Consider the following 104,064-nt stretch of genomic DNA (forward strand, 5'->3'; position numbering starts at 1 on the left):
GCTCTCGCGCTCGCCGCGGCGCAGCACGGCCCGGATGCGGGCGTCGAGCACCCGCGGCTGCACCGGTTTGACGACGTAGTCGTCGGCGCCGGACTCCAGGCCGACCACCACGTCGATGTCGTCGCTGCGGGCGGTCAGCAGGATGATCGGCAACTGGTCGGAGCGGCGGATGCGCCGGCAGACCTCGAAGCCGTCGATCCCGGGCAGCATCACGTCCAGGACGATCAGGTCCGGACGCTGCTCCTTGAACAGCTTCAGGCCGTCCTCGCCCGAGGCGGCGGCCATCACACGGTGGCCCTGGCGGGTCAGGGCGAGTTCGAGGCCGGTGCGGATCGCGTCGTCGTCCTCGATGAGCAGTAGGAACGGCACGGGCACATTCTGACCCACTCCGGCCCGCCGGTTCACCCGCCCCGCCCGGTTCCGTCCGCGACGCGCGCACCGTGCCCCGGTTTGCGGCGTTCGCCCCCGCCGTCCGACGGGGGGCCGCCCTGCGGAACCGCGGGGGCCCGTGCGTGCGTGGAAGGTGCCGGAGGGCGCGGCCGCAGCAGCCGCCGTGCCGGGCGCCCGCCTGCCCGGCGACCGGCCCTCCGCCCCTGTGACAGCCCTGTGACAGTCGGCGGACAGCGCCATGACGCGCCGCGGGCAAGCTTTTCGTTGTCACGGAGAAGGGGCCCGCAAGGACCTCCGGCCGCACCCGAGGGGAGACGGGGGCCGGATCGGACCCGGGGCACCGGAACCATCCGCTCGTACCGACACGGGGGCGCACGATGAACGCAACGCTTCAGACCAGGACCGCTTCGCCTGTCCGGTCCGTGCGCCCCTCGTCCGGCCGCCGGCCCGTCCGGGCCGACGAGGCCGCCGGTGCGGTGGGCGTGCGGGGGTGCGTCCACCAGGCCGGGGGGGACCGGCTGTTCGGGACCGGACGGCGGCAGCCCGCCGCCGACGGGACCGGCGGCGGTACGGGCGCCGTGGCGCTGCGGGGGGTCCTCCCCGCGGCGGCCGACCTCCCGGGGGGTGCCGGCGGCCAGGTCCAGTACCTGGACCGGGCCGGGCGCGGCGCACGGGGAGGCGCACAGGGGGCGTTCGCGCCCGCGGCGGAGCCCGAGGTGGACCACACCGAGGACTTCACCGCGTACGTCCGCGAGCGGCGCGCCTCCCTGTACGCCACGGCCTACCACCTCACCGGCGACCGCCACGAGGCCGAGGACCTGCTGCAGACCGCGCTCTTCAGCACCTACCGGGCCTGGGGCCGGATCTCCGACAAGGCGGCCGTCGGCGGCTACCTGCGCCGCACCATGACCAACCTGCACATCTCCGCCTGGCGCCGCCGGAAGGTCAACGAGTACCCGACCGAGGAGATGCCCGAGGCGGCCGGCGACACCGACGCCATGGGCGGGACCGAGCTGCGGGCCGTGCTGTGGCAGGCGCTCGCCAAGCTGCCCGAGCAGCAGCGCACCATGCTGGTGCTGCGCTACTACGAGGGCCGGACCGACCCGGAGATCGCCGACGTGCTCGGCATCAGCGTCGGCACCGTCAAGAGCAGCATCTGGCGCGCCCTGCGCCGGCTGCGCGAGGACGACACCCTCAACCGGGGCGGCGACCTCGCCCGGGCCTTCGGCGAGCTGGTCGCCTGAGGCAGGGTGCGCGGTGCCCGCGAGGGCGCCCGCGAGGACTTCCGTCGGGTGGGACGGGAGGGGCCCGGACGGTCCGGGGGGACCGGCCGGGACGGAGGGGGAACCGGGGGAACGGGAGGGGGACAGCGGGACTCCGGTGCCGGCTCGGGGGAGCCGTCGCCGACGGGGGAGGACCGCAGGAGGGGCCCGGCGCCGGGGGGAGAGGCGCCGGGCCCCTTCCCGTGCCCCGGGCCGCCGGCCGCGGCCGTCCCCGCCCTGCCCGCGCACCGCCGCCACGGCCCCGGGTGCGGGTGCGGGCGGGGATGCGCGGGCGGGGCCGCGGGGCCCCGGCGGGTCAGACCGCCGCCGGCTCCCGGACCTCGGCCACCGCCTGCACCCGGCGCAGCGCCTCCGCCCCCGCGCACGCGTACGCGCCCAGCGCCTCCTGCCGGGCCACGATCCCGCGCTCGGCCCGCATCAGCCGCCAGCCGCGCCGGAGCAGGAACGGCACCGACTTGCGGCCCTCCCGCACGTCGCGGCGGAAGCGGCGCCAGGCGGTGGTCAGCGGCCGGTTCCGCAGGCAGATCGCGTCGCCGAGCAGGCCCTCGGCCGCGCACCGCGCCGCGATCTCCGCGGCGAAGATCCCCTCCGCCACGAACGCGGCGGCGCCGGCCAGCTCCAGCACGCGGGTGCCGGTCCGGCCGTTGTCGGGGATGGAGTACACCGGCACCTCGGCCCGCCCGGTCTCCGCGAGGAGCCGGATCGCGGCCATCGCGTCCTCGGCGTGCCAGGAGAGCGGGGAGTCCCAGTCCACCGCGCCGCTGCCGTCCGGCAGCAGCGGCAGCGTGGGGTCGTCCCCGTCCTTGTAGAAGTCGTCGAGCTGGAGGACCGGCAGTCCGATCCGCTCGGCCAGCGACGACTTCCCCGATCCGGAGGGCCCGGACAGCAGCACGACGCGGGCAGGGAGGATCGGCACGGGGTTCACGGGGGAGTCGCTCACGGGACACCAGTCTGACGCATGAGGGTGCGCCCCTCACACCCCCCTGACCGTGACGCCGCTCTCAAGTCCCTTGAAGCCGTCCGCGGTGCGGGTGGACGGCTGCGCTCCTCGGGCGGGGCGGCAGCCGCGGCCACGGGGTCCGTCCTGCGCGGCCGCGGGTCGCGCCCGGCGGCGCAGCCCGGCGTGCCGCACCCGTGCTCCGGGCCGGGGCGCCCCGGTCGCGGGGACGCCGACGGGCGCGCACCGGCGGAGGGCCGGGGCGCGCCCGTCGGGCGGCGGGGGAGGGGTCAGATCCCCATGGGGTGCCAGACCGTCTTGGTCTCCAGGAAGGCCAGCAGGCGGCCGGTGCCGGGGTCGGCGGTCCAGTCCTCGGCGGCCGGCTCGGGCGCCGGGCGCAGCACCCGCTTGAGGGTGTCCGCGGCGGCGGCCTCCAGGGCGGCGGCCGAGCCGGGGCCCCCGGCGTCCGCGCCCGCCAGGTCCAGGCCGTTGACGTCCTGGTGGGAGGCGAGCGTCGGGGCGGTGTCCCGCACCCGGCCGGAGACGATGTTGACGACGCCGCCGGGCAGGTCGGAGGTGGCCAGCACCTCGCCCAGGGAGAGGGCGGGGAGCGGCGCGGCCTCCGGGGCGACCACCACGACGGTGTTGCCCGCCGCGACCGCCGGGGCGACCACGGAGACCAGGCCGAGCAGCGAGTGGCCGGTCCCGGCCTGCGGGGCGACGACGCCGACCACGCCGGACGGCTCGGGCGTGGACAGGTTGAAGTACGGCCCGGCCACCGGGTTGGCGGCGCCCGCGACCTGGGCGACCTTGTCGGTCCAGCCCGCGTACCAGACCAGGCGGTCGACGGCGGCGTCCACCAGGGCGGCGGCCCGCTCGGCGCCGGTGCCCTCGCCCGCCGCCACCTCGGCGGCGAACTGCTCGCGGCGGCCCTGCAGCATCTCGGCGGCCCGGTACAGGATCTGGCCGCGGTTGTAGGCGGTGGCGCCCGACCAGCCGGGGAAGGCCTTGCGGGCGGCGGCCACCGCGTCGCGGACGTCCTTGCGGGTGCCGAGCGGCGCGTTGGCGAGCCACCCGCCCTTGCTGTCGGTCACCTCGTACACCCGTCCGCTCTCGGAGCGGGGGAACTTCCCGCCCACGAAGAGCTTGTAGGTCTTGAAGACGTCGAGCCGCGCCGCAGCGCCGGACATCACGGGGTCAGACATCGAGGTACGCCTCCAGGCCGTGGCGGCCGCCCTCGCGGCCGTAGCCCGACTCCTTGTAGCCGCCGAAGGGCGAGGTCGGGTCGAACTTGTTGAAGGTGTTGGACCACACCACGCCCGCACGCAGGCGGCTCGCCATCCACAGGATGCGGGAGCCCTTCTCCGTCCAGACGCCGGCGGAGAGGCCGTAGGGGGTGTTGTTGGCCTTCTCCACGGCCTCGGCCGGGGTGCGGAAGGTCAGCACCGACAGCACCGGGCCGAAGACCTCCTCGCGGGCGATCCGGTGGGCCTGGCCCACGCCGGTGAAGACGGTCGGGGCGAACCAGAAGCCGCTCGAGGGCAGCTCGCACGCCGGGGACCAGCGCTCGGCGCCCTCGGCCTCGCCGGCCGCCGACAGCTCGCGGATGCGGGCCAGCTGGGCGGCGGAGTTGATCGCGCCGATGTCGGTGTTCTTGTCCAGCGGGTCGCCGACGCGCAGCGTCGACATGCGCCGCTTGAGCGCGTCCAGCACCTCGTCGTGGACCGACTCCTGCACCAGCAGGCGGGAGCCCGCGCAGCAGACGTGGCCCTGGTTGAAGAAGATGCCGTCGACGATGCCCTCGACGGCCTGGTCGACCGGGGCGTCGTCGAAGACGATGTTGGCGGCCTTGCCGCCCAGCTCCAGCGACAGCTTCTTCCGGGTGCCCGCGAGGCCCCGGGCGATGGAGCGGCCGACCTCGGTGGAGCCGGTGAAGGCGACCTTGGCGACGTCCGGGTGGGCGGTCAGGGCGGCGCCGGTGCGGCCGTCGCCGGTGACGATGTTGACGACGCCCGCCGGCAGCCCGGCCTGGCGGACGATCTCCGCGAACCGCAGCGCGGTCAGCGGGGTGGTCTCGGCGGGCTTGAGGACGACGGTGTTGCCGGTGGCCAGCGCCGGGGCGATCTTCCACGCCAGCATCAGCAGCGGGAAGTTCCACGGGATGACCTGCGCGGCGACGCCCAGCGGCCTGGGGGCCGGCCCGAAGCCGGCGTGCTCCAGCTTGTCGGCCCAGCCGGCGTAGTAGAAGAAGTGCGCGGCGACCAGCGGCAGGTCCACGTCGCGGGTCTCGCGGATGGGCTTGCCGTTGTCGATCGACTCCAGCACGGCCAGCTCGCGGCTGCGCTCCTGGACGATCCGGGCGATCCGGAAGAGGTACTTGGCCCGTTCGGTGCCGGGCAGCGCGGACCAGGCGGGGAAGGCGTCGCGGGCGGCCCGCACCGCGCGGTCGACGTCCTCCTCGGTGCCCTGCGCGAACTCGGCGAGCACCTCCTCGGTCGCCGGGTTCACCGTCTTCAGCGCCTCGCGGCCCGCGCTCTCGGTGAACTCGCCGCCGATGAAGTGCCCGTAGGAGGAGGCGATCTCCCCCGCGGCGGCGGGGGACTCGGGGGCGGGGGCGTAGGAGAAGAGCTTCCCGGGGAAGCCGCCGTCCGCCGCCGGAGCGGCCGGGGCGGCCGGGGCGGCAGGGGTGGCCGGAGCCGCCGGGGCCGCCGGGGCCGCCGGGGCCTCGGCCGGGGCGGTCTTCTTGTTCTTCTGGTCGCTGTTCTTCTGGGGGTTGGCCATCGGGCTCAGTCCACCGTCACGTAGTCGGGACCGGAGTACCGGCCGGTGGTCAGCTTCTGACGCTGCATCAGCAGGTCGTTGAGGAGGCTGGAGGCGCCGAAGCGGAACCAGTCCGGGGAGAGCCAGTCGTCGCCGAGCGTCTCGTTCACCATGACCAGGTACTTCATGGCGTCCTTGGTGGTGCGGATGCCGCCGGCCGGCTTCACACCGACCTGCGTGCCGGTGGCGGCGCGGAAGTCGCGGACCGCCTCCAGCATCAGCAGCGTCACCGGCGGGGTGGCGTTGACGGCCACCTTGCCGGTCGAGGTCTTGATGAAGTCGGCGCCGGCCAGCATCGCCAGCCAGGAGGCGCGGCGGACGTTGTCGTAGGTCTGCAGCTCGCCGGTCTCGAAGATCACCTTGAGGTGGGCGTCGGGGCCGTCCGTGCGGCGGCAGGCCTCCTTCACGGCGGCGATCTCCTCGAGGACCCGCAGGTACCGGCCGGAGAGGAAGGCGCCCCGGTCGATCACCATGTCGATCTCGTCGGCGCCGGCGGCGACCGCCTCGGCGGTGTCGGCCAGCTTCACCGGCAGGCCGGCCCGGCCCGAGGGGAAGGCGGTGGCGACGGAGGCGACGTTGATCCCGGTGCCCTCGACCGCGGCCCGCGCCGTGGCGACCATGTCGGGGTAGACGCAGACCGCGGCGACCCGCGGGCAGGAGGGGTCCCCCGGGTCGGGGCTCTTCGCCTTGGTGCAGAGCGAGCGGACCTTGCCCGCGGTGTCCGCACCCTCCAGCGTGGTCAGGTCGATCATCGAGATCGCGAGGTCGATGGCCTGGGCCTTGGCCGTCGTCTTGATCGAGCGGGTGCCCAGGGACGCGGCGCGGGCCTCCAGGCCCACGGCGTCGACGCCGGGCAGGCCGTGCAGGAAGCGGCGCAGGGAGGCCTCGGACGCGGCGACGTCGGCGAGGCCGCCGCCCACGGCACCGGGGGCGTTGGCTGCAGCAGTGGACATAGTCACCACACCAGCATATCTACACGCGTAGCATCCCGGTGGGGTGCGGTGCAACCGATGCCGTACCGCAACACACCCGCACGTCGTCCCCACGATCCCTGAGGCAGAATCCCTACTCATGACCGACCCCGCAGGCAAGGCCGCCCCCTCGGGCGGGCCCGAGTACGCCGACCGTGTCTTCCGCTCCGTCCCCGGCGCCGTCTCCGGCGTGCTGCTGCTGGCCATCTCGGCATGGCTGATCACCGACGCCGTCGTGTACGGCACCGGGCGCACCCCGTGGACCGCCCTGGCCGTCGCGTTCGTCCTCGCCCCCCTGGTGACCGCCTACACCCTGCGCCCGGTGGTCCGCGCGAACGAGGAGCGCCTGCTGGTCCGCAACCCGCTGCGCACGGTCCGGGCGCCCTGGGCCGCCGTCGAGGGCCTCCGGTCGGGCTACTCCGTCGAACTGCTCGCCGGCGGCCGCACGTACCAGGTCTGGGCGGTCCCCGTCTCCCTGCGCCAGCGCAAGCGCGCCGCCCGGACCGCGGCCCGCGCCGCCGCCGAGGACCCGTACGCGGGCCGCGTCGGCCGCGCCCCGGGCCGCCCCGGCGGCCGCGCCGTCCTCCCCGGCGCGCCCGACCCCGCCCGCGCCTGGTCCGAGCAGGTCGTCGACATCCTCCGGGAGACCGCCGAGCGCAACCGCACCCGCCCCGAGGCCGCCGGCGAGGTGGCCGTGGCCTGGTGCTGGTGGGTCATCGCCCCCGCAGCCGCCGGCCTGGTCGCCCTCGCCGTCCTGCTCGCCACCGGCTGACCGGCCACGGGCCGACCGGCCGCCCGCGGCCCTGCCGCGGGCGGACCGGCCCTCCGCGGGGCCCCGCGCCCCCGGGGGCACCCCGGCCCCGCGTCCGGACCGGGTCCCGGAGCCCCCGGGCGGGGCTCCGGGACCCGGGCCCCTACGCGTCGATGCCCGCCGCCGCGGCGACGTCCTTCCTCAGCGCGGTGAGCACCTCGGCCGCCGCGGCGCGGGCGGCCGGCAGGCCGGCGGCGGAGCCGACCGGCACCACGGCCTCCAGGTAGCACTTGAGCTTCGGCTCGGTCCCGGAGGGCCGCACCACGACCCGGGCCGAGCGGACCGCCGACCCGACGGTGGCGCCGGAGAGGCGGTAGCGCAGGCCGTCCGTGGGCGGCAGGTCCGCGGACCCCTCCTCCAGGTCGTCGGCGGACTCCACGACCAGGCCCGCCAGCGACGCCGGCGGGTGCGCGCGCAGCCGCCGCATGGCGTCGGCGATCAGCGACAGGTCGGCCACCCGCACCGAGAGCTGGTCGGTGGCGTGCAGGCCGTACTCCAGGGCCAGGTCGTCCAGCAGGTCCGCCACGGTGCGGCCGGAGGCCTTGAGGGTGGCGGCCAGCTCGGCGACCAGCAGGGCGGCGGTGATCCCGTCCTTGTCGCGGACGCCCTCGGGGTCGACGCAGTAGCCCAGCGCCTCCTCGTAGCCGTAGCGCAGGCCCGGGGCCCGGGAGATCCACTTGAAGCCGGTCAGGGTCTCGGCGTACGCGAGGTCCGAGGCGGCGGCGATCCGGGAGAGCAGCGAGGAGGAGACGACGGTGGTGGCGAAGGTGCCCTCGACGTGCTTGGCCACCAGGTGGGCGGCGAGCAGCGCGCCCACCTCGTCGCCGCGCAGCATCCGCCAGCCCTTCGGGCTGCCGGGGTCGGGCACCGCGACGGCGCAGCGGTCGGCGTCCGGGTCGTTGGCGATGACGAGGTCGGGGCGGACGTCGGCGGCCGTGCGGAAGGCCAGGTCCATCGCGCCCGGCTCCTCCGGGTTGGGGAAGGCGACGGTGGGGAAGTCCGGGTCCGGCTCGGCCTGCTCGGCGACCACGGTCGGCGCGGCGAAGCCCGCGCGGGCGAAGGCGGCGAGCAGGACGTCGCGGCCGACGCCGTGCAGCGGCGTGTAGACCACCGACAGGTCGCGCGGGGTGTGCGGGTCGGTGACGGCGGCGGCGCGGTCCAGGTAGGCGTCGACGATGCCGCCCTCGCCGTGGGCGGGCAGCACCTCCCAGCCGTCGGCGGCGAGCTCGACCTGGTGCAGGGAGGCGACGGCGTCGATCCCGGCGGCGATCGCGGCGTCGGCGGGGGGCACGATCTGCGAACCGTCCCCCAGGTAGACCTTGTAGCCGTTGTCGCGCGGCGGGTTGTGGCTGGCGGTGACGGTGACGCCCGCGACCGCGCCCAGGTGCCGGACCGCGAAGGCCAGCACGGGGGTGGGCAGCGGGTGCGGCAGCAGGGCGGCGCGCAGCCCGGCGCCGACCATGACGGCGGCGGTGTCGCGGGCGAAGTCGTACGACTTGTGGCGGGCGTCGTAGCCGACGACGACCAGGCCGCCGCCGTGGCCCTCGTGCCGCAGGTACGCCGCGAGGCCGGCGGCGGCGCGGATCACCACGGCGCGGTTCATCCGCATCGGCCCGGCGCCCAGTTCGCCCCGCAGGCCCGCGGTGCCGAACTGCAGGGTGCCGGAGAAGCGGGACGCCAGTTCGGACCAGGCGTGGCACTCGCGCTCGGAGGGCTCGCCGCCCTCGGCGGCGGCCAGCAGGGCGCGCAGCTCCTCGCGGGTCTCCTCGTCGGGGTCCTCGGCGAGCCAGGTGCGGGCCCGCTTGAGCAGGTCGTTCTCGGGTGCGAGCGCCATTGCTTCGACTCCTGTGGTGTGGGCCGGTGGGAACGGGGAGCAGGGAGGGGACGGGGGCGGCAGCCGGAAGGGGGCCCGGGGGACACCTTCCCCGCGGGCCCCCTCCGGGCACCAGGTCGCACCGATCGGCGGTGCGGGCGTCAGATCCGCTCGAGGACCTTGGCCAGCAGCGCACCCATCCGGGAGGCGGACGAGCGGCCGGCCTCCAGGACCTCCTCGTGGTTGAGGGGCTCGCCGGTCATGCCGGCGGCGAGGTTGGTGACCAGGGAGATGCCGAGCACCTCGGCGCCGGCCTCGCGGGCGGCGATGGCCTCCAGGGTGGTGGACATGCCCACCAGGTCGCCGCCGATGGCCCGGACCATGCCGATCTCGGCCGGGGTCTCGTAGTGCGGGCCGGGGAACTGGACGTAGACGCCCTCCTCCAGGGAGGGGTCCACCTCCTTGCACAGGGCCCGCAGCCGCGGCGAGTAGAGGTCGGTGAGGTCGACGAAGTTGGCGCCGAGGATGGGGGAGGTCGCCGTGAGGTTGATGTGGTCGCTGATCAGCACCGGCTGGCCGGGGCTGAAGGTCGGCCGCAGGCCGCCGCAGCCGTTGGTGAGCACGACGGTGGAGCAGCCGGCCGCGACCGCGGTGCGCACGCCGTGGGCGACGGCGGCGACGCCGTGGCCCTCGTAGTAGTGCGTGCGGCCCAGGAAGACCAGGGCGCGCTTCTCGCCGATCCGCAGCGAGCGGACGGTGCCCGCGTGGCCCGCGACGGCCGGTGCGGGGAAGCCGGGCAGCTCGGTGACCGGGAACTCGTGCTCGGGTGCGCCGAGCGCGTCGGCGGCGGGCACCCAGCCGGAGCCCATGACCAGCGCGACGTCGTGGCGCTCCGCCCCGGTGAGCTCGCGGAGGCGGGCGGCGGCGGTGCGGGCGGCGGCGTGGGGGTCGGCGGGGGCCACCGACTGCGGGGAAGCGTTCACGCACGTGAGGGTAGCCCGAAAACCCCCTACGCGCGTAGACCGATCGGGTGACGCATACCGGATTGTTACCGCTCGGGGGTTTTGCCGCCGCAGGGGCCCCGGCCGCGTCGGCGGCAGCGGCGGACGGGTGCCGCCGGAGGCCCTCAGCAGGGGCGCTTGCGCAGGTCCATCACGTAGTCGTACGGCGCCCCGGCGGACTCCGCGGCGTCCGCGATCAGCCCCAGGTACCGGGCCGAGGGCAGGCCGCCCTCGTAGTCGTCCAGGACGTACGTCCACACCGGCACGTCGCCGTCGAGGGTGTGCGCCCGCAGCCGGACCTTCCGGTACAGGCCCAGCTGGACCCCCTCCCAGCGGTCCAGCCCCTCCTCGTCCATCGGCGCCACGTCGTACAGCGCGACGAAGACCTGCTCCTTGCCGTCCTCCACGACGGTCGCCAGCGACCCCTCCCAGCCCAGCTGCTCCCCGCCGAAGGTCAGGCGCCAGCCGTCGAGCCAGCCGGTGCCGCGGAGCGGCGAGTGGGGGGCGCGGCGGCTCATCTGCCGCGCATCGAGGTTGGTGGCGTACGCGGCGTAGAGCGACATGCCGACCAGGGTACGTGAGCGGCCCCCCGCGCGCGCAGGACGCCCGCGGGACCCGCGCCCGCGCGGGGCGGGCCGCGGCCGGGGCGGCGGACCCGGACCGCTAAGGGCGCCCCGCGGGCGCAGGCCGCACCCGGCGTCGCGCACGGCGCGCCGTGCGGGACAATGGGGGCGTGACTCGGATCGTGATCATCGGTGGCGGACCCGGCGGATACGAAGCGGCCCTGGTGGCCGCGCAGCTCGGCGCGGAGGTGACCGTCGTCGACCGCGACGGGCTCGGCGGATCGGCGGTGCTGACGGACTGCGTCCCGTCCAAGACGCTGATCGCCACCGCCGAGGTGATGACCACGTTCGACTCCTCCTACGAGGAGCTCGGCATCATCGTCGCCGACGACACCCCGCCGCTGGAGCGGGCGGCCCGGGTGGTCGGCGTCGACCTGGGCAAGGTCAACCGCCGCGTCAAGCGGCTCGCCGTCGCCCAGTCGCACGACATCACCCGCTCCGTCACCCGTGCGGGCGTCACCGTGCTGCGCGGCAAGGGCCGCCTGGAGGGCCGCCAGGACCACGACGGCTCGCGCGCCGTCGTCGTCGAGACCGCCGACGGCGAGACCCGCACCCTGCGCGCCGACGCCGTCCTCATCGCCACCGGCGCCCACCCGCGCGAGCTGCCCGACGCCCAGCCCGACGGCGAGCGCATCCTCACCTGGACCCAGGTCTACGACCTGGAGGAGCTGCCGGGCGAGCTGATCGTGGTCGGCTCCGGCGTCACCGGCGCCGAGTTCGCCGGCGCGTACCAGGCCCTCGGCTCGAAGGTCACCCTGGTCTCCAGCCGCGACCGGGTGCTGCCGGGCGAGGACCCGGACGCCGCCACCGTGCTGGAGGAGGTCTTCCGCCGCCGCGGCATGAACGTGATGTCCCGCTCCCGCGCCGAGTCCGCCAAGCGGGTGGGGGACACCGTCGAGGTGACCCTCTCCGACGGCCGGGTCATCACCGGCACCCACTGCCTGATGGCGGTCGGCTCCATCCCCAACACGGCCGCCATGGGCCTGGAGGAGGCGGGCGTGAAGCTCACCGAGTCCGGCCACGTCAAGGTCGACCGGGTCTCCCGCACCTCCGCCCCCGGCGTCTACGCGGCCGGCGACTGCACGGGCGTGCTCATGCTGGCCTCGGTCGCCGCCATGCAGGGCCGCATAGCGATGTACCACGCGCTCGGCGACGCGGTGCAGCCGCTGGACCTGAAGACCGTCTCCTCCAACGTCTTCACCGACCCCGAGATCGCCACCGTCGGCTACACGGCCGCCGACGTCGACTGCGGGACCATGGACGCGGTCTGCGTGAAGCTGCCGCTGCGCGGCAACCCCCGCGCCAAGATGCAGGGCATCCGCGACGGCTTCGTGAAGCTCTTCTGCCGCCCCGGCACCGGCATCGTGGTCGGCGGCGTGGTCGTCGCCCCGCGCGCCAGCGAGCTGATCCACCCCATCTCGCTCGCGGTCGACAACAACCTCACCGTCGAGCAGGTGTCCGGCGCCTTCACGGTCTACCCGTCGCTCTCCGGCTCCACCGCCGAGGCCGCCCGCCGCCTGCACCGCAGGCGCGACGGGGGCGAGAGCGGGTCCTGACCCCTCCCCCGTCCCGCGCCCCCGTCCCGCGCCCCCGCCGGGCGCGGGGGCGCACGCCGAGGGGGCGGGCGCGGCATATGACGGCGCGCATTGTAGAGGTGCGCGCCGTCCGCCTGCGAGCAACTTCGGCTACCAGGTGCAAACGCCTGAAAGCAGACGGTCACGCGGGTTACGGTCTGTTCCGTGTTCGCAGCAGAACGTCGCCAGTTGATTCTCGAAATGGTGCGCGCCAACGGGGCAGTGTCGCTCCGGGAGCTCGCACGTGTCGTCCAGACCTCCGAAGTGACCGTGCGCCGGGACGTACGGGCCCTGGAGGCCGAAGGGCTGCTCGACCGCCGCCACGGCGGCGCGGTGCTGCCCGGCGGCTTCAGCCGGGAGCCCGGGTACCCGCAGAAGACCCACCTCGCCGCGGCCGAGAAGAGCGCGATCGCCGATCTCGCCGCCGGCCTCGTCGAGGAGGGCGACGCGGTCGTCGTGGGCGCGGGCACCACCACGCAGGAGCTGGCCCGCAGGCTGGCCCGGGTCCCCGGGCTGACCGTGGTCACCAACTCCCTGCTGGTCGCCCAGGCCCTGGCGCACGCCAACCGCGTCGAGGTCGTGATGACCGGCGGCACGCTCCGGGGCTCCAACTACGCCCTGGTGGGCAGCGGCGCCGAGCAGTCCCTCCAGGGGCTGCGGGTGGCGCGGGCCTTCGTCTCCGGCAGCGGGCTCACCGCCGAGCGCGGCCTGTCCACCACCAACATGCTCTCCGCCAGCGTGGACCGGGCCCTGGTGCAGGCCGCCGCCGAGGTCGTCGTCCTCGCGGACCACACCAAGCTCGGCACGGACACCATGTTCCAGACGGTGCCCACCGACGCGGTCACCCACCTCGTCACCGACGAGCAGGCCACCGCCGACGACCGCACCGCCCGGGAGCTGGACGCGCTGGCCGACCGGGGGGTGCAGGTGACCGTCGCGCCGCTCGGCCTCACGGGCGACCAGCCGCAGTCCTACGGCCACGGCCCGGCGGCGCACCCCGGGGCTGCCGCGCCGGCCGATCCCCGGCGCGCCCCCCAGGGAGCCCCGCTGCCCGGCCAGCGACGTCCGGGCGCCCACGGCGGGCCGCCGCACGCCGCCCCGGGCGCCGCGTCCGGCGCGGGTCTGGCGGGGCCGGGCCAGGCGGCCCGGCTCGCGGAGCTGGGCAGCCGCCGCAAGCACTGAGGAGCGGGCGGGGGAGAGCGCCGGGCGGACCCGGCGGACCACGGCGGGCGGGACGGTGCGCGGGCGGCAGGGTGCACGGGCGGCACGCAGCAGGAGCGGGACGGCCCGCGGACGGCGGGCGCAGGCGGCGCGGAGCGGATGCGCGGGACGGCGCACAGGTGGGTGAGGCCCCCGGCGGGAGCTGCCGGGGGCCTCACTCTGCCGGCGCCGTTCGCGGTGCCGCGGCCCCCGGGTGGAGGAGTCGGGGTGCGCGGTCCGGCGGCGCCCCGCGGACACCGGGGCGGAGGGGTCCGGTGTCCGCGGTACCGGAGGAGCGGATGCCCGGGGCGGCAGGGAGGGGCCGGGCCGGTCCGGCCCCCTCCCCGCCGCCGCCGCGCTCTCTCCGGCGTCGAGGACCACGCTAGACCGGCCGCGCACGGGAGCCGGGGGTCTGCCGGAGGGCTTAGGGCGTGCTTAAGCGGCGGTTGACCGGCCGATCGGGTTGGCCGCCCGGACCGGCGGTCCGGCAGGCCGGTCCGGTGGGCCCGGGCGCCCGGAGGCGGGAGCCCGGAGGCGGGCGGAACGGGCGGGGCCCGCGGAGCGTGCTCCGCGGGGCCCCGCCCGGCTGCCGGGTCCGGCCGGAGCCGGCACCCGGGGTGCTGCAGCGGACGTCAGTCCTTGATCTCGCAGAGCACGGCGCCGCTGGTCACGCTCGCGCCGACCTCGGCGGACAGCGCGGTGACGGTGCCGGACTTGTGCGCGTTGAGGGGCTGCTCCATCTTCATGGCCTCCAGGACGACGACCAGGTCGCCCTCCTGGACCTCCTGGCCGTCCTCGACGGCGACCTTCACGATGGTGCCCTGCATCGGCGAGGCGAGCGCGTCGCCGGAGACCGCCGAGCCGGCCTTCCGGGCGCCGCTGCGGCGCTTGGCCTTGGCGGTGCCCGCGCCCGCGGCCGCCGGTGCGGCGGAGGCGCCCAGCGACGAGGGCAGCGAGACCTCGATGCGCTTGCCGCCGACCTCGACCACCACGGTCTCGCGGCCCTCGGGCTCCTCGCCCTCGGCGCCGCCGCCCGCGAAGGGGGCGATGGTGTTGTCGAACTCGGTCTCGATCCACCGGGTGTGGATGGTGAACGGCTCCGCGTCGCCGTGCACCTCGGGGGCGAACGCGGGGTCGGCGACCACCGCGCGGTGGAACGGGAGGGCGGTGGCCATGCCCTCGACCTGGAACTCCGCCAGCGCCCGGCGGGCCCGCTCCAGCGCCTGCCTCCGGGTCGCGCCGGTGACGACCAGCTTCGCCAGCAGCGAGTCCCACGCCGGGCCGATCACCGATCCGGCCTCCACGCCGGAGTCCAGCCGCACGCCGGGGCCGGTCGGCGCGGCGAACGCGGTGACGGTGCCGGGCGCCGGCAGGAAGCCGCGGCCCGGGTCCTCGCCGTTGATGCGGAACTCGAAGGAGTGGCCGCGCAGCTCCGGGTCGGTGTAGCCGAGCTTCTCGCCGTCGGCGATGCGGAACTGCTCGCGCACCAGGTCGATGCCGGAGACCTCCTCGGTCACCGGGTGCTCGACCTGCAGGCGGGTGTTGACCTCCAGGAAGGAGATGGTGCCGTCCGCGGCGACCAGGAACTCGCAGGTGCCCGCGCCCTCGTAGCCGGCCTCCCTGAGGATGGCCTTGGAGGCGCGGTACAGCTCCGCGTTCTGCTCGGGGGAGAGGAACGGCGCCGGGGCCTCCTCGACCAGCTTCTGGTGGCGGCGCTGCAGCGAGCAGTCGCGGGTGGAGACGACGACCACGTTGCCGTACCGGTCGGCCAGGCACTGGGTCTCGACGTGGCGGGGCCGGTCCAGGTACCGCTCGACGAAGCACTCGCCGCGGCCGAAGGCGGCGACCGCCTCGCGCACTGCGGAGTCGTACAGCTCCGGGACCTCCTCCAGCGTGCGGGCGACCTTCAGGCCGCGGCCGCCGCCGCCGAACGCCGCCTTGATGGCGATCGGCAGGCCGTGCTCGCGGGCGAAGGCGACGACCTCGTCGGCGCCGGAGACCGGGTCGGGGGTGCCGGCCACCAGCGGGGCGCCGGCGCGCTGCGCGATGTGGCGGGCGGCCACCTTGTCGCCCAGGTCGCGGATGGCCTGCGGCGGCGGGCCGATCCAGGTCAGCCCGGCGTCGATGACGGCCTGGGCGAACTCGGCGTTCTCGGAGAGGAAGCCGTAGCCCGGGTGGACGGCGTCCGCGCCGGAGTCGGCCGCCGCCTTCAGCACCTTGGCGATGTCGAGGTAGCTGGTGGCGGGCGTGTCGCCTCCCAGCGCATAGGCCTCGTCGGCCGCGCGGACGTGCAGCGCGTCCCGGTCCGGGTCGGCGTAGACGGCGACGCTGGCGATTCCGGCGTCAGAGCAGGCCCGGGCGACGCGGACTGCGATCTCTCCGCGGTTGGCGATGAGCACCTTGCGCACGATGGCTCCCTTCTTGAACCTAGGCGAGTGTAGGGAGCAGTGTTCCCTACTATCGAGTCACCCCCCGTGGTGACCTTGCCCACACGGAGAGTCATCCCGGGCCGTCACCGGCTGTGCCGCCTCCGTGACGACGCCCTGGTCACCACGGTACGCCGCGTCCCCGGACACCGCCGGAACCTCGCTGGAGCGGCGCAGTGGCCTTCACCACCCCGCCCGCGGATCCCGGGCCGTCCGCCCCCTTGAGCAGTGAGACGGACAGTCAGTAACGTTCCCCCGCCGGAGGGAAGAGGCGTCGGGGAGAGGGGGCGGGCCATGCGGAGAGCCGTACTCGTCGCGGCGGCGGTGCTGCTGCTGGCGGAGGCGCTGGTGTTCGCGGTGCTCGGCCTGGTCATGGGCCTGGCCGTGCGGAAGCAGTCGATGTCGATCGGCGGCCTGTCCACCGACGCCATGGCGGTCGGGGCCTGGGTCGGGCAGGGGCTGCTCGCGGCGTTCCTGCTGGTCTGCGCGGTGGTCGCGGCGCGGGCCGGACTGTCCGGTGCGGGCCGCCGCCACGGTGGGGCCCCGCGCGGCGCGGGCCGGCTCGCCCGGGGGCTGCTGGTCGGGTGCGCGGTGCTGCACGGCCTGCTGGCGGCCGTGCTGCTGGGGCTCGCCGGGTGGGCGGTCTTCATCGGGCTGACGCTGGTGCTGGCCGTCGTGGTGCTGGCGGTGCTGGTGCTGCGCGAGCCCCCGGCGGGGGCGGCCGGCGCCGACGCGCCGCCCGCCGACGTGCCGCCGGTGCCGCCCGTGCCGCCGGTCGCCGGCGGTCCGCAGCCGGCCTGAGGCGGCCCGGAGCGGGCCGGGGCGGCGCACCCGCCCCGGCCCCGCACCCGGCCCGACCCGGCCCCGGGCTCAGGACGACGCGGCGCCCGCGGTGCCGGCCGCGGGCTCGCCGGTCGGCGCGGGCGGGGGCGGCGGGGTGACCGCCTCGCGGGTGACGTCGGCCGCCAGCTCCACCACGTCCGGCCCGTAGGCCGGCGTGTTCACGGCCCTGACGACCAGGCAGAACGGTTTCCCCGCGCCGTACGCGCGCATCAGCCGCCGCCGGTGGGCCATCAGGTAGCGCACCGCCGCCTGGTTGGAGACCGAGGTCTGCCCGCAGACCAGGAAGACCGGGCGGCGGCTGTCCGAACCGGGGATGCGGGCCAGCACCGCGTACTCGGCCTGGTCCGGCACGCGGGAGAAGGAGTGCTCCCCCGCGGTGATCGGCATCGGGCTGCCGGGGCCGGTCCACTCGCCGACCCGCAGGCCGGGGAAGCGCCAGGCGAGGTGGGCGGCGGTCCGGCTGTTGACGGACGGGCCGCCGAGGCAGACCTCGGCCTTGGCGCCGACGCCCTGCTGCACCCGGTCGTGCGAGGCGATGTGGGCGTGGGCCCCGCACTCCCGGATCAGCGCCGCCAGCTCCATCAGCGCGTACGCGTCCGGCAGCGCCACGGCCGCGCCGTCCGGCAGCTTGGCGTGCCGGGGCACCACCAGCAGGCACTCGGTGCCCTCGGCCATGCCGAGGAACTCCCGGACGCGCGCCAGCCGCCGCCTGCGCCGCAGCGTCTGCGCCAGCCAGCCGAGTCCGGCGCTGACGAGGCTCGCCACCACGCCGAGCACCACGTTCAGCACTCCGTCGCCCATCCCCGGCCCCTTCCTGCCGCCTGCCGCGTCCCCGCGGCGCCCCTGCCCCGTCCGCGGGCGGCCAGGCTACCGGGATGACGCGATCATGCCCACAGGTCGGTGATCCGCACGCCCACCTCGGCCAGCAGGCGGCGCAGGAGGGGGAGGGAGAGGCCGATGACGTTCCCGTGGTCGCCCTCGATGCCCTCCAGGAACGGCGCGGACCGCCCGTCGAGGGTGAACGCCCCCGCGACGTGCAGCGGCTCGCCGGAGGCGATGTACGCCTCCACCTCCTCGTCGTCCGGGGTGCCGAAGCGGACCGTGGTGGAGGCGGTCGCGGCGGCGCGGGCGCCGGTGGCGACGTCGATCACGCAGTGGCCGGTGCGCAGCACGCCCTCCCGGCCGCGCATCGCCTGCCAGCGGGCGGTGGCGTCGGCGGCGTCGGCGGGCTTGCCGAGCGCCTCGCCGTCCAGGTCCAGCACCGAGTCGCAGCCGACGACCAGCGGGTTCTCCAGCCCCTCGGGGTCGACCGCCAGGCGCCCCGCCACCGCGGCGGCCTTGGCCTCGGCCAGCAGCAGCGCCAGTTCGCCGGGGGTGGAGGCGGTCAGGGCGGACTCGTCCACCCCGCTCACGATCACGTGCGGGTCGAGGCCGGCCTGCCGGAGCAGTCCCAGGCGGGCGGGGGAGGCGGAGGCGAGGACGAGGGTGCGGTGGTCGCTCATGCCGACCAGGGTAGAGCGCCGCGCCGGGCGCCCGGGGCCCGGTCAGCGCACCAGCAGGGCGAGGACCAGGACGGCGAAGACGGCGATGACGGCACCCGCGCGGCGCATCATCCCGAGCGCGCGCCGGCCTTCGGGTGACGGCTCGTCACGTGGATCCGACCAGAGCACACCACCGATGGTGCGCCCGCCGCGGGCCCCGCGCCTGAGTACGCGTACTCAGATCGGGGGCCGTGCGGTGCCGACGTGCGGTGCCGACGGCCGGCCGGGGAGGCCGTGTGTCAGCGGGCCCAGCCCGAGGTGCGCCAGGCGTGGGGGCCGGGGGCGGGCATGCGGCGCATGGCGGCGGCGCGGTCGGCCCAGGCGGAGGCCGGGCCGCCGGCGGTGCGCTGCGCGGCCGCGGCCGCCGCGGCCGCCGCGGCCCGGGCCGAGACCACCGCCATGACGGCGGCCAGCTCCTCGGGGGTGGGCTGCCCGTGCAGCACCTTGACGGGGGTCATGGGGCACTCCTGGTCGTCGGGCACCCCGGGGCGCGGGGGCACTCCTGGACGGATGGGCCCGCCGCCCGCCGGCGAGGGGCCGGCGGGCGGCGGGACGGGGGCGGCGGGACGACGGGCCGCCGGGGCCCGGCCCCGGCGGCGGGGCGGCTCAGAGCGGGATGTTGCCGTGCTTCTTCGGCGGCAGCGTCTCGCGCTTCTTCCGCAGCGCCCGCAGCCCCTTCACGACGTGCTGCCGCGTCTCCGACGGCAGGATCACCGCGTCGACGTAGCCGCGCTCGGCGGCGACGTACGGGTTGAGGAGCGTGTCCTCGTAGTCCGCCATGAGCTCGGCCCGCCTCGCGTCCTGGTCCTCGGCCTCGGCGATCTCCCGGCGGTGCAGGATGTTGACCGCGCCCTGCGCGCCCATCACCGCGATCTGCGCGGTCGGCCACGCCAGGTTGAGGTCGGCGCCCAGGTGCTTGGAGCCCATGACGTCGTACGCACCGCCGAACGCCTTGCGGGTGATGACCGTGATCAGCGGCACGGTCGCCTCGGCGTAGGCGTAGATCAGCTTGGCGCCGCGGCGGATGATGCCGTCCCACTCCTGGCCGGTGCCGGGGAGGAAGCCGGGCACGTCCACGAAGGTCAGCACCGGGATGTTGAAGGCGTCGCAGGTGCGCACGAAGCGCGCGGCCTTCTCGCTGGCGTCGATGTCGAGGCAGCCGGCGAACTGCATCGGCTGGTTGGCGACGACGCCCACCGCGTGGCCCTCGACCCGGCCGAAGCCGGTGACGATGTTGGGGGCGAAGAGCGACTGGGTCTCCAGGAACTCGCCGTCGTCCAGCACGTGCTCGATGACCCGGTGCATGTCGTACGGCTGGTTGGCGGAGTCCGGGACGATCGCGTCCAGCTCCAGGTCCTCCTCGGAGACGGCCAGGTCGGCCTCCTCCGCGTAGACCGGGGGCTCCTCCAGGTTGTTGGACGGCAGGTAGGACAGGAGCGCCTTGACGTACTCCACGGCCTCCTTCTCGTCCGACGCCATGTGGTGCGCCACGCCCGACTTGGTGCTGTGGGCGCGCGCGCCGCCCAGCTCCTCGAAGCCGACGTCCTCGCCGGTGACGGTCTTGATGACGTCCGGACCGGTGATGAACATGTGCGAGGTCCGGTCCGCCATCACCACGAAGTCGGTGATCGCGGGGGAGTACACCGCGCCGCCCGCGCACGGGCCCATGATCAGCGAGATCTGCGGCACCACGCCCGAGGCGTGCACGTTGCGGCGGAAGATCTCGCCGTACAGGCCGAGCGAGGCCACGCCCTCCTGGATGCGGGCGCCCCCGGAGTCGTTGATGCCGACGACCGGGCAGCCGGTCTTCAGCGCGAAGTCCATGACCTTGACGATCTTCTCGCCGAAGACCTCGCCCAGCGAACCGCCGAAGACGGTGAAGTCCTGCGCGAAGACCGCCACCGGGCGGCCGTCGACGGTGCCGTAGCCGGTCACCACGCCGTCGCCGTACGGGCGGTTGTGCTGCTGGCCGAAGTTGGTCGAGCGGTGGCGCGCGAACTCGTCGAACTCCACGAAGGAGCCCTCGTCCAGCAGCTGCTCCACCCGCTCGCGGGCGGTCATCTTGCCCTTGGCGTGCTGCTTCTCCACGGCGCGCTCCGAACCGGAGTGCACCGCCTCGTCGATCCGCCGCCGCAGGTCGGCGATCTTCCCCGCGGTGGTGTGGATGTCGGTCTCCGCTTCGGCCATCCCGCGCTTCTCCCTAGGTAGTCGCCGTGAGCTGGTGAGGGTGGGTGCTCAGAGGTCGGCCCTGGCCGCTGCCGTACCGCCGGGAAGGGGGGACGGGGCGGAGGATTACCACTGCGTAGCGTAGCGATCACGGGGACGTTGTCAGTATGGCGAGCACCACAGGCGCCCCAGGGTTTCCGCCGCCGCGGGTCCGCCGCGGGTCCGCGGCGCGGTGGTTGCCCGCATAGACATCTCAGGGGATCAACAAGTCAAGTCGTCTGCCTGATCCAGGGGATGGAAGCGGGGCGCGCCTCATCGGTCGGCGTGCGTCAACATGGTCTGCCGGGCGGAAATGTGGCGGCCGGGTGGGGGCGATCGATCGGTGAGGGTGGGGTCCGTGGATCAGAGCGAAGACCAGATCTTGGCTGATGAGCTTGCTGCTCTTGGCGCGGTGGGCGGGGGCAGTGGTCGCTTGGTCCGGGTGGTGGCCAAGCTGATGAGAAAAGACGTCCATGAGATCGATCTGCTCGTTCCCTTGCCGTTCGACGATGCGGTGGAGCGCGTCTCCGATGTGCTCGGGAGGGCTGGCCGCGCAGTCGAGACCGCGCCAATTGGCTCTGGCGAGGACGAGACGATCCGCGTTGTCGCCAGCGGCGGTGCCGGCGGTCTGAATCCCGTAGTGGTGACCGCGCGAGTGCTCAAGGTCGATGAGGACAGCTCGGAGATCTGGCTTCGTGCAGCTGCCAAAGAGGGGCTGATCAGGCAGCGAGCTGGAGAGAAGACCGCCGTCCGTCTTGCCGCCCAGCTGAGCAAGGCAACCGGAGCGGACAGGGCAGGCGGGTGAGCTGCGGGTCGAGAGCAGCCCGGACTATGTCTGAGCGTCTGATGCTTCCGGGGACAGAGCCAGCGGTGTGAAGGCGCGCTGCTCGTCGAACGGCTGCCGGGTCTTCATGCAGTGATGGAGCTGGCCGAGGAAGCGGTTGAGCAGGTGACGCTGGGCGGCGTTGTGCCAGTCGCCGTGCTCGCGTCGGCGCCGGTAGTGGGAGTTCGCCCCCGGGGATGCCTGGAGGGCTGAGAATGCCCAGAGGAAGCCAGCGTGCATGAGCCGATTGTTCTTGACGAAGCGGCGGCCGACGAAGCGTTTCTTGCCGGATGCGCGGGTGATGGGGGCGGATCCGGCGTAGGACTTGAGCGCTCTGGCGTCGGCGAAGCGGGTCCGGTCGTCTCCGATCTCGGCGAGAACGCGGGCTCCGAGCTGGGGGCCCAGGCCGGGGAAGCTGAGCAGGATCTCGCTGTCGGCGTGCTGATGGAAGGCGGCTTCGGTGGCCGTGGCGAGGTCGTCCGCGGCATGGCAGAGGGCATCCAACTGCTTGAGCAGGGCCAGCAGTTGCTGGCCGAAGGCGTCCTCGACGGCCGGGAGGTGGTGGGCGTACTCGGCGCGGAAGACGCTCCGCAGGCGCTCGGCCTCGGTGTCGAAGGCCCGGGTGCGCCCACTGCGTTTGAGGGCGGCCCGGATCTGGGCGAGGGTGAGCCGGGCAGCCTTCGCCGGGGTCGGGGCCAGGGTGAGGATCACCCTGGCGTCTGCCCTGGTCAGGCCGCCTTCCTTGCCCTGGAAGGCGTGGAGGGCGGCGGGGTAGTACTCGCGTAGCAGCGAGCGGACCTGGTTGGCGACCTGCTGGCGGCTCCAGACGGCATCCTGCTGGGCGCGGGACAGCACCGCGATGGCCTGGGCGAGCTCGCTGTCGACGGGCAGCGGCCGGTGGGCGTGCATGTCGGTGCGCAGGATGTTCGCCAGGACCAGGGCGTCGCCGGGGTCGGACTTCTTGCGGCTGACGCCGTGCCGGTCGCGGTAGCGGGAGGCGGCCAGCGGATTGATCGCGAAGACCTTGCGGCTGCCGGCGCGAAGGGCGGCCACGAGCAGGCCGCGGCTGGTCTCGATGGCCACGGGTATCGGGTTCTCTCGGCTGTCGCCGTGTTCGGCTAAGAGGTCCAGGAGCTTGTTGTAGCCAGCCACGTCGTCGCTGATACGAGCCTTGGCGAGCAGGGTGCCGGTGTCGTCGACGACGGCGACGTCGTGGTGGCGCTCCGCCCAGTCGATGCCGCAGAACACGGTCAAGATGCCCTCCTCAGATCCGTTCATTTGTGCAGGTCACGAGCACATGCGGGTCGCGCGGCGCCCTAATCCCAGGACTCGCAGGTCCGCCATCTCAGTAGCCGTTCGCGACACCAGCGCACCCCAGGGGCTCGGTCTTTCTGCAGAGCTCGCGGGCTCGCGGAGTGGAACGAGAGGTCGGCCCTGGGGCGGGCTCGCGCCGTGACGGACAACGTCCGGCCGGCCGCCGCGAGTTTCGCAGTAGTCACGGAGACACCGGGCTGCGCCGCTCTTGACAGAGGCCTCGAAGGGCCCGGGGAAACGGAGGCATCAGCCCGGTGCCCGCGTCATCACTGCGAAGCACGGACGGTGGTGGGTTCCGTGGCGATGGCGAAGGCGCCGGGTCTCGCCGCTCTATGCGAAGGCCTCTGGGCCAGGCTGGCTACAGGCGTTGCCCGACGCCCACGTCACCACGGAACCACTGGTGGACAGCGGCGCCAGTCTCAGAGCGGGTCTCCCGGACCAAGAGGGCCGAAGGCGTTCCGCCGTCCGTCGAAAGCCGCCCGTCGGCCCCTTGTGGGGACCAGACCGAACCGCCTACACCCTGGATTAGGCTGGCGCCGTGAGCGACGAGACGGGCGGCAGCCGCCGCCGCACCAGCGGACTCAGGGGCTTCACCGGCGAGGGGCCCTCCCCCTGGACCGACCTGGACCGGCCGCCGCTGGACGCCGCCCGGCTGCGCCGCGCCCTGGTCGCCCCCGGCGGCCTGTGGACCTCCCTGGAGGTGGTCGCCGAGACCGGCTCCACCAACAGCGACCTGGCCGAGCGCGCCCGCGGCGGCGCGCAGGAGGGCGCGGTGCTGGTGGCCGAGCGGCAGACCGCGGGCCGCGGCCGCCTCGACCGCCGCTGGACCGCCCCCGCCCGCTCCGGCCTCTTCCTCTCCCTGCTGCTGCGCCCCGGCCCCGGCGTGCCGCCGCACCGGTACGGCTGGATGCCGCTGCTGGCGGGCGTCGCGGCCGCCTCCGCCCTCTCCCGGATCGCCGAGGTCGAGGTCGGCCTGAAGTGGCCCAACGACCTGCTGGTCACGGTGGACGGCGAGGAGCGCAAGCTCGGCGGCGTCCTCACCGAGCTGGCCGACGGCGCCGTCGTCCCCGGCATCGGCGTCAACGTGTCGCTGCGTGCCGCCGAACTGCCGGTGCCCGGCGCCGGCTCCCTCGCCCTCGCGGGCGCGGCCGTCACCGACCGCGACACCCTGCTGCGGGCGCTGCTGCGCTCCTTCGCCGAGCTGTACGAGGAGTGGCGGCGGGCCGGCGGCGACCCCGAGGCCAGCGGCCTGCTCCCCGCCTACACCGCCCGCTGCACCACCGTCGGCCGCCGGGTCCGGGTGCTGCTGCCCGGCGACCGGGCCCTGGAGGGCCGCGCGGTCGCGGTCGACGGCGACGGGCGGCTGGTGGTGCGGACCGGCGACGGCGCCGAGCACGCGGTGAGCGCCGGGGACGTCGTGCACGTCCGCCCGCAGCCGGAGGAGCCGGGCCCGCCGCCCGGCCCCGGCGAGCGGCCGGGGCCGGGGGACGCCCGGCGGCCGGAGGGGCCCGTGCGGCCCGCGGGCCCGGAGGGGCCGGAACCGGATGAGCGGTGACCGGCGTCCGAAGCACGGAAGCGCGGGTCCGCATCGCGGCCGGATACCCCGGTCCCGGTGATTCCGTGCGAACATTCCTCAGGACGGCGGTGTGAGGCAGGCCACTGCGGCAGCCCGCGGCCCGAGGCCCGGCTCGACGGCGGAGAAGTGCGGCGACCGCACGGGGATGGAACGGTGACAGACGACGACGGCACGACGCGGGAGCGGCTGCCCGGACCCGACCCGGACCCGGCGGGCCGCCCCCGCCCGGCGGACCACCCCGACCCCGCCGGCCCGCCCGACGCGCAGGACGACGAGAGCACCGTCGCGCTCAGGCTGGAGCAGCTGATCCTCGACGCGCCGCGCCGGTACACCCCGTACCAGGCGGCGCGCTCCGCGGACGTCCCCATGGAGCTGGCCAGCCGCTTCTGGCGGGCGATGGGCTTCCCCGACATCGGCCAGTCCCGCGCCCTCACCGACGCCGACGTCATCGCGCTGCGCCGCCTCGCGGGCCTCGTCGAGGCGGGGCTGATCAGCGAGCCCATGGCGATCCAGGTGGCGCGCTCCACCGGCCAGACCACGGCCCGGCTCGCCGAGTGGCAGATGGACACCTTCCTGGAGAGCCTCACCCAGTCGCTGGAGCCCGGCCTCTCCCGGGCCGACGTCGCCTACCCGCTGGTGCAGCTGCTCCTGCCGGAGCTGGAGGAGTTCCTGGTGTACGTGTGGCGGCGCCAGCTGGCCGCCGTCACCGGCCGCGTCGTCCAGGCCGCCGAGGACGACGAGGTGACCAGCGGACGCCTCGCCGTCGGCTTCGCCGACCTGGTGGGCTTCACCCGGCTGTCCCGGCGGCTGGAGGAGGAGGAGCTCGGCGAGCTGGTCGAGACCTTCGAGTCCACCTGCGCCGACCTGGTCGCCGGCCACGGCGGGCGGCTCATCAAGACCCTGGGCGACGAGATCCTCTACGTCTCCGACGACCCCGCCGTGGCCGCGGAGATCGCCCTCGCCCTGGTGGAGACCCTGACCAAGGACGACACGATGCCCGCGCTGCGGGTCGGCATGGCCTTCGGCACGGTCACCTCCCGGATGGGCGACGTCTTCGGCACGACCGTCAACCTGGCCAGCCGGCTCACCTCGATCGCGCCGAAGGACGCCGTGCTGATCGACGGGGAGTTCGCCGCCGCCCTGGAGCGGGAGGGCGCGGTGCCGCCGTCCGCCGGGGCCGCCCCGGGGACCCCGGCGGAGGGCCTCGCCGAGGCCCTCTCCACGGTCGCCGCCGTCGGGGTCGCCGCCGGCGGACCCGTCCACACCGTGGACCGGAAGGCCCCGGAGCACCGCTTCCACCTGCAGCCCATGTGGCGCCGGCCGGTGCGCGGGCTCGGCCTGGTCGAGCCCTGGCTGCTCACCCGCCGCCCCGAGCGCGGCTGACCCACGCCGCGCCCGCGCCCGCCCCCGGGCGCCCGCCCCCGTGCCGCGGCCGGGTGTCCTCCGTCCCGTCGAACGCACTCCCACCGGTCGGGCATATCGTGGCAAAGCCGCCGTAATCTTGATCCCATCGATGGCAGAGAGGGAGACCGTGGGCGGCGAGGCGCAGCGGGCGGAGGACGCCCCGGCGGTGGTGGACCCGGACGCGCGGCTGCGCGCCGTCGTCGAGATCGCCCAGGCGATGGCCGCCGCCCAGTCCCCCCTGGAGGCGGTGCGGGCCGCCGCGGGCCGGGCCCGCGGGGCGCTGGGCGCGGCGATGTCCGCCGTCTCGGTGTGGGACCGCGAGTCGGGGCGGCTGCGGGTGCTGGTCAACCACGGCGACCTGGCGCCGGGCGAGGAGCCGCTGCCCGAGGACGAGTCCTACCCCGTGGCCGACTTCCCCGAGATCGTCAGCTTCCTCGACGCCCAGCGCCGGCTGCCCCGCGCCTGGGTGCAGACCGCGGACGACGGCGAGGCCGGGCCGCCCGCCGGGGTGCCCCCGCGCGGCGCCGCCTTCAGCCGCCAGCGGGCCGCCACGCTGCGCCGCCGGGGCCGGTCGTCCTGCCTGGTCGCGCCGATCGTGCTGCACGGCCGCGCCTGGGGGGAGCTGTACCTGGCCCGGGGCCTGGGCAGCCCGGTCTTCACCGCCGGGGACACGGACTTCGCCACCCTGGTCGCGGCGCAGATCTCGGCGGGGCTGGCCCAGACCGAGCGGCTGGAGGACCTGCGGCGTCTGGCCTTCACCGACCCGCTGACCGGCCTGGCCAACCGGCGCGCCGTGGACGGCCGGCTGGACGCGGCCCTGGAGGCGCACCGCCGCGAGGGCATGGTGGTCTCCCTGGTGGTCTGCGACGTCAACGGGCTCAAGCGGATCAACGACGTGCACGGCCACGAGGTCGGCGACCGCCTGCTGGAACGTTTCGCCAGCCTGCTCTCCCTGTGCGGCGCCCGCCTGCCCGGCAGCATCGCCGCCCGGCTCGGCGGCGACGAGTTCTGCCTGCTGGCCGAGGGCCAGAGCGCCGACGAGGTGGTCCGCGTCGCCGAGGAGCTGTGCACCCGGGCGCTGGAGCTCGGCGAGGGCGAGGGCGTCGCCTGCGGCGTCGCCTCCACCGGCGACCCCATCGGCCCGGTCACCACCGCCGACCGCCTCTTCCGGCTGGCGGACGCCGCCCAGTACCGGGCCAAGGCCGCCCGCGCCGCCGAGCCCGTGGTCGCCGGGCGGGGGCGGTCGCCCGACGCGGTGGTGCAGCTCGCCGACTCCGCCGAGCGGTCCGGCCGCGGCGGCCGCGGCCGGCGGCCCGACCGCCGGCGCTTCCGGGGCGCCCTGCACAGCGCCGACCCGGCCCAGCTGATCCCGGCCGTCCTCGCCGTCCTGGACGCGGGCCACACCGTCGACGGGCAGCCCGTCCGCGTCGCCCACCCGGCCGACACCGCCGGCCGCCTCGCCGCCGTCGCCGAGACCGCCGCACGGATGCTGGACGCCGTCGCGTGGTGGACCTCCTACGTGCCGCCGGGCTCCCGGCGGATGCGCACCGTGCGGTACTCGGTGCACCGGATGACCCGGGGGCCCGCCGGCGCCGGGGCGCAGGCGCAGCGCGCCCTCAACGAGGCCCCCGACGCCGTCTTCGACCTGCGCTCCTACCCGCTGACGGAGCGGGCCGTCCGCGGCGACGCCTTCGCCCTGCGCACCGGCAGCCCGGGCAACGACCCCGCGGAGGAGGCCGTGCTCGTGGTCGGCGGCTACCGCGGGATGGTCGCGGCGGGCGGCAGCAACGCCGCCGGGGGCTGGCTGGTCGAGCTGTTCGCGGACGAGGCGACGCTGCCGCTGGCGGGGGTCGCCCCGGTGCTGCGGGCGCTGGTGGCCGTGGCGCTGTCGGGCCCGGCCTCGCCGCCGGACTGAGCGGGCGGGCGCGCGGCGCCGGACCGCGCGTGCGGCCCCGCCGCCGTGCGGCCGTGCGACCCCGCCGCCGTGCCGAGGGGCCGTGGGGCGGGGCGGGCCCGTCCGGCCCTGGTCCACGGCGGCCGGGCGGCGGGCGCGGCGCGGGCCACGCCCGCACGCGCCCCGCGGGTCAGCCCGCCGGCGCGCCCGTGACGCGCTCCGCCCCCGCGTACAGGTTGGCGGACCGGCCGCGCAGGAAGCCGACCAGGGTCAGGCCCAGCTCCGCGGCGAGGTCGACGGCGAGGCCGGAGGGCGCGGAGACGGCCGCCAGCACGGGGATCCCGGCCATGGCCGCCTTCTGGGTGAGCTCGAAGGAGGCCCGCCCGCTGACCATCAGCACGTGCCCGGACAGCGGCAGCAGCCCCTCCCGCAGGGCCCACCCCACCACCTTGTCGACGGCGTTGTGCCGCCCCACGTCCTCCCGCACGCAGCGCAGCTCCCCGTCGGCGGTGAAGAGCCCGGCGGCGTGCAGGCCGCCGGTGGTGTCGAAGACCTTCTGGGCGGCGCGCAGCCGGTCGGGCAGGGCGTACAGCACCTCGGGGTCCAGCCGCACCGGGTCGGCGGCGACGTCCCAGTGCGAACGGGTGCGCACCGCGTCCACGGTGTCGCGGCCGCAGATGCCGCAGGCGCTGGAGGTGAGGAGGTTGCGGTGCAGGGAGACGGGGATCTCCGCGGCGCCGCGCACGGCGGCGTCCACCACGTTGTACGTGTTGGCGCCGTCCGCGTCCGTCCCGGCGCAGTACCGGAGCGCGGCCAGGCGGTCCGCGGAGTGCAGCAGCCCCTCGGAGACCAGGAAGCCCGCCACCAGGTCGAAGTCGTGCCCGGGGGTGCGCATGGTCACCGTGAGCGGCTGGCCGCCGATCCGGATCTCCAGCGGCTCCTCGGCCGCCAGGGAGTCCGGGCGCACACTGCTCGCCCCGTCCCGCAGCCGGACCACCCTGCGGCGCTCCGTCACCCGTCCCATGCCGTCACCCGTCCGTCCCGCGCCGTCGCCCGTCCCGTGCCGCTGCCCGTGCCGCCGTCCGCCGCCTGCGCGGCCCATCCTCCCCCGGTCCGGCACCCTTCCCCGATCCGGGCCCCTTACCCGGTCCGGGCGGCCCCACCGGGTTGTCATACTGCCATTCACCTGATGAGAATGTGCATATGGATATGCATGCCGTGGAGGGCGAGAGCACCGTGGTGACGGTCGGCAAGGATTCTGTCAGCGCGCACGACGTGCTCGCCGTGGCCCGCGGCGGCGCCCGGGTCGAGCTCTCCGCCGCGGCCCTGGACGGGATGGCCGCCTCCCGCGCCCGCATCGACGCCCTGGCCGCCGAGCCCCGCCCCGTCTACGGCGTCTCCACCGGCTTCGGCGCCCTCGCCGTCCGCCACATCAGCCCCGAGCTCCGCGCCCAGCTGCAGCGCTCCCTCGTCCGCTCGCACGCCGCCGGCATGGGCCCGGCCGTCGAGCCCGAGGTCGTCCGCGCCCTGATGTTCCTGCGGCTCAAGACCCTCGCCTCCGGCCGCACCGGCGTCCGCCCCCTGGTCGCCCGGACCATGGCCGCCGTCCTCAACGCGGGCATCACCCCCGTCGTCCGCGAGTACGGCTCGCTCGGCTGCTCCGGCGACCTCGCGCCGCTCTCCCACTGCGCCCTGGTCCTCATGGGCGAGGGCGAGGCGTACGGGCCCGACGGCACCGTCCGCCCCGCCGGCGAGCTGCTCGCCGAGGCCGGCATCACCCCCGTCGAGCTGCACGAGAAGGAGGGCCTGGCCCTCATCAACGGCACCGACGGCATGCTCGGCATGCTCGTGATGGCCTGCGCCGACCTGGCCCGCCTCTTCACCACCGCCGACATCACCGCCGCGATGTCCCTGGAGGCGCTGCTCGGCACCGAGCGGGTCCTCGCCCCCGAGCTGCACGCGATCCGCCCGCACCCCGGCCAGGCCGCCTCCGCCGCCAACATGCTCAAGGTGCTCGCCGGGTCCGGCCTCACCGGCCACCACCAGGACGACGCGCCCCGCGTCCAGGACGCCTACTCCGTGCGCTGCGCCCCGCAGGTCGCCGGCGCCGGCCGCGACACCCTCGACCACGCCCGCCTGGTCGCCGACCGCGAGCTGGCCTCCGCCGTCGACAACCCCGTGGTGCTGCCCGACGGCCGCGTGGAGTCCAACGGCAACTTCCACGGCGCGCCCGTCGCCTACGTCCTGGACTTCCTGGCCGTCGCCGCCGCCGACCTCGGCTCGATCGCCGAGCGCCGCACCGACCGGCTGCTGGACCGCAACCGCTCGCACGGCCTGCCGCCGTTCCTCGCCGACGACCCGGGCGTCGACTCCGGCCTGATGATCGCCCAGTACACGCAGGCCGCCCTGGTCAGCGAGAACAAGCGCCTCGCGGTGCCCGCCTCGGTCGACTCCATCCCCTCGTCGGCGATGCAGGAGGACCACGTCTCCATGGGCTGGTCCGCCGCCCGCAAGCTGCGCACCGCCGTGGACAACCTCGGCCGCGTCCTCGCCGTGGAGCTCACCGCCGCCGCCCGGGCGCTGGAGATCCGCCGCAGCGCCTACACCTCGCGCGACACCGACCCGCTGGCCCCCGCGACCGCCGCCGCGCTGGCCGCCGTCCGCGCGGCCGGGGTCGGCGGCGTCGGACCGGACCGCTTCCTCGCCCCCGACCTGGACGCCGCGGCCGCCCTCGTGGCGGGCGGCGGACTGGTCGGGGCCGTCGAGGCCGTCACCGGGCCGCTGGCCTGATGCGGGGGACGGCGGCCGGTGCCGGGCGCGGCCGGGGTCACTCCCAGCCGTCCCGGCGCCGCCGCCGCTCCTCCCGCTCCTCCCGGCGCTCGCCCAGGGCGGCCGCCGCGTTGACCCCCACGATCCCGGCCCACACCACCACCAGCCCGGTCAGCCCGCCGGTGCCGCCGCCGACGCCGGAGAGCGGGATGCCCAGGGCCAGCGAGATCACGGCCAGCCGGCTCCCGGCCCGGCCCCGCGGCGGCCCGTACGCCCCGCGCCGCGCCGGTCCGTACGCGTCCAGCCGCTCGGCGACCCGCTGCTCCACCCGGGCGTCGAGCCGGGCGTCGACCCGGGCCAGGAACGCGTCGACGACCTCCTCCTCGTACTCCGGCCCCAGCTCCTTGCGGGTCTGGACGGCGGCGTCGAGGTCCTTGTGCAGCTCGGTGCGCGGCGGCTTCTCCATGCGGTCCAGCGTGGTCCCCGCCGCCCCGGCCGTCCAGGGTTCTCGGGGGCGAACGGGGGGTCTCTCAGGGGCGGTTCAGGGTCGTCCCCGCCGCCCCGGCCCCGGCCCGCCCCCGCCCCGCCCCCAGGCCGCCGCCGGCAGCCCGCCCCGCGGACCGCCGCGCCCGGCATCCGGAAAGCCCTTGCCCCGTTGAATGGCCTCATGCACAGTCGGCAGTGCCTGAAGCAGTGCCTGAAGCAGCGGCCGAAGCAGTGGCTGGACCAGAGCCCGCACCGAGGAGACCCATGACCACCGCCGACGAGGCGCTCGGCCCCTCCGCCCGCCTGCTGCGCCTCTTCGAGGGCAGCCGGCTCACCCCCACCCAGCGCCGCATCGCCCACGCCCTGGTGCAGCACGCGGCCGACGCGCCCTTCCTCTCCAGCGTCGAGGTCGCCGAGCTCGCCGGGGTCAGCCAGCCCTCCGTCACCCGCTTCGCCGTCGCCCTCGGCTACGACGGCTACCCCGGCCTGCGCAGGCGGCTGCGGGACCTCGGCCCCGCCGAGGCCGCCGCCGGAGCCGCCCCCGCCGAGTCGCCCCGCGACGCCGTCCGCAACGAGCAGCAGCGCGCCGTCCTCGCCGAGATCGACAACCTCAACCGGCTCGCCGAGCTCCTCGCCGACCCCGAGCCGGTCGCGCGCGCCGCCCGGATCCTCGCCGCCTCCCGCCCGCTGCCGGTCCTCGGCCTGCGCGCCGCCTCCGCCCAGGCCCGCGGCTTCGCCTACTTCGCGGCCAAGGTCCACCCCGACGTGCGGCTCCTCGACGAGGGCGGCTCCATGCTCACCGACCGTGTCGAGCAGGCCGCGGCGGCGGGCGCCTCGGCGCTGATGTGCTTCGCCCTGCCCCGCTACCCCCGCGAGCTCACCGACGCCCTCACCGCCGCCCGCGACTGCGGGCTCACCGTGGTCACCGTCGCCGACAGCGCCTTCGCCCCCGTCGCCCGGATGTCCGACCTGCTGCTGCCCGCCGCCGTCGGCAGCAGCCTGGTCTTCGACACCGCCTGCGCGCCGATGGTGCTCGGCCGGGTCCTGCTCCAGGCCATGTGCGACGAGCTGCCCGGCGCGGAGGCCCGGCTGGAGGCCTTCGAGCACACCGCCGCCGCCCGGGGCCTCTTCCTCGACTGAGTGCCCCCGGCAGGGCTCCCCGGCGGCGTCCCCCGGCCGGAGCCCGCGTCCGGGCCCCGGCCGGGAGCGGTCAGCGGGTGGTGCGCCAGACCACGTCGATCCCGCACTCGCCCGGCGCCTGCGGCGCGTCCGGCGCGGCGGGGCGCCGCTCGGCCTCGGTGAGGCCCGCCCGGCGGGCGACGGCGCCGCTGGCGTGGTTGGCCGCGTCGTGGTGGATCTCCACCCGCTCGGTGCCGGGCAGCGCGAAGGCCGCCTCCACCAGCGCCCGCGCGGCGGCCGTGGCCAGGCCCCGGCCCGTCCAGGCCGGGTGCAGCCAGTAGCCGATCTCCAGCCCGCCCGGCCCGATCCGGCGCATCAGCGAGCCGTTCCCGACGTCCTGCCCGTCGCAGGTGATCGCGTAGTCGTACGCCTCGCCTGACTCCCAGTGGCGCTCGCAGTCCGCGGTGTAGGCGGTGGCGGCCGCCGCGTCGTGGTGCGCGGCCCACGGCATCCAGGGCAGCAGGTGGTCGAGCGACTCGGTGACGAGCCGGTCCACGGCGGCGGCGTCGGCCGCCCGGCGACGGCGCAGGACGACGGGGCCGGAGGCGATGGTCTCGGGAGGGTGTTCCATGCCTGCCGATCCTGCCCCGGCGCCGAGCCGCCCGGCAACGGGTTATCGCAGGTCGCGGCCTCCGCCCGGGGGGACCGGATGGGCCGATCGGCCCACGCCGGGGTGCGGAACCGGCGGACTTCGGGCAGGGGGCGGTGCGCCTGCGCCGTCCCGGCCCGGCCGCGCCGTACAACCGACGCCGTGGACGTGGCGGCGGCGGAAGGCGGGCGGGCATGAGAGGCATCACGCGGGCGGGGGCCGCGGCGGCGGGGGCACTGTGCCTGCTGGCGGCGGCGCAGACGCAGGCCCAGGCGGCGGCGAGGGGGGTCGCGGCCCGGCCGGCGCCGGAGCGGTCGCTGCTCTCCGCGGTGGCCGGGGCCGACCTGGGGTCGCTGGCCCAGGTGACGTCCGGGGTGCTCTGCGGGCCCCTGGTCGGGGTGACCTACAAGGCGCCCGTCGAGTGCGTGAACGGCGCGATCCACAGCGGCAACAGCGTGAACAGCGGGAACTTCGTCAACCACGGCAACCCCAACAACAGTGGCAACCTGTCCAGCGTCAACGGCTCCTCCAACGCGGCGAACTCCACCGCGGGCGACAGCGTGGACAGCGGCAACACCGTCCAGGCCGTGGGCGGGCGGGGCGGGCGGCGCTGACCCGGTCGGGGCCCGCCGCCGTCCGGGTGAAGAGGCGGCCCCGCACGTTCGGGCCGCGGCCGCCGAGGTAGCCATCCCGGGGCGGCCGCGTCCCGCTCCGGGGCGCGCCGGGAGCGGAGGTGCGCGGTGCGTGGAGTGACGAGGTGCCTGGCGGTGGGGGCGGGAGCCGCCGGCCTGCTGCTGCCCGGGGCGGCGTCCGCGTCGGCGGCGTCCTGGGACGGCCCGCCCGGCCTGCTGTGGGACTTCCCCGACGGCAACCGGACGGACATCGACGCGGACGTCCGCTGCGCCGAGGGCACCCGGATCTGCGCCAACGGCCCCGTGCACAGCGGCAACCTCAGCAACAGCCAGAACGTGCGGCTCGACGGCAGCGCGAACGACTCCGGCAGCCCCACGAACATCGTGGGCTCACCCAACAGCAACAACACGACCGAGGGCGGCGGCGACAACAGCCGCAACAACGAGCAGTACCTCGGCACCGGGCGCCGCCGCTGAGCCCCGCCCGCCGCTGGGCCCCGCCGCGGCTGCGGGCGTCCGCCGCGGCGGTCCGGGGAGCCGGCCCCGGAGCCGGCCCCGGCCTCTGGTCGGCCGTCCGATGATTGGATACATTCATACAAGCACTGAGTGAATGGCTCCATCCACCCCGCCCGGACGGCGGACCAGGGAGGTCGAGGCGCATGACGCAGCAGCAGAGCGGCCCGCGCAAGGTCAGGGCGCCCCGCGGCACCGCGCTCGGCACGCAGGGCTGGCAGCAGGAGGCCGCCCTGCGGATGCTCATGAACAACCTCGACCCCGAGGTCGCCGAGCACCCGGACAAGCTCGTCGTCTACGGCGGCACCGGCAAGGCCGCCCGCGACTGGCGCTCGTACGACGCCATGGTCCGCACCCTGCGCACCCTCAGGCAGGACGAGACCATGCTCGTGCAGTCCGGCCGCCCGGTCGGCGTCATGCAGACCCACGAGTGGGCGCCGCGCGTCCTCATCGCCAACTCCAACCTGGTGGGCGACTGGGCGAACTGGGAGGAGTTCCGGCGTCTGGAGCAGCTCGGCCTCACCATGTACGGGCAGATGACCGCCGGGTCGTGGATCTACATCGGCACCCAGGGCATCCTCCAGGGCACCTACGAGACCTTCGCCGCCGTCGCCGCCAAGCGCTTCGGCGGCACCCTCGGCGGGACGGTCACCCTCACCGCCGGCCTCGGCGGCATGGGCGGCGCCCAGCCCCTCGCCGTCACCATGAACGGCGGCGTCGCGCTCTGCATCGACTGCGACCCCAGCCGCATCGCCCGCCGGATCGAGCACCGCTACCTCGACGTGCGGGCCGACTCCGTCGAGCACGCGCTCCGGCTCGCCGTCGAGGCCCGCGACCGGCGGGAGCCGCTCGGCATCGGCCTGCTCGGCAACGCCGCCGACCTCGTCCCGCAGCTCCTCGCGATGGACGCGCCGATCGACATCGTCACCGACCAGACCAGCGCCCACGACCCGCTCGCCTACCTGCCGACCGGCGTCGACTTCGCCGACATGGCCGAGTACGCCCGCACCAAGCCCGCCGAGTTCACCGAGCGGGCCCGGGAGTCGATGGCCCGGCACGTGGAGGCGATGGTGGGCTTCCTCGACAGGGGCGCCGAGGTCTTCGACTACGGCAACTCCATCCGCGGCGAGGCGCAGCTCGCCGGGTACGGGCGCGCCTTCGCCTTCCCCGGCTTCGTCCCCGCCTACATCCGGCCGCTGTTCTGCGAGGGCAAGGGCCCGTTCCGCTGGGCCGCGCTCTCCGGCGACCCGGCCGACATCGCGAGGACCGACCGGGCCGTCCTCGACCTCTTCCCCGAGAACGAGTCCCTCGCCCGCTGGATCCGCATGGCCCAGGAGAAGGTCCACTTCCAGGGCCTGCCCGCCCGCATCTGCTGGCTGGGCTACGGCGAGCGCGACCGGGCGGGCGAGCGGTTCAACGCCATGGTGGCGAGCGGCGAGCTGTCCGCGCCGGTCGTCATCGGCCGCGACCACCTCGACTGCGGCTCCGTCGCCTCCCCCTACCGGGAGACCGAGGCCATGCTCGACGGCTCCGACGCCATCGCCGACTGGCCGCTGCTCAACGCCATGGTCAACGTCGCCTCCGGCGCCTCCTGGGTCTCGATCCACCACGGCGGCGGCGTCGGCATCGGCCGCTCGATCCACGCCGGGCAGGTCACCGTCGCCGACGGCACCGCCCTCGCGGGGGAGAAGATCCGCCGCGTCCTCACCAACGACCCGGGCATGGGCGTCATCCGCCACGTCGACGCCGGCTACGACCGCGCCGCCGAGGTCGCCGACGAGCGCGGGGTCCGCGTCCCCATGCGCGAGGGCGGGGAGGGCTGAGTGGCCCCCGCACAGGAGGCCCGGGCCGCCGGGGAGCGTCCCGGCGGCGCGGGGCGGCCCGGCGCCGAGGAGCGGCTGGGCGCCGCCGGTGACGCGTACCGGCGCATGTGGCGGGAACTGCTGCCCGTCGGCCGGTACGGCGCCACCGGCGGCTACCGCCGCCACGCCTGGAACGGCGCCGACGCCGAGTGCCGGGCCTGGTTCGAGGAGCAGGCCCGCTCCCGCGGCCTGGCGTACGAGGTGGACCGCAACGGCAACCAGTGGGCCTGGTGGGGCGACCCCGGGGCCGGGGACGCCGTCGTCACCGGCTCCCACCTGGACTCCGTGCCCGACGGGGGCGCCTACGACGGCCCGCTCGGCGTGGTCTCCTCCTTCGCCGCCGTCGACGCCCTGCGCGGGCGCGGCGCCCGGCCCGTCCGGCCGCTCGCCGTCGTCAACTTCGGCGACGAGGAGGGCGCCCGCTTCGGCGTCGCCTGCACCGGCTCCCGTCTCACCACGGGCGTCCTGGCGCCGGAGCGGGCCCGCGCGCTGACCGACGCGGACGGGGTCCGCCTCGCCGACGCCATGGAGCGCGCCGGCCACGACCCCGCCGCCCTCGGGCGCGACGGCGACCGGCTCGCCCGTATCGGCGCCTTCGTCGAGCTCCACGTCGAGCAGGGCCGGGCCCTGGGCGACCACCCCGTCGGCGTCGCCTCCGCGATCTGGCCGCACGGCCGCTGGCGGTTCGACTTCCACGGTGAGGCCAACCACGCGGGCACCACCCGCCCGGAGGACCGCCGCGACCCCATGGCCGCCTACGCCGGCGCCGTGCTCGCCGCCCGCGAGCACACCCGCGGCGGCGGCGCCCTCGCCACCTTCGGCCGGGTCGCCGTGGAGCCCAACGGCACCAACGCCATCGCCTCCCTGGTGCGCGGCTGGCTGGACTCCCGCGCCGCCGACGAGCCCGCCCTGGAGGACGCCGTGGCGGCGGTCCGCCGCGCCGCCGAGGAGCACGCCGCCCGCGAGGGGGTGCGCGTGGAGGTGGCCCGCGAGTCGTACACGCCCGTCGTCTCCTTCGACGTCCCGCTGCGCGACCGCCTCGCCGCCGCCGTGCGGGCCGCGACCGGCCGCGAGGTGCCGGTGCTGCCCACCGGCGCCGGGCACGACGCGGGCATCCTCTCCGCCGCCGTGCCCACCGCGATGCTCTTCGTCCGCAACCCCACCGGCGTCTCCCACTCGCCCGCGGAGTCCGCCGAGGAGTCCGACTGCCTCGCCGGGGCCGCCGCCCTGGCCGACGTCCTGGAGGAGCTGGCGTGCCGGTGACGACCGCCTACTGGGCCGAGCACGCCTGGCTGCGGCGGCCGGGAGCGCCCGCCCCCGCCGTCGAGCAGCAGGTGCTGGTGGAGGTCGGGGGCGACGGCCGCATCACCGCCGTCACCCCCGGCTCCGGCCCCTGCCCGCCCCGTGCGGTCCGCCTCGGCGGCCTGCTGCTGCCCGGCATGGCCAACGCCCACTCGCACGCCTTCCACCGGGCGCTGCGCGCCACCGTCCAGGTCGGCTCCGGCACCTTCTGGACGTGGCGCGACCAGATGTACCGCTTCGCCGCCGCCCTCGACCCGGACACCTACCTGGCCCTCGCCACCGCCGTCTACGCCGAGATGGCGCTCGCGGGCACCACCTGCGTCGGCGAGTTCCACTACGTCCACCACACCCCCGGCGGCGCCCCCTACGCCGACCCCAACGCGATGGGCGAGGCGCTGGTGGAGGCCGCCGCCCGGGCCGGGATCCGCATCACCCTGCTCGACACCTGCTACCTCTCCTCCGGCTTCGGCGCCGCCCCCGAGCCCCACCAGCGGCGCTTCAGCGACGGCGACGCCGACGCCTGGGCCGCCCGCGCCGCCGCGTTCGCCGACGCCCACCGCGGCACGCCCCACGCCCGGGTCGGGGCCGCCGTCCACTCGGTGCGGGCCGTGCCCGCCGGCCAGCTCGCCACCGTCGCCCGCTGGGCGGAGGAGCGCGGCGCCCCGCTGCACGTCCACCTCTCCGAGCAGACCGCCGAGAACGACGCCTGCCTCGACGCGCACGGCGCCACCCCCACCCGGCTCCTCGCCGACCACGGCGTCCTCGGCCCGCGCACCAGCGCCGTCCACGCCACCCACCTCACCGGTGAGGACGTCCGGCTCCTCGGCGGCTCCGCGGCCTCCGTCTGCATGTGCCCCACCACCGAGCGCGACCTCGCCGACGGCATCGGGCCGGCCCGCGACCTCGCCGACGCCGGCTGCCGCATCACCCTCGGCAGCGACAGCCACGCGGTCGTCGACCCCTTCGAGGAGGCCCGCGCCCTGGAGCTGGACGAGCGGCTGCGCACCCGCCGCCGCGGCCACTGGACCGCCGCCGCCCTGCTGCGCGCCGCCGGCGAGGACGGCCACGCCTCCCTGGGCTGGGAGGAGGCCGGCCGGATCGAGCCGGGCGCCCTCGCCGACCTCACCGCCGTCGCCCTGGACTCCGTGCGCACCGCCGGCGCCGTCCCCCGGCTCGGCGCCGAGACCGCGGTGTTCGCGGCGTCCGCCGCCGACGTCCGCCACGTCGTGGTGGGCGGCCGCCACGTCGTCCGCGACGGCGTCCACCAGCTGGTCCCCGACGTGCCCGCCGCCCTGCGGGACTCGATCGCCGCCCTGCGCGGCCGGTAGCGCCGCCCCACGCGGCAGGAAGCGACCCATGACCGCCACCCTGATCACCGGCATCGGCAGCCTCGTCACCAACGACGAGGCGCACGGCACCGGCCCCCTCGGCCTGCTCGCCGACGCCGCCGTCGTCCTGGAGGACGGCCGCGTCGCCTGGACCGGACCGGCCGCGGCCGCCCCCGCCGCCGACACCGTGCACGACGCGGGCGGCCGCGCCGCGCTGCCCGGCTTCGTCGACTCCCACGCCCACCTGGTCTTCGCCGGGGACCGCACCGCCGAGTTCGCCGCCCGTATGTCCGGGCGGCCCTACACGGCGGGCGGCATCCGCACCACCGTCGCCGCCACCCGCGCCGCGACCGACGCCGAGCTGGACGCGGGCGTCGCCCGCCTGGTCCGGGAGGCGCTGCGGCAGGGCACCACCACCGTGGAGTGCAAGTCCGGCTACGGCCTCACCGTGGAGGACGAGGCCCGCGCCCTGCGGATCGCCGCCCGGCACACCGCCGAGACGACCTACCTGGGCGCCCACGTCGTCGCCCCCGAGTACGCGGACGACCCGGCGGGCTACGTCGACCTCGTCACCGGGCCCATGCTCGACGCCTGCGCCCCGCACGCCCGCTGGGTGGACGTCTTCTGCGAGCGCGGCGCCTTCGACGGGGACCAGGCCCGCGCCGTCCTGACCGCCGGGGCGGCCCGCGGGCTCGTCCCCCGCGTCCACGCCAACCAGCTCGGCCCCGGCCCCGGCGTGCAGCTCGCCGTGGAGCTGGGCGCCGCCTCCGCCGACCACTGCACCCACCTGGACGACGCCGACGTGGCCGCCCTGGCCTCCTCGGACACCGTCGCCACCCTGCTGCCCGGCGCCGAGTTCTCCACCCGCGCCCCCTACCCGGACGCGCGCCGCCTGCTGGACGCGGGCGCCGCCGTGGCCCTCTCCACGGACTGCAACCCCGGCTCCAGCTTCACCACCTCGATGCCGTTCTGCGTCGCGGTCGCCGTCCGGGAGATGGGCATGACCCCGGACGAGGCCGTGCACGCCGCCACCGCGGGCGGCGCCCGCGCCCTGCGCCGCACCGACGTCGGCCGGATCGCCCCCGGCGCCCGCGCCGACCTGGTGCTGCTGGACGCGCCCTCCCACGTCCACCTCGCCTACCGGCCCGGGGTGCCCCTGGTCTCCGCCGTCTGGCGCGGCGGCGTGCGGGAGCTCTGACCCGGGTCCGCCCGCCGGCCTCCGGCCCCCCGCGCGCCGGAACGCGCCGCCGCCCCGGGACGGCGGGCGTTCCGGGGCGGCGGGGGGTGCGTGCGGGGGGCCGGCGAGGCCGTGCGGCGGGTGGTCACTCCTCCACGAGGAGCCCGGCCCGCAGCCGGGTCAGCGTCCGGGTGAGCAGCCGCGAGACGTGCATCTGGGAGATGCCCAGCTCGGCACCGATCTCCGACTGCGTCATGTTGCCGACGAAGCGCAGCGAGAGGATCCGGCGGTCGCGCTCGGGCAGCCCGGCGATCAGGGGCTTGAGGGACTCGCGGTACTCGATGCCCTCCATGCCGTGGTCCTCGTAGCCGATGCGGTCGGCGAGCGCGCCCTCGGTCTCGTCCTCCTCGGGCTGCGCGTCCAGCGAGCTGGCGGTGTAGGCGTTGCTCACGGCCATGCCCTCGACGACCTCGTCCTCGGGGATGTCCAGCTTGCGGGCGAGCTCGGCGACGGTGGGGGCGCGGTCCAGCTGCTGCGCCAGCTCGTCGGTGGCCTTGGCCAGGTCGAGCCGCAGCTCCTGCAGGCGGCGCGGTACCCGGACGGCCCAGCTGGTGTCGCGGAAGAACCGCTTGATCTCACCGATGATCGTGGGCATGGCGAAGGTGGGGAACTCCACCCCGCGGTCCATCTCGAACCGGTCGATCGCCTTGATCAGGCCGATCGTGCCGACCTGGACGATGTCCTCCATCGGCTCGCTGCGGGAGCGGAACCGGGAGGCGGCGAACTTCACCAGGGCGAGGTTGAGCTCGATGAGGGTGTTGCGCACGTAGGCGTGCTCGTGCGTGCCCTCCTCCAGCGTCTCCATCCGGCGGAAGAGCACCTTGGAGAGCGCCCTGGCGTCCAGGGGGCCGACCGTGTCCGCGGGCGGGATCTCCGGCAGGTCCCCCAGCGAGGCGGGCCGGCGGACCGGCGCTCCCGTGACCTGCGCGGCCGCCTCCGGCCGCTCCGCTGCCGCGGTGCGCGCCGTCTCCGACGACGCGTCGTCGTGCCGCGTGGCGTCGAGCTGGGCTGCCATGGGTGATGCTCCTCCCTCGGGTGGGATGCGCATGGTTGGCTGCCATGCCACCTCCGTGTACGGACACCTCTTGTTCCTGCCTACCCCGACCGTCTGCAAGGATGCAAGCCGAGTTCATCGCCCGGGATGGGGGATGATGGCGCCGGGAGGTCATAGATGGACCGTGGATCAGCCGGTACGCCCGGCTCGGACAGCGCGGGCGGCGACGCCGTGGGGCTGACGCCGGGGGAGGCCGCAGGCGCCGACCGGCTCGCCGTCGCGGTGCGCAGCGTCGCCGGGAGCGTGGTGGTCGCCCCCTCGGGGGAGCTGGACCACGACACCGCCGACCTGCTGCGGGGACCGCTGGAGCGGGCCCTCGACGAGGGCGAGGACCGCATCGTCGTCGACTGCTCGGACCTGCTCTTCTGCGACTCCACCGGCCTCAACGTGCTCCTCGCGGCCCGGCTGCGGGCCCAGGAGGCGGGCGGCGCCGTCCACCTCGCTGCCATGCGGCCCGCAGTGGCCCGCGTGTTCGAGATCACCGGGGCGGAGACCGTCTTCCGGGTGCACGGCTCCCTCGACGAGGCGCTGGCGGACCGGTAGATGTGCATCCACCGGCGAAGTGCGGGCAGGAGAGCCGGCAGGATCCGGCCGGGGCGGGCCGGGTCGGTGTGCGCGGCGGCGCCCGCGGTCGACACCGCGGCCGGGACGGCGCGCAGTGGACCGCAGCGAAACGGAGGGGCGGCATGAGCACCATCCGGCCTCGGGTGCCGGAGGACCCCCACACCTCCGGTGGCCGCAGGAGGCCTTCCTCCCTGCCACCGGGCGGCCAGGTGCGCCGTCTGGCGCTGGCCGGGACCAAGGGTGTGGTGGCTCGCAGCCGCGACTTCACCCGGGGGGCCCTGGAGGACTGGGAGTGGCTGCCGGGGGAGGACGAGGAGGCGCTGGCGGTCGCGGAGGACGTGCTGCTGGTGGTCTCGGAGCTCGTCACCAACGCCTGCCTGCACGCGGGCGGCCCCCAGGAGCTGCTGCTGCACTGCACGGACGACGCGCTGCGGATCGAGGTGGCCGACGCGAACCCGTCCCACCCCGAGCCGCGCCGGCCCCACGAGCGGGGCAAGCCGGGCGGCCACGGCCTGCACATCGTGGGCCGGCTCAGCCGCCGCTGGGGCGTGGTCGGCCACCCCGCCCCGGCCGCGGACGGCGTCTCCGCCGACGGGACCGCCGGGCCCGGGAAGACGGTCTGGGTGGAGCTGGACGCCCCCTGGGCGCGCTCCTGAGGGCCGTCCCGGGGCGCAGCGGCCCCGGCCGGCCGGCCCGCGGGACGGCGGAACGGTGAGGGGCCCGGGGCCGGTACGGATCTCCGTACCGGCCCCGGGCCCCTCCGCTGTGCCGTGCGTCAGTGCACGTCGCCCATGAGGGAGACCACCTTGCGGCGGTACATCACCACGGCGACGCCGGCCAGCACCGCCAGGACGCCCTGGAAGGCGAAGTACCCCTGGCTGTCGATGTTGGCGCCCGCCAGCTGCACCAGCGAGGTGACGCAGTCGCCCGCGGTCACGGCGAGGAACCACACGCCCATCATCTGGCTGGCGTACTTCTGCGGCGCCAGCTTGGTGGTCACCGACAGGCCCACCGGCGACAGGCACAGCTCGCCGACGGTCTGGATCAGGTAGACCACGGCCAGCCACAGCGGGCTCACCTTGGTGCCGTCGGAGGCGGCGGCCTGGGCCAGCATCATGACCAGGAAGGACGCGCCGATCAGCAGCAGGCCGTAGGCGAACTTGACCGTGGTGCTCGGCTCCTTGGCGCGCCGGGCGAGGGCGACCCACAGCCAGGCGAAGAGCGGCGCCAGCGCCATGATCATCAGCGGGTTCAGGGACTGGAACCAGCTGGCGGGGAAGTCGAAGCCGAGGAGCGTGGAGGAGGTGTCGTTCTCCGCGAAGAGGTTCAGCGTCGAACCGGACTGGTCGTAGATCATCCAGAAGATGGCGGCGGCCACGAAGAACCAGACGTACCCGGTCATCTTCGACTGCTCGTCCCGGCTCAGGTCGCGGTCGCGCTTGATCCGGATCAGGTAGAAGGCGGGGATCGCCAGGCCGGCCACGGTCAGCGGCCATGTCACCCAGTCGACGGTGAAGTGGCCGGACAGCGCCACGACGCCGTAGAAGACGACTGCGAGCAGGGTCCAGAAGCCGGCCTTGCGCAGCAGCGCGCCGCGCTCGTCGGCGGTCAGCGGGGTCGGGACGACGTCGCTGCGCTTGCTCAGGTGGCGGCTGCCCAGCAGGTACTGGAGCAGGCCCAGCGCCATGCCGGCGCCCGCCATGGCGAAGCCCAGGTGCCAGTTGACCTTCTCGCCGACGGTGCCGATGGTCAGCGGCGCGACGAAGGCGCCGAGGTTGATCCCCATGTAGAAGATCGTGAAGCCGCCGTCGCGACGCGGGTCGTCCGGTCCCTCGTAGAGGTGACCCACCATGGTGGAGATGTTGGACTTCAGCAGTCCGGAGCCCGCCGCGATGAGGACCAGGCCGACGAAGAACGAGGCGGTCGCCGGCACGGCCAGCAGGAAGTGGCCCGTCATGATGACGAAGCCCGCGATGGCCACGGTGCGCCGCGCGCCCCACAGCCGGTCGGCCGCCCAGCCGCCCGGGAGGGCGAGCAGGTAGACCATGGCGTTGTACACGCTGTAGATCGAGAGGGCGGTGGCCGGGTCGAAGCCCAGCCCGCCCTTGCCGGCGGGTGCCGCCAGGTAGAGCACCAGCAGGGCGCGCATGCCGTAGAAGCTGAACCGCTCCCACATCTCGGTCATGAACAGGGTGGCCAGGCCGCGCGGCTGACCGAAGAAGGTCTTGCCTGTGCTGCGGTCCGCGGTGGGCGGAGTGACCGTCTGCGTCGGGGTGGACGCCATGTGAGCCGTTCCTTGTCTGACTGCGCGGACCGCGCGGGGGTGGCCGTGCGGATCCTGCACCGGGCACGGAGGTGCCGCGGTACGTGACATGGGGACGCCACCACTGTACGGGCACCATTGCCGCCATAACCGATCAAGAGCACCCATTGAACGCGAACAGCTATTAAGTGTGCATATCGCGCATCTGACGCCGAAACGCAGGCGTTTGCGTAAATCTTCCTTCAAACACAAGGTGTTCTTCGGGAGTCTTCCTGTCTTTCGCCTCGACGTCAGTGGTGCACGTCACGTCCGCCCGGCGTTCCCCGCCCCGGGCGGTGTGCTTCACTTCACAGCCCCGCCGCCCCGCCCGTCCCGCACGACGCGCCCGATCGGCGGCGGGGACGCGGACTACGATCGCCCCATGACCCGAGTTCTGCTCGCCGAGGACGACATCGCCATCTCGGAGCCGCTCGCGCGGGCGCTCCGCCGCGAGGGCTACGAGGTGCTGGTGCGCGAGGACGGCCCGGCCGCACTGGAGACCGGGCTCGAGGAGGACGTCGACCTCCTCGTGCTCGACCTCGGCCTGCCCGAGATGGACGGCCTGGAGGTCTGCCGCAGGCTCCGCGCCGACGGCAAGGGCTTCCCCGTCCTCGTGCTCACCGCCCGCGCCGACGAGGTCGACACCGTCGTCGGACTCGACGCCGGCGCCGACGACTACGTCACCAAGCCCTTCCGCCTCGCCGAACTGCTCGCCCGGGTGCGGGCCCTGCTGCGCCGCGGCACCGTCGACCTCACCACCGGGGCCCACGGCGTCAAGATCGACGTCGAGTCCCACCGCGCCTGGCTCGGCGAGGACGAGCTCCAGCTCTCCGCCAAGGAGTTCGAGCTGCTGCGCGTCCTCGTCCGGGACGCCGGCCGGGTCGTCACCCGCGAGCAGATCATGCGGCAGGTCTGGGACACCACCTGGTGGACCTCCACCAAGACCCTCGACATGCACATCTCCTGGCTGCGGAAGAAGCTCGGCGACGACGCCGGCAACCCCCGCTACATCACCACCGTCCGCGGCGTGGGCTTCCGCTTCGAGAAGGGCTGACCGGCAGCGTGAAGCGCCGGATGATCAACTCCCTGCTGGGCGTCGTCCTCGTGATGGTCGTCGTCTTCTGCGTGCCGCTGGCGCTCTTCGAGAAGAGGACCATCGAGAGCGCCGCCCAGGACAGGGCCGGCGCGGAGGCGGTGCGGGTCCTCGGCATGGTCGAGAACCGCATCGCCGCGGGGGAGCCCGTCCGCACCGACGACCTCAGGGGGCAGATCACCGACGGCTCGTACGCCGAGGTCCGCCTCCCGGGCCGCGCGCCCATCGTCATCGGCAGCCCGCCCTCCGGCGGCAGACCCGTCCGGGCCGTCCAGGGCGGCGGCCGGGGCGAGCAGGTGGTCGTCGAGCACTCCCGCAGCGACGTCGAGCACGAGATCGGCACCATGCTGCTCACGCTCGGCGTCGTCGCCCTGCTCGCCGTCCAGGCCGCCGTCGCCCTCGCCGTCTGGCAGGCCAAGCGCCTCACCCGGCCCCTCAACGACCTCGCCGAGACCGCCGAGCGCCTCGGTTCGGGCGACCCCCGCCCCCGCCACCGCCGGTACGGCGCACCCGAGCTCGACCGCGTCGCCGAGGTCCTCGACGCCAGCGCCGAGCGCATCGCCCGCATGCTCACCGCCGAGCGCCGCCTCGCGGCCGACGCCTCCCACCAGCTGCGGACCCCGCTCACCGCGCTCTCCATGCGGCTGGAGGAGATCATCGCCACCGAGGACCCGGCGACGGTCAAGGAGGAGGCCGCCATCGCCCTGGGCCAGGTCGAGCGGCTCACCGACGTGGTGCAGCGCCTGCTCACCAACCAGCGCGACCCCCGCAGCACCTCCGCCGTCTCCTTCGACCTCGACGAGGTCGTCAAGCAGCAGGCGGAGGAGTGGCGGCAGGCCCTGCGCGGCGCCGGCCGGCGCCTGGAGGTCGAGGGCCTGCACGGACTGGAGGCGGTCGGCACCCCCGGCGCCGTCGCCCAGGTCCTGGCCACCCTGATCGAGAACTCGCTCATGCACGGCGGCGGGACCGTGGTGGTCTCCACCCGCGTCACCGGGACCTCCGTCGTCGTCGAGGTCCGGGACGAGGGGCCCGGTGTGCCGCCCGAGCTGGGCGCCCGGGTCTTCGAGCGCACGGTCAGCGGCCGCAACTCCACCGGCATCGGTCTCGCCGTGGCCCGCGACCTCGCCGAGGCCGACGGCGGGCGGCTGGAGCTGCTCTCGCTGCGGCCGCCGGTGTTCGCCCTCTTCCTGGGGCGGCAGCTCGAGGACTGACGCACCGGCGGCCGGCCGGCCCGCGGACCGGCCGGCGCCTCTCGGGCTGCGGGCCGGGAGCGGCGGGACGGGCCGGACGGGACGGGCCGGGCGGGGCGCGGCCGATGGTGGGGGTGCCGGGCGCGGGAACAGGAACGCCCCGGGCGGGAGGCCCGGGGCGCGGCGGTGGTCCGTACGGGGCGCGGGGCGGCGGTCAGCCCTCGCGGACGGCGGCGGGCCGGCCGGCCATGGCCGGCTCGTGCGCGCCTATGGCCCCCGGCGCCTGCTCGCCCTCCAGCTCCGGCAGCGCCCGGAAGACCCAGGTGCGGTAGGAGACGAAGCGGAACAGGGTGCCCAGGCCGAGGCCGACCACGTTCTTGGCGATGTTGTCGGCCAGCCCCGAGTGGAAGCCCAGGCTGTAGTGCGAGATCCACAGGGTGCCGTTCTCGATCACCATGCCGATGCCGCTGAAGACCAGGAAGAGCGTGATCTCCCGGGAGCGGGCGTCCGCGTCGCGGTCCCGGTAGACCCAGTAGCGGTAGCCCACGTAGTTGGTGGCGATGGCCACCAGGGTCGCGAGGACGCCCGACCGCACGGGCGCCCAGTGGAGCCCGTGGATGCACAGGTTGAACACGACGAGGTTCACGACGACGCCCAGCAGGCCCACCGTGCCGAACTTCATCACCTCGTGCACGAGGCCGCGCAGCCGTCCGCGCAGGCCGTGCGGCGCGCGAGTGTCAGTCGTCATACCGGGACCGTCTCCAGACATCGGGATTCCTGCCATGGTATCCGCGTGCCCGCCCGGCACACGGCGCACCCCGGACGGCCGGACCCGCCTCGCCCCCCGGACGCATCCGGGCCCCGGGGAGCCCCGGCGCACCGGACGGACCGTGCGGGGCCGGACGTGCCGCGGGCGCCGGACGGACGGGTGCGTGGGCGCGCGGGCGCGCGGGCGGTGCGGCCCCGCTGCGACGTCCGGAGGGGGCCGTCCGGTTCCCGCCCCTCCCCGCCCTGCGGTCCGCCCCGCCGTCCGTCCGCCCGCCACCCGTCCGGCGGCCCCGCGTCCCGACCCCCCGCCCCGGCGCCGGGTGCCCGGCGGCGGCGCGGATATCCTTGCGGTGTGACTTTCCCGGTAGTCGGCATGATCGGTGGCGGCCAGCTCGCCCGTATGGCACACCAGGCGGGCATCCCGCTCGGTGTCAGGTTCAGGCTCCTCGCGGACACCCCGCAGGACTCCGCCTCGCAGGTGGTCGGCGACGTCGTGGTCGGCGACCACCGCGACCTGGACGTCCTGCGGGCCTTCGCCGAGGGCTGCGACGTGGTCACCTTCGACCACGAGCACGTCCCCACCGAGCACCTGCACGCCCTCCAGGCCGCCGGCGTCGCCGTCCGGCCCGGGCCCGAGGCGCTGGTCAACGCCCAGGACAAGGGCGTCATGCGGGCGAGGCTCGACTCCATCGGCGTGCCCTGCCCCCGCCACCGCATCGTCGCCGACCCGGCCGACGTCGCCGCGTTCGCCGCCGAGGGCTCCGGATTCCCCGTGGTCCTGAAGACCGTGCGCGGCGGCTACGACGGCAAGGGCGTGTGGGTGGTCTCCTCCGAGGAGGAGGCCGCGGAGCCCTTCCGGGCCGGCGTGGCGGTGCTGGCCGAGGAGAAGGTCGACTTCGTCCGCGAGCTCGCCGCGAACGTGGTCCGCTCGCCCAGCGGCCAGGCCGTCGCCTACCCCGTCGTGGAGAGCGTCCAGGAGAACGGCGTCTGCGCCGAGGTGACCGCCCCCGCCCCGGACCTGTCCGACGCGCTCGCCGCCGAGGCCCAGGCCCTCGCCCTGCGCATCGCGGGCGAGCTGGACATCACCGGCCACCTCGCGGTGGAGCTCTTCCAGACCCGTGACGGCCGCGTCCTCGTCAACGAGCTGGCCATGCGCCCCCACAACTCCGGCCACTGGTCGATCGACGGCGCCGTCACCTCGCAGTTCGAGAACCACCTGCGGGCCGTCCTCGACCTGCCGCTCGGCGACCCCCGCCCCCGCGCCCGGTGGACCGTCATGGTCAACGTCCTCGGCGGCGACTACCCCGACATGTACGGCGCGTTCCTGCACTGCATGGCTCGCGACCCCGGCCTGCGCATCCACATGTACGGCAAGGACGTGAAGCCCGGCCGTAAGGTGGGCCACGTCACCGTCTTCGGGGACGACCTGGAGGACGTGCGCGAGCGCGCCCGCCACGCCGCCGCCTACCTGCGCGGCACCGTCACCGAGTGAGCCCCGCGGGCCCGCGGCCGCCGCGGGTCCGCGCCCGGCGGGCACCACGCCCGGCGGGCACCACGCCCGGCGGGCACCACGCCCGCCGGGCACCGCGAACCGAACAGAGCGCACGAACCGAACAGAGCGAGAGGCCACCGAGTGAGCACCGACCAGCCCGTCGTCGGCATCGTCATGGGATCGGACTCCGACTGGCCGGTGATGGAGGCCGCCGCCAAGGCCCTCGACGAGTTCGAGGTCCCCTACGAGGTCGACGTCGTCTCCGCGCACCGCATGCCGCGCGAGATGGTCGCCTACGGCGAGAACGCCCACCGCCGCGGCCTGAAGGCGATCATCGCCGGCGCCGGCGGCGCCGCCCACCTGCCGGGCATGCTCGCCTCCGTCACCCCGCTGCCGGTCATCGGCGTCCCCGTGCCGCTGAAGTACCTCGACGGCATGGACAGCCTGCTCTCCATCGTCCAGATGCCGGCCGGTGTGCCCGTGGCCACCGTCTCCGTCGCGGGCGCCCGCAACGCCGGCCTGCTCGCCGTCCGGATGCTCGCCGCCTTCGACGCCGACCTCGCCGAGCGGATGACCGACTTCCAGGCCGAGCTCAACAACCAGGCCACCGAGAAGGGCAAGAAGCTGCGCGCCAAGGTCGCCGGCTCCCACTCCTTCGGCTTCGGCGGCTGACCGCGGTGGCGTACCGGGCCCCCTCTCCCGAGCTGCTCGCCCGGGCGCGGGCCGTCCTGGCCGAGGCGCCCGTCGTCGACGGCCACAACGACCTGCCGTGGGCGCTGCGCGAGCAGGTCCGCTACGACCTGGACGCCTGCGACATCGCCGCCGACCAGAGCCACCGGCTCCACACCGACCTGCCCCGGCTGCGGGCCGGCGGCGTCGGCGCCCAGTTCTGGTCGGTGTACGTCCGCACCGACCTCGCGGGCGACCACGCCGTCAGCGCCACCCTGGAGCAGATCGACGTGGTGCGCCGCCTCGTCGACCGCCACCCCGGCGACCTGCGGCTCGCCCTCACCGCCGACGACATGGAGGCGGCCCGCGCCGAGGGCCGCATCGCCTCCCTCATGGGCGCCGAGGGCGGCCACAGCATCGACTGCTCGCTGGCCACCCTGCGCGCCCTGTACGCGCTCGGCGTGCGGTACATGACGCTCACCCACAACGACAACGTGCCGTGGGCCGACTCCGCGACCGACACCCCCGAGGCCGACGGTCTCACCGCCTTCGGCGAGGAGGTCGTGCGGGAGATGAACCGGCTCGGCATGCTCGTCGACCTCTCCCACGTCTCGCCCGACACCATGCGCGACGCCCTGCGGGTCAGCGAGGCGCCCGTGGTCTTCTCCCACTCCTCGTCGCGCGGCGTCTGCGACCACCCCCGCAACATCCCCGACGACGTCCTGGAGCGGCTGCCCGCCAACGGCGGCGTCGCCATGGCCACCTTCGTGCCGAAGTTCGTCCTGCCCGAGGCCATCGCCTGGACGAGGCGCGCCGACGCCAACATGGCCGACCACGGCTTCCACCCCCTGGACACCACCCCCGCCGCCATGGCCTGCCAGCGGGCCTTCGAGGAGGCCGACCCGCGCCCGGTGGCCACCGTCGCCACCGTCGCCGACCACCTCGACCGGATGCGGGAGATCGCGGGCGTCGACCACGTCGGCATCGGCGGCGACTACGACGGCACCGCCTTCACCCCGGCCGGCCTGGAGGACGTCTCCGGCTATCCCAACCTCCTCGCCGAGCTGCTGGGGCGCGGCTGGTCCGAGGCCGACCTGGCCAAACTGACCTGGCACAACGCGGTGCGGGTGCTGCGCGACGCCGAGGGCGCGGCGCGGGCGGCGCAGGCCGTGCGCGGCCCGTCCACGGCCACCATCGACCGCCTCGACGGCTGAGGGCCCCCCGGGGACGCCGGAGGGCCGGGACCGCGCCGTGCGGCCCCGGCCCCCTGCCGCCCCGTCAGTCCCGGCCCAGCCACAGGTCGGGGCCGAACACCTCGTAGTGCACGTCGGCGGCCGGCACGCCCCGCCGCAGCAGTCCGCCGCGCACCGCCCGCAGGAACGGCAGCGGCCCGCACAGGTACGCCGTCACGCCCTCGGGCAGCTCCAGCGCGTCCACGTCCACCAGGCCCGCGCGGACGTCCGGCCCCGCCTCGTCGCCCGGCTCCTCGTACCAGCGCAGCAGGGCCGCCCCCGGAAGCCCCGCCACCCGCTCGCGCAGCTCCGCCAGGTGGGCGTGGGCGGCGGGGGAGCGGTCGGCGTGCACCACGGTGACCGGCCGGGCGGAGCCGGTCGCGGCCAGGTGGTCCAGCATCGACAGCATCGGGGTGCAGCCGATGCCCGCCGACACCAGGAGCAGCGGACCGTCGCCGTCGGGCAGCACCAGGTCGCCGAAGGCCGCCGAGACCCTCAGCACGTCGCCGGTCCGCACGTGCCCGTGCAGCCAGGACGACACCTCGCCCTCGGGCGCGTCCCCGCCCCGGACCCGCTTCACCGTGATCCGCCAGTCGGCGCGGCCCGGCGCCGCGGAGAGGCTGTACTGGCGGATCTGGTGCGCGCCGTCCGGCAGCTCCACCTGCACCGAGACGTACTGGCCGGGGCGGAAGCCCCCGGCGGCCGAGCCGTCCTCGGGCCGCAGCACGAAGGAGGCGGTGTCGGCGGTCTCCCGCGTGCGCCCCACGACCCGCATCCGCCGCCACACGTCGCCCTTGGGGGTGTCGGCCCGCTCGTAGAGCTCGGCCTCGACGGCGATCAGCGCGTTGGCCATCAGCCAGTACACCTCGTCCCAGGCGGCCGCGACCTCGGGCGTCACCGCGTCGCCGAGCACCTCGGCGACGGCCGCCAGCAGGTGGGTGTGGACGACCTTGTACTGCCCGGAGGTGACGCCCAGTGAGGCGTGCTTGTGGGCGATCCGGGAGAGCAGGGCGTCGGGGCGCTCGTCGGGACGGTCCAGCAGCTTTAAGGAAGCGGACCGCCCCTGTGGCCTCCGTCACGGAGGGTCAGGCGCCCTCGCCCTCCCCGTCGCCCTCCCCGTCGAGGTCGGCGAGCAGGGCGCCCAGGTCCAGCTCCGCCGTGAAGGCGTCCGCCACCCGCACGGTCCGGCGCCCCTTCAGCACCTCCCCCTCCCGGTACGTGCCGTCGGACAGCTCGTGCACGACGACGTGCGGCTCGGGCTCCAGCTCCAGTCGCCAGTACAGCGGCACGGCCGCCTGGGCGTAGAGGGCGGGCTTGAGGATCCGGTCCTGCGGCCGGGTGGACGGCGAGACGATCTCCACCAGCAGCAGCACCGCCTCCAGCGGCACGGCGACGGTGTCCCGCCGCACCGCGGACCGGTCCGCCACCACGATGTCGGGCACGAAGAGCCGTGAGTCGCCGCGCACGTTGACGGCCTCCGCCACCCGGAAGGGCGCGCGGGCGGTGCGCACGGCGCGTTTCAGCTGGCTCGCCAGCTCGAAGGAGGCGTCCTGGTGGGCCCAGCCGGGCGCGGGGGACATCATGAGCACACCGTCCACGAGCTCGTAGTGGCTGCCTGCCGGGTGCTCGTCGAGGGCGAGGACCTCGTCGACGGTCCAGGCGCCGGCGTGGTCCTCGATGCGGTGGGCGGTGCTCATGGCCATCACTGCCTCCAGCGGCGTCTCCGAACCCCAGCATGGCACGGGAGCACAGCAGGGATCAGCATCCCGCGACCGGCGGCCGGACCGGCCCCGATCCGGCGAACACCCACTCGATCCGGGGGTGTGCGGGGTGCGTCATGCGCCCGGAAGGCACGGTTCCGGATATTGGTCCAGACCTTATTGGTCCATACCATTGACCGCGCACCTACAGAACCGGTATCCCATACCTGACCGCGCACCAGGGTGCCGCCGGGCACGGCCCCCCCCGCCCCCCTCCCCAGGAGGTCCTCCACCGTGCACCCCACCCCCCGCAGGACCGGCGGACCGCTCGCCGCGGCCCTCTCCGCCCTGGCCCTCGCCGCCGGCGCCCTCGGCGTCCTCGCCGGTGCCGGACAGGCCGACGCCGCCGCCGTCCCCGCCGCCGCGACCGCCGCCACCAGCGGCGGCGTGAAGATCGCCTACTACGACCAGTGGTCCGTCTACGGCAACGCCTTCTACCCCAAGGACCTCGACACCCGGGGCATCGCCGGCAAGCTGGACGTCCTCAACTACTCCTTCGAGAACATCCACCCCACCGACCTCACCTGCTTCGAGGCCACCAAGGCCGCCGACTCCACCAACGAGTCGAACCCCAACGCCGGCGACGGCGCGGGCGACGCCTTCGCCGACTACCAGAAGTCCTTCGGCGCCGACACCAGCGTCGACGGCGTCGCCGACGTCTGGAACCAGCCGATCGCCGGCACCTTCAACCAGCTCCGGAAGCTCAAGGCCAAGTACCCCGGGCTGCGGATCGTCGCCTCCATCGGCGGCTGGACGTACTCCAAGTACTTCTCCGACGCCGCCGCCACCGATGCGAGCCGCAAGAAGTTCGTCTCCTCCTGCATCGACATGTTCGTCAAGGGCAACCTGCCCGTCGACGGCGGCTTCGGCGGCCCCGGCAGCGCCGCCGGGATCTTCGACGGCTTCGACCTCGACTGGGAGTACCCCGGCTCGCCGAACGGCCACGTCGGCAACCACTACAGCGCGAACGACAGGAAGAACTTCACCGCGCTGCTCGCCGAGTTCCGCGCCGAGCTCGACGCCTACGGCACCGCCAACGGCCGGAGGATGCTCCTCACGGCAGCCCTGCCGGCCGGCCAGGACAAGATCGCGCAGATCGAGACCGACAAGGTCGGCCAGTACCTCGACTACGCGAACATCATGACCTACGACATGCACGGCGCCTGGGACGCCACCGGCCCCACCAACCACCAGGACCCCACCTACCAGTCCCCGGACGACCCCTCCACGCCGATCGCCCCCGGCACCGGGAAGTACAGCAGCGACAACGCGCTGCGCGCCTGGACGCAGGGCGACCCCGCGTACGGCATCCCCGGCGGCTTCCCCGCCTCCAGGCTGACCATGGGCTACCCGCTGTACTACCGCGGCTGGACCGGCGTCCCCGCCGGCGCGAACCACGGCCTGTACCAGTCCGCCACCGGCCCGGCCCCGGCCCGCGGCCTCAGCGCCACCGCCGGCATCGCCTACGCCAAGGAGCTCACCGGGATCGTCGACAACCCGGCCTCCACCTACTGGGACCCCAGGACGCAGTCGAACTACTTCTACAACGGCACCGAGTTCTGGACCGGACTCGGCGCCCAGGGCATCCAGGCCAAGGCCGACTACGCGCACTGCCACGGCCTCGCCGGGTCGATGATGTACTCGCTGCTCGACCTGGACGCCTCGGCCACGCTCTTCAACCGGATCGTGACCGCCACGGACGGCTCCGCCGCCGACTGCTCCGGCTCCACGGTCACCCCGACGCCCACCCCCACCCCGACGCCCACGGGCACGCCCACGCCGACCCCGACGCCCACCCCCACGGCGACGCCCACCGCGACCCCGACCCCCACCCCGACCGGCGGCACCTGCACCGCCCCCGCCTGGGACCGCACCGCGGTCTATGTCGGCGGCAACACGGTGTCCCACCAGGGGCACACGTGGAAGGCCAAGTGGTGGACCCAGGGCGAGGAGCCCGGCACCACCGGTGAGTGGGGCGTCTGGCAGGACCTCGGCGCCTGCTGACCCCGCCCCCGACCCCGCGCCGCCCGGCGGACTCCGACCCCGGGCGGCGCGGACCCACGTCCGCACCCCCGCGGCAGCCCCCGGAAGCCCCCGCGGCAGCCCCCGGAAGCCCCCGCGGCAGCCCCCGGAAGCCCCTGCAGTAGTCCCGGAAACCCCGGCCGCGCCGGCCGGCGGCCGCAGTCCCGGCCCGCCCCGGCCCGGGCCCGGCCTCAGCCCAGGCCCAGCCGCGGGATCTCGATCGCCGGGCAGCGGTCCATCACCATCGGCAGCCCCGCCGCCCGCACCCGCGCGTACGCCGCCTCGTCGACCACGCCCAGCTGGAACCAGACCGCCCGGGCACCGGCCGCCACCGCCTCGTCCGCCACGCCGCCCGCCAGGGAGGAGTTGACGAAGACGTCCACCACGTCCACCGGGAACGGCACCTCCGCCAGCGAGCGGTACCCCTGCTCCCCGTGCACGGTCTCCGCCCTCGGGTGCACCGGGACCACCCGCTTCCCGAACCGCTGCAGCACCCGCGCCACCCCGTAGGCGGCCCGGGAGGTGTTGCCCGAGAGCCCCACCACCGCCCACACGTCGCCGGTGCCGGTCAGGATCTCCCGCACGGCCGCGTCGTCACCGTAGTCCGTCATGGCAGGTCCAACGACCGGGCCCGCCACCGGATTCCGCGGCGGCCCGACCCCGCCGCGGGCCTCTCCGGACGGGCCCGGCCAGGCCCGTCCGGAGAGGCCCACGGCCGGGAGGGACCGGCTCAGCTCGGCCGGCCCAGCGCCCGGTAGGTCCAGCCCGCCGCCCGCCACGCCACCGGGTCCAGCACGTTCCGCCCGTCCAGGATCCGCCGCTCGGCCACCACCGCGCCCAGCGCCTCCGGGTCCATCTCCCGGAACTCCTGCCACTCCGTCAGGTGCAGCACCACGTGCGCGCCCCGGGCCGCCTCCAGGGCCGACTCCGCGTACGCCAGGCCCGGGAACATCTTGCGCGCGTTGTCCATCGCCTTCGGGTCGTACACCGCGACCTGCGCGCCCTGCAGCTGGATCTGCCCGGCGACGTTCAGCGCCGGCGAGTCCCGGATGTCGTCCGAGTTCGGCTTGAACGCCGCGCCCAGCACCGCCACCCGGCGGCCCAGGAACCCGCCCCCGCACTGCTCCCGGGCCAGCTCCACCATCCGCGAGCGCCGCCGCATGTTGATCGAGTCGACCTCGCGCAGGAACGTCAGCGCCTGGTCCGCGCCCAGCTCCCCGGCCCGCGCCATGAACGCCCGGATGTCCTTCGGCAGGCACCCGCCGCCGAAGCCCAGCCCCGCGTTGAGGAACTTCCCGCCGATCCGCTCGTCGTACGACAGGGCCCGGCTCAGCTGCACCACGTCGGCGCCCGCGCTCTCGCAGACCTCCGCCATCGCGTTGATGAACGAGATCTTGGTGGCCAGGAAGGAGTTCGCCGCGGCCTTCACCAGCTCCGCCGTCGCGAAGTCCGTCACCACGAACGGCACGCCCCGGCCGACGGGCGTCGCGTACACCTCCCGCAGCAGCGCCTCGGCCCGCCCGCTGCGCACGCCGACCACCAGCCGGTCCGGGTGCAGGGTGTCGCCCACGGCGAACCCCTCGCGCAGGAACTCCGGGTTCCACGCCAGCTCCGCCCGCTCCCCGACCGGGGCCAGCGAGGCCAGGCGGGCGGCCAGCCGGGCCGCGCTGCCGACCGGCACGGTGGACTTGCCCACCACCAGCGTCGGCCGGGTCAGGTGCGGCGCCAGCGCGTCGACGGCGGCGTCCACGTAGCTCATGTCGGCGGCGAACTCGCCGCCCTTCTGCGGCGTGTTCACGCAGACGAAGTGGACGTCGCCGAACTCCGCGACCTCCTCCACCGACGAGGTGAAGCGCAGCCGCCCGGTCGAGCCCTCGTGCCCGGCCACGTGCCGGACCAGCAGCTCCTCCAGCCCCGGCTCGTACATCGGCACCCGGCCGGCCGTCAGCGTGGCCACCTTGTCCGGGTCGATGTCGTAGCCCAGCACCTCGAAGCCCAGCTCGGCCATGCACGCCGCGTGGGTGGCGCCGAGGTACCCGGTGCCGATCACGGTGATCCTGAGTGTCACGGCCCTGCATCCCTCCGACGTCCCGACCGAACCCGGCGATGGTATCCGCCCCCCGCGGGCTGTCGCGCACGTCACGTGATGCGGGGGAGGGGGCCGGTCGTAGAATCGTGGGGGTACTTAACAGTAGTTAACCGGAGGGGTTCCGTGGCGGGCAGCGAAGACTTCGACCTTTTCCGCATCTCCGAGGAGCACGAGATGCTCCGCGACGCCGTGCGGTCGCTCGCGGAGGCGAAGATCGCCCCGTACGCGGCCGAGGTGGACGAGGAGGGCCGCTTCCCCCAGGAGGCGCTGGACGCCCTCCAGGCCAACGACCTCCACGCGGTGCACGTCCCGGAGACCTACGGCGGCGCGGGCGCGGACGCCCTCGCGACCGTCATCGTCATCGAGGAGGTCGCCCGCGTCTGCGCCTCCTCCTCGCTCATCCCGGCGGTCAACAAGCTGGGCTCGCTGCCGGTGCAGCTCTCCGGCTCCGAGGAGCTCAAGGCCAAGTACCTGGGCGCCCTCGCCCGGGGCGAGGGCATGTTCTCCTACTGCCTCTCCGAGCCCGAGGCCGGCTCGGACGCGGCCGGCATGAAGACCCGCGCGGTGCGCGACGGCGACTTCTGGGTGCTCAACGGCGTCAAGCGCTGGATCACCAACGCCGGCGTCTCGGAGTTCTACACGGTGATGGCCGTCACCGACCCCGAGAAGCGCTCCCGGGGCATCTCGGCGTTCGTGGTCGAGAAGGGCGACGAGGGCGTCTCCTTCGGCGCCCCGGAGAAGAAGCTCGGCATCAAGGGCTCCCCGACCCGCGAGGTCTACCTCGACAACGTCCGCATCCCCGCCGACCGCATGATCGGCGAGGAGGGCACCGGCTTCGCCACCGCGATGAAGACCCTGGACCACACCCGGATCACCATCGCCGCCCAGGCCCTCGGCATCGCCCAGGGCGCCCTCGACTACGCCAAGGGCTACGTCAAGGAGCGCAAGCAGTTCGGCAAGGCCGTCGCCGAGTTCCAGGGCGTCCAGTTCATGCTCGCCGACATGGCCATGAAGCTGGAGGCGGCCCGCCAGCTCACCTACTCCGCCGCCGCCAAGTCGCAGCGCGTCGACGCCGACCTCACCTTCTTCGGCGCCGCCGCCAAGTGCTTCGCCTCCGACGTCGCCATGGAGGTCACCACCGACGCCGTCCAGCTCCTCGGCGGCTACGGCTACACCCGCGACTACCCGGTGGAGCGCATGATGCGCGATGCCAAGATCACGCAGATCTACGAGGGGACGAACCAGGTCCAGCGGATCGTGATGGCCCGGAACCTGCCGTGACGGAGGCGGAAGCCGTCGCGTAGGCGCAGACCGGAGGCGCCCCCCGAGGGGGGCGCCTCCGGCGTTTCCCGCCTCCCTGCCGGGCCGCTGTGCGGCGAAGGCCCGGGCCCCCGGAGACGGGGGCCCGGGCCTTCGTGCCCCGGAGGGCGGCGGCCGGTCCGGTGCGCCGCCCCGCGCCGGCTACTTCACGTCCGGGACGGCGGTGTCGTTGCGGAGGGCGTCGAAGACCGGCTTGGACCGCGAGTCGCTCCAGTCGACCGCGGAGCCCTCGGAGGTGGGCAGGCCCGGGTTGGCGATCGGCACGGTGATGGTCTTCCCGCTGCCGCTGCTCACGCCCTTCATGGCGAAGAACATGGAGGCCAGGTCGGTGAGCCCGCAGTCCTTGTCGACGATCAGGGTGCCGAGGCCGGAGCTGATCGTCGGGTACAGGGTGAAGGGGTTGGCGATGGTGGCGGGGGAGGCGGCCTCGTTGGCGATGGACGCCAGGAACTGCCGCTGGCGCTTCATGCGGCCGAGGTCGCCGGTGCCGTCCACGTAGCGGGAGCGCACGTACTTCAGCGAGTCGGTGCCGTTGAACTCCCGGCAGCCGGCCGGGAAGTCCGCGCCCGACTTGGCGTCCTTCATCGGCTTGTCCAGGCACATCCGCACCCCGCCCAGGGAGTCGACCAGGTCGCGGAAGCCCGCGAAGCCGATCTCCGCGTAGTGGTCGACGTGCAGCCCGGTCGCCGTCTCGACCGTCCTGACCAGCAGCGGGGCGCCGCCGATGGCGAACGCCGCGTTGATCTTGTGCTTGCGGGCCGAGACGGTCTGGCTCGGGTTGATGCTGCTCTGGTGGGCGGGGACGGTCACCCACGAGTCGCGCGGGATGCTCATCATGGTGTTCCCGTGGTCGCCTATGTGGAGCAGCATCATCGAGTCGGTGCGCTTGCCCTTGGCACCCAGGCCGGTGTGCAGGTCCTTGGCGTCCTGCTTCGTCATGCCCTCGCGGCTGTCGGAGCCCACGATCAGCCAGTTGGTGCCCTTGCCCTCGCCGGGGCGGCCCGGGTAGTCCTGCAGCACGTCCTGGCGGCGCAGCTTGCCGTCGGCCCAGAACCAGGTGCCCGCGGTGACCACCAGCAGCGCGCACAGGAGGGTGAGCAGCGCCACCTTCACCTTGCGGCGGCGCGGCCAGCGGGAGGAGCGGACCGGGGAGGCGCCCGGCGGGGGCCCGTCGTGGTACCCGGGGGCGGCCGGGCCGCCCCCGTAGCCGCCCGAGGACTGCTGCGGGATGGTCGCGCCGTACCCGCCCGCGGGGGCGCCGGCGGCGGGGCCGCGCGGGTTGAGGCCGGGCGGCAGCGGGGGCTCGGCGGGGGACCCGGCCTGCCCGTACCCGCCGTGCGGGGCGCCGGGGCGGCGCTGCCGCTGCACGTGCGGCATCGAGCGGGTCGGCTCGGCGTCGCCGCCTCCGTACCCGCCGCCGCCCTGGCCCTGCTGCGCGCCGCCGTAGCGGCCGTCCTCCCACGAGTTCATGCCGGAAGGATGCCCCATCCGGCCGATCGAACCCCAGCCGGGTGGCCGCTGTAGCAGAGTTGGTGCAGGTACGGGACGGACCGGGGGCATGGTCGCGGGCCGGTCGCGGTGCAGGTGGGGGCGGACCGGCGGGCGGGGACCGGCCGGGGCGCGGGGGCACCCCGAGACGGCGTCCCCGGCCCCCCTAGGGGGCGCGGTCCGGCACCCCGGACAACCTCCGGTGCCGGGTTCCTCCCGCCGGAGGAGTCGCGGGGGGCGGTGCACCCCGTAGCGTCGTGGCATTCCGCCGGCCCACCGGGCCGGACGGGGAGGACCCCCGGCTGCGGAGGACCGTGCGCGGCGTGCCGCCGCGGTCCGGCCCCCGCGGCCGGGCGGCACCGGGCAGGACCGCGACCGAGGAGTGAGACCAGTGACGACGGCAGCAGCAGCCCCCTTCGGGTCCCCTGCGGCGGGAGCGCCCGCGGGAGCGGCCGGCGGCGCGCCGGCCGTCGCGGCGAGCGCACGGCAGGTGACCAAGGCGTACGGCACCGGCGAGACCCGGGTGACGGCGCTGGACGCGGTCGACGTGGACATCGCCCGCGGGCGGTTCACGGCGATCATGGGCCCGTCGGGTTCGGGCAAGTCCACGCTGATGCACTGCCTCGCGGGCCTGGACTCGGTCACCTCCGGCCGGATCCTGATCGGGGGCACCGAGATCACGGGGCTGAAGGACAGGCAGCTGACCCGGCTGCGCCGGGACAAGATCGGCTTCATCTTCCAGGCGTTCAACCTGCTGCCGACCCTGAACGCGCTGGAGAACATCACCCTGCCGATGGACATCGCCGGCCGCCGTCCCGACCGCGCGTGGCTGGACCAGGTCGTGGAGACCGTCGGCCTCGCCGACCGCCTGCGGCACCGGCCCGCCCAGCTCTCCGGCGGCCAGCAGCAGCGGGTCGCGGTGGCCCGCGCCCTGGCCTCCCGGCCCGAGATCATCTTCGGCGACGAGCCCACCGGCAACCTCGACTCCCGCGCGGGCGCCGAGGTGCTCACTTTCCTGCGCCGCTCGGTGGACGAGCTCGGCCAGACCATCGTCATGGTCACCCACGACCCGGTGGCCGCCGGCTACGCCGACCGCGTGCTCTTCCTCGCCGACGGCCGGATCGTCGACGAGATGGCCGACCCCACCGCCGACGCCGTCCTGGAGCGCATGCTGCGCTTCTCCGGCGCCGACGCCCCCGCCGCGGGCGCCCGGCCCGCCCCGGACGCCCTCCGCAAGGGCGCCGACGACCGCACCGCCGGCTGACGGGGACGGGACACGGCCATGATGCTCAGGACCTCCCTCAGGAACCTCCTCGCCCACAAGGGCCGGGTGGCGCTCTCGCTGGTCGCGGTGGTGCTCTCGGTCTCCTTCGTCTCCGGCACCCTCGTCTTCGCGGACACCGCCACCGCCACCTTCGACCGCCTCTTCGCCTCCACCGCCGCCGACGTCTCGGTGAGCCCGAAGGGCGCGGGCTCCGACGACGACCAGCAGTACGGCGGCGCCCGGGCCGCGACCCTGCCCGACTCCGTGGTGCGGCGGGTGGCCGCGCAGCCCGGCGTGCGCAGCGCGGCCGGCGACGTCTCGGTGCAGGACGCCACCGTCGTCGACCCCGCGACCGGCAAGGCGATCGGCCCGACCGGCGGCGCCCCGACCATCGCGGGCAACTGGTACGAGACCCCCAACCCCGCCCTGCGGATCACCTCCGGCCGGGTCCCGCACGGCCCCGGCGAGGCGGTCCTGGACGCGGACACCGCCGGGAAGGCCGGCCTGGGGACCGGGGACGCGCTGCGCGTGGTCACCCCGGTCGGCGACTACCGCCTCACCATCTCCGGCGTCGCCACCTTCACCACCACCAACCCCGGCGCCGCGCTGGTCTTCTTCGACACCCCGACCGCGCAGCGGTACCTGCTGGGCCGGACCGGCGTCTTCACCTCGGTCGCCGCGTACGGCGACGGCAGCCGCAGCGACGACCGGGTCAAGGCGGAGGTCACCGCCGAGCTGGGCCCCTCCTACACGGTGCGGACCGCCGCCGAGTCGGCCGCGCAGGCCCGGACGGGCGTGGGCGGCTTCCTCGACTTCATGAAGTACGCGATGCTCGGCTTCGCCGGGATCTCGCTGCTGGTCGGCGCGTTCCTCATCGTCAACACCTTCTCCATGCTGGTCGCCCAGCGGACCCGCGAGATCGGCCTCCTCCGGGCCGTCGGCGGCAGCCGCGCCCAGGTCAACCGCTCGGTGCTGGCGGAGGCGCTGCTGCTCGGCCTCCTCGGCTCCACGCTGGGCCTGGCGGCGGGCCTCGGCCTCGCGGTGGGCCTGGTCCGGCTGATCGGGTCGTTCGGGATGCACCTGGACGCCTCCGAGCTCTCCGTCCGGGGCTACGTGCCGGCGGTGGCGTACGCGATCGGCGTCGTCGTCACGGTCCTCGCCGCCTGGCTGCCCGCCCGCCGGGCGTCCCGGATCTCGCCGATGGCCGCGCTGCGCGACCACGGCACCCCGGCCGAGCCCTCCGCCCACCGGGTCCGGGCCGCCGTCGGCCTGGTGCTCACCGCGGCGGGCGCCGCGGCCCTGGCCGGCGCGGCGGCGTCGCACGGCGGCGCGGCCGGCGGGTCGCTGCTGGGGCTGGGCGTGGTGCTGACGCTGGTCGGCTTCGTGGTGGCGGGCCCGCTGCTGGCGGCCGGGGTGGTGCGGGTGCTCGGCGCGGCGCTCCCGGCCCTGTTCGGCCCGGCCGGGACGCTCGCCCAGCGCAACGCGCTGCGCAATCCGCGCCGCACCGGCGCCACCGCCGCCGCGCTGATGATCGGCCTGGCCCTGGTGACGGGCGCGTCGGTGGTGACCTCCTCGATGGTCTCCTCCGCCTCCAGCCAGATCGACCGGTCGGTCGGCGCGGACTACGTGGTCCGCTCGGCCTCCGGCGCCCTCCCGCCGCAGGTCGTCCGGGCGGTCACCGGCACCTCCGGGCTCGACCACGTCAGCCGGCAGAAGCAGGTGCCCGCCACGGTCACCACCCCGGACGGGAGGAGCACGGAGACCGGCGTCAACGCCGTCAGCCCCACCTACGCCAGGGACCTGCGGGTGCCCGCGGCCTCCGGCGACTTCGGCGCCGCACTGACCCGCGGCATCTCGGTGGACCAGGGCTTCGCCGACGCCCACCGCCTGAAGGTCGGCGACCCGCTGAAGGTCGCCTTCCGGGGCGGCGCGACCGAGACCCTGCCGGTCGCCGCGGTCACCGCCGACGACAGCGAGCTGTACAAGGGCCAGCTGTTCGTGGGCCTGGCCGTCGCCGAGCGGGCGCTGCCCGCCGACCGGCTGCCGCTGGACGTCATGCTCCTCGCCGCCGCGGCTCCCGGCGCGGACACCGGCAAGGTCTACGCCGACCTGCAGAAGTCGCTCGCCGACTACCCGCAGGTGCAGGTCAAGGACCAGGCCGACTACAAGGCGCTGATCCGCAAGCAGGTCGACCAGCTGCTGTCCATGGTCTACGGCCTGCTGGGGCTCGCGATCGTGGTGGCGGTGCTCGGCGTCGTCAACACCCTGGCCCTGTCGGTGGTGGAGCGGACCCGGGAGATCGGCCTGATCCGCGCCCTCGGACTGTCCCGGCGCCAGCTGCGCCGCATGGTCCGCCTGGAGTCGGTGGTGATCGCGGTCTTCGGCGCGGTCCTGGGCACCGGTCTGGGCCTGGCGTGGGGGACGGCGGCGCAGCGGGTCCTGGAGTCCCAGGGCCTCGACCTGCTGACGGTCCCGGTCGGCACCATCGCCGCCGTCTTCGCCGGTGCGGCGCTGGTCGGCCTGCTGGCGGCCCTGGGCCCGGCGTTCCGCGCCTCGCGGATGAACGTGCTGGCGGCCATCGCCACCGACTGACGCCGGTCCGCCGGACGGGGACGGCCCCGGTGCACCCCGCGTGCGCCGGGGCCGCCCCGTTGTCCGTGTGTGGGAGGAGAGGCGTGCGGGGGGAGGGGAGAGGCGTGCGGGGGAGTCGTGCGGGGCCGTCCCGGGCGGCCGGCGTCCCGCGCCCGCGTCCCGCGCCCGCGTCCCGCGTCCGCGCCCGCCCGGGTCAGGGGCAGGCGGCCCGGGTGGCGGTGGTGGTGGCCGAGGAGACGGCCGCCGGGTGCGGGGCGACGGTGACCCGCCGGGGCGCGGTGTGGTCGGAGCCGACGACCACCTGGAGGACGGCGCCGAGCCCGGGCACCGGGACCAGCCGGGCGCGGGGGAGGGCGGCGGCGAGGGTCCGCACGGACTCGTCCCACCGGGGGTCGTACCGGACGACGGTGCGGGCGGCGCCGCCGCCCGCGGCGTTGGAGGCCAGTCCGGTGGTGGCGAAGCCCGCCTGCCGGAGCTCCCGGTCGACGCGGGCGCCCAGGCCGGGGGTGCGGGTGCCGTTGAGCACCTGGACCCGGACCTGCAGCGGCGGGACGGTCAGCGCGCGGCCGCCCGGGGCCGGGGCGGCGGTGCGGTGCGCGGCGGCGCCGCCCGTGCTCCCGGCGGAGGGGGCGCCCGGGCCCGTCCCGCCCGCGCCCGGGGCCGGTGCCCCCGTGCCCGGCGCGGCCGGCAGCGGCCGGTCGTGGCGCAGGGCGTCGAAGAGGGCCCGGGCGGCGGGCGCGTCCCACAGCACGGTGGAGCCCCAGCCCGGGACGACGTGGTTGACGTCGGCGACCGGGACGGTCGTGAAGGCGGCGTCGTCGGTGGAGAAGCCGCGCAGCGAGGAGGCGAGGTCCAGCAGGTCCCGGGTGGACAGGCCCCGGTCGGCCTTGACGGACGCCAGGGCGGTGCCCATCACCCGGCCGAGCCTGGCGGGATTGAGCAGGGTGCCCTCGGAGGCGGCCTCGTGCAGGACCTGCGCGACCAGCCGCTGCTGGCGCTGCATGCGGCCGAGGTCGGAGCTGGCGTCCACGTGCCGGGCGCGGACGTACTTCAGCGCGCCCGCGCCGTCGAGGCGGGTGGCGCCGGCGGGCAGGTCGAGGCCGGCGTAGGTGTCGTGGAGGGGGACGGCGCTGCACACCTCGACGCCGCCGAGGGCGTCGACGGTGGAGACGAAGGTGCGGAAGTCGACCTCCAGGTAGTGGTCGACGCGCAGTCCGGTGGCCTGCTCCACGGTCTGCACGGTGAGCGGCGCCCCGCCCATCCCGTACGCGGCGTTGATCTTGCCGCGTCCGGCGCTCACCGGCCTGCCGGTGGCGGGGTCGGTGTGGGCGGGGATGGTGACGTAGGAGTCGCGGGGGATGCTGACGACGGTGGCCCGGGAGCGGTCGCGCGAGAGGTGGACCAGCATCATCGTGTCGGTGCAGTGGCAGGACTCGCCGCCGGCGTGCAGGACCTCCTTGAGGCGGCGGCGCGGGATGCCCTCGCGGTCGTCGGTGCCGACGAGGAGGAAGGTGGGCGCGCTGCCGTCGGAGGCGGCGGGCCGGTCGTGCGCCCCGGCGAAGGCGTCGACGCGGCCGAGGGAGTCCCCGACGCCGTTCAGGACGCTCCAGCCCGCGCCCGAGGCGGCGAGGACGCCGAGGGAGAGGGCGCCGGCGAGCCGGGCCCCCCAGCGGCGCCGTCGGGTCGCGGCGGGATCGGGGACGGGGGAGTCGTCGGGCACTCCTGCGACGGTAGGCGTGTCCGCGGCGCCGGGGGCGCAGCACACGCTGCCGCGCGCCCCGTTGCGCCTTTTCGGGTGAATGGATCCGCTTCTCCTTGACATGAACTGCGTCACCGTGGCGGGCGGGGAGCGGCGGGGTGCGGGCCACCTGTACGGTGGGCGCGATGAGCGCCAACACTGCCGAGGAGCTGCCGGCGGTCTCCGTGATCATGCCGGTGCTCAACGAGGAACGACACCTGCGGACCGCCGTCCGCCACATCCTGGAGCAGGACTACGCCGGCGGGCTGGAGGTGGTGATCGCGCTCGGCCCCTCCACCGACCGGACCGACGAGATCGCCGCCGCCCTCGCCGCCGAGGACCCCCGCGTCCGCACGGTCCCCAACCCCACCGGCCGCACCCCGGCGGCGCTGAACGCGGCCATCCGCGGCTCCCGCCACCCCGTGGTGGTCCGCGTCGACGGCCACGGCATGCTCACCCCCGGCTACATCGCGACCGCGGTGCGGCTGCTGGCGGAGAAGGGCGCGGCCAACGTCGGCGGCATCATGCACGCCGAGGGCGAGACGGAGTGGGAGAAGGCCGTCGCGGCCGCCATGACCTCCCGCATCGGCGTCGGCAACGCCGCCTTCCACACCGGGGGCGAGGCGGCCCCGGCCGACACCGTGTACCTCGGCGTCTTCCGCCGCGAGGTGCTGGAGCGCCTCGGCGGCTACAACGAGGAGTTCGTCCGCGCCCAGGACTGGGAGCTCAACTACCGCATCCGGCAGGGCGGCGGCCTCATCTGGTTCACCCCCGAGCTGCGGGTCTCCTACCGGCCGCGCCCCTCGGTGCGGGCCCTGGCGAAGCAGTACAAGGACTACGGCCGCTGGCGCCGGGTCGTCACCCGCTACCACCGCGGCTCGGTGAACCTGCGCTACCTGGCGCCCCCGGCGGCCCTCGCCGGCGTCGTCGGCGGGCTGGTGCTGGGCGCGGCCGTGCACCCGGTGTTCCTGGCGGTCCCCGGCGCCTACGCCGCGGCGATCCTGCTGGGCTCGCTCAAGGAGGGCCGCGGCCTCTCCGCCCGGGCCCGGCTCCAGCTGCCGGTCGCCCTCGCCACCATGCACATGTCCTGGGGCTGGGGCTTCCTCACCTCGCCGCGCTCGCTGGCCCGCCGCGTCATCGCCAGCCGGGCCCCCGAGGCCGGCGCCGTCGGCAGCCGCACCCTCGACGGGAGCCTCGCCGACCGCTGAACCTCCTCGCACCGGCCGCCCCCGCTCGGTACGCTCGCGCCATCCGCAGGCACGGGACGACCGGAAGGGGCGGCCGATGGCGTCGCAGGGCGGTACGGGGGGCATCCAGCCGAGCGCGGACGTCGACGCGCGCGCGGAGATCGGCGACGGCACCCTCGTCTGGCACCTGGCCCAGGTCCGGGAGGGCGCGGTGGTCGGCCGCGACTGCATCATCGGCCGGGGCGCCTACGTCGGCCCCGGCGTGCGGCTCGGCGACCGCGTCAAGCTGCAGAACCACGCGCTGGTCTACGAGCCGGCCGTGGTGGAGGACGGCGTCTTCGTCGGCCCGGCCGCGGTGCTCACCAACGACCTCTACCCGCGGTCCGTCGACCCGGACGGGAAGCTCAAGCGCGGCGACGACTGGGACGCCCGCGGGGTCGTCCTCCGCGAGGGCTGCTCCGTCGGCGCGCGGGCCGTGCTCGTCGCCGGGGTCACCGTGGGCCGCTGGGCGCTGGTCGCCGCGGGCGCCGTGGTCCACCGCGACGTGCCGGACTTCGCGCTCGTCGCCGGGGTCCCGGCCCGCCGTATCAAGTGGGTCGGCCGCGCCGGCGAGCCGCTGGAGCCCGCGGGCGGGGACGGGGACGGCACCCTCCGCTGGCGCTGCCCCCGCACGGGTGAGGAGTACGCCGAGCGGGACGGGGCGCTGGTCCAGGTCTGACGGGCGGGGCCGGGCGGGGGCCTGAGCGGCGCGCCGCCCGGCCCGCGCACCCGCCGGACGCGGCCGTGCCTACCAGATGTAGATGGAGCGGCCGTCCGCGTACTTCGCCGTGTTCACCCGCATGCACTGGCCCTTGTCGGTCTCGGCGTTCTGGGAGACCGCGGTGGCCGGGAGGTCGCCGGCCTTCGGCAGGGTGCTCGCGAAGTCGGTCCCGCTGCTCCAGTCGGCGCCGATCACCACCGTGGTGCGGTCGACGCGGGGGGACGCGGTCGTCCGGGACACGGGGATGCCGAGTGCCGCGGCCACCGCGAGGGCCTGCGCCTTTTCGGCGGCCGGGTAGAAGACGGAGGTCGTCTTCGCGGTGAGCGGGGTCGCGTCCACCGACGCCTGGGAGAAGCCCCGGGCGGTGAGGAACCCCGCCATGGCGCGCGCACGGCCGTCGACCCCGCCGCCGTTGCGCACGGCCACCCGCACGGCGGCCTTGTCGACGGGCGCGGAGGACGCGGCGGCGGGGGACGCGGCGGTGGAGGAGGCCGGGGAGGCGCCCCCCGCGGCGCCCGCGCCCCTGCCGCCCGCGGCCTTCGCGGGGCCGTTCCGGTCCAGCGGGATGTCGTTCGCGATCATCGCGAACACCCGGGCGGCCTCGGGCCTGGGCTGGACGTGCGCCTGGTCCGTGGGGATGTAGGAGAACGGCATCGTTGTCATGGTGATCCGCTTGGTCGGCACCCTGTTCAGGTCCAGGGCCAGGTCCGCCAGCGCCTTGATGCTGCTCAGCCCGTCGTCCACGGTGAGGGACCTCGTCGCCTGCTGCGCCAGCGCGTTGAGCTTCAGCGGGTTGGTCAGCGTGCTGGCCGCCTTCATCTGCCGGATCAGCGAGTTCATGTAGAGGTGCTGGGCGTGGGTCCGCCCGATGTCGGTCCCGTCCTCGAAGGCGTGCCGGGTGCGGAGCCACTCCAGCGCCTGCACGCCGCGGATGACGTGGGTGCCCTCCGGGAGCCTCAGGTGCGACCCCACCACGTGCCGGCGGCCCTGCCGGTCCACGGAGACCTGGTTGTCGGAGACGTTGTGGTCGACGCAGACCGGTACGCCGCCCACGGCGTCGGCCATGTCCACCACGCCCCCGAAGTCCACCATCATGTAGTGGTCGATGTGGATCCGGGTGAGCTGCTGCCACGTGCCCACCACACACCCGGGGCCGCCGCGGCCCAGGCTGGTGGTGATGATGTCGTGCACCGCGGGGAAGGACTGGCCGGTCTTCGGGTCCCTGCAGGGCGGTATGTCGACCTTGGTGTCGCGGGGGATGCTGAGGACCGAGGCGTTGCTGCGGTCGGCCGAGACGTGCAGGAGCATCTCGACGTCCGCGTGCGGGGGGCCGCTGTCGCAGGCGCCGCCGAGGTCGCAGTTGCGCTTGTCCCCGCGGCCGTCGGAGCCGAGCAGCAGGATGTTGAGGGGGGTCTGCCCGGCGGCGTTCGCCCGGGTCTGCGGCACGTTGACGTCGCTGGTGTTGAGGGCGCCGTGCTTGATGTTGGCGTTCAGGTTCTCGTAGTAGAACCAGCCCGAGGCGGCGGCGGCCACGAGGCAGGTGCCCGCGCCGATCGCGACCGGCTTCAGGAAGCGCTTCGCGCCGGTCTTCCGCTTCCGGCGGCTCGGACGCTGCCGTGCTTCCTGGCGCGCCCGCTGCCGCGGCCCCGGGACGCGGGGGGCGTCGACCGGGGGGGTGGTGCCGGTCCGGGCGGAGACGGTGGTGCCGGTCCGGGCGGTGTGTCCGCCGCCCGCGGTGCCGGAGCCGTCGTGCGAGGCCATCGGGGTCCCTCCACCTGTCCCGGGAAAGGCCGGAACTGTCGTGTGCGGCCGGGGCGCTCAATCTAACACCGGGTGACGACCCATCAGTAAGTCGGGAGGGAATGCAAACCCTTATGGGCCGGTGATGTACGTCACGCGTTCCGCATGCAACCTTTTCTGCGCGAACCGGAATGTGTGGAACGTGCACGGAAGGTGACGCAGTTGCCGGTCCGTGCGGAAAGGGGCGGGTCGGGCGAGGCCCTTCCGTGCCCCGCGGAACGCAGATGAAAGCGCAGGTCGCAGGGCTCCGGCCGCCCGACTGCCCTTTCCTGCCGAGTTTCGGACGGGATGTCGGATGCGGCGGACCGCCGACGCCCCGGAACGGTTCGCGGAACGGTTCGCGGAACGGGTTGCGGAACGGTTCGTGGAACGCGCCCCGGAACGGTCCGCGGAACAGCCCCCGGAACGCACCGCCGCCGGGGAGGGGGGCCCGCCGGGGAATCCGGAGGGCCGCCCTCCGGAATCCGGGGGCGGCGGTCCCCCTTTCCGCCCGGAGGGCGGTCCCGCGGTCCGGCCCGGAGGCCGGCCGCGGGACCGGGGTCAGTAGGTGTAGAACCCGCCCTGGTCCACGACGTGCATGCAGCCCTTCTCGTCCGCGGTCCTCGCGTCCGCCGACCTGGGGACGGCGCCCGCCTTCGGCGCGGCCTGCACGGGGAACGCGGTGCCCTCCGTCCAGTCCCCGCCGATGACGACCGCCACGCCGGCGCCGCCGCCGGCCGACCGGGACAGCGCGGAGGCGGGCAGCTTCAGGGCCGCGGCCACGGCCTGGGCCTCGGCGCGGTGCCCCGCACCGAAGGAGACCGTGGTCCTGGCCTGCGCCGGGGCGTTCCCCGGGACCCCGACGGCCGCCTTGGTGAAGCCGGCGCCGGTGAGCGCGCCGGCGACCACGGAGGCCCGCCGGCGGACGGGGGTGCCGTTCTGCACGGTGACGGCGACCGCGGCCCGGTCGACGGCCGGAGCCGGGGAGGCCGTCGGGGAGGCGGACGCGGGCTTCGCGGCCTTCGGCTTCCCGTTGCCGTCCAGCGGGGTGTCGGCGAGCAGCATCTGCCAGATCCGGTCGGCGTCGGGCTTGTTCAGCACGACGGTCGCCCTGGGGTTCCGCGGGTCGGGCAGGACCGGGATGGTGAGGGTGGAGATGCGGTTGGTCGGCACCTTCCGCAGCTCGGTCCCCAGGTCGTAGAGCTTCCTGATGCTGTCGAGGCCGTCGTCGACCTTGAGGGCCCGGGTGGCGGCCTCCGCCAGGTCCATCAGCTTGCCCGGGTTGGTGAGCGTGCCCTGCTCCTTCAGCATCCGGATCATCGAGCTGAGGTACATGTGCTGGGCTTTGGTGCGGTTGAGGTCGCTGCCCCAGGCGTCCCTGGTGCGCAGCCACAGGAGGGACTGCTCCTTGTCCAGGTAGTTGTCGCCCGCGGGCAGCTTCAGGCCGGTGCCGCCGTGGCTGTTCCTCCGGTCGTAGAGGTTCTCGTCGACGCAGACCTTCACCTTGCCGACGGCCTGCGCCATGTCCACCACGCCGCCGAAGTCGATCATCATGAAGTGGTCGATCTCGAGACCGGTCAGCCCGGTCCAGGTGCCCAGCACGCAGCCCGGGCCGCCGTGGGCCAGGGAGGCGTTGATGCGGGTGTAGGGCGAGGCCTTCCAGTCCTGCTTCCCGTCCGCGCTCCGGCATTCGGGAATGGTCACCATGGTGTCGCGGGGAATGCTGATGAGCGAGGCGTTGCTGCGGTCGGCGGAGACGTGGAGCAGCATCTGCACGTCCGCGAGCGGCGGGTCGTTCCTCAGGTCCTTGCCGCCGCCCAGCTTCCGGGCACGCTCGGTGGCGCGGCTGTCGGAGCCGAGCAGCAGGATGTTCAGCGGGACCTGGCCGAAGGCGTTGGGTGCGGTCCGCTGTCCCGTGGCGTCGCTGAGGTTCTTCTTCGACGACTGGATATTGCCGTTGAGATGCTCGTAGTAGAGCCATCCGGAAAGGGCTGCCACCGCCACGCAGGCGCCGGTTCCGAGGGCAGCCCATTTCAGGTGCCGCCGGGCGCGGGTTTTGGGCCTCCGACGGCTTCCCGGTGTTTTCGGCGTATCATCCGCCGGGCGCTGGACCGGGATTCCGGACGCGGCCGGGCCGCCGCCCCGGCGGCCGGAGGGGGCGGTTCCGCGGGGGTCGGGCGTCCCGCCGAGCGGGGCGGCGCGGTCATGCGTGGCCATGGGCCGGTTCACCTTCCCCCGGAGGACGCCGGCGGCCGACCGGCCGCCGCCATTCCGCAATCTACCTTTCTGCGGACCCTCCACGCACACGTCCGGGGGAATGAGGGGGGCAATAGGGCGCTGTGATCCGGATCACGTACGGCGGGGTGCAACCTTTTGCCGCGCAATTGCGTGCGGGTGTTCCGGCGGGGTGAATGCGCACCGCGTGCGGACCGTCACTGACGGTGCGTCACTTCGCGCAGGCGTTGGTGTCGGACGCCTCGACGCGCTGCAGGCCCGAGGGGGCGGCCGTCGGCACGGTCAGCGGGACGCCGGGACCCTGGAAGTCCTTGCCGAGCACCAGCAGCATCGGGTCCCTCTCCCCGGTGCCGTACTGGTCGGTGGCCTTCATCTGGGAGGCGGGCAGGCCCAGCGCCGCAGCGAGCGTGCGGGCCTGGTCCGCGTGGGCGGGGGCGTAGTAGAGGACCGTCTTCTCCGTCTCCGGGGCGTTGGCGCCGTTGCTGCTGCGGAGGAAGCCCTGGGTGTTCTGCATCCAGTCGACCGTGGTCTGCGCCTGTCCGGTCACGCCGCTGCCGTTCTTCACCGTCACCCGCACGTCGGCGGGGGCCGCCTTGGCGGTGGCCTGCGGCGAGGGGGTGCCGGCGCGCGCGGCGTGCTTCTTCTTCACCTTGGTGAGCGACTGGTCCGCCGCGACCAGGGCGAAGAGCTGCCGGGCGTCCGGCTGCTTGAGCACGAGGCGGTTCTTGTCCGCCGGGTCGTCCAGGACCGGGACGGTCGTGAAGGTGATGTGCTTGGTGTCGACCCCGCCGAGGTCCTGGGCGAGGTCCTTCAGCTTGAACACGCCGGCGATGGCGTCGTCGACCGTCAGCGCCTTCGTGGCCGCGTCCGCGAGCTTCAGCAGCCTGGTCGGGCTGGTCAGCGTCCCGTCGCTCTTCACCTTGCGGATCAGGCCGCTGATGAACTGCTGCTGGAGCGGGATGCGGGTGAGGTCGCCGCCGAAGCCGACCGCGTGCCGGGTGCGGACGAAGGCCAGCGCCTCGTCGCCCATGATGGTGTGCCGGCCCGCCGTCATGTTCAGGTGCGACTTGGGGTCGACGAGGTTCTTCGCGGCGCAGACCTCGACGCCGCCGACGGCGGTGGAGATGGTCTTCACGGCCTCGAAGTTGACCTCGACGAAGTGGTCGACGCGCACGCCGGTCAGCTGCTCGACCGTCTTCCAGGTGCAGCCGGGGTCGCGGTCGTCCTGGCCCAGGCTGGTGTTGAACATGGCGTTCTCCTGGCCCGGGATGACCTTGTCCCCCGTCTTGCACTCGGGGATCTTCACCATGAGGTCGCGCGGGATGGAGATGGCGGTGGCGTTGGTCCGGTCCGCGGAGACGTGGAAGAGGAAGGTCGTGTCGGCGTGGCCGACGCTGCCCGCGTCGCCGTACTTCTTCCCCAGCCCCTTCCGGCTGTCGGTGCCGATGACCAGGATGTTCATCGCCTTGTTGGCGGCCTTCGGGCGGTCCGCCTCGTCGCCGAGGTTCACCCGGACACCGGTGATGTTGCCGTTGAAGTGCTGGTAGGCGTAGATGCCCCCGGCGCAGCCGGCCACCAGGACGAAGCCGCCCACGCCCGCCGTCCACTTCAGGGCGCGGCCCTTGCGGGACGGTGCCCGGCCCGCCTTGCGGCGCGCGGCCCTGCCGCCGGCCTCCGGGACCGCCGTGGCGTGACCGGGCCGGGCGCCGCGCGCCCTGCGGGCCGCGGCGCGGCCCCCCTGCGGGGGGACGCCGGGGGCGGCGCGGTCCTCGGCGGGGGCGGCGTCCCGCGGGCGGCCCGCCGTACCGGCGGCAGGGCGGCCTCCGGGGCCGCCCTGCCGGGGTACGCCGCCCCACCGGCGGCCGGGTGCCCCGACGCCTGGCGCCCCGGATCCGGTTGCCCCGGATCCGTGTGCTTCGTCCCGCAGCCGGTAGCTGCCGGTGGCAGGGTCGAGGACCCACTGGTCCGCCGGGTCGCCGCCCGACCAGTCCGGGCCCCTGCCCGGGGCGCCGTGCGTACGGCCGTCTCCCGCGTTCACGGTTCCAACCTCTCCCGCTGTGCCGGTGTACCGCGCTCCCCCTGCGCGAGTGGATCCTGTGGTTCCTGGGTAGTACTGGGACACGCGCCCCCCTGTCGGGGCCCGCGGCGGCCGGTGCGTCCGCCGCCCCCCGGGGCGCCTGTGCCGGACGGGCCCCCTGGGCCGACCGGGCACACACTAGCTGCCTAGTTCAGCCGGTCGGCAGCCGTGTGACAAGTCCCGCCCTCGCCGGAACGGGCAAAACGGTGCAGAGTGGCGAGGATTTTAGGGGTGCATGGTCAACTCTTGCCGCAGACCTGTTGATCCGCCGTACGTCCTCCGAAGACCGGGGACGCCCCTGCGTCCGCGCTCACGGAGGGCGCCGGGGAGCCGGACGGGGAGGCCGGGGAGGCCGCGGAGGAGGACCCGGCGGGGGAGGAGGGCGTCGCCGAGGGCGCCACCTGCACCGGCCGGTCCTCCTTCAGCGCCTCGAACAGCCGGTCCGCCGCGGGCTGCACCAGCTGGTCGCGGTTGCGGTCCGCCGCGTAGGGCTCGCGGGGCGCGGTGAGGAAGGCCACGTTCTCGGGCCTCACCGACCGGAGGCTCTGCGCCAGGCCGTACAGCGCATGGAGCGAGCCGAGCCCCGGGTCGGTGGTGATCGACGAGGTCGCCGCGTCGAGCAGCGGCCACAGCCGGGCCGGGTTGAGCAGCACCCCGTCCGTCTGCACCTTCTTCACCAGGGAGCCGAGGAACTCCTGCTGGCGGCCCATCCGCGCGGTGTCGCTGCCGTCGCCGAGGGTCTCCCGCACCCGGACGAAGCCGAGCGCCTGCTCGCCGTCCAGCCGGTGCGGACCCGCGGTGAGGTCCAGCTTGGCGTCCTTGTCGTGCACGTCCCGGTCCAGGCAGACGTCGACGCCGCCGACCGCGTCCACCATCCGCTTGAAGCCGGTGAAGTCGACGATCATGTGGTGGTCGACGCGGATGCCGGTGAGGTCCTCCACGGTGCGGATGGTGCAGGCCGCGCCGCCCCGCTCGAAGGCCCAGTTGAACTGGACGAACGCCGGCCGCGTGCGGGAGCCGTCCGGCCGCTCGCACGCCGGGACGTGCACCATGGCGTCGCGCGGGATGGAGACGCCCACGGCCCGCCTCCGGTCGGCGGAGAGGTGCAGCAGGATCGTGGTGTCCGAGCGCTGCCCGCCCGACGCGCCGTACGCGGCGTTGGCGCCGCTGCGGTCGTCGCTGCCGATGAGGAGGATGTTCTCGGCGCCGTAGGTCTTCGGGTCGGCCCCCCGGGCCGGGCGGGCGGACTCCTCGTCCTGGAGGATGCGGTTGGTGGCCGCGTCGGTGCGGATGTTGCCGTCCAGCCGGTGGTACGCCCACCAGGCCCCGGCGCCGCCGGTGGCGGCGAGCAGGAGCAGGGCGGCGGCGCCGGCGGCGACCAGTCTGCGGCGGCGCCGGTGCGGGCGGCCGGGGGCGGGGGCGTGGTCGGACCCGGTGCCGTCCCGGTCGGCGGCGGGGCCGTCGGCGGTGGCGGTGCTCCCGGTCCCGGCGTCGGCGTCCCCCGCGTCCGCGTCAGCGCCCCCGGCGTCCGCGTCCCCCGCGTCCGCGCCCCCTGTGTCCGCGCCCCCGGCGTCCGCGTCCCCCGCGTCCGCGGAGGGGCCGGCGGCACCGTCCGGGGCGGGTGCCCCGGAGGCCCCGGGGCCGGATGTGTCCGGGCCGGATATCTCGGGGTCCGACGCCTCGGCCTCGGTGTCGGTCCCCGACCCGGCGGAGGGCCCGGCCGGCGCGGGCTGCCCCGCGGGGGCGCCCGCCGCGGGCGCGGTGTCGGTGTCGGGCGCGGTCCCCTCGGGGTGTGCGTGGGGTTCGGGGGTGCCCGGGGTGTTCGGTGAGCCTGATGAAGTGGACACGTCGGTTCTCGCTCCCCCTGTGCGTCGTGGCCGGGGGGCGCGTCCCTGCTGGGGCCGCGGCCGCCCGACGGATACGTCCGTGAGACACACCGGCGGATCGCAAGGTTGCACGAGCCCGCGAGGCCGTGTTCGTCCCGGGCGGCGCCTACCCGCGCAGGCGCCGCCCAAGGCTCGCCGGCGCGGATGCGGCGCCGCCCCGGCGCGGGGGTCAGCCCAGCCGCAGCGTGACCCGCTCGGACGCGGCCCGCTTCTCCCACTGCTCGGCGGAGAGCCCGTCCGAGTTGCGGCACAGCACCAGCGACGCGCCGGCCGCCAGGGGGGCCAGCAGGCCGGCCTCCAGGCCGTCCCAGGTGTCGTACGGCAGTGTCGACAGCACCCGGTCCCCGGCGCCGACGCCCAGGCGCGCCGCGCCCGCGCGGGCGTGCGCCACGACCTCCTCGGCGGTCAGGCGCTCCACCCGGCCCCCGGCGTCGACCTCCAGCGCCGTCGACTCGGGGTCGACGGGGGAGTACGGCGCGAACCGGTCTCCCTGGGCCGGCACCTCGGCCGCGTAGTCGAGGAATCCGGCGGGCCGCTGCGGGAACCGCCCGCCGAGCGGGCGCAGCGCCAGCGCCACCCGTTCGCCGGAGCAGGCCTGGGCGGCCTCCAGGCCGTCCGGTCCGCTGACCACCAGGTCGGCCTCCGCCGGGTCCGCGCCGGGGGCGGCGCAGACCCCGACGGACCAGCAGGCGAGCAGCCAGACCGCGGTCTGCCAGTGCGCGGGGAGCAGCAGGGCCGCCCGGTCGCCGGGACCGGCGCCGAGTTCGTCCTGGAGCAGGTTGGAGGTCTTGGCGACCCAGTTGTCGAACGTCCTGACGGACAGTTCGACCCTCTCCCCCGTGCCGTCGTCGTAGAAGGTCACCAGGGGGCGGGCGGGGTCCCCGTCGAGCGCGGATCGCAGCAGGTCGGCGGGGGTGCGGGCGTCGGCGGCGAATGTCGCAGTCATGGTGCGCCCCAGACTAAGGCCTGGACTCCCCGGCAGTGCGCGCGGGCGAGGCACGGAATGGCCACGGTCGCGGCGGCGGCCGTGCGGATCTGGCGGTTCGCCAGTTGAGGTGGCGTCATGAGTTCATTGGGCTCAATATCCTTTTTATGCGCATTGCTCTCGTGACAGTACTGGGGGCGGGCTGTGCCGCCGCCCTCGCCCTGCAGGGTCTCGCCCCCGGCACCGCCGCCGGACCGGCCGTCCGGGCCGGCCTCCTCCCCGGCGACGCGGCGGCCTCCACCCCCGGCGGCGGACCGGACGGAGCAACCACCGTCATCCCGCTCACCGCCGCACCGGCGGGCGCCGCCCGCCGTCTGCCCGCCGCCTCCCCGGCGGGTGGCGCGGGAGCCCGGGGGCCGCGGGAGCTCCCCGCGCGCCGCACCCACCGCTTCTCCCTGCTCGGCGTCACCTGGAACGACCCGCGCGCCGAGCTCGACGGCACGGTGCGGGCCCGCACCCGCGACAGCCGGACCGGCCGCTGGAGCGGCTGGCACCGCATCTCCGGCGGCTCCGACGACGCGCCGGACGTCGGAGCCGCCGAACGCGACGCCCCCGGCACCCGCGGCGGCACCGCCCCGCTGTGGACGGGTCCCTCCGACGGGGTCGAGGTCGAGGTGGTGCCCGGCCGCCGCGCCCTGCCCGCCGGGCTGCGGGTCGACCTCGTCGACCCCGGCACCGGGGTGCACAGCGCCGCCCTGCCGCGCGTCCTGCCCGCCGCGGGCGCCGCAGCCGGCGGCCGGCGCCTCGCCCGCCGGGAGTACGCCGCCGACCGGCCGGAGATCGTCACCCGGGCCGGCTGGGGCGCCGACGAGAAGCTGCGGACGGAACCGCCCCAGTACACCGGCACGGTGCGGGTCGTCTTCGTCCACCACACCGCCACCGAGAACGACTACGCGTGCTCCGACGCCGACGCGATCGTCCGGAGCATCTACCGCTACCACGTGAAGAGCAACGGCTGGCGGGACATCGGCTACAACTTCCTGGTCGACAAGTGCGGCACCCTCTACGAGGGCCGCGCGGGCGGGGTCTCCAGGGCCGTCCTCGGCGCGCACACCCTCGGCTACAACAGCGACTCCGCCGGCATCGCGGCCATCGGCAGCTTCGGCGACGGCGACGGCGACGTGCCCCAGGACATGCTGGACGCGATCGCCCGGCTCGCCGCCTGGAAGCTCGGCCTCGGCGGCCGCGACCCGAAGGGCACCGCCGTGCTCGGGTCGAAGAAGGCGGAGTTCAGGGGCATCTCCGGCCACCGCGACGCCCTCGCCACCCAGTGCCCCGGCGACGCCCTCTACGCGTACCTCGAGGACGTCCGCAGCGAGGCCGCGGACCTGCAGGGCCGGTAGCCCCGGGCGGACGGGCGCCGGGCCGCCGCCCGGCCCCGGGGGACCCGGCCGGACCTGCCGCTCGGACCCGCCGTGCGGGCCCGGACCGGGCCAGGCCGCGTACGCTGGGGCCGTCATGACCGTCCCCCCGCCCAGGTCCGCGCCCGGCCCGCAGCCCGCCGGCGCCGGACCGTGCCGCACCTGGCGCCCGCCGGGCCCGGTGGACGTGCCGCTCACCCTGGGCGTGCTGTGCCGGGGGCCGGGCGACCCGGCGTACCGCACCGCGCCGGACGGCGCCGTGTGGCGGGCCTCCCGCACCCCGGCAGGACCCGGCACCGTGCGGATCGCCGCCCGTCCCGCCGAGGGCGTGGTCGAGGCGCAGGCGTGGGGGCCGGGCGCCGCATGGCTGCTGGACCGGCTGCCGGACCTGCTCGGCGCCGCCGACGACCCGTCGGGCTTCGCCCCCGACCCGCGCCACCGGCTGCTGCACGACGCCCACCGGCGCCACCCCGGCCTGCGGCTCGGCCGCACCGGGCTGGTGATGGAGTCGCTCGTCCCGGCCGTGCTGGAGCAGAAGGTCACCGTCGTCGAGGCGCACCGCGGCTGGCGGCTGCTGCTGCAGTGGTTCGGCACGCCCGCGCCCGGCCCGGCGGCGGCGCCCGGCTCGCCGGTGGCCCGCATGCGCGTCGCCCCGGCGGCCCGCGACTGGGCGGCCGTCCCCTCCTGGGAGTGGCACCGCGCGGGCGTGGACGCCAGGCGGGCGGCGGCCGTCGTCCGGGCGGCGCGGCTGGCGCCGCGGCTGGAGGAGGCGTCGGCGATGGGCCCCGCCGAGGCGGTCGCCCGCCTCACCGCCGTGGCCGGCATCGGCGTGTGGACGGCCGCCGAGACGCTGCAGCGCAGCAACGGGGACCCCGACGCCGTCAGCGTCGGCGACCTGCACCTGCCGAACACGGTGGGGTGGGTGCTGGCCGGGCGGCACCGCACGGACGACGCGGGGATGCTGGAGCTGCTGGAGCCCTACCTCGGGCACCGGCACCGCGCCTGCCGGCTGGTCCGGCTCTGCGGGGCGCGCCCGCCGCGCCGGGCCCCCCGGTTCGCGCCGCGCGACTTCCGCGCCGTGTGACGCCCCGCCGCCCGGCCCCCGTGCCGTCCGGCACGGGGGCCGGGCGGTCCTGCGGGGCGGGGCCGCGGGCCGGTGCGGGAGCGCGTCCGCGACGCGCCGGGCACCCCGCCGGAGGCCGCCCGGTACCCGGCACCCGGCGCCCGGCCGCCGGGCGCCGGGAGCAGCCGGGCACCCCGGGCGCGAAGGCCCGTTTCTACCCGGTGCATCCCACGAGAAACGGGCGTTTTGCCCGGTTGGCCAGGGGCAGCCGATCCAGTGAGCGACCTTCGAGAGTGATCCCCGACAGGGTGAGGAGTGATCCGGCGTGACGACCGTCGAGCATTCGATCGACGTGGACGTGCCCGTCCGCACGGCCTACAACCAGTGGACGCAGTTCGAGGAGTTCCCCAGGTTCATGTCCGGCGTCGAGCGCATCGAGCAGCGCTCCGACAGGCTGACGCACTGGCACACGAAGATCGCCGGTGTGAGCCGCGAGTTCGACGCGGAGATCGACGAGCAGCGGCCCGACGAGCGCATCGCCTGGCACAGCCTGAGCGGCACCAAGCAGGCCGGCGTGGTCACCTTCCACCGGCTGGACGACACCCACACCCGCGTGATGCTGCAGCTCGACTTCGAGCCGGAGGGCATCGTCGAGCAGGCCGGCGACAAGCTGGGCGTGGTCCGCGGGCAGGTGAGCGGCGACCTGAAGAAGTTCAAGGAGTACATCGAGTCGCGGGGCGCCGAGAGCGGCGCCTGGCGGGGCGAGGTGCCCGGCGGCGCCGAGCGCCGGGGCGGTGCCGCGTCCGGGTACGGGACCGGCGCCCCGAAGCCCGGCGCGCCGGCCCACGAGGCCACCCCGCAGTGGGGCGATACCCCCGGCGGGCGGCCGGGCTCGGCCGGCGCGCCGCGGGAGCCGTACGCCGACCCGCACGACCCGTACGCCGACCCGCGCGGCGGCGGCATGCCGCCCCGCAGGCCGCGGCCCCGCAGGCCGCGGCCCCGCAGGCCGCGGTCCCACGGACCGCCCGGCCGCCGGAACGGCCCCACGGGTACGGACACTCTCCGGCCGTTCCGGCACCAGGCCGGGCCCCGCAGCCGGCCCGCCGTCCTCTCCCCCTCCGGCGGGCCGGCTGCCGTGCGGTCCCCGTGCCCGTACGCACGCCGCCCGGACCCCTCGGGGTCCGGGCGGCGCCGTGCGTCCGCGGCCGGAAGGGCCCGGGCGGCGCCGGGAGGGGCCGGGAGGGGAGGACCCGGGGTCGGGGTCAGCGGACCTCGACGAAGGCGTCCGCCGGCCGGGCGGGCCGGACCGCGGGGGCCTCGGCCGGCCGGCCGACCGCGACCGCGCCCATGGCGTCCCAGCCGTCCGGCAGCGAGAGCGCCCCGCGGACCGTCGGCCGGCAGAACATGGTGGACGACACCCACGCCGAGCCGTAGCCCTCGCCGGCCAGCGCCACCAGCAGGTTCTGCACCGCCGCGCCCATCGCGACCACGAACATCTCCCGCTCGGCGGCGCTGCGCCGCGGGTCCGGGTAGGCGTGGGCGCCGTCCGCGACCAGGCAGGGAACCACCAGGTAGGGGGCGTCCCGCAGCACGTCGCCGCGGCGGGTGCGGCGGGCGATCCGCTCCTCGTCCCAGCCGTCGATCTCCCGCAGGTCGGTGCGCCAGGCGTCGAGCATCGCGTCGAGGAGCTTGGTGCGGGCCGCCTCGGTCTCCAGCAGCACGAACCGCCAGGGCGTGGTGTGGTGCGGCGCGGGCGCGGTGACCGCGGCGGCCACCGCGCGGCGCACGGCCCCGCCGTCCACCGGCTCGCCGGTGAACCGCCGCACGGTGCGGCGCAGGGTGACCGCCTCGCGCAGTGCCTCGGAGGTGCCGAGGCGGAACATGTCGTCGGCGGCGGCCCGGATCAGCGCGCGGGCGCCGGGCCCGTCCTCGGCGGTGGCGACGCCGGCCAGTCCGCGGACGACCGCGACGGGCGTGCCGGAGGTCTTGCCCTTGGCGAGGTCCCCGGCGGCGGCGAGCTCGTCGGCGGTGGCGGTGACGGTGACGGCCAGCTCGTTGCCGTGGCTGTCGGTGCGGCCGCGGTGGTCGTCGAGGACGGCGATCCCGGCGGCGCCGATCGCGATGTCGGTGAGGCCGTTGCGCCAGGGCCGGCCGGCGGTGTCGGTGACGACGACGGCGACGTCCGCGCCGGTCAGCGCGCGCAGCCGGGCGCGCAGGGCGCGGGCGGAGGCGTCCGGGTCCTCGGGCAGCAGCAGCACGGTGCCGGGGGCGGTGTTGGAGGCGTCCACCCCGGCGGCGGCCATCACCAGGCCCTGCCGGTTCTCGACGATGCGGGTGAGGCCGCGGCGGGCCACGGTGCGGACGGTCTCGGCGTCGATCGCCGCCTCGCGGTCGGCGGCCGCCACGACCCGGCCCTCGGCCTTGCTGACGATCTTGGAGGTGACCAGCAGCACGTCGCCGTCGCGCAGGCCCGGACCGCCCTCCGCGGCGGCCGCGGCGGCGAGCAGGGCGGCGAGGTCGTCGCCGGGGGCCACCTCGGGGACGCCGGGGAGGGGCAGGACCGCGTAGCCGGTCATCCGCGCACCTCCTCGGCGAGGTCCAGGGCGGCCCGGGCCATGGCGGCGGCGGCCGCCGTGTCGGTCATCATCAGCGGCACCGCCCGGCAGGCGATGCCGGCCGCCTCGACGCCGGGCACCGCGTCCGCGTCCGAGGTGTCCACCAGCCAGCCGTCCAGCAGCCCGGGGCCGTAGTGCCGGGCCACCGCCTCGGCGGTCGACTCCACGCCGACGGCCGCCAGCACCTTGTCGGCCATGCCGCGCACGGGGGCGCCGCCGACGATGGGGGAGAGGCCGACCACGGGCGCGTCCGCCTCCGCGACGGCCTGCCGGACGCCGGGGACGGCGAGGATCGTGCCGACGCTGACCACCGGGTTGGACGGCGGCAGCAGGATGACGTCGGCCTCCGCGATCGCCTCCAGCACGCCCGGCGCGGGCTTGGCGTCCTCGGCGCCGACCGGGACCACCGCGAGCGCCGGGACCTCGGCCCGCAGCCGCACCCAGTACTCCTGGAAGTGCACGGCGCGGCGGCCCTCGGCGTCCTCGACGAGGACGTGGGTCTCGACCCGGTCGTCGGACATCGGGAGCAGGCGCACGCCCGGCCGCCAGCGGGCGCACAGCGCCTCGGTGACCGCGCTCAGCGGGTAGCCGGCGGCGAGCATCTGGGTGCGGACGACGTGGGTGGCCACGTCGCGGTCGCCCAGGCCGAACCAGTCGGGCCCGACGCCGTACGCCTTCAGCTCCTCCTTCACGGACCAGGTCTCGTCGGCCCGGCCCCAGCCCTGCTCCTCGTGGATGCCCCCGCCGAGGGTGTACATCACGGTGTCGAGGTCGGGGCAGACCTTCAGGCCGAAGAGGTGGATGTCGTCGCCGGTGTTGCCGACGACGGTGATCTCGGCGGGAGCGGACGGGGACGGGTCGCCGCCGGGGGCGACGGCTTCCTTGAGGCCGCGCAGGAAGCGCGCCCCTCCGATCCCTCCGGCCAGTGCCACGATGCGCATGCAGCCATCCTCGCAGGCGCGGCGCGCCCCGCCGTCAGGCGCCCTCGTACACGCCGGGCCCGTGCGGGCCGCCGGCGGGCAGCCGCGCGGGGGGCCGCACGGGCTCCGCGGACGGCCGGTGCCGGTTCATCTCCACCAGGCCGGGTGCGTAGACGTGGATGCTCACGGCGGGCTCCAGGGAGGCGTTGACCACCTCGTGCACGGCCCCGGTGCCGCCGGGCCGCCCGGGCGTGCCGCCGCGCGCCGGGCGGCCCGGCAGGACGCGGACCGTGCCGGGCCGCAGGGTGCGGGAGCGCTCGCCGGAGCGGTCCCGCGAGCGCTCGGCCAGCTCGCCGCGGACCACGGTCATCACGCCGAGCGAGGCGCCGTGGTCGTGCAGCCCGCTGGACTGGCCGGGCAGCCAGCTCAGCAGCCACACCTCGTGGCCGGGGCCGGTCGCCAGCCGGGCGTACCAGCGGGTGAGGGCGTCGTAGCGGACCAGCGGCTCCCAGCGGGCGCGGTCGGCGGCGGTCCCGCGGACCAGCGCGGTGAAGTCGGCGACGGTGGCCGGCCCGGCGGGCGCGGCGTCCACGGCGAGGTGCGGGAAGGCCAGGGGGTCGCCGGCGACGGAGAGGTCGCTGAGGCCGTCGGACCAGCGGGGCGCGGGCGCGGCGGGACGGGCGGCGGGCTGCTCGGGGGTGCGGTGCACGGGTGGGTCCTCGCGGAGGCGTGCGCGCGGGGCCGGGAGCGGGCGGCGGTGCTCGGGCTGCAGGGCCGGGCGCGCGGGGGGCAGGGGCCTGGGGTGCGTGCCGGCGCCCGGCGGAGCGGGCGCTACGGACGGCGGGTGCGAGGACAACAGAGCGCGCTGGCGGCACGGCGGAGCTCGACGTGGAGGCTCCGGTGGGCGAGGCGCGCGGACATGGGGCCAAGGAGACCCCGGAGGCCCGCCGGATGTCAAACCGTCAGCGCGGGTACCGTCGGCCGTCACTCGATCGACGGATGTTGCGGGCACGGTGTTTGCGTGCCGGAGCCCCCGGGAAGCAGCGCGTCATCAGTCCTGGGCGGTCCCGTGCCCGGCTGTGATCCACACCGCCTCCGCCGCCGACCGGGCAACCGCCGGGCTGCGGAGACCGTCTTTCCCGAGGAGACGGCGGGGGTCCGGCCGGCAGCGCTCCTTCCCCAGGTGATGGTTCCGGTTTGCCCGAATATGCACACTATTCGTGGCCCCTTGGTTCCGGGGAGTGAATCCACCGGCCAATACCAGAGCCCGGCTTGACTGAGCCAGAGTGACGCACTTGTAATTTCACTCGTGTCGTTCACCGCCACGGGCGAGGGCGGCACACGGGGAAGCTGAAGAGGGGCTAGGAGGCGCGCCGCATGAGCGAGCTCTTTGAGCTGATGATCGGTGAGGACACCGAGGAGGAGCTCGGCTGGCAGGAGCGCGCCCTGTGCGCCCAGACCGATCCCGAGTCGTTCTTCCCGGAGAAGGGCGGTTCCACCAGGGAGGCCAAGAAGGTCTGCCTGTCCTGCGAGGTCCGCTCCGAGTGCCTGGAGTACGCCCTCGCCAACGACGAGCGGTTCGGGATCTGGGGCGGCCTCTCCGAGCGGGAGCGCCGCCGGCTGAAGAAGAGCGCGGTCTGACGGCCGCGCCCGGCCCGCGGTCCGGCAGGGCGACCTGACCGGCCGTCGGCACACCGGCGCCAGGACATCTGCACACGAGCACCACAGCTGCGCCCCGCCCGACCGGCGGGGCGCAGCCGTGTGCGGGCCTCGCGGCCCGCCGCCCCCGGCGGAGCCGTTAGTGTGGTGCGCCATCCGGAGAAGCGTCGTCCGGACCGCGCACCGCCGGCACCCGGGCAGGCCGTCCCCGCCCCCGGCAGGCACAGCGCGCGCAACCTGCCGTCCATGCGAACCGGGGCCCGCTCACGCGATGACTGCCTACAGCCACACCCGACCGCCGGCCTACCCGAGGCACCTGGTCACCGCCGTCGTCGTCGCGCACGACGGCGCCCGCTGGCTCCCCAGGACCCTCCAGGGCCTCCTCGGCCAGGACCGCCCGGTCCAGCGCGTCGTCGCCGCCGACACCGGCTCCGCCGACGCCTCGCCGCGGCTGCTCGCCGACGCGCTCGGCGGCGGCGTCCTCCACCTGGCCCGCCGCACCGGCTTCGGTGCCGCCGTCGGCGAGGCCGTCCGCTCCACCGCGCCGCTGCGCCCCGAGGACCTGCCCTACGACCTCGCCCCGGCCGGGCCCGCCGCCTCCGCCGGCGCCTGGGACGAGTACGGCGACCCGCTCGGCCGCGACGACGCCCTCGACGGCGGCGGGCACGGCGGCTCCGGCGAGCCCGTGGAGTGGCTCTGGCTCCTCCACGACGACTCCGAGCCGCAGCCCGACGCCCTGCGCCGCCTCCTCCAGGTCGCCGACTCCACCCCCTCCGCCGCCGTCGTCGGCCCCAAGCTCCGCAGCTGGTACGACCGCCGCCAGCTGCTGGAGGTCGGCGTCACCATCGCCCGCTCCGGCCGCCGCTGGACCGGCCTGGACCGCCGCGAGCAGGACCAGGGCCAGCACGACCAGGTGCGCCCCGTCCTCGCCGTCTCCACCGCCGGCATGCTGGTCCGCCGCGACGTCTTCGAGCAGCTCGGCGGCTTCGACCGGGCGCTGCCCCTGATGCGTGACGACGTCGACCTGTGCTGGCGGGTCAACGCCGCCGGTCACCGCGTCGTCGTCGCCCCCGACGCCGTCCTGCGCCACGCCGAGGCCGCCAGCCGCGAGCGCCGCCCCATCGACTGCGCCCCCGACCACCCCCACCGGGTCGACAAGGCCGGCGCCGTCTTCACCCTCCTCGCCAACTCCCGCGGCCTGCTGCTGCCCTACGTCCTGCTGCGGGTGCTGCTCTCCACCCTGGTCCGCGCCGTCGGCTACCTCGTGGGCAAGGCCCCCGGCCAGTCGCTCGACGAGCTCGCCGGCCTCGGCCACGTGCTGCTGCGGCTGCCCGGCGTCCTCGGCGCCCGCGTCCGCCGCTCCCGCACCCGCTCCGCCGACGCCCTCGACGACCGGACCCTCTTCCCCGCCCCGGGCGCCACCGTCCGCCTCACCGTCGAGCAGGCCGCCGGCGCCCTGGGCGCCGGCCGCGGCGACGACTCCGGCGCCGGACGCCACGGCGGCGCGGAGAGCGGACCCACCGACGACGACGCCGACTTCCTGGAGGTCGAGCAGTTCGCGCGGCTCAAGCGGATCGCCCGCCGCCCCGCCCCGGTGCTCTTCGCCGGACTGCTGCTGGTCGCCCTCGCCGCCTGCCGCGACCTGGTCGGCGGCGGCACCCTGCTCGGCGGCGCCCTCCTGCCCGCCGACCGGGCCGCCGGCCTGTGGCACGCGTACGCCGACGCCTGGCACCCCGTCGGCGCCGGGTCCACCGCCGCCGCCCCGCCCTACCTCGGCGCGCTCGCCGTGCTCTCCTGGCTCCTCGGCGGCGACGCCGACCTCGCGGTCACCCTGCTGCTCGTGCTCTCCGTGCCGCTGGCCGGCGTCTCCGCCTACCTCGTCACCCGGCCGCTGGTGGAGTCCCGCGCCGTCCGCGCCTGGGCCGGCGCCGCCTACGCCTTCCTCCCCGCCGCCACCGGCGCCCTCGCCCAGGGCCGCATCGGCACCGCCGTCCTCGCCGTGCTGCTGCCGCCGCTGGCCCGCGCCGCCGCCGTCGCCGCCGGCCTCGGCATCCGCCGGGAGACCGCCGCCCGCGGCGCCCGCCCCGGCTGGCGCAGCGTGTGGACGGCCGCCCTGCTGCTCACCGCGGTCACCGCCTTCGTCCCCGCCGTCTGGGCGCTGGCCCTGCTGCTGTGCGCCGCGGCGGTGGCCGCGGCCGCGGTCCGCGGCGGCGCGTACGGCAGCGGCGCGGTCGCGGTGCGCCGCCTCGGGCTGCGCTGCCTGGCCGTCGCCGCCACGCCGGTCCTGGTGCTGGCGCCCTGGTCGCTGGACGTCCTCGGCTCGCCCTCCCGGCTGCTGCTGGAGGCCGGACTGCCCCGCGGCGCCGGCGCCGCCGCCACCCCCCTCGGCCTGGTCCTGGTCAACCCCGGCGGCGCCGGCACCCCGCCCCTGCTCCTCTCCGCGGGCGTGGTGCTCGCCGCCCTGGCCGCCCTGCTGCGCGCCGACCGGCGCCGCGCCGTGCTGGCCGCCTGGGCCGGCGCCGCGGTCGGCCTGCTCTTCGCCGTCGTCGTCGCGGGCACCGCGGTCACCCCCGGGCCGGGCGCCCTGCCGGTCGCCGCCTGGGCCGGGCCCGCCACCCTGCTCACCGGAACCGCCCTGCTCGCCGCGGCCTGCATCGGCGCCGACGGCGCGCAGGCCCGCGTCGCCGGCATCGACTTCGGCTGGCGGCAGCCGGTCGCCGCCCTGGTGGTGTTCGCCGCCGTCCTCGCCCCCCTCGGCACGGCCCTGTGGTGGGCGGTGCGCGGCGCGGGCGACCCGCTGCGGCGCACCAGCCCGGTGCAGGTGCCGGCGTTCGTCGCCGCCGAGTCCGGGACCGTCGACCGCACCCGCACCCTCGTCCTGCACGGCGACGCCGACGGCAGCGCCGTCACCTACGCGCTGGTCCGCGGCTCCGGCCTGTCCCTCGGCGACGCCGAGACCGACACCCCGGCGCCCGGCCTCACCACCCTGGTCGGCAACCTGCTGGCCGGCTCCGGCGGCGACCAGTCCGGGCGGCTCGCGGGCTACGCGGTGCAGTACGTGCTGGTCCACGACCCGCTCACCGCCAAGGTGCAGGACGTCCTGGACACCACCCCGGGCCTCACCCGGGTCAGCCAGGAGGGCGGCACGGCCCTGTGGCGGATCGACGGCGCCCCCGCCGCCCGCGCCGTGCTCACCGCCCCCGACGGCACGGTCACCCCCGTGCCCTCCGGGCCGTCCGACATCCGCACCGCCGTCCCCGCCGGCCCCGACGGCCGGGTGCTGCGCCTCGCCGAGCGTGCGGACGACGGCTGGCAGGCCACCCTCGACGGCCGCGCCCTCCCGGCGGTCCCCGCCGTCGACGGCTGGGCGCAGGGGTTCCGGCTGCCCGCCTCCGGCGGCACCCTCGCCGTCACCCACCGCGGCGGCGCCCTGCACACCGGCCGGATCTGGGTGCAGGTGCTGCTCGCCCTCACCCTCGTCGTGCTGGCCCTGCCGGCCCGGCGCTCCACCAACGACGACGACCTGCCGGAGGAGGAGGCCCCGCAGGCCGCCGAGCCGCCGGTGCCCGGCAGCCGCCGCGCCCGCCGTCTCGCCGCCGCCGAGGGGGCGGACCCGGACGGCGACGGCCCCGGCGACGCCTCCCTGCCGGAGGGTGCGGAGGCCGACGGCGCGGTGTACGCGGCGGCGGTCCCGTCGCAGGCCGCCGCCGACGCGTACGGCTACGACCCGCACACGCCCGCCGGCGCCTACGCGGACCCGGGATACGCCCAGCAGCCCTACCAGCAGGCCGGACCCGCCGCCTGGGACCCGTACGCGGCGCCCCGGCAGGAGCCCTACGGGGTCCCGGCACCCCACCCCGGCCACGACCAGGCCGCGGGCTACGACCAGGCCGCGGACTACGGCTGGGACCCCTACGCCCAGGGCGCCGGGCAGGACGGCGACCAGGGGGCCTACGGCTCGCTGGACGCCGACGACCCCTGGCTGCAGCAGGGCGGCCACGCCGACCCCTACGGGCCGGGCGACAGCCGCCGCGACGGATCCGGGAGCTGACGAGTGATGAGGAACCTGACCTCCAACCGCACCACCGCCTCGCTGCTCGCCGCCGCCGCGGTCCTGGCCGCCGCGTTCGGCGTCGCCGAGCTGCGGCCGCCCGCGGACCCGGCCGCCGACGGTCCCGCGGGCACCACCCGGGCCACGGTGGAGCGGACCTCCGCCGTGTGCCCGCAGCCCTTCCAGGGCTTCTCCGGCACCACCGCGTACACCGCCTTCACCCCGGCCGGCGGGGCGGCGGGCGGCCACGGCACGCTCGTCCCCGTCGCCGCGGGCGCCGTCCCCAGCGGCTCCCCGGCCCCCTCGCCGAGCGGGTCCGCGAGCGCCGCGCCGGGCGGCGGGGCCGGTGCGAAGCCCGGCCGCAGCGCCTCGGCCGCGCCGCGGGCCGGGGCGTCCCGGGGCGGCCCGCTCGCCACCCTCGCGAAGGCGGGCGCGCCGGTCACCGCCAAGGCGCCCGGCGGCGATGAGGCCCCCGCGGTGGCGGCCGTCGCCGACGGCGGCCTCGCGCCCGGCTTCACCGTGCAGCAGACCACCACCGCGACCGCCGGCCCCGGCCGGGGCATGTCCGGCCTGACCTGCGGCGCCTCCGGCACCGGCTTCTGGTTCGCCGGCGCCTCCACCGCGAGCGGCCGCGCCGACTACGTCGACCTCGTCAACTCCGAGGACCACCCCGCCATCGTCGACGTCGTCCTGTACGGGGCCGACGGCGAGCTGGACGGCGGCTCCGCGGGCAGCGTCACCGTGCCGCCCGGCGCCTCCATGCCGATCCTGCTCTCCACCCTCACCAGGACCCCCGCGCCCGACCTGGCGGTCCACGTGGCCGCCCGCACCGGCCGGGTGGCCGCCGCCCTCCACGCCTCCGACGCCGGCCGGGGCGGCGACTGGCTGCCCGCCGCGGCGGCGCCCGCCGGCACGGTGGTCGTCCCCGGCCTCCCGGGCGACCTGGCCTCGGCCCGGCTGGTCGTCCTCGCCCCGGGCGAGGACGACGCGGACCTCAAGGTGCAGCTCTCCGGGCCCAACGGCTGGTTCACCCCCGCCGGCCACGAGACCCTGCACGTCAAGGCCGGCATGGTGGCCGCCGCCGACCTGGGGGCCGTCACCCGCGGCAACGCGTCGGCCCTGCGGCTGAGCCCCACCGACCCGAAGCACGCCGCGCCGGTGGTCGCCGGGCTGCGGGTCGACCGGCGCAAGGGCGGCTCGTCCGACGCGGCCTGGCTGGCCTCCAGCGCGCCGGTCGGCGCCAGGGCCACCGCCGCCGAGAACCGGGCCGGCGCCTCGACGCTCGTCCTGACCTCCACCGGCGAGGCGGCGAAGGTCCGGGTGACCTCGTCGGCCGGGGCCCGGGGCGGCAGCCCCGCCGTCAAGGAGGTGCAGCTGCCCGCCGGGGGCACCGTCGCCCTGGCCCCCCCTGCGCCGTCCGGAGCGGCCGGACCGTGGGCCGTGACGGTGGAGACCCTCTCCGGCGGCCCGGTCGCCGCCGCCCGCATCCTGACCGGCGGTACGGGCGGAGGGGCGGCGTTCACGGTCCAGCCGCTCCAGGACGACCGCTCCACGGTGCTGGTGCCGCACGCCGCGCAGGACCCGGCGATCCTCGTCGGGGGCTGACGGCCCCCGGCTGCCCGCCGCCGCTGTCCGCCCCCCGGCTGCCCGCCCCGGCCGTCGGCCGGGGCGGCGGCGTTCCGGACGAGGTCCCGGACGGGGTTCCTGACGGGGTTCCTGACGGTCCTGCGGGCGGCGCCGCAGGCGGTGCCGCGGGCGGCGTCCCGGGCGGCGTCTCAGGCGCTGCCGCGGGCGCCCAGCATGCCCAGCACCAGGTCGGCGTAGCGGCGGCCGAGCTCCTCCGGGGGCTCGGCCGTCCGCTCGTTGTACCAGCGGGCGACGTCGATGCCGAGGGAGAGCACCGCCCGGGCGGCCGTCCGGACGTCCGGCACGGCGAAGACCCCGGCCGCCACCCCCTCCGCGATCATCGCCCGCACGGTCTCCTCGATCCGGTGGCGCAGCTCCGCGACGGCGGCGAAGTCCTCCGGCGGCAGCGCCTGCAGCTCGTACTGGACGATCCGGCCCACGGTGTGGGTGCGCGCGTGCCAGGCGGTGAAGTCCTCCACGAGGCGGCGCATGCGCTCGTCGGGACCGCCGGGGCCCGCCGCCGCGTCCTCCACCAGGTCGAGGGTCCGCTGGTGCCCGGTGCGGCTGATCTCGGAGAGCAGGGCGGCCTTGGAGGGGTAGTGCACGTACAGGGCCGCCGGGCTCATCCCGGCCGCGGTGGCGATGTCGCGGGTGGTGGTGGCGTGGTACCCGCGGCCCGCGAAGGACTCCACGGCGGCCAGCAGCAGCCGCCGGGCGGCCTCGGGCCGGACCTCGGGCCAGAGGTCGGCGGGGGGCGTCGCGGTCATGGGGGGCATCCTCGCAGATCCGTCTCGGCGGGCGGCCGGTCCGGGGCGGTCCCGGTCCGGGGTTCCCATCCTGCGGGGCCGCTCCTATTCTGAGCAAGCGCTTAGTAAGGGCATCGGCGAACAGGAGGACGGCGTGAAGGCATGGCAGGTGGCGGAGCTGGGCGAACCCCGCGGCGCGATGCGGCTCGCGGAGACCGCCCGGCCGGAGCCCGGCCCGGGGCAGCTGCTGGTCCGGGTGCGGGCGGCCGCGGTCAACTTCCCCGACGCGCTCATGTGCCGCGGCCAGTACCAGGTGCGGCCCCCGCTCCCGTTCACCCCCGGCGTCGAGCTGTGCGGCGAGGTCGTCGCCGCGGGCGGCCCGGCGGAGGGCGGCCGGCCCGGCGGTCCCGGCGGTCCCGGCGAGGAGGGTGCGGGGGACGGCGTGCCCGCCGTCGGCGACCGGGTGATCGGCACCCCGCTGCTGCCCCACGGCGCGTACGCCGAGTACGCGCTCATGGACGCCGCCGCCGCCTTCCCCGCACCCCCGGCGCTCGACGACGCCGAGGCCGCAGCCCTCCACATCGGCTACCAGACCGCCTGGTTCGGCCTGCACCGCCGTGCCGCGCTGCGCCCCGGCGAGACCCTCCTCGTGCACGCCGCGGCGGGCGGCGTCGGCAGCGCCGCCGTCCAGCTGGGCAAGGCCGCCGGAGCCACCGTGATCGGCGTGGTCGGCGGACCGGAGAAGGCCGCCGTTGCCCGCGCGCTCGGCGCCGACCTGGTCGTGGACCGCCGGGAGCAGGACTTCACCGCCGCCGTGAAGGAGGCGACCGGCGGCCGCGGCGCCGACGTGGTCTTCGACCCGGTCGGCGGCGACGCCTACACCGGCTCCGCCCGGTGCACCGCCTTCGAGGGGCGGATCCTCGTCGTCGGCTTCGCCGGGGGCGCCGTCCAGGCGCCCGCGCTCAACCACGCCCTGATCAAGAACTACTCGGTCCTCGGCCTGCACTGGGGCCTGTACAACACCCGCGACCCGCACGCCGTGCACCGGGCCCACGCCGAACTCACCGGACTCGCCGCCAAGGGCGTCGTCCGGCCGCTGGTCAGCGAGCGCGTCCCCCTCGACGGCGCGGCCGACGCCGTGCAGCGGATCGCCGACGGCACCACCACCGGGCGGATCGCGGTCCTCCCGGGCTGAACCGGCCGCACCCGGCCCCGCGGCCGCCTCCCGCTGCCCCCGCCGCCCGGCGACACGCCGGGCGGCGGGTCACTCCTCGCCGTAGCGGGGGTCCACCGTGTCGGGGGAGAGGCCGAGCAGCTCGGCGACCTGCTCCACCACGATGTCGTGCACCAGCGCCGCCCGCTCGTCGCGGCCCTTGGCCCGGATCTCCACCGGACGGCGGAAGACCACGATCCGGGTGGGCCGGTCCTTGCCCGCGGGGACGAGTCGGCCCAGCGGCACGCTCTCGCCCAGGGCGCCCGCCGCCTCCTCGGGGGCCGTGGGCGGCCACGGCACCTCCTGCACGGCGAACTCCACCTCGCCCAGCTGCGGCCAGCGCCGCTCCAGCCGTTCCACCGAGTCCCGCACGAAGTCGTCGAAGACCTCGGCGCGGGTCAGGGCGATCGGGACCTGCGGCGGGGCCAGGGGGCCGCGCAGGCCGCGGCCGTGGCGGTCGCGGCGCCGGGGGCGCGGACCGGGGGGGCGGTGGGGTGCGGACCTGTCCATAGCAGGCACGAGCCTAGTCGCCGCGGAGCCCGCCCGGGGCCGACACGGCACCGCCCGCCCCGGCCGGCACCCGCCCGCCGGAGCACCCGGCCTGCGGCCCCCGGGGGCCCCCGGCCTGCGGCCCCCAGGGGCCCCCGGCGCCGCGTCCCCGGCGGCCTCCGCACACGGCTGCGGCGGCCCCCGCGCCCCTGCTGCGGGGCGACACGTCGCAACCGGGTGGGGGAGAGTCGTCGCGGCCCGGTCAGGAGTGCGGTACCGTCCATCGTCGTGAGCCCTGTACGTCGCTGTTCGCGGACCGCGTGCGGTCGTCCCGCCGTCGCGACGCTGACGTACGTCTACGCGGACTCCACCGCCGTCCTGGGCCCCCTCGCCACGTACGCCGAACCGCACTGCTACGACCTGTGCGCCGAGCACTCCGAGCGCCTCACCGCCCCGCGCGGCTGGGACGTCGTGCGCCTCGCCGTGGACGCCGGGCCCGCCCGGCCCAGCAGCGACGACCTGGAGGCCCTGGCCAACGCGGTCCGCGAGGCCGCCCGTCCCCAGCCTCGTCCCGAACGCGGCCGGGGGCGCCCCGACGGACCGGGCGACCCGCTGGAGGTCGCGCGCCGCGGACACCTGCGGGTGCTCCGCTCGCCCGACAGCTGAACGGCGCCGGGCGGCCCGGCGCCGCGGCTCCCCGCGGTTCCTGAAGTCCCGCGGCCCCCGTGAGTCCCGCCGGCCCGCGCGTACGGCTGCCGGCGGCAGGGCCCCGGGTCCGTCCGCTCCCGCCGCCCCCGGCCGTGCCGCGTGCCCCGACGGCCCCCCGCCCGGGAACGGGCCGGCCGCCGCGCAGCAGGTAGTCTCTCCACCGCACGCACACCTGCGCCCCCGCGCGCCGCCGCCGAGGCGCAGCCACCCGTCCGGGCCCGCGGGCCGGGGCGGAGGTGGTCCGCCGTGCAGTCCCCCACGGACGTGGGTGCCAGGAGACCGCCGCGGCCCAGCCGCGCAGAGCAGGGTGGAGCCGGAGTGCGCGACCTCAAGCAGATCGTGAAGGCGTACGACGTGCGGGGCGTGGTTCCCGACCAGTGGGACGAGGACCTGGCCCGCGCCTTCGGCGCCGCGTTCACCGAGGTCACCGAGGCCACCGCGATCGTCGTCGGCCACGACATGAGGCCCTCCTCCCCGGGCCTGGCCCGCGCCTTCGCCGAGGGCGCCGCCGCCCGCGGCGCCGACGTCGTGCAGATCGGGCTCTGCTCCACCGACCAGCTCTACTTCGCCAGCGGCAAGCTCGACCTGCCCGGCGCCATGTTCACCGCCAGCCACAACCCGGCGCAGTACAACGGCATCAAGCTCTGCCGGGCCGGCGCCGCCCCCGTCGGCCAGGACACCGGCCTCGACCGCGTCCGCGAACTGGTCGAGGGCTGGACCGCCGCCGACGGCACCGTCACCGTCCCCGCCCACCCGGGCGAGCACGGCACCCTCAGCAGCCAGGACCTCCTCCAGGCCTACGCCGACCACCTGCTCGGCCTCGTCGACCTCGGCTCGCTGCGCCGCCTCAAGGTCGCCGTCGACGCCGGCAACGGCATGGGCGGGCACACCGTGCCCACCGTCTTCGCCGACCTGCCGGTCGACCTGGTGCCGATGTACTTCGAGCTCGACGGCACCTTCCCCAACCACGAGGCCAACCCGCTCGACCCGAAGAACCTGGTCGACCTGCAGGCCCGCGTGAAGGAGACCGGGGCCGACATCGGCCTCGCCTTCGACGGCGACGCCGACCGCTGCTTCGTGGTCGACGAGCGGGGCGAGCCCGTCTCCCCGTCCGCGATCACCGCCCTGGTCGCGGTCCGCGAACTCGCCCGCGCCCGCGCCGCGGGCGAGGAGCAGCCCACCGTCATCCACAACCTGATCACCTCGTGGACCGTCCCCGAGGTCGTCCGCGAGCACGGCGGCGTCCCGGTGCGCACCCGCGTCGGCCACTCCTTCATCAAGCAGGAGATGGCCCGCACCGGCGCGGTCTTCGGCGGCGAGCACTCCGCGCACTACTACTTCCGCGACTTCTGGCGCGCCGACACCGGCATGCTCGCGGCCCTGCACGTCCTCGCCGCCCTCGGCGGCCAGGACCGCCCGCTGTCGGAGCTGGTCGCCGCGTACGACCGGTACGCCGCCTCCGGCGAGATCAACAGCACCGTCGAGGACCAGGCGGCCCGCACCGCCGCCGTCCGCGCCGCCTACGCCGACGTGCCCGGGACGACCGTCGACGAGCTCGACGGCCTGACCGTCGCCGGCCCGGACTGGTGGTTCAACCTGCGGCCCTCCAACACCGAGCCGCTGCTGCGCCTGAACGTCGAGGCCCGCTCCGCGGCCACCATGGAGAAGGTCCGCGACGAGGTCCTCGCCCTGGTCCGCGGCTGACCCGTCCGCCCGGCCGGTCCGCCCGGCCGGTCCGGCAGCCCGGCCGCCCGGCCGCCCGGCCGTGCCGCGCGCCCCGCGCCGCCGCCCGCGGCCGGCCCTCCCCGCCGCGCGGCTCCCCGACCGGGGCGCCGCGCGGCAGGGCACCGGACCCCTCGGCCGGTAGGCTGAGAATGCCCTACGAACCACCCCGCCCCCGCACTCCGGAGCCGCAGCGCATGAAGCTGGAACCCTTCCTGCTGGACATCCTCGTCTGCCCGCAGTGCCGGGCCCCGCTCACCGAGTCGGAGCACGAGGACGGGCCCGAGCTGGTCTGCACCTCCGCCGAGTGCGGGCTGGCGTACCCCGTCCGCGACGGCATCCCCGTCCTGCTCGTCGACGAGGCCCGCCGCCCCGCCTGACCCGGCGACCCGGCCCGGCACCCGCGGCCACCGCGCCCCGCAGCGGAGGGCACCCAGGGCCCTCCGCCCTCCCCGGAAGGACCGGCGCATGCTCGACGACGCCCTGCTCGACGACCCGGCGGCGCTGGAGCGCGCCGACACCGGCGGCGCCCTGCTGGCCCTGGCCGGCGCCGGTGCCCGGGTCCGCAACGCCCTGCGCCGCGCCGAGGAGTCCGGGCTCGGCCGGCTCCGGCCCGACGGCCGCCCCCGCACCGTCCTCGTCGCCGGGCAGGGCAGCGCGCTGACCGCCGCGGACGTCCTCGCCGCCCTGGGGGGCGTCACCTGCCCCGTGCTGCCCCTGGGCCCGGCCGCCGCGGCCCCCGAGGAAGGGGCCTCCACCCACACCGGCCCCGCCGGCCTCCTCGACCTCGGCTGGCACCTGCCGGGCTGGGTCGGCTCCCTGGACCTGGTGGTCGCCGTCTCCGCGGACGGAGCCGAACCCGGCCTCTGCTCCCTCGTCGAGCAGGCCTACATCCGCGGCTGCTCGGCCGCCGTCGTCGCCCCCGCCGGGAGTCCGCTCGCCGAGGCCGCGATCCAGGCCCGCGCCCTGCCCCTGCTGCACTCCGCCGCGGCCGAGGGCCCCGACGGGGAGCGGGAACGGGACCGGGAGGGAGCGCGCGGTGAGGCCGCGGGCGAACTGCCGGCCGAGGACCCGGCGGCCCTGTGGTCCCTCCTCCCCCCGCTCCTCGCCCTCGCCGGGCGGATCGGTGTCGCCGCCGTCGACGAGCGGTCGCTCCAGGCGGCCGCCGACCGGCTGGACGAGGTCGCGGTGCGGTGCCGGCCGGACGCCGCCGCCTACCTCAACCCCGGCAAGAGCCTGGCCGGCCGCCTGTCGGGAGTCCTCCCCCTGCTCTGGGGCGACGGTCCGCTCACCGCCGCGGCCGCCCGCCGCTTCGCCTCCCTCCTCGCCGACCGGGCCGGGCAGCCGGCCCTCACCGGCGTCCTGCCGCAGGTCCTCACCGGCCACCGCGGCCTGTTCTCCGCCCGCCTCGGCGGCGGCACCGGCACCGACGACTTCTTCCGCGACCGCGTCGACGAGCCCGACCCGCTCCGGCTCCACGTCCTGCTGCTGCGCCGCGTCGCCGAGCCCGTCCCCGCCGAGGAGCCCGGCATCGAGGGCCCCGGCCCGTCCGCCGCCGGCGGTGCGGAGGGCGGGAGCGCGCCGACGCGGGAGGACCGGGACGCGGCTGCGCTGCACCGCGCCGTCGCCCGCGCCCAGCGGCTCGCCGAGGACCACGGCGTCGTGCTGAGCGAGCTGGCCGTCGCCCAGGACGACCCTGTCGGGGCGTTCGCCGAGCTCGTCGGCACCGCCGACTTCGCCGCCGTCTACCTCGGTCTCGCCACCGGTTCCTGAACCGGGGCCCCGTCGGCCCCCTCGCCGGTGCACCCGGCGGTGCTCCCCGGCCGCGCGCCTCCCCGCAGCCCCGGCCTCGCGGCCCGGACCCTCCTGAGGCCGGCCGAGTCCCCCTCCCGCCGGGGGCCGGGGCCGCGCCCTCACCGCCCTCACCGCCCTCACCGGCCTCACCGGTGTGCCGCCCCGCCGCCCCGCCGACACCCGGCGGCCGCATCGTGGACACCTTCCCGATGCCGCGGCCCGATGTCATCCACGTCGGTTAGGGTCGTGCCTCCGGTACGGCGACGCCCGGCAGGCCCCTCGGGGGCGTGCCGGGCGCGCCCGTCCGGCAGGCTCCCGGACCACCGCCCGCCACGGCACCCGACACAGGAAGAGGCAGCAGCGCGCATGGACCGCCTCGCGAACACCGTCCGCCCGTACGCCTGGGGTTCCACCACCGCCATCCCCGAGCTGCTCGGCCAGGAGCCCACCGGTGAGCCGCAGGCCGAACTGTGGATGGGAGCCCACCCCGGCGCGCCGTCGCGGGTCGACCGCGGCGACGGCGACCGCTCCCTCGCCGACGTGATCGCCGCCGACCCGCGGGGCGAGCTGGGCGACGCGGTGGTCGACCGCTTCGGACCGGCCCTGCCCTTCCTCTTCAAGGTCCTGGCCGCCGGCCACGTGCTCTCCCTCCAGGTCCACCCCACCCTCGAACAGGCCCGGGCCGGGTTCGCCGACGAGGAGGCACGGGGCGTCCCCCGCGACGCCCCGCACCGCAACTACCGGGACGCCAACCACAAGCCCGAGATGATCTGCGCGCTGAGCGACTTCGACGGGCTCTGCGGCTTCCGCGCCCCCGCCGCAACCGCCGACCTGATGGACTCCCTCCGCGTCCCCTCCCTGGCCCCGTGGACCGCCGTCCTGCGCTCCGAGCCGGAGGAGGCCGCCCTGCGCACGGTCCTCGCCGAGGTCCTCGGCGGTGACCGCGACCGCACGGCCGCCTGCGCCACCGAGGTCGCCGAGGCGCTGGAGAAGGCCGCCGCGGGCGACGGCCCGTACGCCGCCGCCTGCGCCGCCTACGCCGTCGCCGCCCGCGACTTCCCCGGCGACCCCGGCATCGTCGCCGCGCTGCTGCTCAACCACGTCACGCTGCGGCCCGGCCAGGCGCTCCACCTCGGCGCCGGCGTCCCCCACGCCTACCTGCGCGGCCTCGGGGTGGAACTCATGGCCAACTCCGACAACGTGCTGCGCTGCGGCCTCACCCCCAAGCACGTGGACGTGCCCGAGCTGCTGCGGGTCGTCGACTTCCGGGCCGCCGAGCCCGCCGTGCTGGAGCCCGTCCCCGTCCTCGGAGCGGACGGCGAGGAGGTCTACCCGACCCCGACGGAGGAGTTCCGCCTCTCCCGGTACAACCTCACCGGTGCCGACCGGTCCGTGGCGGGCCGGGCGCCCCAGATCCTGCTCTGCACCGCGGGCGAGGCCGTGCTCACCGGTCCCGGGGGCGCGTCCCTCGTCCTGCCCAGGGGAGGGTCCGCGTACCTCCCGGCCGGTGAGGACGCCGTCCTCACCGGTGCCGGCGCCGTCGTCTTCCGCGCCACCGTCGCCCTCGGGTGACGGCCGCGCCGCGCGGGGGCCTGCGCCGCGACTGACGCCGCGCCCGGGCGGGCAGGAGCAACCGGCGGCGCCTGGTGCGAGAATGGCGCGCCGCGGCGGCGATCCCGGGCACGGGGACGCCGCGGCGACGAGACAGCAGGCCCGCAGCGGCCCGGCGGAAGGACTGAACCGCACCATGAGTGCATCCGGCGGCACCAAGGCGATCGTCGCGGCCCTGGGGGCCAACCTCGCGATCGCTGCCAGCAAGTTCGTGGCGTTCGTCGTCACCGGCTCCTCCTCGATGCTCGCGGAGGCCGTGCACTCCGTCGCCGACTCCGGCAACCAGGGGCTGCTGCTGCTCGGCGGCAAGCGGGCCAAACGGGAGGCCACCGAGGAGCACCCGTTCGGCTACGGGCGTGAGCGCTACATCTTCGGCTTCCTGGTGTCGATCGTCCTGTTCACCGTCGGCGGCATGTTCGCCCTCTACGAGGGCTACGAGAAGGTCGTCCACCCCCACCCGCTGGACAGCTGGTACTGGGCCGTGGGCGTCCTGGTCTTCGCCATCGTCGCGGAGGGCTTCTCCTTCCGCACCGCCATCAGGGAGTCCAACGAGATCCGCGGCTCCCTCACCTGGCCGCAGTTCGTCCGGCGGGCCAAGGCGCCCGAGCTCCCCGTCGTCCTGCTGGAGGACTTCGGCGCCCTGATCGGCCTCGTCCTGGCGCTCTTCGGCGTCGGACTGGCCGTCCTCACGGACAACGGCGTCTGGGACGGGGTCGGCACCCTGTGCATCGGCTCGCTGCTGATCGCCATCGCCCTGGTGCTGGCGGTGGAGACCAAGAGCCTGCTGCTCGGCGAGGCCGCCACCAGGGAGACCGTCGCCGACATCCGCAGGGCGCTGGTCGACCACGACACCGTGACGGGCCTCATCCACATGCGCACCCTCCACCTCGGCCCCGAGGAGCTCCTGGTCGCGGCCAAGATCGCCGTCCGGCACGACGACACGGCCGCCGACGTGGCCCGTGCCATCGACGAGGCCGAGGCCCGCATCCGCCGGGCGGTGCCCATCGCCCGCGTCATCTACCTCGAACCGGACGTCTACAGCGCCGACAAGGCCGCCGCCGGCCCCGACCGCCTGGCCACCCCCGGCGGCCCCGTTCCGGACGATGCCGGTTCCGGCGCCCACTGACACCCGCTGACGCCCACCGGCACCCACCCACGCCCGCCGTCCTGCGGGCCCGGCACCCGTGCCGGGCCCGGACGCCCGTCGGCACCCGCCGCCTCCCGGGACCCCGTGCCCCGGGAGGCGGCGGCGTTCCCGGCTCCGGCGCGTGCGGACCTGTCCCGTCCGGCCCGGGACTCCCACGCCGGTCCCCGTCTCCGCGCCCGTGCCTCCGCGCCCTTGCCGCACTCCGGCCCCCGGCCCCCGGGCCCCGGGCTCCCGGGGCGGCACGGAGCCGTCAGGCCGCCACGGACCCGGGGATTCCCGCGGCCCGGGACCGGGCGCGCCTCCGCGTCGTCCACAGCGACACCGGCAGCGCGGCCAGGCCCGTGAACGCGGCCACCACACCCGAGCCGAGCACCGTCACGTACGCCCTGAAGGGTCCCGGCCCGGCAGCCGGCCCGACGCCCGCGTCGGCGAACGCCCGCGTCGGCACCAGGGCGTGGAAGCCCGAGACGTCCTCCACCCGCTCCACGCACCCGCGCACGTCCGCCGCGGCCACGCCGCCCATGCCGTCCTCGAGGTGGTAGCGGGAGTCGTTGGAGTTCTCCCGGTTGTCGCCCATCACGAAGAAGCGCCCCCGCGGCACCGTCACCGCGAACGGAGGACCGGAGAACTGCCCCGACGACGCCGTGTACGGCTCCTCCACCGCCCTGCCGTTCACCGTCAGCCGTCCGTCCGCACGTGCGGACACCCGGTCCCCGCCGACCCCCACGACGCGCTTGACGACCAGCTGCCGTCCCCATCCCCATGCGGGGACCGACAGCGCCACCACATCGCCGCGCCGCACCTCCGACGTGCTGATCCTGCGGACCCACACCCGGTCGCCCGCATGGAGCGTCGGCTGCATCGAGGCGCCGCCCATCGTGTAGCGGTGGTAGCCGGTCACCAGCAGGGCCGCACCCAGCACCGCGGCCACCACGCCCGCCGCCGCCACCGCCAGGCAGACGGCCGCCGCCCGGCGGCCGGGCCGGGCGGGACGCCGCTGCCCCGCCCACGGCTGTCCCGCCGGCCACCGTGCCGGACCGCCCTGCGCCGGCACCCCCGACGGGGCGACTCCCCGGCCCGGACCGTCCTGCGGTGCTGCCCACACCTGGTCCCACCCGTTCTCCGCCATGGACGCCGTCCCTTCCCGTGGTGCTCCTCCCGGCGGGGGAGCGCCCGCGATCGTAGCGGCGCGTCCCGCCCGCGCCCCGGGGCGGCGGGCACTCCGGATGGCCGGATCGACCGGCGTCCCGGGTCCTCTTCGGAGCCGCCGGTGTAGATTCGTGGGCAGAGCCAGACGTCGCTGCTGATGGCGGTCGATCGGACGGTGCGCGCTCCGACGCGTCCTCCGGTCGAGGGAGAGAGGGCCTCCGACGGGCTGTGCTGGAGCGAGGGGACCGGTCCGCCGGGCCCCGTGGACCACGGGAGTGCACCACCCCGTGGGGATCGGTGTGTCCGCGCCGTCGGGCACCGCCGGCTCCGCGGCCGCACCTGCCCGAGCCCCGTCCCGTACCGCTGCAGCACACCGGACCAGCCCACAGCGCCGGGCGCGCCCGGCGCGCCCGCAACGCCCCACAACCAGCCCGAGGAGCAGACGCATGGCGTCCCAGACCACCGGCGACTTCAAGGTCGCCGACCTGTCCCTGGCCCCGTTCGGCCGCAAGGAGATCCAGCTCGCCGAGCACGAGATGCCCGGCCTGATGGCCATCCGCGAGGAGTACGCCGCCCAGCAGCCCCTGGCCGGCGCCCGGATCACCGGCTCCCTGCACATGACCGTGCAGACCGCCGTGCTCATCGAGACCCTGACGGCCCTCGGCGCCGAGGTCCGCTGGTGCTCCTGCAACATCTTCTCCACCCAGGACCACGCCGCCGCGGCCATCGCCGTGGGCCCCGAGGGCACCCCGGAGAACCCGAAGGGCGTCCCCGTCTTCGCCTGGAAGGGCGAGACGCTGGAGGAGTACTGGTGGTGCACCGAGCAGGCCCTCACCTGGCCCGGTGAGGTCGGCCCGAACATGATCCTGGACGACGGCGGCGACGCCACCCTCCTCGTCCACAAGGGCGTGGAGTTCGAGAAGGCCGGTGCGGCCCCGGACCCCTCCACCGCCGACAACGACGAGTACCGGATCATCCTGGAGCTCCTCAACCGCACCCTGGCCGAGTCGCCCCGCAAGTGGACCGAGGCCGCGGCCGCGATCAAGGGCGTCACCGAGGAGACCACCACCGGCGTCCACCGCCTGTACGAGATGCACCGCGACGGCAGCCTGCTGTTCCCGGCCATCAACGTGAACGACGCGGTGACCAAGTCGAAGTTCGACAACAAGTACGGCTGCCGCCACTCGCTGATCGACGGCATCAACCGCGCCACCGACGTGCTCATCGGCGGCAAGGTCGCCGTGGTCTGCGGCTACGGCGACGTGGGCAAGGGCTGCGCCGAGTCGCTGCGCGGCCAGGGCGCCCGCGTGATCGTCACCGAGATCGACCCCATCTGCGCCCTCCAGGCTGCGATGGACGGCTACCAGGTCACCACCCTGGACGACGTCGTCGAGACCGCCGACATCTTCATCACCACCACCGGCAACAAGGACATCATCCTCGCCTCCCACATGGAGCGGATGAAGCACCAGGCCATCGTGGGCAACATCGGCCACTTCGACAACGAGATCGACATGGGCGGCCTGGCCCGCATCCCCGGCATCGTCAAGGACGAGGTCAAGCCCCAGGTCCACACCTGGACCTTCCCGGACGGCAAGACGATCATCGTGCTGTCCGAGGGCCGCCTGCTCAACCTGGGCAACGCCACCGGCCACCCGTCGTTCGTGATGTCCAACTCCTTCGCGAACCAGACGATCGCCCAGATCGAGCTCTTCACGAAGACCGAGGAGTACCCGGTGGGCGTCTACACGCTCCCCAAGCACCTGGACGAGAAGGTCGCCCGCCTCCACCTGGACGCGCTGGGCGTCAAGCTCACCACGCTCACGGAGGAGCAGGCCGCGTACATCGGCGTCAAGGTCGAGGGCCCGTACAAGTCGGACCACTACCGCTACTGACAGCCGCCGCGCGGCAGCGCGCCACCCCGGGCCCCGGACCTGCAGCCAGGTCCGGGGCCCGGCCCGTCCCCGCCGTAGCATGCGACCATGCCCAGCGGCCGGTACTCCCTGTACGACCCCCACGACGACACCCCCCTCGGAGAGGAACACTTCAGCTGCGCCCCCGGCCCCGCCGGCTGGCGCTACACCTCGCAGACCTTCACCCCCGACGGCGCACCCGCAGGCTCCGTCGACCTCACCCTCGACTCCCGCGGCCGACCGCTCCGCCTCCACCTGCGGACCGGTGACTGGCAGGTCCGCGGAGGCATGCTCGACGGCCTCGCCTGGGTACGCACCCGGGCCGCCGCCCCCGACGCCGGGGACGTGCCTCCCGAGGCCACCGAGGGGCACGACCGCGCCCACACCTTCACCGGGCGCTCGCCCGCGTTCCTGATCGCCACCGCCCGGCTGCTCCGGCTGGAACCCGGAGACAGGACGAGGCTGCGCCTGGTCGCCCTCACCGAACCCGTACTCGCACCACGCACCCTCGACCAGGGCTGGTCACTGGACGGCATCGAATCACACGCCACCGACAACGGCCCGCTGCTCGTCCACCGCTACACCGTCGCCGACCTCGAGACCGGTGAGCAGCAGACGGTGCACCTGGCCGGCGACGTCGTGCTCGCGGCGCCCGGGGTCGAGCTGGAGGCCCTCGACGGGCCGCCCAACCAGCAGCCCCCGGCGGCCTCCGCGGACTGACCGCAGGGGAGACGGGAAACGGGGGAGCGGCGGGCGGGGAGCCGGGAAGGCAGGCCGGGCGGGGGCGGGCAGGACCGGGAGGGCCTGCGGAGCCGTCGTGCGTGCCGTCAGGCCGGCGGCGCGAAGCCCCCTCCGGCCGTACCGCCGCCGCTCCGGCCGGCACCGGTGTCCGACGGCTCCGCCGCCGGCCGGATCGGCGGCGTCGGCACCGGAGCCTGCGGGGCCGCGCCGGGCCCGGCCCACGGCCCGGGTGCCGGTGCGGCCGGTCCGGCCCCGGACGCGGGCGTCTGCACGCCGGGTGCAGCAGGTGCAGCAGGTGCCGCGGCGGCCCGGTGCGCGGCGGCGGTCCGCACCCACTCCCGGTGCTGCCGTTCGGCCAGCACCGCCGCCAGGTAGGCGGCCGGGTGCACTCCCCCGGGGACGGCCCGGCCCGTCCGCGCCGCCACGTCGGCCGACAGCCGCCGGCCGAGGTCCCAGGCGACCTGCTGGTCCAGCTCCCGGATCCGTCCGAGGTACTGCCGCACGGCCAGCCACAGAGCGTCGGGCACGGCGGAGAGGTCCAGCGAGGACAGCTCCCCTCCCGCTGCACCCGCGGCCTGCGGCGGCAGGGGCGGCAGCGGTGCCCGCCCGGCGCCCGCCCCCGGCACCCGCTCGCGGACCACCAGGGTCCCCGCGAAGACGTCCCCCAGCCTGCGCCCGCGGTCCGAGACGAGGGAGCAGACGACGGCCGGGACCCCGGTCAGCGCGATGATCTCGAAGAACCCCACCAGGCCGCGGACCAGCGCCTGCCGGAAGCGGACCGGCCCGCCGTCGGTGCGGACCACCCGCAGTCCCAGGGCGAGCTTCCCCAGCGAGCGCCCCCGCGAGAGGGTCTCCACCGCGACGGGTATGCCCACCAGGATCCCCACGGTCAGGCTCAGGGTGACCGCTGCGGCGGCAGCCGAGTCGAGGTCGGGCACGGCGAACGCCAGACCGGCGGTGAGGGCGATCAGCAGGGCGAACAGTGCCGTGAGGTCGAGGGCGCAGGCGAGCATCCTGCTGGGCAGCCTCGCCGGCTGCACCCCGAGCACCACGGCCTCGCCGGTCACCAGGTCGCTCACTGCCGCTCCCACCCGTCCTCGCCCCCGTGCTCGCCCCCGTGCTCTCCGGGCGCCCAAGATAAGGCCGCGGTGCGGACCGCCGATAGCCGGGACGGTGCTCTGGCAAGCTGTCCCCGACCCCGAACGCCCCCGAGCCCGGAGCCCGCGCATGGATCTGGACGTCTTCGTCACCACCCACCGCGCGGAGTGGGCCCGCCTGGAACAGCTCTGCGGCCGCCGCCGCCTCACCGGCGCCGAGGCCGACGAACTCGTCGACCTGTACCAGCGGGTGGCCTCCCACCTCTCCCAGGTGCAGTCGACCGCCCCCGACCCCCTCCTCGTCGGCCGCCTGACCTCCCTCGTGGCCCGCGCGCGCAGCGCCGTGACGGGCGCCAGGTCGGCGGGCTGGCGGGACGCCGGGCGCTACTTCGCCGCCGGCTTCCCCGCAGCGCTGTACCGGACCCGGCGCTGGTGGGTGCCCACCGCTCTGGCGTCGCTCGCCCTCGTCGCGGTCGTCGCGGTGTGGGTGGCCACCGACGCGCATGTCCGCGCGGCCATCGCCGCACCCGGGCAGATCCGGGAGATGACCCGTCCCGGGGGCGAGTACGAGGCCTACTACTCCAGCCATCCGGCGAGCTCGTTCGCGGCCCAGGTGTGGACCAACAACGCCTGGGCCGCCGCCCTCTGCCTGGTCGGCGGCGTCTTCCTGGGCCTGCCGGTCCTCTACGCACTGGTGGTCAACGTCGTCAACCTCGGCATCGGTGTCGGCGTGATGGCCTCGGCCGGGCGGCTCGGCCTCTTCCTCGGACTGCTGCTCCCGCACGGCATGCTGGAACTGAGCGCCGTCTTTGTCGCCGCGGGCCTGGGCCTGCGCCTCGCCTGGACCGTCATCGACCCGGGGCCGCGCACCCGCGCGGTCGCTCTCGCGGAGGAGGGGCGGGCGATCATTGGGACGATCGTGGGCCTGACCGCCGTCCTGCTCGTCTCCGGGGTCCTCGAAGCCTTCGTCACCCCCTCCTCGCTGCCCACCTGGGCACGCATCGGCATCGGAGGGCTCGCCGAGGCCCTTTTCCTCGCCTACGTCTTCGTGGTCGGCCGCCGGGCGTTCCGCGCAGGACACGTCGGGGACGTCGAGGCCGCGGACCGAGCCGACGAACTTCCCGTCGCCGCGTGAGGGCCTGCGCGGGACGGCGCGGCCGAGCTGGTAGTCTCGTGATCGTCCGCCGGACCGTTGACTTCGGTCGGGCGAACCAGTAGATTCGAAGGGTTGCCTCCGACTGGACAAGGTCGGAAGTCGGCGTTAGTGTCTACGACACCGCCGGTCCGGTTTGCAGACCGCCGAATCCGCAGTGAATTCAGAATTCCTCTGCGGTGGCGTGCGTCCGGAACGGTGAATCCGTTAAACGGAGTGCCGAAAGCCTGATAGGGTTCGGAACGAAGAAAAGCGGAAAACCCCGCCGGCGGGGGTCAGGGAAGCGGAGAGAGACACTCCGCGGGTCTGATAAGCTGGAGACACGGAAGAACGAAGCGCCCGGAGGGGCCCGCAGGGGCCGCGAAGGAAGCGTCCGTTCCTTGAGAACTCAACA

Annotated in this window: 83 protein-coding genes and 2 pseudogenes (1 of these 85 running past the window's edge); 46 read left to right on the forward strand and 39 right to left on the reverse strand. The window is 75.9% G+C overall.

Annotated features, from left to right (window positions below; genetic code table 11):
* Nucleotides 1-369, reverse strand: the 5' portion of a protein-coding gene (locus ACFY07_RS06150; RefSeq protein WP_111491002.1) for a response regulator transcription factor. The gene continues 309 nt to the left of window position 1, outside the view; the window shows 369 of its 678 coding nt (coding positions 1-369); the start codon lies at nt 367-369; its stop codon lies beyond the left edge, outside the window.
* Between the two features lie 398 nt (nt 370-767).
* Here ACFY07_RS06150 and ACFY07_RS06155 point away from each other — a divergent pair, with 398 nt between their 5' ends.
* A complete protein-coding gene (locus tag ACFY07_RS06155; RefSeq protein ID WP_390867598.1) occupies nt 768-1,634 on the forward strand; it encodes a SigE family RNA polymerase sigma factor in 867 nt (288 codons plus the stop codon).
* 334 nt (nt 1,635-1,968) lie between these two features.
* On the opposite strand, the gene ACFY07_RS06160 is transcribed toward ACFY07_RS06155, so the two are convergent.
* From ACFY07_RS06160 to deoC, 4 genes are all read right to left on the reverse strand, one after another.
* Complete coding sequence (locus ACFY07_RS06160; protein ID WP_390867599.1) at nt 1,969-2,613, reverse strand: ATP-binding protein; 645 nt, start codon at nt 2,611-2,613, stop codon at nt 1,969-1,971.
* 287 nt (nt 2,614-2,900) lie between these two features.
* Nucleotides 2,901-3,815 carry an aldehyde dehydrogenase family protein gene (locus tag ACFY07_RS06165; RefSeq protein WP_390867600.1) on the reverse strand — a complete coding sequence of 305 codons (915 nt, stop codon included), beginning with the start codon at nt 3,813-3,815 and terminating at the stop codon, nt 2,901-2,903.
* Nucleotides 3,808-5,391, reverse strand: a complete 1,584-nt coding sequence (locus tag ACFY07_RS06170) for an aldehyde dehydrogenase family protein (protein ID WP_390867601.1) — start codon at nt 5,389-5,391, stop codon at nt 3,808-3,810. Before ACFY07_RS06170 ends, ACFY07_RS06165 begins: the two co-directional genes overlap by 8 nt.
* A 5-nt stretch (nt 5,392-5,396) precedes the next feature.
* On the reverse strand, nt 5,397-6,383 hold the full coding sequence (gene deoC, locus ACFY07_RS06175; RefSeq protein ID WP_390867602.1) for a deoxyribose-phosphate aldolase: 987 nt from the start codon (nt 6,381-6,383) through the stop codon (nt 5,397-5,399).
* A 118-nt stretch (nt 6,384-6,501) separates the two neighbouring features.
* Here deoC and ACFY07_RS06180 point away from each other — a divergent pair, with 118 nt between their 5' ends.
* Nucleotides 6,502-7,173, forward strand: a complete 672-nt coding sequence (locus ACFY07_RS06180) for a PH domain-containing protein (protein ID WP_390867603.1) — start codon at nt 6,502-6,504, stop codon at nt 7,171-7,173.
* Nucleotides 7,174-7,315: 142 nt separating this feature from the next.
* Here the strand turns inward: ACFY07_RS06180 and ACFY07_RS06185 are convergent, their stop codons facing one another.
* The 3 genes from ACFY07_RS06185 to ACFY07_RS06195 form a co-directional block, all read right to left on the reverse strand.
* A complete protein-coding gene (locus ACFY07_RS06185) occupies nt 7,316-9,046 on the reverse strand; it encodes a phospho-sugar mutase (RefSeq protein ID WP_390867604.1) in 1,731 nt (576 codons plus the stop codon).
* 140 nt (nt 9,047-9,186) lie between these two features.
* On the reverse strand, nt 9,187-10,008 hold the full coding sequence (locus tag ACFY07_RS06190; RefSeq protein ID WP_390867606.1) for a purine-nucleoside phosphorylase: 822 nt from the start codon (nt 10,006-10,008) through the stop codon (nt 9,187-9,189).
* Between the two features lie 143 nt (nt 10,009-10,151).
* Nucleotides 10,152-10,589: a gamma-glutamylcyclotransferase gene (locus ACFY07_RS06195; RefSeq protein WP_390867607.1), complete on the reverse strand. Its 438-nt coding sequence runs from the start codon at nt 10,587-10,589 to the stop codon at nt 10,152-10,154.
* A 170-nt stretch (nt 10,590-10,759) separates the two neighbouring features.
* Here ACFY07_RS06195 and ACFY07_RS06200 point away from each other — a divergent pair, with 170 nt between their 5' ends.
* Together ACFY07_RS06200 and ACFY07_RS06205 are read left to right on the forward strand one after the other, a co-directional pair.
* Nucleotides 10,760-12,205: an NAD(P)H-quinone dehydrogenase gene (locus ACFY07_RS06200; protein WP_230648501.1), complete on the forward strand. Its 1,446-nt coding sequence runs from the start codon at nt 10,760-10,762 to the stop codon at nt 12,203-12,205.
* Between the two features lie 219 nt (nt 12,206-12,424).
* A complete protein-coding gene (locus ACFY07_RS06205) occupies nt 12,425-13,405 on the forward strand; it encodes a DeoR/GlpR family DNA-binding transcription regulator (RefSeq protein WP_390867677.1) in 981 nt (326 codons plus the stop codon).
* A gap of 650 nt (nt 13,406-14,055) precedes the next feature.
* On the opposite strand, the gene ACFY07_RS06210 is transcribed toward ACFY07_RS06205, so the two are convergent.
* Nucleotides 14,056-15,831 (reverse strand): acetyl/propionyl/methylcrotonyl-CoA carboxylase subunit alpha, encoded by a 1,776-nt coding sequence (locus tag ACFY07_RS06210; RefSeq protein ID WP_390867608.1) that lies wholly within the window; start codon nt 15,829-15,831, stop codon nt 14,056-14,058.
* 312 nt (nt 15,832-16,143) lie between these two features.
* On the opposite strand from ACFY07_RS06210, the gene ACFY07_RS06215 reads away from it, so the two are divergent.
* Nucleotides 16,144-16,650, forward strand: coding sequence for a hypothetical protein (locus ACFY07_RS06215; RefSeq protein WP_390867609.1), 507 nt, complete (start codon nt 16,144-16,146; stop codon nt 16,648-16,650).
* Nucleotides 16,651-16,719: 69 nt separating this feature from the next.
* On the opposite strand, the gene ACFY07_RS06220 is transcribed toward ACFY07_RS06215, so the two are convergent.
* From ACFY07_RS06220 to ACFY07_RS06240, 5 genes are all read right to left on the reverse strand, one after another.
* Nucleotides 16,720-17,493, reverse strand: a complete 774-nt coding sequence (locus tag ACFY07_RS06220) for a hypothetical protein (protein ID WP_390867610.1) — start codon at nt 17,491-17,493, stop codon at nt 16,720-16,722.
* Nucleotides 17,494-17,576: 83 nt separating this feature from the next.
* Nucleotides 17,577-18,194 (reverse strand): Maf family protein, encoded by a 618-nt coding sequence (locus ACFY07_RS06225; RefSeq protein WP_390867611.1) that lies wholly within the window; start codon nt 18,192-18,194, stop codon nt 17,577-17,579.
* A gap of 42 nt (nt 18,195-18,236) precedes the next feature.
* Nucleotides 18,237-18,362: a morphogenic membrane protein MmpB gene (gene mmpB / locus ACFY07_RS06230; protein WP_255743832.1), complete on the reverse strand. Its 126-nt coding sequence runs from the start codon at nt 18,360-18,362 to the stop codon at nt 18,237-18,239.
* 110 nt (nt 18,363-18,472) lie between these two features.
* A complete protein-coding gene (locus tag ACFY07_RS06235; protein WP_230648493.1) occupies nt 18,473-18,691 on the reverse strand; it encodes an acyl-CoA carboxylase epsilon subunit in 219 nt (72 codons plus the stop codon).
* 148 nt (nt 18,692-18,839) lie between these two features.
* Nucleotides 18,840-20,420, reverse strand: a complete 1,581-nt coding sequence (locus ACFY07_RS06240) for an acyl-CoA carboxylase subunit beta (RefSeq protein WP_390867612.1) — start codon at nt 20,418-20,420, stop codon at nt 18,840-18,842.
* A 376-nt stretch (nt 20,421-20,796) separates the two neighbouring features.
* Between ACFY07_RS06240 and ACFY07_RS06245 the strand changes: the two genes are divergently transcribed.
* Nucleotides 20,797-21,243, forward strand: coding sequence for a hypothetical protein (locus ACFY07_RS06245; protein WP_390867613.1), 447 nt, complete (start codon nt 20,797-20,799; stop codon nt 21,241-21,243).
* A 24-nt stretch (nt 21,244-21,267) separates the two neighbouring features.
* Here ACFY07_RS06245 and ACFY07_RS06250 read toward each other — a convergent pair whose 3' ends face one another.
* On the reverse strand, nt 21,268-22,539 hold the full coding sequence (locus tag ACFY07_RS06250) for an IS110 family transposase (protein ID WP_390867614.1): 1,272 nt from the start codon (nt 22,537-22,539) through the stop codon (nt 21,268-21,270).
* 574 nt (nt 22,540-23,113) lie between these two features.
* Between ACFY07_RS06250 and ACFY07_RS06255 the strand changes: the two genes are divergently transcribed.
* From ACFY07_RS06255 to ACFY07_RS06265, 3 genes are all read left to right on the forward strand, one after another.
* Nucleotides 23,114-24,130, forward strand: coding sequence for a biotin--[acetyl-CoA-carboxylase] ligase (locus tag ACFY07_RS06255; protein ID WP_390867615.1), 1,017 nt, complete (start codon nt 23,114-23,116; stop codon nt 24,128-24,130).
* Nucleotides 24,131-24,445: 315 nt separating this feature from the next.
* A complete protein-coding gene (locus tag ACFY07_RS06260; RefSeq protein ID WP_390867678.1) occupies nt 24,446-25,534 on the forward strand; it encodes an adenylate/guanylate cyclase domain-containing protein in 1,089 nt (362 codons plus the stop codon).
* Nucleotides 25,535-25,664: 130 nt separating this feature from the next.
* On the forward strand, nt 25,665-27,470 hold the full coding sequence (locus ACFY07_RS06265) for a diguanylate cyclase domain-containing protein (RefSeq protein ID WP_390867616.1): 1,806 nt from the start codon (nt 25,665-25,667) through the stop codon (nt 27,468-27,470).
* 169 nt (nt 27,471-27,639) lie between these two features.
* Here the strand turns inward: ACFY07_RS06265 and fdhD are convergent, their stop codons facing one another.
* Nucleotides 27,640-28,473, reverse strand: coding sequence for a formate dehydrogenase accessory sulfurtransferase FdhD (gene fdhD / locus ACFY07_RS06270; protein ID WP_230648485.1), 834 nt, complete (start codon nt 28,471-28,473; stop codon nt 27,640-27,642).
* A gap of 185 nt (nt 28,474-28,658) precedes the next feature.
* Between fdhD and hutH the strand changes: the two genes are divergently transcribed.
* Nucleotides 28,659-30,239: a histidine ammonia-lyase gene (gene hutH / locus ACFY07_RS06275; RefSeq protein WP_390867679.1), complete on the forward strand. Its 1,581-nt coding sequence runs from the start codon at nt 28,659-28,661 to the stop codon at nt 30,237-30,239.
* Between the two features lie 37 nt (nt 30,240-30,276).
* Here hutH and ACFY07_RS06280 read toward each other — a convergent pair whose 3' ends face one another.
* Nucleotides 30,277-30,684 carry a hypothetical protein gene (locus tag ACFY07_RS06280; RefSeq protein WP_230648483.1) on the reverse strand — a complete coding sequence of 136 codons (408 nt, stop codon included), beginning with the start codon at nt 30,682-30,684 and terminating at the stop codon, nt 30,277-30,279.
* A gap of 284 nt (nt 30,685-30,968) precedes the next feature.
* Here ACFY07_RS06280 and ACFY07_RS06285 point away from each other — a divergent pair, with 284 nt between their 5' ends.
* Entirely contained in the window at nt 30,969-31,844 is an 876-nt protein-coding gene (locus ACFY07_RS06285; protein ID WP_230648481.1) for a MurR/RpiR family transcriptional regulator, read from the forward strand.
* Between the two features lie 70 nt (nt 31,845-31,914).
* Here the strand turns inward: ACFY07_RS06285 and ACFY07_RS06290 are convergent, their stop codons facing one another.
* Nucleotides 31,915-32,454, reverse strand: a complete 540-nt coding sequence (locus ACFY07_RS06290; protein ID WP_390867617.1) for a GNAT family N-acetyltransferase — start codon at nt 32,452-32,454, stop codon at nt 31,915-31,917.
* Nucleotides 32,455-32,666: 212 nt separating this feature from the next.
* On the opposite strand from ACFY07_RS06290, the gene ACFY07_RS06295 reads away from it, so the two are divergent.
* The 6 genes from ACFY07_RS06295 (at nt 32,667) to hutI (ending at nt 39,307) form a co-directional block, all read left to right on the forward strand.
* Nucleotides 32,667-33,086 (forward strand): hypothetical protein, encoded by a 420-nt coding sequence (locus tag ACFY07_RS06295; RefSeq protein WP_390867618.1) that lies wholly within the window; start codon nt 32,667-32,669, stop codon nt 33,084-33,086.
* A gap of 153 nt (nt 33,087-33,239) precedes the next feature.
* Nucleotides 33,240-33,581: a hypothetical protein gene (locus tag ACFY07_RS06300; RefSeq protein ID WP_390867620.1), complete on the forward strand. Its 342-nt coding sequence runs from the start codon at nt 33,240-33,242 to the stop codon at nt 33,579-33,581.
* A 182-nt stretch (nt 33,582-33,763) separates the two neighbouring features.
* Complete coding sequence (gene hutU, locus ACFY07_RS06305; protein WP_390867621.1) at nt 33,764-35,440, forward strand: urocanate hydratase; 1,677 nt, start codon at nt 33,764-33,766, stop codon at nt 35,438-35,440.
* A 105-nt stretch (nt 35,441-35,545) separates the two neighbouring features.
* Nucleotides 35,546-36,742, forward strand: coding sequence for an allantoate amidohydrolase (locus ACFY07_RS06310; protein WP_390867680.1), 1,197 nt, complete (start codon nt 35,546-35,548; stop codon nt 36,740-36,742).
* Nucleotides 36,733-38,109 (forward strand): formimidoylglutamate deiminase, encoded by a 1,377-nt coding sequence (locus ACFY07_RS06315; protein ID WP_230648470.1) that lies wholly within the window; start codon nt 36,733-36,735, stop codon nt 38,107-38,109. The genes ACFY07_RS06310 and ACFY07_RS06315 overlap by 10 nt, the downstream gene beginning before the upstream one ends.
* 28 nt (nt 38,110-38,137) lie before the next feature.
* Nucleotides 38,138-39,307 carry an imidazolonepropionase gene (gene hutI / locus ACFY07_RS06320; RefSeq protein WP_390867622.1) on the forward strand — a complete coding sequence of 390 codons (1,170 nt, stop codon included), beginning with the start codon at nt 38,138-38,140 and terminating at the stop codon, nt 39,305-39,307.
* A 124-nt stretch (nt 39,308-39,431) separates the two neighbouring features.
* Here hutI and ACFY07_RS06325 read toward each other — a convergent pair whose 3' ends face one another.
* A complete protein-coding gene (locus tag ACFY07_RS06325) occupies nt 39,432-40,361 on the reverse strand; it encodes an RNA polymerase sigma factor SigF (RefSeq protein ID WP_230648466.1) in 930 nt (309 codons plus the stop codon).
* A 156-nt stretch (nt 40,362-40,517) separates the two neighbouring features.
* Here ACFY07_RS06325 and ACFY07_RS06330 point away from each other — a divergent pair, with 156 nt between their 5' ends.
* Together ACFY07_RS06330 and ACFY07_RS06335 are read left to right on the forward strand one after the other, a co-directional pair.
* Nucleotides 40,518-40,943 carry an STAS domain-containing protein gene (locus ACFY07_RS06330; RefSeq protein ID WP_230648465.1) on the forward strand — a complete coding sequence of 142 codons (426 nt, stop codon included), beginning with the start codon at nt 40,518-40,520 and terminating at the stop codon, nt 40,941-40,943.
* A gap of 143 nt (nt 40,944-41,086) precedes the next feature.
* Entirely contained in the window at nt 41,087-41,620 is a 534-nt protein-coding gene (locus tag ACFY07_RS06335) for an ATP-binding protein (protein ID WP_230648464.1), read from the forward strand.
* A gap of 119 nt (nt 41,621-41,739) precedes the next feature.
* On the opposite strand, the gene ACFY07_RS06340 is transcribed toward ACFY07_RS06335, so the two are convergent.
* Nucleotides 41,740-43,248 carry a peptide MFS transporter gene (locus tag ACFY07_RS06340; protein WP_390867623.1) on the reverse strand — a complete coding sequence of 503 codons (1,509 nt, stop codon included), beginning with the start codon at nt 43,246-43,248 and terminating at the stop codon, nt 41,740-41,742.
* Nucleotides 43,249-43,648: 400 nt separating this feature from the next.
* Between ACFY07_RS06340 and ACFY07_RS06345 the strand changes: the two genes are divergently transcribed.
* Entirely contained in the window at nt 43,649-44,320 is a 672-nt protein-coding gene (locus ACFY07_RS06345) for a response regulator transcription factor (RefSeq protein WP_230648460.1), read from the forward strand.
* An 8-nt stretch (nt 44,321-44,328) separates the two neighbouring features.
* Nucleotides 44,329-45,570 (forward strand): ATP-binding protein, encoded by a 1,242-nt coding sequence (locus ACFY07_RS06350; RefSeq protein WP_390867624.1) that lies wholly within the window; start codon nt 44,329-44,331, stop codon nt 45,568-45,570.
* Between the two features lie 193 nt (nt 45,571-45,763).
* Here the strand turns inward: ACFY07_RS06350 and ACFY07_RS06355 are convergent, their stop codons facing one another.
* Entirely contained in the window at nt 45,764-46,297 is a 534-nt protein-coding gene (locus ACFY07_RS06355; RefSeq protein WP_390867625.1) for a GtrA family protein, read from the reverse strand.
* A 372-nt stretch (nt 46,298-46,669) separates the two neighbouring features.
* On the opposite strand from ACFY07_RS06355, the gene ACFY07_RS06360 reads away from it, so the two are divergent.
* From ACFY07_RS06360 to ACFY07_RS06370, 3 genes are all read left to right on the forward strand, one after another.
* Entirely contained in the window at nt 46,670-47,809 is a 1,140-nt protein-coding gene (locus ACFY07_RS06360) for a 5-(carboxyamino)imidazole ribonucleotide synthase (protein ID WP_230648455.1), read from the forward strand.
* 174 nt (nt 47,810-47,983) lie between these two features.
* Nucleotides 47,984-48,481, forward strand: coding sequence for a 5-(carboxyamino)imidazole ribonucleotide mutase (gene purE, locus ACFY07_RS06365; protein WP_230649056.1), 498 nt, complete (start codon nt 47,984-47,986; stop codon nt 48,479-48,481).
* Between the two features lie 5 nt (nt 48,482-48,486).
* The gene (locus tag ACFY07_RS06370; RefSeq protein WP_390867626.1) at nt 48,487-49,692 is read left to right on the forward strand and encodes a dipeptidase; all 1,206 of its coding nucleotides are present in this window, start codon (nt 48,487-48,489) and stop codon (nt 49,690-49,692) included.
* Nucleotides 49,693-49,756: 64 nt separating this feature from the next.
* On the opposite strand, the pseudogene ACFY07_RS06375 reads toward ACFY07_RS06370, so the two are convergent.
* Together ACFY07_RS06375 and ACFY07_RS06380 are read right to left on the reverse strand one after the other, a co-directional pair.
* Nucleotides 49,757-50,752 (reverse strand): annotated as a pseudogene (locus tag ACFY07_RS06375) (FAD-binding oxidoreductase); the annotation flags it as partial.
* Between the two features lie 43 nt (nt 50,753-50,795).
* Nucleotides 50,796-51,413: a Uma2 family endonuclease gene (locus tag ACFY07_RS06380; RefSeq protein ID WP_390867627.1), complete on the reverse strand. Its 618-nt coding sequence runs from the start codon at nt 51,411-51,413 to the stop codon at nt 50,796-50,798.
* A 291-nt stretch (nt 51,414-51,704) separates the two neighbouring features.
* Here ACFY07_RS06380 and ACFY07_RS06385 point away from each other — a divergent pair, with 291 nt between their 5' ends.
* Nucleotides 51,705-53,474, forward strand: coding sequence for a glycosyl hydrolase family 18 protein (locus tag ACFY07_RS06385; protein ID WP_390867628.1), 1,770 nt, complete (start codon nt 51,705-51,707; stop codon nt 53,472-53,474).
* Between the two features lie 209 nt (nt 53,475-53,683).
* On the opposite strand, the gene ACFY07_RS06390 is transcribed toward ACFY07_RS06385, so the two are convergent.
* A complete protein-coding gene (locus ACFY07_RS06390) occupies nt 53,684-54,103 on the reverse strand; it encodes a CoA-binding protein (RefSeq protein ID WP_230648450.1) in 420 nt (139 codons plus the stop codon).
* Nucleotides 54,104-54,222: 119 nt separating this feature from the next.
* Nucleotides 54,223-55,560 (reverse strand): UDP-glucose dehydrogenase family protein, encoded by a 1,338-nt coding sequence (locus ACFY07_RS06395; RefSeq protein ID WP_390867629.1) that lies wholly within the window; start codon nt 55,558-55,560, stop codon nt 54,223-54,225.
* Nucleotides 55,561-55,704: 144 nt separating this feature from the next.
* Between ACFY07_RS06395 and ACFY07_RS06400 the strand changes: the two genes are divergently transcribed.
* Complete coding sequence (locus ACFY07_RS06400; protein WP_390867630.1) at nt 55,705-56,862, forward strand: acyl-CoA dehydrogenase family protein; 1,158 nt, start codon at nt 55,705-55,707, stop codon at nt 56,860-56,862.
* Between the two features lie 180 nt (nt 56,863-57,042).
* Here ACFY07_RS06400 and ACFY07_RS06405 read toward each other — a convergent pair whose 3' ends face one another.
* Nucleotides 57,043-58,371, reverse strand: a complete 1,329-nt coding sequence (locus tag ACFY07_RS06405) for an LCP family protein (protein WP_390867631.1) — start codon at nt 58,369-58,371, stop codon at nt 57,043-57,045.
* Nucleotides 58,372-58,780: 409 nt separating this feature from the next.
* On the opposite strand from ACFY07_RS06405, the gene ACFY07_RS06410 reads away from it, so the two are divergent.
* Both ACFY07_RS06410 and ACFY07_RS06415 read left to right on the forward strand, forming a co-directional pair.
* Nucleotides 58,781-59,653 (forward strand): ABC transporter ATP-binding protein, encoded by an 873-nt coding sequence (locus tag ACFY07_RS06410; protein ID WP_390867632.1) that lies wholly within the window; start codon nt 58,781-58,783, stop codon nt 59,651-59,653.
* A gap of 18 nt (nt 59,654-59,671) precedes the next feature.
* Nucleotides 59,672-62,245, forward strand: coding sequence for an ABC transporter permease (locus ACFY07_RS06415; RefSeq protein ID WP_390867633.1), 2,574 nt, complete (start codon nt 59,672-59,674; stop codon nt 62,243-62,245).
* Between the two features lie 193 nt (nt 62,246-62,438).
* Here ACFY07_RS06415 and ACFY07_RS06420 read toward each other — a convergent pair whose 3' ends face one another.
* Entirely contained in the window at nt 62,439-63,965 is a 1,527-nt protein-coding gene (locus tag ACFY07_RS06420) for an LCP family protein (RefSeq protein WP_390867634.1), read from the reverse strand.
* A gap of 164 nt (nt 63,966-64,129) precedes the next feature.
* Here ACFY07_RS06420 and ACFY07_RS06425 point away from each other — a divergent pair, with 164 nt between their 5' ends.
* The gene (locus ACFY07_RS06425) at nt 64,130-65,191 is read left to right on the forward strand and encodes a glycosyltransferase family 2 protein (protein WP_390867635.1); all 1,062 of its coding nucleotides are present in this window, start codon (nt 64,130-64,132) and stop codon (nt 65,189-65,191) included.
* 76 nt (nt 65,192-65,267) lie between these two features.
* Nucleotides 65,268-65,888, forward strand: coding sequence for an acyltransferase (locus tag ACFY07_RS06430; protein WP_390867636.1), 621 nt, complete (start codon nt 65,268-65,270; stop codon nt 65,886-65,888).
* Nucleotides 65,889-65,957: 69 nt separating this feature from the next.
* On the opposite strand, the gene ACFY07_RS06435 is transcribed toward ACFY07_RS06430, so the two are convergent.
* From ACFY07_RS06435 to ACFY07_RS06455, 5 genes are all read right to left on the reverse strand, one after another.
* A complete protein-coding gene (locus tag ACFY07_RS06435) occupies nt 65,958-67,691 on the reverse strand; it encodes an LCP family protein (RefSeq protein WP_390867638.1) in 1,734 nt (577 codons plus the stop codon).
* Nucleotides 67,692-68,270: 579 nt separating this feature from the next.
* On the reverse strand, nt 68,271-69,707 hold the full coding sequence (locus tag ACFY07_RS06440) for an LCP family protein (RefSeq protein ID WP_390867639.1): 1,437 nt from the start codon (nt 69,705-69,707) through the stop codon (nt 68,271-68,273).
* Nucleotides 69,708-70,155: 448 nt separating this feature from the next.
* On the reverse strand, nt 70,156-71,538 hold the full coding sequence (locus tag ACFY07_RS06445; protein WP_390867641.1) for an LCP family protein: 1,383 nt from the start codon (nt 71,536-71,538) through the stop codon (nt 70,156-70,158).
* 722 nt (nt 71,539-72,260) lie between these two features.
* Nucleotides 72,261-73,868, reverse strand: a complete 1,608-nt coding sequence (locus ACFY07_RS06450) for an LCP family protein (RefSeq protein WP_390867642.1) — start codon at nt 73,866-73,868, stop codon at nt 72,261-72,263.
* Nucleotides 73,869-74,076: 208 nt separating this feature from the next.
* Nucleotides 74,077-74,853, reverse strand: a complete 777-nt coding sequence (locus tag ACFY07_RS06455; protein ID WP_390867643.1) for a TIGR03089 family protein — start codon at nt 74,851-74,853, stop codon at nt 74,077-74,079.
* Between the two features lie 146 nt (nt 74,854-74,999).
* Between ACFY07_RS06455 and ACFY07_RS06460 the strand changes: the two genes are divergently transcribed.
* From ACFY07_RS06460 to ACFY07_RS06470, 3 genes and pseudogenes are all read left to right on the forward strand, one after another.
* Nucleotides 75,000-76,235: a peptidoglycan recognition protein gene (locus ACFY07_RS06460; RefSeq protein WP_390867644.1), complete on the forward strand. Its 1,236-nt coding sequence runs from the start codon at nt 75,000-75,002 to the stop codon at nt 76,233-76,235.
* Nucleotides 76,236-76,350: 115 nt separating this feature from the next.
* A complete protein-coding gene (locus tag ACFY07_RS06465) occupies nt 76,351-77,337 on the forward strand; it encodes a DNA-3-methyladenine glycosylase family protein (RefSeq protein WP_390867645.1) in 987 nt (328 codons plus the stop codon).
* 304 nt (nt 77,338-77,641) lie between these two features.
* Nucleotides 77,642-78,085 (forward strand): annotated as a pseudogene (locus ACFY07_RS06470) (SRPBCC family protein); the annotation flags it as partial.
* A 493-nt stretch (nt 78,086-78,578) separates the two neighbouring features.
* On the opposite strand, the gene ACFY07_RS06475 reads toward ACFY07_RS06470, so the two are convergent.
* Genes ACFY07_RS06475 through ACFY07_RS06485 form a run of 3 tightly spaced genes read right to left on the reverse strand, consistent with a single transcriptional unit; the run spans nt 78,579 to nt 81,560 of the window.
* Nucleotides 78,579-79,892: a coenzyme F420-0:L-glutamate ligase gene (locus ACFY07_RS06475; protein ID WP_390867646.1), complete on the reverse strand. Its 1,314-nt coding sequence runs from the start codon at nt 79,890-79,892 to the stop codon at nt 78,579-78,581.
* Nucleotides 79,889-80,872, reverse strand: a complete 984-nt coding sequence (gene cofD, locus ACFY07_RS06480; RefSeq protein WP_230648428.1) for a 2-phospho-L-lactate transferase — start codon at nt 80,870-80,872, stop codon at nt 79,889-79,891. Before cofD ends, ACFY07_RS06475 begins: the two co-directional genes overlap by 4 nt.
* Before the next feature lie 34 nt (nt 80,873-80,906).
* Nucleotides 80,907-81,560 carry a cysteine dioxygenase gene (locus ACFY07_RS06485; protein ID WP_390867647.1) on the reverse strand — a complete coding sequence of 218 codons (654 nt, stop codon included), beginning with the start codon at nt 81,558-81,560 and terminating at the stop codon, nt 80,907-80,909.
* Between the two features lie 668 nt (nt 81,561-82,228).
* Here ACFY07_RS06485 and ACFY07_RS06490 point away from each other — a divergent pair.
* The 3 genes from ACFY07_RS06490 (at nt 82,229) to ACFY07_RS06500 (ending at nt 88,166) form a co-directional block, all read left to right on the forward strand.
* Entirely contained in the window at nt 82,229-82,492 is a 264-nt protein-coding gene (locus ACFY07_RS06490; protein ID WP_230648426.1) for a WhiB family transcriptional regulator, read from the forward strand.
* A gap of 289 nt (nt 82,493-82,781) precedes the next feature.
* The gene (locus ACFY07_RS06495) at nt 82,782-86,561 is read left to right on the forward strand and encodes a glycosyltransferase (protein ID WP_390867648.1); all 3,780 of its coding nucleotides are present in this window, start codon (nt 82,782-82,784) and stop codon (nt 86,559-86,561) included.
* 6 nt (nt 86,562-86,567) lie between these two features.
* Entirely contained in the window at nt 86,568-88,166 is a 1,599-nt protein-coding gene (locus tag ACFY07_RS06500) for a DUF5719 family protein (protein WP_390867649.1), read from the forward strand.
* A 170-nt stretch (nt 88,167-88,336) separates the two neighbouring features.
* On the opposite strand, the gene ACFY07_RS06505 is transcribed toward ACFY07_RS06500, so the two are convergent.
* Nucleotides 88,337-88,963, reverse strand: coding sequence for a TetR/AcrR family transcriptional regulator (locus ACFY07_RS06505; RefSeq protein ID WP_390867650.1), 627 nt, complete (start codon nt 88,961-88,963; stop codon nt 88,337-88,339).
* Nucleotides 88,964-89,087: 124 nt separating this feature from the next.
* On the opposite strand from ACFY07_RS06505, the gene ACFY07_RS06510 reads away from it, so the two are divergent.
* Complete coding sequence (locus ACFY07_RS06510) at nt 89,088-90,128, forward strand: NADPH:quinone oxidoreductase family protein (RefSeq protein ID WP_390867651.1); 1,041 nt, start codon at nt 89,088-89,090, stop codon at nt 90,126-90,128.
* A 69-nt stretch (nt 90,129-90,197) separates the two neighbouring features.
* On the opposite strand, the gene ACFY07_RS06515 is transcribed toward ACFY07_RS06510, so the two are convergent.
* Complete coding sequence (locus ACFY07_RS06515) at nt 90,198-90,656, reverse strand: metallopeptidase family protein (protein ID WP_230648416.1); 459 nt, start codon at nt 90,654-90,656, stop codon at nt 90,198-90,200.
* 216 nt (nt 90,657-90,872) lie between these two features.
* On the opposite strand from ACFY07_RS06515, the gene ACFY07_RS06520 reads away from it, so the two are divergent.
* The 6 genes from ACFY07_RS06520 (at nt 90,873) to ACFY07_RS06545 (ending at nt 97,596) form a co-directional block, all read left to right on the forward strand.
* Nucleotides 90,873-91,301, forward strand: coding sequence for a DUF3499 domain-containing protein (locus ACFY07_RS06520; protein ID WP_390867652.1), 429 nt, complete (start codon nt 90,873-90,875; stop codon nt 91,299-91,301).
* Nucleotides 91,302-91,661: 360 nt separating this feature from the next.
* Nucleotides 91,662-93,047: a phosphomannomutase/phosphoglucomutase gene (locus tag ACFY07_RS06525; protein WP_390867653.1), complete on the forward strand. Its 1,386-nt coding sequence runs from the start codon at nt 91,662-91,664 to the stop codon at nt 93,045-93,047.
* Between the two features lie 215 nt (nt 93,048-93,262).
* On the forward strand, nt 93,263-93,445 hold the full coding sequence (locus tag ACFY07_RS06530; RefSeq protein ID WP_390867654.1) for a Trm112 family protein: 183 nt from the start codon (nt 93,263-93,265) through the stop codon (nt 93,443-93,445).
* Nucleotides 93,446-93,533: 88 nt separating this feature from the next.
* Entirely contained in the window at nt 93,534-94,838 is a 1,305-nt protein-coding gene (locus tag ACFY07_RS06535; protein WP_390867655.1) for an SIS domain-containing protein, read from the forward strand.
* Between the two features lie 387 nt (nt 94,839-95,225).
* A complete protein-coding gene (gene manA / locus ACFY07_RS06540; RefSeq protein WP_390867656.1) occupies nt 95,226-96,431 on the forward strand; it encodes a mannose-6-phosphate isomerase, class I in 1,206 nt (401 codons plus the stop codon).
* Between the two features lie 175 nt (nt 96,432-96,606).
* A complete protein-coding gene (locus ACFY07_RS06545) occupies nt 96,607-97,596 on the forward strand; it encodes a cation diffusion facilitator family transporter (protein WP_390867657.1) in 990 nt (329 codons plus the stop codon).
* A 271-nt stretch (nt 97,597-97,867) separates the two neighbouring features.
* On the opposite strand, the gene lepB is transcribed toward ACFY07_RS06545, so the two are convergent.
* Nucleotides 97,868-98,746: a signal peptidase I gene (gene lepB / locus ACFY07_RS06550; protein WP_390867658.1), complete on the reverse strand. Its 879-nt coding sequence runs from the start codon at nt 98,744-98,746 to the stop codon at nt 97,868-97,870.
* 466 nt (nt 98,747-99,212) lie between these two features.
* Here lepB and ahcY point away from each other — a divergent pair, with 466 nt between their 5' ends.
* Together ahcY and ACFY07_RS06560 are read left to right on the forward strand one after the other, a co-directional pair.
* A complete protein-coding gene (ahcY, locus tag ACFY07_RS06555) occupies nt 99,213-100,661 on the forward strand; it encodes an adenosylhomocysteinase (protein WP_390867659.1) in 1,449 nt (482 codons plus the stop codon).
* Nucleotides 100,662-100,748: 87 nt separating this feature from the next.
* On the forward strand, nt 100,749-101,399 hold the full coding sequence (locus ACFY07_RS06560; protein WP_390867660.1) for a hypothetical protein: 651 nt from the start codon (nt 100,749-100,751) through the stop codon (nt 101,397-101,399).
* A 107-nt stretch (nt 101,400-101,506) separates the two neighbouring features.
* Here the strand turns inward: ACFY07_RS06560 and ACFY07_RS06565 are convergent, their stop codons facing one another.
* Nucleotides 101,507-102,499: an RDD family protein gene (locus ACFY07_RS06565; RefSeq protein WP_390867662.1), complete on the reverse strand. Its 993-nt coding sequence runs from the start codon at nt 102,497-102,499 to the stop codon at nt 101,507-101,509.
* 148 nt (nt 102,500-102,647) lie between these two features.
* Between ACFY07_RS06565 and ACFY07_RS06570 the strand changes: the two genes are divergently transcribed.
* Complete coding sequence (locus ACFY07_RS06570; RefSeq protein ID WP_390867663.1) at nt 102,648-103,652, forward strand: stage II sporulation protein M; 1,005 nt, start codon at nt 102,648-102,650, stop codon at nt 103,650-103,652.
* Nucleotides 103,653-104,064 lie beyond the last annotated feature (412 nt).

Source organism: Streptomyces sp. NPDC001380, assembly GCF_042895785.1.
GTDB lineage: Bacteria > Actinomycetota > Actinomycetes > Streptomycetales > Streptomycetaceae > Peterkaempfera.

What these genes read in the sequence shown, in the direction of transcription:
- ACFY07_RS06155 (WP_390867598.1), top strand. Translation starts at nt 768, where the DNA reads ATGAACGCAACGCTTCAGACCAGGACCGCTTCGCCTGTCCGGTCCGTG.
- ACFY07_RS06165 (WP_390867600.1), bottom strand. Translation starts at nt 3,815, where the DNA reads ATGTCTGACCCCGTGATGTCCGGCGCTGCGGCGCGGCTCGACGTCTTC.
- ACFY07_RS06170 (WP_390867601.1), bottom strand. Translation starts at nt 5,391, where the DNA reads ATGGCCAACCCCCAGAAGAACAGCGACCAGAAGAACAAGAAGACCGCC.
- deoC (WP_390867602.1), bottom strand. Translation starts at nt 6,383, where the DNA reads ATGTCCACTGCTGCAGCCAACGCCCCCGGTGCCGTGGGCGGCGGCCTC.
- ACFY07_RS06180 (WP_390867603.1), top strand. Translation starts at nt 6,502, where the DNA reads ATGACCGACCCCGCAGGCAAGGCCGCCCCCTCGGGCGGGCCCGAGTAC.
- ACFY07_RS06185 (WP_390867604.1), bottom strand. Translation starts at nt 9,046, where the DNA reads ATGGCGCTCGCACCCGAGAACGACCTGCTCAAGCGGGCCCGCACCTGG.
- ACFY07_RS06195 (WP_390867607.1), bottom strand. Translation starts at nt 10,589, where the DNA reads ATGTCGCTCTACGCCGCGTACGCCACCAACCTCGATGCGCGGCAGATG.
- ACFY07_RS06205 (WP_390867677.1), top strand. Translation starts at nt 12,425, where the DNA reads ATGGTGCGCGCCAACGGGGCAGTGTCGCTCCGGGAGCTCGCACGTGTC.
- ACFY07_RS06215 (WP_390867609.1), top strand. Translation starts at nt 16,144, where the DNA reads ATGCGGAGAGCCGTACTCGTCGCGGCGGCGGTGCTGCTGCTGGCGGAG.
- ACFY07_RS06220 (WP_390867610.1), bottom strand. Translation starts at nt 17,493, where the DNA reads ATGGGCGACGGAGTGCTGAACGTGGTGCTCGGCGTGGTGGCGAGCCTC.
- ACFY07_RS06225 (WP_390867611.1), bottom strand. Translation starts at nt 18,194, where the DNA reads ATGAGCGACCACCGCACCCTCGTCCTCGCCTCCGCCTCCCCCGCCCGC.
- ACFY07_RS06235 (WP_230648493.1), bottom strand. Translation starts at nt 18,691, where the DNA reads ATGACCCCCGTCAAGGTGCTGCACGGGCAGCCCACCCCCGAGGAGCTG.
- ACFY07_RS06240 (WP_390867612.1), bottom strand. Translation starts at nt 20,420, where the DNA reads ATGGCCGAAGCGGAGACCGACATCCACACCACCGCGGGGAAGATCGCC.
- ACFY07_RS06250 (WP_390867614.1), bottom strand. Translation starts at nt 22,539, where the DNA reads ATGAACGGATCTGAGGAGGGCATCTTGACCGTGTTCTGCGGCATCGAC.
- ACFY07_RS06265 (WP_390867616.1), top strand. Translation starts at nt 25,665, where the DNA reads ATGGCAGAGAGGGAGACCGTGGGCGGCGAGGCGCAGCGGGCGGAGGAC.
- fdhD (WP_230648485.1), bottom strand. Translation starts at nt 28,473, where the DNA reads ATGGGACGGGTGACGGAGCGCCGCAGGGTGGTCCGGCTGCGGGACGGG.
- hutH (WP_390867679.1), top strand. Translation starts at nt 28,659, where the DNA reads ATGCATGCCGTGGAGGGCGAGAGCACCGTGGTGACGGTCGGCAAGGAT.
- ACFY07_RS06280 (WP_230648483.1), bottom strand. Translation starts at nt 30,684, where the DNA reads ATGGAGAAGCCGCCGCGCACCGAGCTGCACAAGGACCTCGACGCCGCC.
- ACFY07_RS06285 (WP_230648481.1), top strand. Translation starts at nt 30,969, where the DNA reads ATGACCACCGCCGACGAGGCGCTCGGCCCCTCCGCCCGCCTGCTGCGC.
- ACFY07_RS06290 (WP_390867617.1), bottom strand. Translation starts at nt 32,454, where the DNA reads ATGGAACACCCTCCCGAGACCATCGCCTCCGGCCCCGTCGTCCTGCGC.
- ACFY07_RS06295 (WP_390867618.1), top strand. Translation starts at nt 32,667, where the DNA reads ATGAGAGGCATCACGCGGGCGGGGGCCGCGGCGGCGGGGGCACTGTGC.
- hutU (WP_390867621.1), top strand. Translation starts at nt 33,764, where the DNA reads ATGACGCAGCAGCAGAGCGGCCCGCGCAAGGTCAGGGCGCCCCGCGGC.
- ACFY07_RS06310 (WP_390867680.1), top strand. Translation starts at nt 35,546, where the DNA reads ATGTGGCGGGAACTGCTGCCCGTCGGCCGGTACGGCGCCACCGGCGGC.
- hutI (WP_390867622.1), top strand. Translation starts at nt 38,138, where the DNA reads ATGACCGCCACCCTGATCACCGGCATCGGCAGCCTCGTCACCAACGAC.
- ACFY07_RS06325 (WP_230648466.1), bottom strand. Translation starts at nt 40,361, where the DNA reads ATGGCAGCCCAGCTCGACGCCACGCGGCACGACGACGCGTCGTCGGAG.
- ACFY07_RS06330 (WP_230648465.1), top strand. Translation starts at nt 40,518, where the DNA reads ATGGACCGTGGATCAGCCGGTACGCCCGGCTCGGACAGCGCGGGCGGC.
- ACFY07_RS06335 (WP_230648464.1), top strand. Translation starts at nt 41,087, where the DNA reads ATGAGCACCATCCGGCCTCGGGTGCCGGAGGACCCCCACACCTCCGGT.
- ACFY07_RS06340 (WP_390867623.1), bottom strand. Translation starts at nt 43,248, where the DNA reads ATGGCGTCCACCCCGACGCAGACGGTCACTCCGCCCACCGCGGACCGC.
- ACFY07_RS06345 (WP_230648460.1), top strand. Translation starts at nt 43,649, where the DNA reads ATGACCCGAGTTCTGCTCGCCGAGGACGACATCGCCATCTCGGAGCCG.
- ACFY07_RS06355 (WP_390867625.1), bottom strand. Translation starts at nt 46,297, where the DNA reads ATGACGACTGACACTCGCGCGCCGCACGGCCTGCGCGGACGGCTGCGC.
- purE (WP_230649056.1), top strand. Translation starts at nt 47,984, where the DNA reads ATGGGATCGGACTCCGACTGGCCGGTGATGGAGGCCGCCGCCAAGGCC.
- ACFY07_RS06380 (WP_390867627.1), bottom strand. Translation starts at nt 51,413, where the DNA reads ATGGCCATGAGCACCGCCCACCGCATCGAGGACCACGCCGGCGCCTGG.
- ACFY07_RS06390 (WP_230648450.1), bottom strand. Translation starts at nt 54,103, where the DNA reads ATGACGGACTACGGTGACGACGCGGCCGTGCGGGAGATCCTGACCGGC.
- ACFY07_RS06405 (WP_390867631.1), bottom strand. Translation starts at nt 58,371, where the DNA reads ATGAACTCGTGGGAGGACGGCCGCTACGGCGGCGCGCAGCAGGGCCAG.
- ACFY07_RS06415 (WP_390867633.1), top strand. Translation starts at nt 59,672, where the DNA reads ATGATGCTCAGGACCTCCCTCAGGAACCTCCTCGCCCACAAGGGCCGG.
- ACFY07_RS06425 (WP_390867635.1), top strand. Translation starts at nt 64,130, where the DNA reads ATGAGCGCCAACACTGCCGAGGAGCTGCCGGCGGTCTCCGTGATCATG.
- ACFY07_RS06430 (WP_390867636.1), top strand. Translation starts at nt 65,268, where the DNA reads ATGGCGTCGCAGGGCGGTACGGGGGGCATCCAGCCGAGCGCGGACGTC.
- ACFY07_RS06435 (WP_390867638.1), bottom strand. Translation starts at nt 67,691, where the DNA reads ATGGCCTCGCACGACGGCTCCGGCACCGCGGGCGGCGGACACACCGCC.
- ACFY07_RS06455 (WP_390867643.1), bottom strand. Translation starts at nt 74,853, where the DNA reads ATGACTGCGACATTCGCCGCCGACGCCCGCACCCCCGCCGACCTGCTG.
- ACFY07_RS06460 (WP_390867644.1), top strand. Translation starts at nt 75,000, where the DNA reads ATGCGCATTGCTCTCGTGACAGTACTGGGGGCGGGCTGTGCCGCCGCC.
- ACFY07_RS06465 (WP_390867645.1), top strand. Translation starts at nt 76,351, where the DNA reads ATGACCGTCCCCCCGCCCAGGTCCGCGCCCGGCCCGCAGCCCGCCGGC.
- ACFY07_RS06475 (WP_390867646.1), bottom strand. Translation starts at nt 79,892, where the DNA reads ATGACCGGCTACGCGGTCCTGCCCCTCCCCGGCGTCCCCGAGGTGGCC.
- cofD (WP_230648428.1), bottom strand. Translation starts at nt 80,872, where the DNA reads ATGCGCATCGTGGCACTGGCCGGAGGGATCGGAGGGGCGCGCTTCCTG.
- ACFY07_RS06490 (WP_230648426.1), top strand. Translation starts at nt 82,229, where the DNA reads ATGAGCGAGCTCTTTGAGCTGATGATCGGTGAGGACACCGAGGAGGAG.
- ACFY07_RS06495 (WP_390867648.1), top strand. Translation starts at nt 82,782, where the DNA reads ATGACTGCCTACAGCCACACCCGACCGCCGGCCTACCCGAGGCACCTG.
- ACFY07_RS06500 (WP_390867649.1), top strand. Translation starts at nt 86,568, where the DNA reads ATGAGGAACCTGACCTCCAACCGCACCACCGCCTCGCTGCTCGCCGCC.
- ACFY07_RS06505 (WP_390867650.1), bottom strand. Translation starts at nt 88,963, where the DNA reads ATGCCCCCCATGACCGCGACGCCCCCCGCCGACCTCTGGCCCGAGGTC.
- ACFY07_RS06515 (WP_230648416.1), bottom strand. Translation starts at nt 90,656, where the DNA reads ATGGACAGGTCCGCACCCCACCGCCCCCCCGGTCCGCGCCCCCGGCGC.
- ACFY07_RS06530 (WP_390867654.1), top strand. Translation starts at nt 93,263, where the DNA reads ATGAAGCTGGAACCCTTCCTGCTGGACATCCTCGTCTGCCCGCAGTGC.
- ACFY07_RS06535 (WP_390867655.1), top strand. Translation starts at nt 93,534, where the DNA reads ATGCTCGACGACGCCCTGCTCGACGACCCGGCGGCGCTGGAGCGCGCC.
- manA (WP_390867656.1), top strand. Translation starts at nt 95,226, where the DNA reads ATGGACCGCCTCGCGAACACCGTCCGCCCGTACGCCTGGGGTTCCACC.
- ACFY07_RS06545 (WP_390867657.1), top strand. Translation starts at nt 96,607, where the DNA reads ATGAGTGCATCCGGCGGCACCAAGGCGATCGTCGCGGCCCTGGGGGCC.
- lepB (WP_390867658.1), bottom strand. Translation starts at nt 98,746, where the DNA reads ATGGCGGAGAACGGGTGGGACCAGGTGTGGGCAGCACCGCAGGACGGT.
- ahcY (WP_390867659.1), top strand. Translation starts at nt 99,213, where the DNA reads ATGGCGTCCCAGACCACCGGCGACTTCAAGGTCGCCGACCTGTCCCTG.
- ACFY07_RS06560 (WP_390867660.1), top strand. Translation starts at nt 100,749, where the DNA reads ATGCCCAGCGGCCGGTACTCCCTGTACGACCCCCACGACGACACCCCC.
- ACFY07_RS06570 (WP_390867663.1), top strand. Translation starts at nt 102,648, where the DNA reads ATGGATCTGGACGTCTTCGTCACCACCCACCGCGCGGAGTGGGCCCGC.